The following is a 115,343-nucleotide window of genomic DNA, read 5'->3' on the forward strand; positions in this document are numbered from 1 at the left end:
CGGGATAGGCCCCGAGCGGCTGATGCGCGGAAAGCATGTCGTTATAAGCGGTGACGATGGCGATGTTCGGCCCGCCGCCTTTCGCAAGCGCGCGTTTTTCATCGGCCCCGCAGGCCGCGGCGGCGTGCGCAAGGTTTCCACACGATACGTGCGAGCGATGCGGGCCTTCCGAGGCGGCCGCGCGCATCTGTTTCAGATACGCCTCGCGCGTCTTCCGGCTTTTCTCGCGCACGCGGTCCGTCACCCGCGCCAGAACGTCATTCAGTTTCGCCACAGAAACTCCTTCGCCAAGCCCTTCACGGGGCCCAGCATACAGACAAATCGGGCCGCATGCGGATAATCGCGCGAACAGGCATGTCTTCGACCGGCCCGGCTTTTAACGCCTGCTCGAATACGCTTCGCTTTTCCACGCCCGTCATCAATAAACAGATATAATGCGCTTCGCTAACCGCGCCGAGTGTCAGCGTCATGCGATCGAGATGCTCTCCGGTCACGGCGCTTTTTTGCGCTTTCACCGCCGCAAGGCGCACGCCGCCGGCGTCAAGCGCACGACCGAGGCCCTGCGCATGAGGAAACCACGACGCCGTATGCCCGTCCGGCCCCATGCCGAGCACGACCACATCGAAAGATCCTTTCACTGTTTCATAGCGGGCTTCCGCCGCGGCCAAGCCTTCCGCCGGGGTCGGCGCATCGGACCACATCCCCACAAAGCGAACATCCGCGGCCCTGTTTTGTTGCAGCTTGGCGCACACGAAACTTTCATTCGAGCCCTCTTCGCCCGGCGCGACCCAGCGTTCATCCACCAAGGCCGCCGTCACGTTCGCCCAATCGAGATCGCGTTTCGACAAAGCCTCGTAAAGGCCCGCCGGCGTCGACCCGCCGGAAAGCGCCATCGCCGCCCCGCCCCGCTCTTCGAGCGCCCGGCGCAAGCGGTCTGCAACATCACCGGCAAGTTGCTCCGCCATGTCATCGCGCGAGGCAAAGTCGATCCGTTTCACCTCAGACGCCCTCGAACCATTCGCGCCCGTCCCGGTCGAGCATCATCGCCGCCTGAGCCGGGCCTTCCGTTCCGGCAGCGTATGCGTAAGCCGGCGTGCCGTCGGCCTCCCACGCCTCAAGAATGCCGTCGACCCAGCGCCACGCCGCCTCGACTTCGTCGCGCCGCATGAAAAGCGCGAGATCGCCGCGCACCACCGCCATCAAGAGCCGCTCATAAGCGTCCGGATAGCGCGCCTTGAATGCGTCGGCGTAAGAAAGGTTCAACGGCACATAGCGAAGACGCATGCCGCCCGGCCCGGGATCCTTGGTCACCAGCAACAACCGCACGCCCTCATCGGGCTGCAACCGGATGACCATGCGCGTCGGCGGCAAGGGCCCGCCGTCATTGATGAGCGCGTGGGCGACTTCCTTGAACTGAATGATAATCTCCGAACGCCGGTCTTTCATGCGTTTGCCGGTGCGCAGGTAAATCGGCATGCCCTTCCAGCGCCAGTTGTCGATATTGGCTTTGATGGCGACGAAGGTTTCGGTCGTGCTTTCAGCGCCCAACTCTTCGGCGTAACCCGGCGCCACTTCGCTGTCCGCGGCGCCCTTGCCGTACTGGCCGCGCACCGTTGTCTGGCGCGCATTGTCTTTCGTGATCGGCCGCAGCGCGCGCAACACCTTGATCTTTTCATCGCGCAGCGTGTCCGGCGAAAGGTCGAGCGGCGGCTCCATGGCGACGAGACATAAAAGCTGCAACAGATGGTTCTGCACCATGTCGCGCAGAGCCCCGGCCTTGTCGTAATAGCTGGCCCGCCCGCCCGCGCCGATGGATTCAGCCACCGTGATCTCGATATGATCGATGGCGTTGGCGTTCCACACCGGCTCGAAGAGCGAGTTCATGAAACGCAGCACGATCAGGTTCTGCACCGTCTCCTTGCCCAGATAATGATCGATGCGGAAAATCGACTCTTCCTCGAAGACCGCGCCCACCGCCTCGTTGATGGCGTGCGCGCTTTGAAGATCCGTGCCGATGGGCTTTTCAAGAACGATGCGCGCGCCGGGCGACTTCAATCCCGCCGCATCGATATTGGCGCTGACGGCGCCGTAAAGGCCGGGCGCGAGCGCGAGATAAAACACCCGCTGCTTGTCTTCTCCGCCGGAGAGCAGGTCTTTCAGCCGGGCCCAGCCCTCGCCGCCCTCTTTGACCGCGTCAAGCTCCGCATAATAAAGCTGGCTTGCGAAAGCCGCCCATTCGCTGTCGTCGATGATCTCATCGGGATGGAATTTGCGGAAACTTTCGATCGCCAGCTTGCGGAACGCGTCATCATCCATGGCCGTGCGCGATACGCCGACGATTTTCGATTCCGCCGGAATCTGGTTGTCGCGCCAGCGGTGAAACAACGCCGGAATGAGCTTGCGCAAAGACAGATCGCCCGCCGCCCCGAACACAACAAGATCGAAAGCGGTCACCGGAATGAAGTGCGGGCTGTAGGGGGATTTAACCAAAATTCTAAATTCCTAGGCCCCACAAAAATGAAGATCGGTTATCCGCCCCGCATGCCGTCGGCGTACATGGCGAATAGACCAATCATGGCATTCACACCAACGGTCGTATTCGAAGATCACACAAGGTTAAACGGCACAACGCGAAAGGCTGGTCATTAAGGCAGCGCGCATGATGCGAATTCCACAGAGCGCCTCTCAAGAGGCGCGATTTGCCGATAAAGTTGCAAGATACAAAGCGCCGTCAAGCGGATCACCGAGCGGTTCACATAACTGCGCTACGGTTCTTTCCCGTAGCCATGGCTTGTAGCGCGGCGCAAGGCCGCCAACGAGGGCGCAGTTAGGTGCGCCTTTGGCAAAAATCGACTCTATAAATCGCTCAATATGCCGCACGGCATCCTCCACGATCGAACGAGCGATTTCATCATCCTGCTCTGCAAAATCCATAACTAAAGGAGCAAGCAGAGCATAGTCGCGCGGGACCGCGCCATCCATCCATGCAATCGCCTCAGCTGTGCTGTTTTTGAAACGGTTCATTATCGACGCGCTCAGAGGCGTCGGCTTTGTACGCCCGTCTAATGCTCTCAATGCATGCCGCATCGCACTCAACCCCAGCGCAGCGCCGCTTCCCTCATCTGATATAGGGAATCCATACCCGCCCATTGTGGTGACAACACCTCCAATTCGAATGTGTCCAATGCTTCCTGTGCCAATGATCAAAATGGCGCCGTCTCGACCTTTATGGGCGCCAAAGTTTGCAATTGCCGCGTCTGTTTCAACCAAAAACGCACGCACCGGGAATTGGATATTCTCCACCAAATCGCGCATTCCCGGACGAGAAATGCCTGCTATGCCAAGCCCCATATAAGTTTCCGACAACGCGCTTCTTGGCAACTTCGCCGCTTCCAATACGCTGTCTGTAACAGAACAGATCCTCTCGCTCAGCTTTTGGACGCCAATCCTGGCGTTTGCCGCGCCAGTCTCCGCCTCACCTAAGACGACGCCGTCCGCGCTTGTAAGCCGGGCCCGGCATTTCGTACCTCCTGCATCGATACCAATCAAATAGGTCACGCGACCCGAACCTTTTCCTGCGCCTGCTTGCCAAGCGCGCAAATGAATGCCGACGCTGCAACACCGATGATGAGTTGCCAGGGAAATGCAAGCATTTTGAAAGATTCTGGAAAACCGAGACTATCTACAACGTAACTTTGCTGGATTAATATGACTACAAATCCGGAAAGCAGCGCAAAATAAATGGAAAGCGCCGACCCCCGCCTGGAAAAGACAGCCACAAAATAGACGCCAATCAATCCCGCATATGCAAATGTCATCACAGAAAGAGCGAACTCAAGCAGCGCCATATTCGTATACCGTTGCCAGTAAAAACATAGCACCGCCATGAACGCCAACAATACCGCGAATATCGCCATGCCAAAGCGACCAGCAATAACATAATGCGCAGCCGACGGCGTCTGTTTTGACCGCCCCTCTTTCCATGGCTTGTAAAAATCGCTCACCAAGACGGACGACATTGCGTTTAAACCCGATGTTATGGTGGAGATCGCGGCCGCCAGCACTCCCGCCGTCACCAATCCACGCACCCCCGACGGCATTTCAGAAAGAATATACGACATGAACACGGTAATTTTTTCACCGTCAAATTGGTCGATAAAGTTCCCGTCTTGACCAAGCCCCGTAAGTTCAGGACGGTTATAGAATAAATACAACAATTGCCCGATGAGTATAAATACAAATACAATCGGCGCTGCGGCAAGCGAAGACCAGACGAGCGCGCGTCGGCTTTCTTTTACGTTTCGACAGGTCAACAGCCGCTGAGTGGTATCCTGATCCAGCCCGTAGTTTCCAAGATACAACAAAAACACACCAGTGATTATCGCCCAAACCGTAAATGGTTCGCCAAGATCCATTCTAAAGTCTAAAATTGTGAGCTTACTTTGTTCCGTTGGCGCTGCAGCCAACGCCGCAGCCACCTCCGAAGGCGACATATTCAACTGCCCCCAAAGACTTGCCAGCGCCAACACCGCGGCGAAAAAATAAACCAAAAACTGCCCGAGGTCGCTCCAAATTACAGAACGGATGCCCCCAGAGAGCGTCATCGCGACGCCTATACTAACAATCAGGAATATCCCGAAAAAGACGCTACCCGGCGCAACGTCAAAGAATAACATCATAGACACAGCAACAGCGGCAAGGTACAGGCGCGCGCCATTGGCGAAAACACGACCAATGAGATACATCGCTCCCGCCGCCCTCTTTGCGCCGACTCCATATCGGAGGGCCAGGAGTTCATACACAGTCGTTACATTCAGACTATAAAAACGCGTCATCAAGAAATGAGCAACAAATAACGCCGCCATAATCGCGCCGATGTAAGAAGCCAGATAGGTAAAGTCCCCACGATAGCCGTAATCGGGCCCGCCCAAGAAGGTCGCGGCTGACTGTGTCGTGGCCAGCACAGACAGCATGACAGCCCATAAGGACATTTGCCTTCCGCCCAGGAAATAGTCTTCCATATTCGACGTCTTGCGGCGCGAAAGGACGACCCCTCCGCCGAGAGCAAGCATGATGTAGATCCCGATGATGATCCAGTCGATCAGCGAAAGCGGCGATTGCACTTAACTTATCCTCACTGGGCTTTCACAGCATGCCGAGGCGACTCATCTTGGTCATCGACGACACGACCGCCTACTCTGAATATATGCAAATGTGTGCTCGCACACATTTATGCAATCAGAAATACGCGAAGAGGGTGGAGCCGCATCGCTGCAATCTGCCCCCCCTCAACACGCATCGCCGCTTCTAAAACTTAGCGGTTACAGAGGCGCCGAACGCTCGCCCAATGGGATCGTATTCACTGAGGGTGCCATAAAAGTTCCCTCCCCCTTGCGGCAATGGCGGCTGCTTGTCGAACAGGTTTTTAATTCCAGCCGTAATCCGGACATCCTCGGTAACGTTGTAGATCGCTGTCAGATCAAAATAGTTCTGGGCGGACAGCTTATCTGCACGGTTATCGGCGTTTACGACGCTGCCGATACGGCGCCAGGAGAGTTGCGCCGCAAAGGGACCGTTTTCCCAATCGAAATCTGCGCGATGCTTGTAATCAGGCTGCAGAAAAGTTGCGAAGTCGCCACTACAGGTGCCGCCAAAGGTGCCCTTGCAATCGACGGCCGCAACTGTCGCGTTTGGCTGCCGGCTTTGAGCGATCACAATCGTGTTGGCATAGCTAATCGAAAAGTCATGACCGAAATCACCCAAGGATGACAATGGCAGCACGAGCTTAACATCAAATGCTTCCTGTTTAAGACTGGAAAGATTGAAATCGTTGACCAACGCCTTGCTGATAAGACCGGTAACGGGGTCTCGCAAAACCGCGCCGCAAAGCGGGTTGTCTGGCGACGGATTATCGATGTAGCAATTCTGAAGGGCCGCTGCAGGCTGGATCTGACTTACTGCGTCCGTGATCTCAATGTTGATATAGTCGACGACAAGGCTTGCGCCCGGCAAAAGGTCCGGCGTCAGAATAACCCCGGCGGTGATCGTTTTGCCTTTCTCCGGTTTGATGTCCGGATTGCCGCCGAAACTGTAGATTGCCTGACTTGAATCAAACATAGTTCCGGGAGCCGGCGCGCCAAAGGCAGCACATTGCGTCGCATCACCGCTCCCATCCAAACACGGGTCCCCATTAAAGCGTCCTGCAAAGCGCGGCACAAAACTCGGGCTCGCAGGGTCAAATAGCGCCAGCGACAACTGATTTTCCGGCCCCGCAAACTCCCCTAAGTTCGGCGAGCGGACAGTTGTTTGCCTTTGTCCGCGGAATCTTATCTGATCATTGACGATCCAGGTGCCTCCGAATTTATCTGCGTCGCCGACGCCGGTCGTTGAAAAGTCAAAGCGACGATACGCACCTTCGAAATTCAACTGCTGCACAAAGGGCAGGTCTGAGAGCAGCGGAACCAGAATTTCGCCGAATGCCTCATTTGTATCAAAAGATGCATCGATACTACTGACTCCTCCCAGACCAAAGGCAAGGCCGTTCTGGAGCGCGACTCCGGGCGTTTGGCGCCCGGTTTCTCTTCGATATTCATACCCGGCGGCGAAATCAACCGGCCCCGCCGGCAATTGAAACAGGTCGGCGGAACTGCCCGAGACAACGAGCGATGCGACAAACTGGTCGCGTTTCCTGGAAGAGTGTATGATCTCGGAGCCAAAATCACTAAAATCTGCGTCGGGACCGAAAATGTCTACCGTATCCGCAAGCGCAGCGAATCGATTCGCGCCGCTTGCATCGTTAACGATCGCATTCCCCAGAATGCGGGCAGTCTCATCGGTGCTGCCATATTGGGCATACGCGTCCCAGGACAAATTATCCGTCAACGCTCCGCGAAGCCCGCCCTTAAACTGATATGTGTTGCGGTTGACTTTGGTGCGTTGCATTCCAAGACCCAGATTGCGCTCGACATTCACAAGCGCTTCACCGTCCACGAAAGTAAGCAGCCCCATCGCTTCAGCCGGAATGTATGGGTTCGTTTCAGAGATGACGACTTCTTGATTGACGCTTATGGGCGTTTGGCCCGTTGAGCCTGCGCCGGTGACTTTTACATTCGTGAACTGGGCGCGCCCGTAAAACTCGACATCCGGAGACAGCTCGAATTTATATAGAGTGCTTGCGTGCAGCCTTTCCATAGGCTGAATCAGATATCGATCAGGAGTAACATCCACAGTTTGACGAGTTGTTTGAAACTGTCCCTCGTCATCAAATGCAAAGAAATTATCTGAAGCCACATCCGTAAAATTACCGCCTTCGGAAGGAATAAACGTGGCCGATCCAGAGGTGAACTCACGCTCACCCGCCAGAAGCTCAAATCGCTTCGTGTATCCTACATACCCTACGACATGCCCTCTGCCGTCAAAAAACTCCGCACCGACAATAACTTCTGAATTAACGCTCTCAGCGCCGCCGTCAGCCACTTCCCCTGTGGCGGACAATTGGAGCCCTTCAAATTCGTCGTTCAAGATGAAATTCACAACTCCCGATACCGCATCGGCGCCATAAATGGCTGCGGCGCCGCCGGTGAGCACGTCGACCCTCTTAATCAAACCGGTGGGCAAAGTGTTGGTATCGACCGTATTGCGAAAACTGAATGGCGTGGCTCTGGTCCCGTTGATCAAAACGAGCGTTCGATTTTGTCCCAGACCGCGTAAATCTATAGTAGAGGCTCCCAGGGATAAACCGTCTGTCGCGCCGGTTGCATTGGCGCCGCCCCCAGCTTGCGGCAAGCGACGGAACACGTCTTCGACAGTGACAGAGCGATCGGTATCAATCGTATCGCTGCCCACTGATGTCACCGGCGTCGGCGACGTAAGCTCTGAACGTTGTATGCGTGATCCGGTAACGACAATACGGTCGTCAACCCCTTCGTTGGCCTGCGCATGCGCCGGCGAGCCGCTCATCATCACTGAAACAAGCGCAGCTAGGCTTGCAGTTGTCGCCAATTGTTTGCGGTTAATGCGTCCCATGTCCCTTACCTCGCCTCTCCGTACGGCTCTGCTTCAAAACCAATTAGTATTACCATTTCAATACAACCTCAATATCCAAGCAGGATCGCGCGCCAAACGAGGCGACAATCGTGACAATTATGATACAATTTTTGGGTCAAATCCCTTTGGAAAGCGGACATATTTCGAGCCGCCCGTCGCTGCCCAGCTTGCACCATCAGCTACTCAATTGATTTTCAATGCAAAAGCTGATGCGGCGGACGTCGCGCCCCGCAGCATCACGAGACAATACCAATAAATGACCACTCATTTCGTCATTACGACGGCCCTGCAGAGCGACCAATCTTGCTATTTGGCGGAAATCCAGATCGGACTTGACCACGCCATGTCTGCCGTCGAATGCGAATAGAGCCGATTTGGGTACTCGTCGGCCTGCGTGACGCGCAGATAATACATTGCGCGATCGGAAAAACTCTCATCTTTGAAGTCCAGGAAATAAGTTTCTGCGTTTGGCGCAACTGAAAACACCGTCGAGTACAATCCATCCTGCAGCCTAACCAGCTCCACTAGAGCGAGCTGGTTCGTCCCGGCGATCTTAGCTCGAAAATGAGGAGCGCTGTTCGCACGGTATTCGCTGCCCATTATTCGCCCATCAGCTGTGAAATCCATGTAGATTTGAGTTCCGGTCGTCGCGTATGCAGCGCGACGATGAAGACTGTCCCAAATGCTATTTCGGTCGTTCTCATCGGCCATAACGACCGCGAGCCCGCCGGAATGGCGAATGGATGTGGTTTCGTCATTCGCGCCCGGATGCCCAAGGTGGTTGTCCGATGCTCCAATAACCCCAATCTTATAGCCCTTTCGCCACGCATACTGATAAGACCATTTATCATCTGATCCGAGCTCAAAGAGCTGTGGTTCGTTATCGGGCTGTACAAGATGACGGCTATTCCAAAGTGAGTAAATTTCGCCGATAGGACGAAACTTGTCGCCTACGTCATCTTGCCAGATATTGTGATTTTCAAAGCGCCATGAAACATGCGGTATGGCGAGTGCGGGAACGTCCTGCTCTACAAGCGCATCGCGCAGCGATGGATAAGTGGTATAAGCCAAATGGCTCAACGGCCTGCCTTCTTTGTTCTTATACATCACAACATAATGATTTAGCGCCGGAGTCCATTCGAAACCGTAAAATGTGGTGAATGCGCCGGGTTTATAAAATGAGTCAGATATGCGCTGCGATTCACGCCAGATGTCCTCGGTCATCAAGCGAGAGGAGTGCTCTGAAGTGCTCGCAAAATCGAGTCCACTCACGTCCCTGGCATATGCATAAGCTCTCACTGCATCGGTAAAGTTCGCCCTGTGGTCGCCTGCAAGATTTAATTCCTTGAAAGTGCTTGTGTCTGTCGTGTTCAAATTGGCGCCAGCCGGAGCTGTAAAAAATCCCCGATTGCCTGCACCGGTGCCTGTATGAAAATGCAGGTCGCCGAACAGGCGACGGCGAGCCGGCGCCCTCTCGCCCACCCAAGCATACTTATATCGGATTTTTAGGTCATGCGCGTTGGGCTCTGCCTGAATTTTTTGAAAACCGGCAGTGAAGAAAACAGCATCGTCAATGACAACACGACCCTTGTCTTCAGCACGAAATTGAACCTTTGACGGAAGCACTGCCTGCTGATCCGTGGAGTCCAACTCGACAACCCCATCAAAGCCCTTTGCCAAATTCCCATATTTATCAGTGGCGACGAGCGATACTTCAAAAGGCTTTCCCACCCTTAAATCGGATGGAAAATGGATCGATAGCGTGCTTGCCTTTGCTGGTTCGATCTTGAGCTTAGGAAACGCCGCCTTATTGCTCCAAGTTGCGCCTTCACTAGACAGTGACGCGTATCGGGCGTCGATTTCCCCCGCAATCGACTGCACAATTCCCCTATAAAAGATCGTGAGCTTATCGCCTTCAACCAGAGGCGCCGCGACCTTCGCCTCGATAATGCCGCCTAGAACCCCAGTGATCCTGACATCAACGGCGCCAGATCCAGAGGATTTCGCCCAGATATAGCCCGGAGCCTGCGCGTTGTTGGTTTGAGGGCGGCTCCACATCAGAAATTCGGTTTCGGCATATGCAACCGGGACTTCAACACGCAGCCCGCCGCCGGTTTCAATGCCGTCAGCGCCGACTTCGAGCGTAAACTGCATGGTCTGCAACGAACCCGCATTCATCGTCGTTGGGCTGACAGTAAATTCTGCGCCTTTTGCGCTGGCCGCGAAGAATAAAGCAATAAAAGCTAATTCGCAGCAAATCAGGCGCCGCTTTTTCTTCAACACAGACATCCTCGTCATGAATCTCTCCCAACTAACAAGCCGCTTTAACGCCATGACCGTATTTGTTGCTGGCGGACTGGCGCGCGCTCCCCTGATTTAAAGACAACACCCAATACACGTTCGCCCCTAACCGACATAACGCACACCCGATATCCAGGTTTCTACAGGCGTGAGATCTGTTGAAAGAACAGCGAAATCCGCCTGTTTGCCGGGCGCAATCGATCCTGAAATGTGGCTGAGTCCCAAAAATGCAGCCGGATTCAAGCTAGCGAACCTAACCGCCTCAACCAGACTAATGCCTAGCATATTGATTGCGTTACGGACTGCCATACTCATATCCAAGGCAGCGCCGGCCAGCGTTCCATCATTCGACCGGAGCACGCCATCGACCATTGAGATTCGCTCGCCGCCAATAAAAAAGTGATCCATATCACTGCCCACGGTCGGCATTGCATCGCTTACAAGTATAAACCGTCTGTCACTCTTTGCTCTTATGGCCATACGAAGCATGGCAGGGTGGACGTGCTCTCCATCCACGATAATTCCACACCACGCATTAGACTCGAGCGCCGCGCAAATGACTCCCGGGGCGCGCGAGTGCAACGGAGACATGGCGTTAAACAAATGCGTAAAACTCGAAACTCCTGCCTTCAGCGCCGAATATGTTTCGTCATATGTGGCGTTGGTGTGCCCTGCGCTAACGCGAACGCCGCTTTCAGTCAATTTTTTGAGTTGGCTCGCCTCCACAAATTCCGGAGCGATTGTTAAAATGACTGGGATTTGCCTAGCGGACGTCAGAATATCCATAGCATCGGCGGTAAATTTCCGTATCTTGTTTGCCGGATGTATTCCACGCTTCTCCGCGTTCAAAAACGGTCCTTCCACGTGCAGCCCAATTACGCCGGCAACCCCACGCGCGACAGCTTCCTCAACAGCATTGATACCCCGTTCAATTGTTGACAAACCGTCGCTAATAAGCGTCGGGCAAAGCCCGGCCACGCCATATTTACGATGCGCAGCCGCAATTAACTCAACGCTTTCGAGCGTCGGCGCATCGTTAAATAAGACCCCTCCCCCTCCATTGATTTGCAGATCGATAAAGCCCGGAACAATGATTTTACCACTCAGGTCGATCTGATTGTCGGCCGGCATTCTCGGCCGCCCCGCACCCACCGACACGATCTCCTTATCGTCGATTACGACGAAACCGGAATCGATTTCCCGATCTTCAGCAACAACCCGCGCATTTATCAGTGCAGTCGTACTCACATGCTTATCCTAAGTGGTTTCGGTAACCTTCTGGAGGCTCAACGGGCGGTCCGGATTCAGCCCTCGCTCAATAGAGAGTCTATTCGCAAACAGATAAAAGGCCTGAAGAAAAATCAGCGGTTGCAAGCACGGCTCCTCCGCCTCTGGCATATGCAACCCTGAGGATTCTTGGCTCATCTTGGAGCGCGCAGCAACAACGTAAACATTAGCCTCTCTTTTCAGGAACTCATGCGCGATTGCGTGAACGCTTGCTCCGGATCCATCCGGCATCGCAGCAGCGATGACTGAATACCCTTTTCTGACAATCGCCATCGGCCCATGTTTAATTTCCGCCGCGCTATATGACTCCGCCTGAATCTCGCAGGTTTCTTTAAGTTTTAGCGCCGCCTCGCTTGCAGCCGATAAACCAAGGCCACGCCCGATGATCAGCGCCTGATCCGCTGTTCTCATCACAGCGCAGGCGGAACTCCAATCGCACTGAAGCGCCATTTTCAAGGTTCCAGGCAGCGCCTTCAAAGCGCCTCTCTTTTCTTGGGACCTCGTGAGTTCAGCGCATAGATCGTACAGCACTGACATTGCGCCGACACATGTTTTCGTGGCGGCAACGCTATTCTCAACACCGGCCCGAATTGGTATTACCTCATGCGCGACCGTGCTGAGCGGGCATTCTTCGTCATTTACAACAGCAACTACATATGCCCCAGAAACTCGCGCAGATTCGGCGGCCGCGATTAGATCGGGACTGCGTCCGGACTGAGAAACAGCCAGAAACAGCGCTCCTTCAAGCTTCAAATTTGCTCCATAAACCGAAGCAATCGACGGCGCGAATGACGCTACCGGTAGGCCTAGTGAAAGTTCAAAAAGATATTTCGCATAAATCGCCGCGTGCGCAGAACTTCCTCGACCGCACGTAACGATTAAATTCGGCGCCCCAGAACGAATATGAGCGGCCACTTTTTTTATCTTCGAAACATTAAGCTCAACTTGCTCGGCGACTCTTTGCGGAATCTCCAACGTTTCCGAATGCATCAAGGTGTGACTGTACATTTATTCGCTCTGCGCCGCAGCTGGACATAATGATACCAATATATTACCACTTTCCATGCCGTCAAGATGTTTGCTTGGCAGAGCAACGTCTAATTATGGAGAAGCTGACGAATGCCCTTCAGTCTTCGCGCACTCGCCTCTGATAAAGGCGAAGGAAATGTAAATGAAGACCAATTCGGCTATTTGCCTCATGCGGCTTGGGTGATTGACGGCGCAAGCAGCGTGGGCGCGCAGAAACTGCCCGCAAAATCCGACGCCAAATGGTATGCTAGCCATTTCAGCGCCATTCTACAGGACCAGCTTGAGCAATTCCCTGGCGCTGAAAGTAAAGAGTTATTGCGCAACGTCATTCGCATTTTGCGCAAACAATATAAAGCGGCGCTTGCGGGGAGCGTTCCAGAATTTCCACCTTCCGCGGCGTTTATCATGGCGCGAGAGAAAGAAGACCTAATAGAGATTTCAGCTCTCGGCGATTGCGCAGCTTTGTACCAGGCGCACGAAGGGCCGCTCGTTCACATGGAAGGAAATGAGACGCCCATCGATGGCGAGAGTCTGCGCAAGCTGAAAGACGCGCAGAAAAAGCAACCCGAGGCATCACATAGCGAGATCCGTCAACTCCTAGCTTCAACGCTGCGCGAGAACCGGGCGCGTATGAATACGCCCAATGGTTATTGGATACTAAGCATAGAAGAAGAGGCAGTAGACCATATACGCGTTGCAAACGTTAAACTCGACAAGAATTCGCCAATTCTCCTCATGTCAGATGGCTTTACACGAGGCATATTCATGCTTTCCAATGCTAGCGTCCAATCTTTCTACAATACCGTTATTGAGGACGGAGCAATAGAAATATGCAAACGCATTAGACGTCAGGAAGCTGCCGACCAGGACTGCCGAACTTTTCCACGATTTAAAGTTCATGACGACGCCACATGTTTGATGCTAACGCTCGAAAAAACTTTCTCCTAGTCAAGCACTACGCCCGCATTCAATATATTCGATGGATCGAGGGCGTATTTAAGAGTTTTCATCAGAGCGATCTCTTCTGCTGAGCGTGAAACCGGCATCCATTTCTTTTTTTCGCGCCCGATTCCGTGTTCTGCGGAAACGGATCCGCCAACCTTTCTCAAGGGCTCGTAAATACAGCTATCAACAATTTCTCTCTGCTTGTGGGGCTCCTGCTTTCCACCTTGTTCAGGAAGAAAAAAAAGATGGAGGTTTCCGTCGCCAATATGGCCAAACACAAAAAGCCGTCCGTTCGAAAATGCGTCTTGAAGCCTTTCGCGCGCTTCATCGAGATAGCGCTCCATATGAGCAACGCCCATGCTTACGTCGAAAAGATAAACAGGCGCCTTTCTCAAGATTGGCTCAAAATCATCCCGAATACGCCAGATGGTTTGGCGCTCCTGCTCAGAATGCGCAATGACCCCGTCTGCGAACGCGACACCTTCTTCACTGACCTCTTCAAAAAAACTGAGCAGACGATCCCGACCAGCTTCTACAGAATTACATTCTAGTTCGATAAGCGCGTAATGACCGAAACCGGAAGGTATCGGCGCCCGAAGGCCGAGCCCTTCAACGACCTCGGCATAATATTCGCCCCACATCAGTTCGAAAGTAACCAAGGATGACCCAAGGCGCGACTTGCACATTCTCAGCATCGCCAGCACATCTTGATAGGTCTCAAGCCCTATCAAGGCTGTCGCACGACCATGAGCCACTGGCTGTAGTTTAAGCATCGCCCGTGTAACGACGCCCAGCGTTCCCTCGCTGCCAATAAAAAGCTGCTTCAGGTCGTAGCCGGAATTATCCTTCAGCATCGGCTTCATGGAGGAAACGATGTTTCCATCGGCGAGCACGACTTCCAAACCAATAACATGCTGGCGCATCATACCGTAACGAATGACATTAACGCCGCCTGCATTCGTAGCGATATTGCCGCCGATCGTACAACTTCCGCGCGCCCCGAGATCAAGCGGCAAGAAAAGACCGGTCGATGCAAGGGCGCTTTGCAGCGTCTCCAGAATAACGCCCGCTTGCACGGTTACTGTTTGCTCCAACTCATCGATGGCTTCTATTTCATCCATCTTCTCAAGCGAAATCACCACATCGGAAGCGGTAGAATCTGCGCCGCCGGCACAACCGGTTTTTCCACCCTGGACAATCACACGTTGCCCTGTTGCGTTGCAAAGGCGTAGAATACGCGCGACCTCTTCGGTTGAGCGCGGCAAGAACACCTCCGCAGCGTCCATAGGCGCTGCATTCCAGTAGCTCGTGGCGCGCCCGGCAATATCTGCGCGATCAAGCCGGCGAATATCCTGCAACTCATTCAGCAATTTTTCATGCACGGCACACTCTCTAACGTGTACTAACCAATTAGCGAAGTTCAGTCACAAACTCATAGCGGTCGCCGCGGTAAGCGGAACGCGTGAATTCAATCACCGTTCCGTCGGCGCGACGCGTAATACGCTCGATCCGCAGAACTTCATCTTTTTCGCCAATACACAATAGCCCGGCTTCCGTTGGCGTTGCGAGCGATGCGCGAACTTTCTGCACGCCGGAAACAGGCCGATTTCCCGTCTTTTCTAGCGCTGCATAAAGAGAATCGCCAATTTCATCTATCGGCGGAATGAAATCCGCAATTACAATCGCGTGCTCCAGCGCCAATGGCTCACCCTCCGAAAGCCGCACTCGGCCGAAACGAGCAACCCTGGAAGACTTTTCAATTTCCAGTGCGTTCGCCTCCTCGCTTGTCGGGTTAGCGTAGCTGCGCATCAGCCAGATTGTGCCGGGCTCTTCACCCCGTGCGCGCGCATCATCGCTAAACCCGCTCAAATAAGTGCCAGGCACCTCAATGCGTTTTGAAACGAATGTTCCCGACCCTTGCTTGCGCAACAAAAGTCCTTCTTTGATAAGCTGATCGACGGCCTTTCGCACGGTAACTCGGGAGGCCCCGGTGATCTCGCAAAGATCACGCTCAGAGGGAAGCGCGTCGCCCGAGCCAATCCGGCCTTCAGCAATCTGTTTGCGAAGATTGTTGGCTATCTGCAAATAAAGCGGCGTACTGTTTCCTTTTTCCAACGCTACTTCAATCATTTCCGTTCACCACGTCGGCTTCTTTACCGTAAAACCTTTCAATCGCTGTGCGGAGAACCCCGCTGGAATCCAACAGCAGCTTCTCCGCCCTACCCCGGTCCGCGCCCAGCGCGTACAAAATACCGGTTTTTATTTCCCCATTCGCGTCATCCAATGCAGAGGCCGCCGCTTCCTCCGAGATTTCCGCAACTTGGGAGATTATGGCGACCGCACGATTGTGCAACTTTTTGTTGGAAATGGTCATATCGACCATGAGCCCTTTATAGACGCGGCCGCACCGGATCATGATCGCTGTCGACAAGAGATTGAGGATCACTTTTTGAGCTGTCCCCGCTTTCATCCGCGTTGATCCGGCGACAACTTCACTGCCGGTTTCCGCACAGATACCGATTTCCGCGGCTTTTTGAATTTCTGATGATGGGTTGTTTACAACACCAATCGTCAGGGCTCCTTTATGATTTCCAAATTCTATGCCGCCGAGCGTAAAAGGCGTTCGGCCGCTTGCGGCAACGCCAATCAATACGTCAGACGAAGTAAGATCGATAGCGCTGAGCTGTTCTCTCGCGGCGGCGGCATCATCTTCAGCAGTTTCGGCGCTTTTGATGAGCGCATTAACGCCGCCAGCGAGAACGAAGACAATGCGATCCATGGGCCAGCCATATGTCGGTCCCAGCTCAACGGCATCCTGAATCGCTATCCGGCCGGAAGTGCCGGCGCCGACATATACCAGTCGCCCACCAGCCATGAGTCGATCCGCAGCCGCATCAGCGGCTCTAGCGATTGCATCAACCTCAGGACGCACAGCCGCGACAGCCGACATTTGAGCCTCGAGCATGACATCCACCGCCACAGCAGTGGGCCAGCGGTCTATTTCGGCATAGCGTTCGTTTACGGATTCGGTCTGCATGTTTCTCTCTTGGCTGGAGCCAGAATGTTTGAAGCGACTCTCCTTCACACCTTAGGCGTTGCAAATTTGTATTGCAATGGTATTATCTCTCCTAGAAAGCAGGCTGAGCCTTCTATCGAAAAGCTATACCAGCATGTCGCCCTGCCTAGCCCTGACGCTTCAGTCTTTCCAAAATGGTAATCCTTGTGAGCCCATGTAAAAAGTCCGCGACGGCGACTGGTAAGAAAGAATTGAGCTTCACTCCTCTTGAACGCCATCCCGCGTCTTCCGCCGGCTCGGATATCGATCTTCAGGCGCAGATGCGCAGAGCGCATGAAGGCAGGTTGGATCTACAATTTCGGCTTCGCGGCAATATAGGCGACGTATCTCTTCCCGATGTAAAAGCCTCGCGGCGTTCGGACGGCCTTTGGCGTCGCACATGCTTTGAAGCATTTATTATGAAAAAGAGTGATGACGCCTATTGGGAAGTCAATTTGTCTCCGTCCAAGGAATGGGCGGTATACCGGTTCAGCTCTTACAGAACGGGTATGCACAGAGAGGATATCATCACTCCTCCCATTATCACTATAAGCGCGTCGCCGACATTGCTTGAATTAACGGCGCGGTTTGTCGCTACGCCTTTAACTGAATGTCCTGCGGAAGAGTTACGAATTAATCTTGCCACGGTCGTGGAGCACACGACAGGTGAAAAGTCCTACTGGGCCATTCGTCATTCGCAAGGCGCACCCGACTTCCATCATTCAGACTGCTTCGTCGGCGCTATCGTTTAAAGGAAACGAAACAATGAAGTTCGGAATAGATCGATTAATTTCTGAAAAAACGCTACGGACGCCCCTGTCCCAAAAGCGCGTCGCTTTGCTTGCCCACCCAGCGTCAACGACTGAAAACTTAACACACAGCTTCGACGCGTTATGCGCCTGTCCGGACATCAAGATTACCGCGGCTTTTGGGCCCCAACACGGCCTTAAAGGCGACAAACAAGACAACATGATTGAATCGGAAGACTTTGTTGATCCAGTCCATGGCGTGCCGGTGTTCAGCCTTTATGGTGAAGTTCGGCGACCTACAGACGAAATGATGGCGACCTTTGATGTCTTGCTGGTAGACCTGCAGGACCTTGGATGCCGTATCTATACGTTTATCACGACGCTATTATATGTGCTTGAAGCTGCAGCCGATCACAAAAAAGAAGTGTGGGTCCTTGATCGCCCCAATCCTGCAGGCCGGCCGATTGAAGGGCTTAGTCTTCGACCGGGCTGGGAAAGCTTTGTCGGCGCTGGTCCAATCCCAATGCGTCACGGCTTAACGCTCGGCGAAATAGGCCATTGGTTTGTGAAACACTTTAAACTGAATGTCGAATACCGCGTAATCGAGATGGACGGTTGGACATACGCATCTTCGCCTGGTTACGGATGGCCGCTTTTTGAGCGATCCTGGATAAACCCGAGTCCAAATGCGCCAACATTGTCAATGGCGCGTGCCTATGCTGGTACGGTCATGCTTGAAGGATCTACGTTGTCAGAGGGACGAGGCACAACGCGACCACTTGAAGTATTTGGGGCGCCCGACCTCGATGCGAAAGATGTGATAAAAGAAATGGAGAAGCTGGCTCCATCTTGGATTTTGGGGTGTCGACTTCGAGAATGCTGGTTTGAACCCACATTTCACAAACACCAAAGAAAGCTATGCAACGGCGTTCAGATCCATACCGATGATCCGGGATACAACCATGATCGTTTTCGTCCTTGGCGACTACAAGCGCTCGCATTTAAGGCGATTAGAAATTTGAATCCAGAATATGAAATTTGGCGGGATTTTGAGTATGAGTATGAATTCGGAAAATTACCGATTGATGTAATTAATGGAAGCACGCTATTGCGCGACTGGGTCGACGACGCAGGTAGCAGCCCTTCGGACCTTGATCGACTTGCCTTACACGACGAGCGCGCATGGGACGAAGAGCGCCAAAGTCTTCTTTTATACTGAAATGGTCTATTTCACACGCTCGCGTTGAATCATAAGCAAAAGTCAAAGATCGGAATCCAGCTCCCTCTTCGCGAAGCGTGAATTCGAGCCAAAATCGAACGCGGCAAAGCTTCGCGTAGTATCGGACCAACCGGGGCGAGCGGCCCAACGCCGAAAAGGGCCGAGTATTCGTCGCTCGCTGACTTCACGCAGGAGCTAGCTGTGAATCGGCGTGGAATATTGACCCCGTTTGAGGGGTGATCGGCTTCCATAATTGACCCCCTTGGACTTTTTGGTTCACGCCGCTTCACAAGCCTTGGCCAGAGTCCACTGTCTATGGAAAGTGGACATTCCGTGTCTCCAAGAACGGCGGCGGTCCCGGCGCGCCGCTGGAAAAGCCTATCAAAGTCATGGGCCCGGCCGGACTCCGCACCCGCCTTGAAAAAACCAATCAAGCGTGGATCGAGACCGGCCAAAAGATCGGCCACTCACCATCCGCTGAAAGAATTATCTATTCAAATTCAATGCGTTAATTGACTTCCCTATCAGCCAAGCGGTTGAAAGTCGCCTATGTCTGACCGTCATTCGTGCCCCTTCATGCTAAGCAGCTGTTTTCAACTAACTATCCAGAATTACACTACAGAACTTGCTTATGTAGTGTACATGATTTATGTACCCTACATAAGCAAGAACCGTGGGGTACCAAATGGAGACCTTTCCCCTATCCGTCCAGACAACCTACCAGGACCTCCTCGAGGCCCACAAAATGCACGCCCTTAGCGCTCTTGGCGGCGCGCCCATCCGAAGGGACCTTGGAGCGAAAGGAAGTTACTGGTACGCGCGCCAACGCATCGGGGACCGCGTTGTCGATCGGTATATCGGACGCGATTCGCCCGAACTTCGTGACCAAATAGAAAAAGCGCGAGAGCAGATAGAAGAGCAGAAATCGTTCGAGAAAAGATGCGCCAGCATGGTGGCGCAGCTTCGCGCCGCCGGCTTGCCGGCGCTTGATCGCGAGACGGGAAAAGTTCTGAACGCCCTTGCGAAGGTCGGCGCCTTTCGGCTTGGGGGCACGCTTGTCGGTACGCATGCATTCCGTTCTTATAGCGCGGAACTTGGCGTGCGTCTTGGCGAAGCCCTCGCCGTCACCGGCGACGTCGATATCGCCGCCTTCGAAAACCTGAAGCTGGTCATAGACGACAAGGTCGATCCATCGCTGGCCGAAACGTTCAACGAGCTGAAGTTAGCTCCCGCCCCCGGCCTTGATCGCAAAAACAGACCGACCCGATGGGCTATGCCTGGCGGCGGCGTCATGCTCGATTTTCTGGCGCCGCGCATGCGCGAAGAAAGCGACGTCATCATGCTCGAACCATTGGGCGTTTATGCGCAGGCGCTCTCATTCCTGAACTTCCTGATCGCCGACCCGATACCGGCTGTCGGGCTATATCGCAGCGGCGTCCTAGTACAGATACCGAGACCTGAACGGTACGCGATTCACAAACTCATCGTCGCCCAAAGACGGGCGAAAGACTCCGAGGCCAAAGCGCGAAAAGACCTCGCACAAGCTGAAACCCTGATCGACGTGCTTACTGAAGATCGCCCTTACGCACTGCTGGAAGCCTATCAAACCGCAATCGACACAGGACCAAAATGGCTCGAAGCGATTGAAAAATCTTTGCGGCAAAGGCCAAAAGCGATGGAAAGAATTAAATCAATATCTCAATAGACCTCAATGAAGCATCGATGCCCCTATGCCACCCCAAACGCCGGCTTCGCCCGTATGCACGTCCGTCATGCGCCAGCCACCTAGGCGGCATGCAGATGACACAAAACAAGCAAGGGGCCCGAGGCCACCACATCGATGCTTGCTTTCATTCAAAGAAATTTAAGTTACAGATCGGCACGAAAATCACTAAAATTTTTTCATCCCAGCACTGACAAACATGCGCAAACGTAATACAGAATAGACTATGCTTGGGAACAAAATTACCCAAGCGTAACGAAGTGTTGGAATGATACTTTGTACACGGATGACTTTAGTCTCGCAAGATGTTGAAAGAAAAATCAGACTCAGGACGGCTGATTCCTCTCCTGGCGCCATTTTCAGCAAAGACCCCAACTCAAGATTGCAGCGCAAGCCGCGACCGCTCCTGATGGACGGATAGCGGCGATGATACGCTTGTTATCAAAATCCGCCTTCAGGTTTGTATTCGTTAAACCGCAGCTGCGAAGCCGATAAATATCGGCGCGACGCACAGAATGGCCGCGGCCATAGTCAGCGCGAAGCAGAGAATGCCGGCAATAGTTTCCGTGACTTTCTCTCCTTCTCTTTTGGTCCGTATTTTCTTATGCCTGTGAGTCCTATGCGCCTCCCGATGCGCCGAGAACAGGCGCGACTGCGGCCCGCCGCGCCTTGCTTAAGGAGAGGATCGATGCTGCAATCCGCCTTGAACCGGACCCTGACTTTTGTCAGGGCCGGACTCCTGCCAAAATGACATGGCGCCTGGAAAATTTATGACCGACGCTCCTTCCAACATGAGTGACCAGGATCACCTGCGCGAGATGATCGAGGTCATCAGCGGCGAACTCGAACTGCGCCCGTTATTGACCGTCATTGTTCAAAAAGCCTGCGAGCTGTTGCGCGCGGAGCGCGGGTCCATCGGCCTCATCGAACCGGAAGAGGGCGTCGTGCGCATCGAAGCCGTCTACCGAATGCCGCCAGAGGAGCTGGGTTCGATCGCGCGGCCGGGCGAAGGCCTTGCGGGCCGCGTTTATGCGGAGCGCGCGCCGGTTCTGCTCGATCGTTACGGCGAACTGACGGCGCCGCCGCTCGCCGGCATGGATGAAGACAGCGTCATCGGCATGCCGATCATGTGGCGCGGCGACATAATCGGGACGTTCGGCATCGGCGCCGGGCCGCCCAAACGCTTCGGCGACAATGATATTCACATGCTGGGCATGTTTGCGCGGCATGCGGCGATCGCCATCAACAACGCCCGCGCCTATGAACAGAACAAGAAATATGCAGCGCTGAAAGAACGCCAGCAGCTGGCGCGCGACCTTCACGATAATGTCAGTCAGCTGATCTTTTCGCTCTCACTCGTCGCCGAATCCATCGGCGCCGGCTATGCGCGCAGCGCCGAGGAAGGCGATGCACGCGTCTCGCGCCTTCTCGATATCGCCAGCCTTGCACAAAAAGAGATGAAGGCGCTGCTGGCCGAATTGCGCGCACCCTCGGAAAACGAAAATCACTCGCTCGCCGCTTACGCCCGCGCCAACGGGCTCGTCAAAGCGCTCGAACGCCACCGGGCGCTCACCGCTGGAGAGAATGTCGCCATTCATATCGAGGTGGAGGACGAAGGCCTTACCGAAGCCGAGACCGAAGCGCTGCTGCGGATCGCCCAGGAAGCGACGGCGAATGCGGTGCGCCATGGCGCGGCGGAAACCGTCCGGATATCCCTTGCCGGCAACGGAGACGGCCGGCGATTCCGGGTCGAAGACGATGGACGAGGCCTCGCCCAAATTCCCGACGAAAGCGGCGGGTCGGGACTCGGCGTCGCCAGCATGCGAGCCCGCGCCGGCAGGATCGGCGGCGCCTTCACCCTCGCAAACCGTCCGGAGGGCGGCGCGTGCGTTGAGGTTCTTCTGCCGCTGGCCTAACATGCGCCCCGGAGAGAGACCCCTCGTGACAGCCGCCAAGCCCATACGCATCGTAATTGTGGACGATCATCCGATCGTGCGCGAGGGGTTGCGCACGCTTCTGGGCGACGAGCCCTCCGTGGAGATCGTAGGCGAGGCCGGCGACGCGGACGTCGCGGAAGGCCTGATCGAAGACTTGAAGCCGGATATTGTCCTGATGGACGTCGCCTTGCCCGGTCGCAGCGGCATCGAAGCGGCGGCGGCGCTCAAGGCAAGAGGCGTTGGCGCCAAGATCATCCTTTTGACGAGCGCGGTGGGCGACGACCTGCATCTGCATGAAGCCATCGATGCGGACGTGATGGGCTATCTCCTGAAAGACGTTTCCAAGGCAGAATTGCTCTGGTCCATCGAGAGCGCCTATCGCGGCGCGCCGGTGTTTCATCCCGCGATCCAAAAGCAACTGCTTCGCCGCGCCTCCGGCGCGCGCCTGCCTCACGAAAAGCTGACGCCGCGCGAACTCGATATCTTAAAGGAGGTCGCCCGGGGCAAAAGCAACAAGGCCATCGCCTATGACCTCAACCTCACCGAAGGCACGGTCAAAGGCTATGTCAGCGTCGTGTTGTCGAAACTCGGCGTCGACGACCGGACCCAGGCCGCGCTTTACGCGGTCAAACACCAGCTCGCCGACGAGTGATCAATCGGCCGGCAGTTCGTAATTCTTGAACTTTTTCCGCAGCTCGGTCTTCAACACCTTGCCGGTGGCGCCGAGCGGGATTTCGTCGACGAATTCGACGGCGTCGGGCAAAGCGATCTTGTCGAGCTTGGGCTTTAAAAACGCCAACAGCTCTTCCGCCGTCAGGTCCGACCCGACGCGTTTATGGACGATGAGGAGAGGGCGCTCCTGCCATTTGGGATGATGAACGCCGATGACGCCGGCCTGCGCCACGTCCGGATGCAGCATGGCGGCGTTCTCGATCTCGATAGAGGACACCCATTCGCCGCCGGTCTTGATCACGTCTTTTGAACGGTCGGTGATCTGCATGAAGCCGTCGGGATCGATGATCGCCACATCGCCCGTATCGAACCAGCCGTCATCGGTGAGCGTCGGTTTATCGGCCTTGTAATATTCGTCGATGATCCAGGGGCCGCGCACCTGCAGATGGCCTTCGCATGTCCCGTTGCATTCGAGCACATGGCCGCCCGCATCGACGATGCGCATGTCGACGAAAGGCAGCGCCCGGCCGGCCTTCAGCATATAGGGCATGCGCTCGTCGAGCGGCAGCGCCTGAACGTCCGGCGGCAGAATATTCATCGTGCCGATGGGCGACATTTCCGTCATGCCCCAGCCCTGCTGCAATTCCACATCGTATTTTGCAAAACCCCGGATCAGGGATTCGGGCAGCGCCGAGCCGCCGCACATCCCCTTGCGCAGATAAGGCAGCTCCTTGCCGGACTGTTCGAGATATTGAAGGAGCCCGAGCCAGACCGTGGGCACGCCCGCGCTGTAGGTCACCTTCTCGGCGTCGAGGAGTTCGTAAAGCCCTTCGCCGTCGAGGCGCGGGCCCGGAAACACCTGTTTCACGCCGGTCATCAGACAGGAATAAGGCGTGTTCCAGGCGTTCACATGGAACATCGGGACAACCGGCAAAAGCACGTCCCCCTCCTTGAGCCCGAGAGACGACGGCAGAGAGGCGGCGAAAGCCTGTAAGACGAGAGAGCGATGAGAATAGACGACGCCTTTTGGGTCGCCGGTAGTGCCTGAGGTGTAGCACATGGCGACCGCCGTGTTTTCATCGAAATCCGGCCAGTCGAGGGCTTCCGCGCCGCCTTCCACGAGATCGTCGTAAATCAGCGCGCCCTCGCCCGCTTCGTCGGCATGCTCGGCGTTGGAGAGCACGCAATAGTGCTTCACCGATTTCAGATGCGGTTTCAGCGCGGCGACCAGCGGCGCGAAGGTCGTGTCATAGAAAAGATAGCTGTCTTCGGCGTGATTGATGACGAAGGCGGCGTTTTCCGGCCCGAGCCGCGGGTTGACGGTGTGCAGAACGGCGCCGAGACCGCCCACGGCGTAATACATCTCGAACTGGCGATAGGTGTTCCAGCCAATGACGCCGACCCGGTCGCCCGGCTTGACGCCGAGATCTTTGAGCGCATTGGCCAGCTTGCGAATGCGCCGCTCGGCGTCGGCGATCGTGTAACGGTGGATCGGCCCTTCGACGGTGCGGGTGACGATTTCCGTGTGGCGGTAATTGCGCACCGCATGTTTGAGGATCTCGGTCGTCAACAGCGGCCGGTCCATCATCAATCCTCGCATCGCCGAAAATCCTCCCTTGGCTTTTGTTATTCCGACATAAAATCCGGTCTTGGGGGCCGGGTCAAATGCCGGGAGCCATGAATTGCAGCGTTTGCGGGCTTACTGATCGGTTTTGGCGATTTCCTCGCCGAGGATCGCCTTTTGACGGTCTTGAGGCGGGAAGTCTTCGGCGATCCAGCGCGCCTCGACGGCGGCGAGAATTTTCGAGACGGCGGGGCCCGGCGCGACGCCCGCCGCCACGACATGCTTTCCGGAAATCTCGAAATGCGGCGGCGGCGCGGCCTCCGCCAGCGCCTTCAAACGGCGATAGTCGCCTTCCCCGATCCGGCCGCGCGCCGCCGCCGTCAGGATTGCATCGCAGAAACCGTCCCGGCCGAGGCGGTAAAGCCGTTCCCGGACGGAAGCCTCGTCCATCGCCGGCGCGATGCTCGCCGCGCCTTTGAGCGCGCCGGAGCGCATGGCCTTTTCCGCATTGGAAAGCCGCAGGCGCCGGCCGACGCCCGCGCCGCCTTCCTCGCCGTAAAGCGCGGCGAGCATCAAAGGGGCGGACGCCGCCGGCTCAAGATTTTTCATGCGCGCCGCGGCGGCGAGATCGGGGTCGGCCGCCCACACTTCGGCGAGAACGCCGCTCGCCTGCATCGCTTCCAGCGCAAAAGACGCGCGCGGCAAAGAGAGAACGCCCGACATCTCCGCGCCGATGCGTTCCGCCGAAAGCTGGTTCATGCCGTCTTTCAGCGCGGCGCAGGCGGCGAGGCCCGGCGTATCGAAACTGTCGCAAAACCGCGCCGAGAAACGAAAGAAACGCAGGATGCGCAGATAATCCTCACGGATGCGTTCTTCCGGCGCGCCGATAAAACGCACGCGCTTCGCCGCGACATCCGCCACGCCGCCGGCGGGATCGTAAAGCTTTGCATCCGGCGTCAAGTAAATGGCGTTCACGGTGAAGTCGCGCCGGCTTGCATCGACCGCCCAGTCGCGGGTGAAGGCGACGGTGGCGCGCCGCCCGTCGGTCGAGACATCGGCGCGCAATGTGGTCACTTCGACGCCCCTGTGCTCGGTGATCGCCGTCACCGTGCCGTGATCGATCCCCGTGGGCGCGACGCCAAGCCCCGCGGCTTTCAGCGCCGCCGTCGCGGCCTCCGGCGTCAGCGTCGTCGCCACATCGAAATCTTTCGGAACATCGCCTAAAAGGCTGTCGCGCACGCAGCCGCCGACAAAGCGCGCACAGCCGGGCTCGGCCGCATCGAGCGCGGCGATGACGGCTTTCAGATGCGCCGCTTCGAGCCAGGAAAAATGTGCGCGCTCTTCCTCCGCCAACGGATGAAGCGCGACCTCCGTCACGCGCGCGGCTCCGGCTGCAGGATTTCCGCGAAGGACCGCAAAATGCCCGCAGTCAGCCCCCAGATGTGATAGCGGCCGTAAGGCGCGGCGAACATTTTATAAGGCACGCCCTCGAGCGTGCGCTCTTCGGTAATGTGGTTCGAAAGATCCGCGATGAAATCGAGCGGCACTTCGAAAATCTCGCCCACTTCGCGCGGACAGGGCTGCAAGGGCGCGTCCGGCGCGACGAGGCCGACGACAGGCGTCACGGAAAAACCGAGCCCGCCCTTGTGAACGCCAAGCGCGCCGATAACGTCCACCGCCTCAGGAGGGATGTTCACTTCTTCATGGGCTTCACGCAGCGCTGTCGCCACGACGTCTTCGTCTTCCGGCTGGGTCTTGCCGCCGGGAAAACTGATCTGTCCCGCATGGGACGGCATGTCCGAGGCGCGCACGGTCAAAATGACATGGATCCCTCGTGGCCGGGGGATCAGCGGAATGAGAACCGCCGCATCCTTGCGCAAATCGCTCCAGCGTTTTTCGAACAGTTTCTCGCCGACGAGATGCGGATTGATCTCGTTGAAAAGTTCGCGCACGCGCGCGGCCGTCGCATGTTTGAGATTGGCCTCAATCATCGCGCGCAAATCATCCGCCGACTGGTCCGCATTCATGGTCATGATCAGGCGTAAACTTCGCTGGCCGGCCCAAAAGAAAAGAAAGCGCCGTCCGACGCGACGCCGAACGCTTCTTCGCCGTCTATCTCGCGGGTTTCGGCGAGTTCCACAAGCTCGTAAAACACGGACCGGGCGACGCGCGCCTCAAGTCCGGCGCGCACCTCGACATAAGGCGCGCCACCGCCGGTTTCCGGGTCCTTGCGAAACTCAATGGGGTGGTCCGGCCCGGCGGCGACGTCGTCGCCGACATTCGTCGTAAAAACCAGTTTTTGGCCCTCCCCCTCGCCTTCCTTGCGCATGAGGACGGCGACAAAAGGCGCATCTTCCACCGTGATTTGCATTTTCTCGACCGGCGTCACCAGGAAATAAGCGTCACCCTCACGGCGCAAGACCGTGGAGAAGAGCCGGACGAGCCGCGCCCGGCCGATCGGCGTTCCTTCATGAAACCAGGTCCCGTCGCGTTTGATGACGATGTCGATTTCGCCGCAATGCTCGGGATTCCATTTTTCGACAGGCGGCAGGGATTTGTCTCCCGCGCCTTCAAGCGCCGCCGCATATCGCATGAGATCGGTCATAATATAAGCAAAACCGGCGTTGCTCCTTTTAAGAGCACGCCGGCCTTTTATCCTGTTTCACGCCCCTAACAAAGGGCCGGCGTTTTCCGTTCCCCGCCCTATTCGCAGGCGAGGCAGCGCGCGTAGGCGGCGTTCGGATCGTTGAACTCTTCGAAGAATTCAGCCTTTTCCTCTGCGGCCCGCACCAGCTTGGCCACCGCGCTGTCATTACGCTTTGCTTCGTCGCCGCCAAGCGCTTTCAACGCAGTCGTCGACAGATTGCCCATGAAGATTTCAAAGGTCGTGCGTTTTTCCTTCATGTCGACGACGTCGTATTTTTCAAGCTTTGCAAGTTTCGCCGCCGCTTCGATCGCTTTGTCGAAGTCGCCGAGATGATCTACGAGTTTCAGTTCGATGGCGCGCTCGCCGATCCACACCCGGCCTTGGCCAATGGAGTCCACATAATCTTTTTCAAGGCTGCGGCCGTTGCCGACGACGGTCAGGAAACGGTCATACCCGTTTTCCGTCGACTGCTGAATGATGTCGGCGGCGCTTGACGGCAAGGGCCCGATGCCGGTGGCGAGGATCGGCGAAAGATCGGTGGTGCCGACGCCGTCCACAAAAACGCCGAGTTCGGCGGCCGCGTTCTCGAAGGTGTTGAAATAGCCGAAAATGCCGATCGAGCCGGTGATCGTCGTCGGGGCGGCCCAGATTTCGTCCGCATCGGCGGCGATCCAGTAGCCGCCGGAGGCGGCGAGCGAGCCCATGGAGGCGACAACCGGCTTGCCGGCGGCTTTCAGCGCAAGAATTTCGTCGCGCATGATGTCCGCGGCGAAGGCCGACCCGCCCGGGCTGTCGATGCGCAAGACCACCGCCTTGACCTTGTCGTCCTCGCGCGCCTTGCGCAACTGCGCGGCGATCGAGTCGCCGCCCGCGGCGCGGCCCGTCGGCGCCTCGCCGTCGATGATCGTGCCCGCCGCGGTGATGACCGCAATATTCGGCGCGCTGGTGTCGTCATCATCGTCGAGCGAGGTCAGATAGCGTTTGAAGCCGACTTTCTTGAACGATTTTCCGTCCTTCGATTTGCCGAACGCCTCCATCAGCTTTTCATTCATGTCGGCGCGGGACATGAGACCGTCCACAAGGCCGGTTTCGAGCGCCGCCTTGCCGAAATCGCCGTCCACGGTCTTCATGATCGCGCCCATATTGTTGGCGTAATCCTCGACCGTGCCCGGGGCGAGGCCGCGCGCGCCCTCGACGGACTGCGTATATTTGTTCCAGAGGACGCTGAGATAAGCGATGTTCGCCTCTTTGGCCGCGGGCGACATGTCATCGCGGATAAACGGCTCCACCGCCGATTTGAAAGTGCCGACGCGGAACACATGGGTGGTGATTTTCAGCTTTTCGAGGAACGACTTCAGATAGGTCCCGTATGAGCCGTAGCCATAGATCAGGAGATTGCCGTAATCGTTCATGTAGATTTCGTCGGCGTGTGAAGCGAGGAGATACTGGTCCTGGCTGTAATAATCGCCGACGGCGATGACCTTCTTGCCGCTTTCCTTGAAGGCGTCGATTTCATCGGCGAGGTAATGCAGCTTGCTGGCGCTCGAAGGCGACGCGCCGAGCGCGCCGAGATCGAGCACAAGCCCCTTGATGCGCTTGTCGTCTTTCGCGGCGCGGATCGCCTTGACGACATCGTGCACTTCGATCTGCGAGGGTTCGGACATGCCGTAGGCTTCCTCGCGCAACACGTCGAGGGGGTTGATGTCCTCGGCGATTTCCACAAGCACGCCATTGGGATCGAGCACCAGCGCCGCATCTTTCGGTATCGAGATCGACACCGGATCGTTGCTGCCGGCAATGCCGTTAGTCACCTGAACCAGAACCCCGACAAAGAGAAGAAGGATGATGAGGCCGATCAGTCCCTGCAGAACCAGGAGAAAGCCGATCACCAGCTTTGCAAAACCTTTGATGAAACCCCAGACCGTGAAATGCGACTCGTGCTCAGACACAAATGTCCCCTTTGACACTCCGCCGGCCCGCGCCGGCCTCTGGGCGCGGAAATCCGCTCCCGTTTATCCGCCAGTCTCTCCATCGCGGCGTCCTGCGCCGCCATGGCGATGTTCCGGCGACAGCCCCGCCCGCGCCGCGCAAACTCATGTCCGGCGCGCGATGAAGCATGGTAGAGATTGGGCCCGGAGCCGCAAGGGGCAAGACATTTTCGACAATCCGTTCGCTTTCCTTGCCAAGCAGTTCTTTAACCCTCATCAAGCCATGGTATCTGGAAGATCGATCCAGAATCACCGCCCGATCACAGCCCGTTGCGCAAAGCCCAGGATTGACGCCATCCCATGACCGACACACAGCCTGATCAGGACCTTTTGCAAAAATTTGATGATATTTCGGTAAAATTCGGGCGCGCCCGGGCCGCTTTGGGCAAGGTCGTTTTCGGCCAGGAAGAGGTGATCGACCTCACCCTTGCGACACTTGCCGCAGGGGGTCACGGCCTTCTGGTGGGCGCGCCGGGCCTCGCCAAGACCCTTCTTGTCACCTCAATCGCCGATCTCATGGGGCTTTCGGCCAAGCGGGTGCAGTTCACCCCGGACCTGATGCCCGGCGACGTTTTGGGCTCGGAGGTCCTGGAAGAGAGCGCCGAAGGCAAGCGGGAATTCCGTTTCATTCCGGGACCGGTCTTCTGCCAGCTTCTAATGGCGGACGAGATCAACCGCGCGAGCCCTCGCACCCAGTCGGCCCTCCTGCAGGCGATGCAGGAGCACCATGTGACGGTCGCCGGAGCCTCCCACGACCTGCCGACGCCGTTTCACGTTCTCGCGACCCAGAACCCCATCGAACAGGAAGGGACCTATCCCCTGCCCGAGGCCCAGCTCGACCGTTTTCTTCTGCAGATCGATGTCGGCTATCCCGACATCGAGGCCGAACGCAAAATGCTCGCCTCGACCACGGGCGCCGACACCGCCCATGTGGATGCGGTGATGACTTCGGAAGACCTCCTCGCCGCTCAACACCTTGTGCGCCAGATGCCCATCGGCGAACAGGTGGTCGAAGAAATTCTTACGCTGGTGCGCGCTGCGCGCCCCACGGAAGACGCCAAGGAGCGCGTCCGGAATTTCGTCGCCTGGGGTCCCGGCCCGCGGGCGAGCCAGGCCTTTTCGCTGGCGGCGCGCGCGCTTGCGCTCATCGACGGGCGCCACGCCCCGTCCCTTGACGATGTGAAGCGGCTCGCCGGCCCGGTGCTGCGCCACCGCATGGCGCTCAATTTCGCGGCGCGGTCCGAGGGGATCGACACGGACGGCTTTATCCAGGAATTGATGGCGGGGGCCTGAGCGCGTTCCCGAAAAGTGGTTGCCGGTTTTCGGAAAGAACGCGCGACCGAATGAAAACCGGCTGAGGAAGGACCGAAGTCGAATGACATCTTCCGGGCCCCAAATGCTCGCTGTCCGCCACGAAGCGGAAAAGGCGGCGGCCCTGTTTCCGGCGATGCTGCTCGAGGCCGAACGCATCGCGCAGTCGGTTTCCGCCGGCCTGCACGGGCGCCGGCGCGCCGGGCCGGGCGAGACCTTCTGGCAGCACCGGCCATATGCGTTCGGCGATCCGGTCTCGACCATCGACTGGCGCCAGTCGGCGCGCGCATCGGACCGGCTTTATGTGCGCCAGAACGAATGGGAGGCGGCGGCGGCGGCCTATCTCTGGCGCGACCCGTCCCATTCCCTCGACTACGCCTCGGCGAAGGACTGGCCGACGAAACGCCGCCGCGCGGACGTGCTTTTGACGGCGCTCACAATCCTGCTTTCCCAGGCCGGCGAGCGCATCGGCCTTCTGGGGGACGCACGCCGCCCGTTTCAGGGCCGCAATGCGCCCGAGCGCATGCTCGAAGCCCTCGGCGCGGAAAAATTCGACGACGCGAAAGGCGCGCCGCCGCTGGCCTCGACGCCGGCCGGCGCGCGCATCGTCATGGCGAGCGATTTTTACACCGCGCCGGAAAACGTCGACCGCGCCGTCGCCGCGCTCGCCGGATCGGGCGCCAAAGGCGTCCTGTTGCAGATCTGCGATCCGGCGGAAGAAGAGTTTCCCTTCGAGGGCCGCGTAGAATTTCGCGATCTCGAAAGCGCTGACCGGCTCGTCTTCGGCGAGACCGGCTCGCTTGCGGGCGCTTATAAAGCGAAGTTCGCCGCGCACCGCGACGCGCTGGAGACGATCGCGCAAAAGAACGGCTGGAGCTTTCTCGCCCATCGCACGGACAAGCCGCCGCAAACGGCGCTTCTCGCCCTTTTCACCGCGCTCGCCGATATGCGCATCTGGCAGGCCTAACCCATGGGCGCGCTTAGTTTCACTTCGCCCTTCATCCTGCTCGCGCTCGGCGCGCTGCCGCTGATCTGGCTCCTCCTGCGCGCGACGCCGCCCTCGCCGAAACGCGAACGCTTCCCCGCTTTCATTATTCTCCGTGAACTGAAGACATCGGAAGAAACGCCCGACCGCACGCCCTGGTGGCTGCTTCTCATGCGGCTCTTCCTCGCCGCCATGATCATCCTGGCGCTTGCGGGGCCGGTTATGAATGCGCCGCAACCGGGAACGCATAAAGGCCCCATGGTGCTCGTCGTCGACGACAGTCTCGCAGCGGCGCAGCAATGGCGGGTGCGGCTCGACGCGATCCGCGAGGCGGCGGCGGAAGCGGCGCAGGATGGCCGGCAGGCTTTCCTTTTGACGACGGCGCCGCAGGACGTCCCGGCGCCGCCTGAGCCCATGAGCGGCGAAGCCTTGCGCGCTGCCGGCGACAGCCTCGCACCTAAGCCCTTTTTCGCCGACCGCGCCGGCGCCGCGGCGAAACTCGCCGACCTCGACCAATACCTATCCGACGGCGATGTGGAAATCCGCTGGCTTTCAGACGGGCTCGCCGGCGAAGGCGACGACGCGCTGGCGGCGGCGCTTGAAGAAAAAGGCGAGCTTACGCTTTACGCCGACGCGCGCGCGCCGAAATATCTTCTGCGCGCCCTGCCCGTGAACAGCGAGGCGCCGGCTTATCGCGTCGAGCGTCTTGAGGCGGGCGCGCCTGCGGAGGGCGCTGTCGTCGCAACCGCCCGCGATGGACGCGAGCTCGGGCGCGCGGAGTTTGAAATGGCGCCCGGCGAGAAGACGCGCGAAGTCACCCTCAACCTGCCTTTGGCTTTGGCGAATGAATTGTCGGTCGTGCGCATCGAGTCCATTCCCTCCGCCGGCGCCGTCCATCTCGCCGATGCGCGCGACCGGCGCGCGCTGATCGGTCTTGCCCGCAACGCCGAAAGCGCCAGCGACGATCTTCTCTCCGGCGATCACTATATCCGCGAAGCGCTGGAGCCTTATGCGGCGTTTTTGAACGACGCCCTCTCCGCGCTGCTTCAGTCCGACGCCTCGGTCATCGTGCTTGACGATGTCGGGCGCCTGCGCGCCAGCGAAGCGCAGGACCTGCAAGCATGGGTCGAACGCGGCGGCGTCTTGATCCGTTTTGCAGGGCCGGTGCTCGCCGAGGCCGCGCAGGACCGCACGCCGCAATTAACGCCCGCGCCCCTTCGCGGCGGCGGGCGCGCTTTCGGCGGCGCGCTCACCTGGGACACGCCGCAGCGGCTTGACGCTTTCGCGCCGGAAAGCCCGTTCGCCGGCCTTGCGGTTCCGGACGACGTTTTCATCCGCCGTCAGGTGCTCGCCGAACCCGGCGGCGAGACAAGCCAGCACACCTGGGCGCGGCTCGAAGACGGAACGCCCCTCGTCACCGGCGCGCGCGAAGGCGACGGCGTCGTCGCTCTCTTCCATGTCACCGCGACGCCGGACTGGTCCGACCTGCCGCTGTCCGGCCTTTTCGTCGAAATGCTGCGCCGGCTGACCTTCCTGTCCTCGCTCGGCCCCGAAGCGGCGGAAGACGGCGAGGACGCGCTTTACGCGCCCTTGCGGATGCTGAACGGCGAAGGCCGGCTGTCCCGGCCCGACGACAGGGCCCGGGCGCTGACCGCCGCGGAGCTGGCCGAGCCGCCTTCGCCGGAACGCGCGCCGGGCTTTTACGGCGCGCCGGAAGCGCCGCTGGCCCTGAACGCCGTCACGGCGGATGCGCGCTTCGAGCCCATATCCATTCCGGGCGTCGTCGCAGCGCCTTATGAAGCCGCGCCGCCGGTGTCTTTAAGCCCGCCGCTTTACGTCATCGCGCTTCTTCTCCTTCTGGCGGACGGACTTCTCGCGCTCTTGGTCAGCGGGCGGCTGAACTGGCGCGCGGCCTCTGCGGCAACGCTCATCGCCGTCAGCCTTGCGCCCCTCTCGCCGGACCGCGCGGCGGCGCAGCCCCTCGATCCGCCGATTGAGGAAAAGACCATGGAGGCGGCGCTCGCCACACGTCTCGCCTTCATTCAATCCGGCGATCCTGCCGTAGACGAGCTTGCCGAGCAGGGACTGGCCGCCTTGAGCCGCGAGCTTCACCGGCGCACGGCGGTCGAACCAGCCGCGCCGGACAGCGTCGATCCCGATACGGATGATCTCTCCGTCTACTCTTTCCTCTACTGGCCCATCGCGCCGGACGCGCCGACGCCGTCCGACGCCGCCCTCGCCAATATTGAAAACTTCATGCGCTTCGGCGGTCTTCTTCTCATCGATACGCGCGACGACGAACGCGCGGTCGGCGCAGGCTCGACGCCGGAAGGCGCGGCCCTGCAGCGTATTCTGGGCGCGCTCGACATTCCCCCGCTGACGCCGGTCGACGACGATCATGTGCTGACGCGCTCCTTTTACCTCCTCGAGACGCTGAACGGGCGCTCCAACAACAATCCGGTCTGGGTGGAGGCCGATTCCAGCGGCTCCAATGACGGGGTGACGGCGCTCATCATCGGCGGGCGCGACTGGGCCGGCGCCTGGGCGGCGGACAGTTTCGGCCGGCCCGTTCGCCCCATGAACACAGGCGGCCCCCGGGCGCGCGAGCTCGCCTATCGCGCCGGCGTCAACATGGTGATGGTCGCTTTCACCGGAAATTATAAATCCGACCAGGTGCACACGCCGATATTGCTGGAGCGGCTTGGCCAGTGATCGCGCTTCCCATGAACATCGTGCTCGATCCGCTGCTGCCCTCATGGGCGCTGATCGCCGCCGCCGTCATCGGCGCCGCCTTCGTCATCCTTTCGCTCATCCGCAACTGGAAAAGCGGGATCGCACGCCTTGTCGCTGTCGCCGCGCTGCTTGCGCTTCTCGCCGGACCCATGACGCGCGAAGAAGAGACCGCGCCCTTGAACGACATTGCCCTCATCCTCGCCGATGAAAGCGCCAGCCAGTCGCTTGATGACAGAGACGCCGTCGCCGCCGACGCGGTTGAAAAGCTGCAGACCCGGCTCGAAGCGCTGGGCGGCGTCGATGTGGAGACCGTGCGTTACGGCGGCGAGGAAGAAACCCGCAGCGTCGACGCCCTGCGCCAGACAGTGGCCGACACGCCGCATCAGCGCCTCGGCGCCGTATTTATCGTCACCGACGGACAGACCGCCGACGCCGAAGACGCAAAACAATCGCTGAACATCGACGCGCCCGTGCATCTTCTCACCACCGGCGATCCCCGGGAGTCCGACCGCAAGATCACGCTGTTGAGCGCGCCGCGCTACGGCATTGTCCGCCAGTCGGTGCGCGTTTCCTTCCGCGTCGACGATCTCGGGGCCGAAGGCGAGCCGCTCACCGACGCCAACCCGCCCATCGTGACCTTGCGGATCGGCGGCGAGGAAATCCTCAGCGAAGCCGTGCCCGTGGGCGCCGAAGCCGGCTTCGACGCGCCGCTCGACCGGCCGGGCCAGACCATCATCGAACTTGAGGTCGCAAAACGCTCCGGCGAGCTGACGACGCGCAACAACATCGCCGTCCTGCCGATCACGGCGGTGCGCGACCGCTTGCGGGTCCTTTTGATTTCCGGCGAACCGCATCCGGGCGAGCGGGTCTGGCGCAATCTTTTGAAATCGGATCCGGCGGTCGATCTGGTTCATTTCACGATCCTGCGGCCCATCGACAAGAATGACGGCACGCCGGTGGACGAACTGGCGCTGATCCCCTTCCCCCAGGACGAGTTGTTCATCGACAAGCTCGACGAGTTCGATCTTTTGATCTTCGACCGCTACGCTTATCGCGGCGTGTTGTCGTCCTTCCATTTCGACAATATCGCCCGCTTCGTCGATGGCGGCGGCGCCGTTCTCATCGCGGCGGGGCCCGAATATAATAGCCCTTTGAGCCTTTCAACGCGGCGCAATCTCTCCTTCATCCTGCCGGCGCTCCCCGCCGGAGCCGCCATTGAAGAAGCTTTCCGGCCGGAAATCTCCGATCTCGGCCAGCGCCACCCGGTCACCGCCGATCTTCCGGATGCGGATATCTGGGGCCGCTGGCTGCGTCTCATGCCGGTGACCAAACTGCGCGGGCGGACGCTGATGCAGGGGCCGGACGGCGAACCGCTGCTCATTCTCGACCGCATCGGCGAGGGGCGCATCGGCCTGCTTCTGTCCGATCATGTCTGGCTGTGGGCGCGCGGCTTCGACGGCGGCGGCCCCCATGCGGAGTTGCTCAGACGCATCGCCCACTGGCTGATGAAAGAGCCGGAGCTCGAAGAAGAAGCCCTCGATCTGAGCGCGCAGGACGGCGACCTTATTGTCGAACGGCGCACCATCGAAGACGCGGCGCCCCCGGTGACGCTCGCTTTCCCGGATGGCGGCGAACAGGAAGTGACGCTTTCCGAAACCGCGCCGGGCCACTTCACCGCCCGGATCGCCGACGCGCCGCGCGGGCTTTACCGTGCGACGTCAGGCGATCTGTTCGCCATCGGCGTGATCGGCGTCGAAGCGGCGCCGGAATTCCAGAATGTCGTTTCCACAAGCGCCCAGCTTGCGCCGCTTGCGGAAGAGACCGGCGGCGGCGTTTTCCGGATCCGCCGCGATGATGGCGCGGATCTGCCGGAACTCAGGCGTCTGCGCCGCGGAACGACGCCGCGCGCCGGCGAAAACTGGGCCGGCATCCTCGAACGCGGCGCCGCCCGCGTCCAGAATGTGAAGGATGCTCCTCTCGCCCCCGCTCTCTTCTGGCTCGTCATTCTGGCCCTGTCGCTTCTCGCCGCCTGGGCGATCGAGGGCGGGCGGTTGCCGCGCAGGCCAAAGCAAGGTTAACGGGCGTAAAGGCTGTTTGCGCGCCCGCGGGGATTCAAAAAATTTACGTAATTGTTTAACGGCGCCGAAAATCGCGCCGCGTTAGGCTCGCTTCACAACAAGTCATGCTGAAGGAGTCTACGCGTGGCGTTTGCGACCAACAAACAATCGGGCGAACAGGCGAAGCGGCGCAGCCCGCTGGCTGGCTGGCTCGGCAAAAAAGGGGATTCGTCCGGGGATGAAATTCCGGCGATGGACGTCGCGGGCGGGCTTGACCGCGCCCTGCGCAACCGCAAAGCTAATATCGAAGAACCCAGCGAGGAAACCCGCGAGAACCCGGTGCGCGACGCGCTGACCGCCATCGAGGCGGCGCTCTACGCCATCGACCGGGTGCGCGACATCCTCGAACAGGCCTGCGAGGTCGCCCTCTCCGCCAAGGATGTGGAAGATGAAGGTGGCCGGGCGCTGCTCGCCGAGAGCTATGACGAGCTGAGACTGTCGATTAACGACTCGCTCGACAAGATCGATCCGCGCGCCGCGGTGCTGATCGGCAAGGGCCAGCGCCATATCGACGTCATGCTCGGCGGGCGCACGAAATATTCGGTGTCGCCCATGCGCCTCGATGTCAGCGAAAAAGGTCTCGACCTGCCGCCCCCGGCGGAGGCCTTTTCGAGCTATGAGGAAATCGACATCGTCCTCGATCATCTCGACAAGGCGCTGGGCCGCGCCGACCGCGCCGCCGCCAGCTATTGCCGGGACGCGCAATATCTCATCGCGCGGATGAAGGCGGATCTGGAAAACTCCGACGCCGCTTAAGAGCCCCGCTCTAAAGCTCGCGGCCGTTTAAGCGCTAGACGGACAGACGTTCGCTGGCGGCGAAACCGATACGCTTAAGGCTCTTATTTTTCTAAAAAATAGAGCCGGAAACGCATCGTAGCCTGGAAAGAGACGTCTGATCTTCCACCCTACGAACGAAATGCAAAATCTTTGGATCAGGCTCTAAACGGTGTAGATGCAGGTCTCGCCGTTCGAAGGACGCGAGACCCGCACTTCGGCGAGCCCAGGAAAGCGGGCTTTCAGTTTCTTCGCCGCCCACTGGCAGATATTCTCGAGCGTCGGGCGCTCAAGCCCCTCGACCTCGTTCAACAGGCGATGATCGAGCGCGTCATGAAGGTCCTGAAGCGCCTCGGCCACATCGCCGAAATCCACGACCCAGCCGGTTTCTTCCTGCGGCTCGCCGTCGATCACGACTTCCATCTTGAAAGAATGGCCGTGCAGGCGCGCATAAGGCCGCGCCTCCGGGTCGTGATCCAGAAAGTGCGCGGCGTCGAAACTCATCGACTTGACGATGCGCATGTCAGTCCTCTGTCCTTGTCTCTCCGCGCGCCTTACGGAATGCCCACAATCTTGTGGGTCTGAAGGCTGAGGCGCCATTGCGGATGTCGCCGGCAATACTCCACCGCGGCGGCGGTCTCCGCCGCTCGCGAGGGCCCGTCCATAGGCTGCAAGAAGAAAAAGTCAAATGCGAGGTCTTCAAACGCCTCCGGCGGCGCGTCTTTCTGACGGTAAACGAGCTTCAGCTCGTTCCCTGACGTCTGGACGAGCGGGGCGGTGGATTTCGGACTGACGCAGAGCCAGTCGACGCCGCCGGGCGCGGCGAGGGTCCCGTTGGTCTCAACCCCGATTTCGAAACCTTCATCGTGAAGCGTCTCGATCAGCGCCGCATCGAGCTGCAACAATGGCTCGCCGCCGGTGCACACGACGTATGGCCGCCCGCCCCCCGGCCAGGCTTTCGCGACCGCCGCGGCCAGGGCCTCGGCGTCGGCGAATTTGCCGCCGCCGGGCCCGTCCACGCCGATAAAATCCGTATCGCAGAACGTGCAGACCGCATCCGCCCGGTCGCGCTCCAGCCCCGACCACAGATTGCAGCCCGCAAAGCGCAAAAACACCGCCGGACGCCCGGCCTGCGCGCCCTCGCCCTGCAGCGTGTAGAAAAGTTCTTTGACCGCGTAACTCATTGGCCCGGACTTACCGGAAACAGACCCCAAGACCTAGAGGGTCCGTAAAAACCTTACGATCGAGCACATAAATCCTTGAGCCCGCCGCCGGCACACTATCCGCGCTGGAATCCCCGGCTGGCGCCTTTGCTTGACTATTCCCCCGGGATAGGGACGATTCCGGCTTGTCAGGGGGACAGGCACAGTAAACAGGTTGCGAGTATCCAATAATGACGCCCCCCGTCTGCCCAAAAGCCGCCCATGCGTTTTTCGCTTCCATGGCCTTCATGCTGGCGGCCGCTTGCGGCGGCGGGAGCGACCCGCAACCCAGCACCGGCTCAAGCACGCCGCCCCCGCCGACAGGCGGCGGCTCGACGGATCCGACATGGACGTCCGGCGTCTACGCGCCTTCCAGCCAGTACGTAAACCGCTGCGAAACCGTCCGCACCGGCGTCGATATAGAAGGCGATCCATTCCCGGACATGGCCGGGTCGACGCTTTATGAGAATTTCTTCCTGCGCTCCTGGACCCATGAAACCTATTTGTGGAACGACGAAGTCGCCGACCGCGATCCGGCTAATTACAACGACCCCGTGCAGTATTTCGCGCAGTTGAAGACGACCGCGCAAACCGCCTCGGGCAAGGACAAGGACCAGTTCCATTTCAGCCAGCCGACGGAAGACTTCTTGCGGGAACGCAACGCCGCCCCCTTCGCCAGCTATGGCGCCGTCTTCTTTGCTTTCTCGGTAGCCCCGCCGCGCGACGTGCGCGTCAGCTATACCGAGCCGGGCACGCCCGCGTCAGAGGAAATCATGGGCCAGCCCAATCTTCAGCGCGGCTCCAAAATTCTCGAGATCGACGGCGTCGATGTCGTCAACACCAACACCCAGTCGGAAATCGACGCCCTCAACGCGGCGCTGTTTCCCGAAAACGCCGGGGAAATGCACACTTTCGTGGTTGAAGACCCGGGGAGCGCGGGGACCCGAACCGTGATGCTCGCCGCCGCCGACATCTCCCCGAGCGCCGTCAATTTGACGGACGTCATCGACACGGGAACCGGCAAGGTCGGCTATGCGCATATCACGACCTTCAGCCCTTACGATTCGGAACAACAGATCGCCGACGCCATCGCCGCCTTGAGCGCGGACGGCGTCTCCGATCTCGTTCTCGATCTCAGATATAATGGCGGCGGCCTTTTGGCGATCGCCTCCCAGCTCGGGTTTATGGTCGCCGGCGACGCGCAAACGAACGGCAAGACCTTCGAACGGCTACAGTTCAATGACGACGCCGGCGGCGTCAATCCCGTCACAGGCGAGACCGACAATTCGACCCCTTTTTATAGCGCCACCGTTGGCTTTTCTTCGCTCGCCGCCGGAACGCCGCTGACAAGCCTCGATCTTTCGAGAGTCTTCATCCTGACGACGGAAAACACCTGCAGCGCCAGCGAATCCGTCATCAACGCCCTGCGCGGCGTTGATGTCGAGGTCGTCCTCATCGGCGAAGGCACATGCGGCAAGCCTTTCGGCTTTTATCCAGAAAGCAATTGCGGCCAGACCTATTTCTCGATCCAGTTTCAGGGCGTGAACGACAAGGATTTCGGCGATTACACCGACGGCTTCATCGCGGCGAATTCGAGCGAAACCTACGGCGTCAGAGTCGCCGGCTGCGCCATCGCCGACGATTACGATCATGACCTTGGAGACCCGGTGGAAGCGATGCTCGCCGCCGCGCTTCAATATCGAGATATGGGATCGTGCCCGTCGCCGTCGGTTGTAGCAGGCATAACAACAAGCTCGGTCAAAACGGCGGAGAAGCCTGCGGAGCTGACGCCCGGGCTTAACGTCATGCGCCATAATCGCGATATGAGAATGCCCGAGTAAAAGAAAGGCGTCTTTGATATGGCTTCCTTGCACAAACGCGGCCCCTTCGCCCTCATCGGCGCGCTCTTATTCGCCGCAGCCTGCCAGACAAGCCCCGCCTCTGAGGCGGCGGTTCTGGAATCGGCGGACACGCAAACCATGACGAAGGTGAAATCCGTTCTCGCCGGCGCCATGAATGTCGCGAGTGTGGATCTCGGCGCCGGCGATCCGACTGAGTCGCCGGTGATTTCCGTCCTGCCGCCGCGGCCGAGCCCTTACGAAGACCGCAGCCCGGCCATGCCGGTTCTGTTCGATCTCGTTGTCAAAGGGAATGTCTGTTACGCCGTGCGCCGCGAAACCGGCGAGGCTTATGAACTGGACGGCGTCGCCTGCCGCCCGTTTCGCGACCTGCCCTAAGTCTTGCCGCCAAGGTGAAGCTGGCGCACGACGTCGAACAGGAAAGCGGCGGAAAGCCCGAACAGCAAAAGCCCGTTGGACGCGGCCGCGCCCGACAGCAAACGCCAGTCATTGGGCAACAGGACGTCGCCGAAGCCGAGCGTCGTGAACGTCGCGCCGGCGAAATAGAACGCCGTCTCCCACTGGGTGAACATGCCGTGCTGAAAGAACACCCAGGCCCAAAGGCCGATCTCCAGCGTATGGGCGAACATCAGCCACAAAACCAGAACCACCAGCACGGCGGCGTCGCGCAAAAAACGCACCGCCCCCTGCGCCCGGCTTTTGGCGGCGCGAAAGGCGACCGCCGCCGCCGCAACGAAGACACCGTGAATGAACGTGGTCAGCGAAATGACCAGGCTGTTGATCAGGAGCTGGTGAACGAAGCCGCCGGTTTCCATCGAATCCCTCTTCGCGCTTTCCATAACAGGAAACGGCCGGGATTGTCGCGCGCTGCGTCTATTTGGCAGTGTCTCCGTTTGTCTTCGTCCTTCGAGACAGCCCCGCTCCTTCATCCTGAGGAGCAAGCCGTAGGCTTGCGTCTCGAAGGACGGAGGGGCGGGGCCCCTCAGGACGAAGACAAACGGAGACACTGGTCTATTTCGGCTGTTTTAGCGCCTTCGAGACGAGCTTCAGGCGGCCATTGGCGCGCTTGACGGCTTCGTCGAGGTCTTTGAGCGTAACGTCGACGTCGCCCGCTTCGCGCTCTTCGGCTTCCAGCAGCGCTTTCGCCGCCTGCAACTCTTCGGCGAGCGCGGCGAGGCTGTCCGCGTCGGGGCCTGCTTTCCTGGCGTTGCTGTCATCGGCGGCGGCGGCCTTGCGCGCCGCCCAGCCGCCGGCGAGCGCGCCGAGAACAAACCCGGCGAGCGCCAGCGGCCAGCCGTAAGCGATCATTTGCGTCAGCGCATCCATACCCATCGCTTTCCGCGGGCCCCGGCAAGATCTGCGCAGGGCGAAGGCGGCGTATCCTCTATTCCAGACCCATGATGAAGCAAGGGCCGGGCCAATCTGTGCCAGAATAGAAAACCCGGCCGGAAAGCCGCATAAAAAAACCGCCCGCATGGAGGCATGCGGGCGGCGTTAACCTTTAATTTCAAAGCCGATCAGCGCGGCGCCATGACCATCATGATCTGGCGGCCTTCCATCTTCGGAAACTGCTCGACCTTGGCGATCTCTTCGAAATCGTTCTGCACGCGCTGCAGCAGATCGGAGCCGCGGTCCTGGTGGGCCATTTCCCGGCCGCGGAAACGCAAGGTCACCTTCACCTTGTCGCCTTCCTCAAAGAAGCGCTTCATCGCCTTGACCTTCACCTGATAGTCATGGTCGTCGATGTTCGGCCGCATCTTGATCTCTTTGATCTCAACGACTTTCTGCTTCTTCTTGGCTTCCGCCTTCTTTTTCTGCTGCTGATATTTGTATTTGCCGTAATCGAGAATCTTGCAGACCGGCGGCGTCGTCGTCGGCGACACCTCCACAAGGTCGAGGCTGGCTTCAGCGGCGATTGCGATCGCTTCGCTCGTCTCCATGACGCCGCGTTTCTCGCCCTTATGGTCAATAAGGAGAACCTGCGGGACGTCGATGTCTTCGTTGATGCGCGGTCCTTCGGATTTGGACGGCGCGGCGGCGTAAGGTCTGCGTGCTATGGGCTTCTCTCCATCGGTTGCTAAAGGCTGAATTCCTGCGCCCATTTCGGTGAAAAACGGTTAACCGTAATCCCGAAATGCGACAGAAGGGTGGATATATAAGGCTTTCGGGCCATCAATCAACGGGCTTGGGCCGTCATCGGCGCATCCCGGCCGGCGTGAACAAGACCCATATTCGTCAGAGTGCGCCATACATAGACCGGTTCGACCGTTTCGAGGCCGGCTTTTCCGGCGTCCGCCGGCGCGGTCATGGTGACGACATGGCGGCCCTCGGCGGCGAAAGGCGCGCCGGCCGGGGCGATCACTACCCCTTCGCAGCCGACGCTGAGCGCCAGCTGAAGCTCTTCGGCGCAGTCGCTGACGAAGAACGCCGCTTCCTGCGCGAGGGCGGCGAGCTGCAAATGATCGGTCTTGCCGGTGAGATCGACGAGTTGCGGCGTCTCATGGGCGATCTCGTCGCCAAACGCGTGCAAGCCTTTCGATCCGACGAGGACGGGCATGTAGCCGGCTTCGGCCATCTCTTTGGCAAGCCCCGCATAGCCGGACGCGCTCCAGCGCCGGCCCTCGGTCTCGCCCGGCAGGAGGAGCCCGAAGGGACCGGAAATCCCATACCAGGAGGGCTGCATATTCGCGCTGTCCTTACGCGCGGCGACGGCCCAGGTAAGATCCGGCAGCCGGTGCGCCACGTCGAGCCCGGCGCTGTCGGCGAGCTTTTCAAAACGCGGCGACGAGGCGGTCAGGCCCTTCGCCTGTTTCGGCGCCGGGTCGGCCGAATGCCATTTCGGCCCGAACATGCCCATAGCGCCTTTCAGGCGGCGGGCGTAATCGTCGCCGGACAGATCGTAGACCTGCTCGAATTTCGAGGCTTTAAGCTGGCGCACGAACTCCTTGCGGGCCTCGCGGTCCTTCATGTTCGGCAACGCCGCAACCTGGTCGAAATAGGGCGAGGCGCGGGCGATGCGCTGCAGGCCCTGACTCGTCAGCAGGCTGATTTTCGCTTTCGGATGCGCCTGACGGATAGCCTCGAAAACAGGATCCGCCTCGACAAAGGCGGTGAGCCCGTCCGTCTTGATGACAAGAATGTTATTCTGCTTACGCGCCAACATGCCGCCCCATTACGCCCGCTCCGCCAATAGCGAACGGTACACCCCTAACGTCGCATCGCACATCGCCGCCGATGAAAAAAGGCTCACCGCGCGCGCGCGCGCTTTTTCGCCCATGACCGTCCTCGCCGAGACCGGCATCAAAATCACCTGCTCGATCGCCGCCGCCAGCGCCTTGGCGTCGCCCGGGGCGGCGAGAAATCCGGTTTCCCGGTCGACGATGGTCTCCCGGGCGCCGCCATGGCGGCTCGCGATCACCGGCTTTTCCATGGCCCCCGCCTCCACCGCGACGCGGCCGAAAGCCTCCGGCTCCGTCGACGGCGCAAGGACCGCGTCCGCCCAGGCATAGGCGGCCGGCATGTCGGCGCAATCGCCAACAAAATGGATCATGGCGCGAACCCCAGACTCGTCACATGCCGCGCGCAGGCGTTTCTCAAGCGCTTCACTCCCCTGCGCGCCCCCGCAAAAAACTAGCGTTAAACCGGGGCGTTGGCCAGTGGCGTTCTCTCCGCCAAAGCGGCCTTTCAGCCTCTTAAGCGCCGCGATCGCCGTTTCATGCCCTTTCCAGGGGCTGATGCGGGCCGGCATCAGGAGCTTGACCCCCGGATTTTCCCCAAGCCCCCAGGCGGCCGTCGCCTGGTTAATGCGCTCTGCGGATATCTTTTTCGGATCAAAGAGATCGACATCGACCCCGCGGGGGATGACGGCGAGGCGCGCCGGTTCGATCCCGCCAAGATCCATGATCCGCTCCGCCGTGAAGCGCGAATTGGCGATCACCCGGTCGCCGCGCAACATGGATGAATTGTAAAGCCGCTTCACTTTTCCCGTGGCTGAATAAGCGCCGTGATAGGTGGTGACGAAGGGGATGTGGGTCCGGCGGGCGGCGGCGAGCGCGCTCCAGGCCGGGGCCCGCGAGCGGGCGTGAATGAGATCGACCTTTTCCCGCCTGACGATCGCCGCCAGCGCGCCCGCATTGAGCCAGATCGTCAAGGGATTCTTCGAGGCGACGGGGACATGCAGAATTTCCCCGCCGGCATTTTCGATATCCTTTTCGAGCCGGCCGCCCTCGCAGGCGACCAGCGCCCGCCCGCCGGCGCGCACCACGGCCTCGGCGATCTCGAGCGTCGTGCGCTCGGCGCCGCCCGTATTGAGGCGCGGGACAACCTGCAGAATGGTCTTTTCGAAACGGCTCATCAGAGCCCGATCATAGCCGTGTTCTCGCAGCCGCAAAGTCGATTGAGCGAGGCCGATTGACGGCGAGGCGCGGGACGCGGCATGAAATCGCATGAGCCGCCACCGCCAAGACAGCGCCCCCTGGCCGGAAGGCGCGGTGATCTACCAGATTTACCCGCGCAGCTTTCGCGATTCCAGCGGCGACGGCATCGGCGATCTCAAAGGGATTGCGGAAAAGCTCGACTATGTGGCTGCGCTCGGCGTCGACGCGGTGTGGCTGTCGCCCTTTTTTACCTCGCCCATGCGCGATTTCGGGTATGACGTCGCCGATTACTGCGATGTCGATCCGATCTTCGGCGCGCTTGACGATTTCGACGCGCTCATTGCAAAGGCGCATTCCCTCGGCATCAAAGTCATCATCGACCAGGTCTACTCCCACACCTCGGACCGGCATCCCTGGTTTCAGGAAAGCCGGCGCGACCGGGCCAATGCGAAAGCCGGCTGGTATGTCTGGGCCGACCCCAAGCCCGACGGATCGCCGCCCAATAACTGGATGGCGGTGTTCGGCGGCGTTTCATGGGAATGGGATGCGCGGCGCGGGCAATATTACCTGCATAATTTTCTCGCCAGTCAGCCGGACCTGAACCTACATAACCGCGACGTTCAGGATGCGCTCTTGAACGTTACACGCTTCTGGCTCGATCGCGGCGTCGACGGCTTTCGACTCGATGCGCTGAACTTCGCTATGCACGATCCGAAACTGCGCGACAATCCGCCGGTGAAACGAAGCAAGCGCAAACCAGCGCGGCCCTTCGCGTTCCAGGAGCATCGCTACAACCAGTCGCACGCCGACATTCCGAAATTTCTGGAGCGCATCCGCGTCGTCACCGACGGCTATCCGAACATTTTTACCGTCGCCGAAGTGGTCGGCCCTCATCCGCTCGAAGAAATGAAGGCTTTCACGGCGGGCGAAACCCACCTCACCACCGCCTATAATTTCGACTTTCTTTATGCGGATGAACTGTCGCCGGCGCTGGTCAAGAAGTCCCTTTCCGGCTGGCCGGGCGAGCCCGGAGAGGCCCTTCCTTCCTGGGCGTTTTCGAACCATGACGCGCCGCGCTGCATCTCGCGCTGGGCCGGCGGCGCCGATCAAAAACAGGCGGCGAAGCTTTATCTCCTGCTCCTCATGGCGCTGCGCGGCCATATCTTCATCTATGAGGGCGAGGAGCTGGGTCTGCCGCAAGCGGACGTTCCCTTCGAGGCGCTTCAGGACCCGGAAGCCATCGCCAACTGGCCGGAAACGCTCGGGCGCGACGGCGCGCGCACCCCCATGCCGTGGGAAAAGACAGCGAAGAACGCCGGCTTTTCCAGCGGGACCCCATGGCTCCCCATGGACAAGCGCCATCCGCCCCTCGCCGTCGACATGCAGGAACAAGACAAAACTTCCGTTCTTCACTTTGCTCGGGAAGCCATCGCTTTGCGCCGCAAGTCCAAAGCCTTGCGCGCGGGCGCGCTTCAGTTTCTCGATGCGCCGGAGGGCGTCTTGGCGTTTACGCGCCAGCATGAAAACGAAACGCTCGCCTGCGTTTTCAATCTCGGCCGAAGCGAACAAAGCTGGACGCCCAAAGGCGTCAACGCATCGGCGATCCTGCTCGGCGCCGGTCCTGTCTCGCAAAGCGGGAATGCATACGCCCTGCCGGCGCTTTCCGGTTTTATCGCGATCTGAACCGTTTCGCCGGCCTATTCGCCTTCCCTTTCCGGAATTGCCATAATATACTGAAAAACAAGGGAAAATATAATCCCATAGAATGCAGTCATTCCCGGAGCGTCTGAGTTTTCATGTCACGACACTATGACGCGATCATCATCGGCGGCGGTCATAACGGCCTTGTCTGCGGTTTTTATCTCGCCAAGGCCGGGCGGCGCGTTCTGATTCTCGAAAAGCGGGACATCGTCGGCGGCGCGGCGGTGACCGAAGAGTTTCACCCGGGGTTCCGCAATTCCGTCGCGAGTTATTCGGTGAGCCTTCTCAATCCGAAAATCATCGCCGACATGGAGCTCGCGCGTCATCGCCTCAAAGTCCTGATCCGTCCCGCCGACTATTTCGCGCCATCGCCGGACGGCAAGCATCTTTTCATGACGCGCGACGAGCGGGAAAACATCGAGACCATCCGCAAGCTGTCGCCGAAAGACGCGAAGGCTTATCCTCTTTATCACGAACGCCTCGACAAGCTCGTCGATCTTTTTCGCTCGACGCTGCTTGAAACGCCGCCCAACGCCGGCGGCGGCGTGCGCGACATGTTCAGCGCGGCGATGCTGGCGAAACGCGCGCACAAGCTCGGGCTCGAAGGCCAGCGCGATCTGATCGATCTTTTCGGCAAGAGCGCCGGCGACATTCTCGACAACTGGTTCGAGCTCGATTCCATCAAGGGCATTCTCGGCTTTGACGCCATCACCGGCGCTTATTGCAGCCCTTACACGCCGGGCTCGGCCTATGTGCTCCTGCACCATGTTTTCGGCGAAGCGAACGGAATCCAGGGCGCGTGGGGCCATGCGGTCGGCGGCATGGGCGCGATCACCCAGGCCATGGCCGCCGCCGTCAAGGACGCCGGCGGCGAAATCCGCACCGACGCGCCGGTGCGCGAAGTGATCATCGAAAACGATCGCGCCCAGGGCGTCGTCCTTGATGACGGAACGCCGATCCGAGCCCGCGTCGTCGCCTCGAACATTCACCCGCAGCTTCTTTACGGCAAGCTCATCCCCGAAAGCGCCCTGCCGGAGGAATTCGCCGAGCGCATCGGCCATTGGCGCTCGGGCTCCGGCGTCTTCCGCATGAATGTGGCGCTCTCCGAACTGCCGAATTTCACGGCGCGCCCCTCATCCGGCGTCGAACTGCACCACCAGGCGAGCATCATGATCGCGCCGAGCCTCGAGTATCTCGATACGGCTTACACGGATGCGCGCCGCACAGGCTGGGCGAAAAAGCCCGTCATCGAAATGCACATTCCCTCGACCATCGACAATTCCCTCGCGCCGGAAGGCCAGCATGTAGCGAGCCTCTTCTGCCAGCAATTCGCGCCGGAACTGCCAAACGGCGAAAGCTGGGAGGATCACCGCGACGACGTTGCCGATCTCATCATCGACACGGTCAACGATTATGCGCCGAACTTCAAAGCCTCGGTGATCGGGCGCATGGCGCTGTCGCCGCTCGACCTCGAAAGAAAGCTCTCCCTCGTCGGCGGCGACATCTTTCACGGACAACTCGGGCTCGACCAGCTTTTCAGCGCCCGGCCCGTTCTCGGCTATGCGGATTATCGCGGGCCCTTCAAGGGACTTTACATGTGCGGCTCGTCGACCCATCCGGGCGGCGGCGTCACCGGCCTGCCGGGTCACAATGCGGCGCGGGAGATCCTGCGCGATATCGGCAAGGGCCGCGGCGGCCAGATGCGCGCGGCGGCGCTATGAAAAAGTTCCGGCATGGCCTCCTGGCCCTCGCGCTGACGCTGCTGCCGGGGGCGGCGCACGCCATCGATCTTGAGAATGTGCGCGTCTCGCATCTCGACAACGGGCTGACCCTGCTCGTTCTCGAAGAACACGCGCGGCCCGTCGTCAGCGTGCAGACAGCCTACAAGACCGGCGGGCGCGACGACCCGGAAGGGCGCATGGGACTCGCCCATTTCTTCGAGCACATGGCGTTCCGCTCTTCCAAGAACTTCCCCGGCACGTCGCTCGCGGGCGACATCTACGCCGCCGGCGGCGAATGGCACGGCTACACCTGGAGCGACATCATTACTTTTTTCGCCACGGCGCCGAAGGACGATCTCGATCTCCTGTTGCGCATCGAGGCGGACCGGCTCGGGCGGCTGACGCTCGATCCCGATGACGTCGAGGCCGAAACCGGCGCGGTTATTTCTGAAATGAACGGCTACGCAAACGACCCCGCGACCGTGCTTTTCGACGCAACCCTCGCGGCGGCGTTTCAGGTTCATCCCTATCGCAAAAACACTATCGGTTTTGAAAGCGACGTCGAGGCCATCACGCATCAGGACATCGTCGACTTTTATGAAAAGCGCATCGGGCCGAAGACCGCCGTTCTCGCCGTCGCCGGCGATGTGGACGCGGATGCGGTCGAGGCCCGCGTCAAAAAACATTTCGGCAAATTCAAAGCAAACGCCGAACCGCAATTGCCGCCCCCCAGCGAACCCGACCTTCAGGGCGAAAAGCGCGTGCGCCTTGAAGGCGATGTGAAGAACAAGCTTTTCCGCATCGCTTATCCCGCTCCCGCTGCGTCAAGCGAAGATTTCCCCGCATTTCTGGTGCTCCAGGCGCTCGCCGGGGCGTCAAGCGGCGTTTCTTTTCTGCAAAACGACTGGGGAACGCCCGCCGCGGACGGATCGGCGCTTGAAGGGATCGCGGAAGACATCGCCACATGGTTCATTGCGAGCGCGCAACCGTATGTCTTTCTCGTACAGGGCTCGGCAAGCGCTGACGCCGATGAAGCAAAAATCGAAACCGCCGTCCAGCGCGCGCTTGACGGACTCGCCGCCGCGCCGGTGAACGCCGAGCGCCTCGCCGCCGCGAAGCGCGCAGTCAAACGCGAACTTATTTTCGATGTGGAGACGACCGAAGACGCGGCGCATCAGCTCGCCTATTTCGAAGCGATCGGCGCACTCGACCAGTTGCTCGCGCTTGACGATAAAGTCGGCGCCGTGAGCGCAGCGGATGTTCAACGCGCGGCGCAGACATATCTGAACGCCGACCGACGGACCCTTGGATGGTTCGTCCCCGATGAAGACGGCGCACCGAAAGCGATTTCCGCCCCTGAAAAACTTGCCCTGGCGCAGGAACGGCCGGGCAAGGCGGCGCCGGCGCGCGCGCCGGATCAGCAATACGCGGCGACCGAAGGCGATATTGCGATCGTTCCTTCAACGTTGTCGCCGACGATATCCCTGCGCGCCGTTCTGCCGGGGCTTTATGATTGCGGTCTTTGCAGCAAAAACGATCCGGCGCCGGGCATGACCGGCGTTGCGGCGAAGGGGCTTTTGCAGGACTTCGACCCCATGCTGCATGACATTGAGGACGCGATTTCAAAAGCGAAACCTGCCGCCTCAGCCTCAGCGCAAAGCAACGACCCTTACACGCGCCTCGAAGAGATCTTCGCCGCCCGCTTTGCGCCCGTGGAAACCTCCGGCGAAGCCGCGCCCGCCTTCGTCGCCGCTGCAGGACCGGTTGACGCGGAGGATTACCGGCCCGCTATTGAACACGCCCTCGGCGCGCCGAACGGCGCCCGTCGCCTGGCCGCGCTGACGCCTTCCAAAGGCGACATCCGCGTTCACATTCCCGAAGACAAGGCGCAGACCGCGCTTGGATACATGACTTCGGCGCCGGCGCTTGATGAAGAAAACGCCCTCGCCTGGCGCCTCGCGCTTTACATGTTCTCTCACGGTTATGGCGGGCGACTTGGCAATGAGGCGATCTCGAAACGCGGCCTGGCCTATTATGTGAGCGCCGATTATCGCAGCGGCGCCGATGCGGGGCTCGTCACGCTCAATATCGGCGTCGACCCGGACAAGCAGGAAGCTTTGCTTGAAACGCTCAAAGCAGAACTCAAGCGCTTCGTCGCCGAGCCGCCGGACGAGGCCGAGCTCGCTGAAGCGAAACGCCATCTGATCGGCCGCAAGATCAGCGCCGCCCAGAGTAATGAAGAAATCACCGCCGCCCTCGCCCATGACTGGGCGGGACCCGGGCTGATGACGATTGAAGATTTCGCCGCCGCCGTGAACGCCGTCACGCTCGGTGAGGTGCGCGCCGTTCCGCCCGCTTTTGCAGACGGCGATGTCGTCGTCATCTCGGCGGGCGATGAAAACCATGGTACAGATGAATCCGACAACCGCTCGCAAGGAGAGTGAGGCATGAGCCAGACAGCCAAAGAATATACGAAGCCGGTTTTGGTCGCCGATGAAGACGCCCAGAGCCTTCCCGCCTGGCTCTATTACGATCAGGATTTCTTCGATCTCGAACGCGAGAAGATTTTCCTGCCCGCCTGGCATCTCGTCGGCCATGTCAACGAGCTTCAGAATGTGGGCGATTATCTCACCTTCAAGATGTTTAACGAGATCGCCTTTGTGGTCCGCGACAAGGACGGCGCCATTCGCGGCTTCCATAATGTCTGCCGCCACCGCGCGGCGCGCATGGTCGACGGCGATTACGGCAATTGCGGGCGCAATCTCGTCTGTCCCTATCACGCCTGGACGTATCAGCTCGACGGGACTCTGACCGGCGTTCCCTATCTTGAGCAATATGAGAATTTCAACAAAGAAGATCACGGCCTGACGCCGGTGGAGACCGATGTCTTCGAAGGCCTCGTCTTCATCCGCTTCGTTCCGGGCGGGCCGTCGCTGAAGGACTATATGACGCCGGTCGCCGAGGAGATGAAGCTTTATCGAGTCGCCGAAATGAACGCCATGCGCGCGCCGTCGAGCCGTCTGCGCGAGGTCAACTGGAAGAACGCCACCGACAATTATGTGGACGCGCTGCATATCCGCGTCGCCCATCACGGCCTGCACGGCCTTCTCGGCGACAGCTACACGCTGACCGTTGACGACGACGTGCACAAAATTTTCGCCGAGGTGAAAACCGGCGAGATGGCCTCGCTCTCCAACAACGCCTATCGCAAGATTCTGCCTCATGTGGATCATCTGCCCGAAGAGCGCCAGCACATGTGGACCTATTACAAGCTCTGGCCGACCCTGATGTTCGATGTTTACGCCGATCAGATCGACTTCATGCAGTTCATTCCCTTGACGCCCACAAGCTGCATCCTGCGTGAGAATGTCTACGCCCTCGACGACGACCGGCGCGAGATGAAACTGGCGCGCTATCTCAATCTCAGGATCAACCGCAACGTCAATCGCGAGGACAAGGACCTCATCGAACGGGTGCAGGAAGGCATGGGCTCCATGAGCTTCGAACAGGGCCCGCTCGGGACTTCTGAAATCTGCCTCCGGCATTTCGCCAAGCAGATGCGCGACGCCATTCCCATCGCCCGCGCGCGCGAAAAGCCGTCGCCTGAAGAAATGCGCAAGGCGTTTAAAGCCTAAGCCGGAACGTCTAAGCGGGAACGGCGGCGCCTTCGGGCGCCGCTTTCTTTTTGCGGACAAGCGCAATGCCGAAAAAGCCGTAAAGGATCGCCAATATCGGGTTCAAGAGATTGACGAAAGCGAAAGGCAGATAATCGAGCGTCGGCACGCCAAGCGCGCCGGCCATAAACACGCCGCAGGTCGTCCACGGCACCAGCGCCGACGTCATCGTGCCGGCGTCCTCGACCGTGCGCGAGAGATTAACCGGCGCCAGGCCGCGTTTTTTATATTCCTTCAGATACATACGGCCGGGGATGATGATCGCCATATATTGCGTAGCGGAGAAAATATTCATGGCGATAGCGCTGAACACCGTCGCCATAACCAGCGAGCCGACGCCGCGAATGCGGTCGATAAGCGGCGCCGTCAGCTTTTCGAGCAACCCCGTCGCCTCCATGGAGGCCGCAAAGCTCAACGCGGCGATCACCATCCAGATAATGCTCAGCATGCTCGCCATGCCGCCGCGCGTTAACAGCCGGTCGAGTTCAGCGTCGCCGAGATTGGATTGAAAGCCGGTGGACAAGGCCTGCCAGACGCCTTTCAGCATCGCCGCGGCGAGGGGAAGATCATGAGCCGGGTCGGCGAAAGCGCGCACGATCTCCGGCTGGCGGATGACGGCGACAAGCCCGCCCAGAAGCGCGCCGAAGGCAATCGTCGGGTAAGGCGGGAATTTGCGGATCGCCAGCACGAAAACCACGACCAACGGCGCCATGGTGAGAGGGCCGAGATCGTACGCCGCTTTCAGGGTTTCCCGCGTTTCGGCGATGGCCTCGACGGGCGCCGCCGCCCCGCCCTGGGCCAGGGAAAAACCGGCGAAGATCAGCGTTGCAATGACCAGCGATGGAATCGTCGTCGTCAGCATGTGACGCACATGATCGAAGAGATTAACCCCGACCACCGCCGAAGCCAGGTTCGTTGAATCCGACAGCGGCGAAAGCTTGTCGCCGAAATAAGAGCCGCCGACGACGGCGCCGGCCGTCACCGCAGGCGAAAGGCCCATGATCGTCGCCGCCCCCACAAGCGCGAGCCCCACGGTGCCCGCCGTCGTCCAGGATGAACCAATGGAAACGGAAACGCAGGCGCAGATGATCGCCGCCGCTGGATAGAACCATTGCGGACTGATGAGCCCGAGCCCGTAATAGATCATCGCCGGCGCCGTGCCCGACATCATCCAGGTCCCGATCAGCGCGCCGACAGCAAGAAGAATGAGCGAGGCGGGAATGGCGCGCGAGACGGAATGAATCACCGCCTCTTCCAGCTCGCCCCATTTCATGCCGTAAGAAAGACCGACGATATTGGCGGCGCCGGCGGCGGCGAGAAGCGCGATCTGCGCCGGGCCCGCCGCGGAAGCGTCGCCGAAAAGCCAGACGGCGCAGCCCATCAGGCCAATCAGGACAAGCGCCGGAATGAGCGCGACGGCGAAGGGAACGGGTTTCATCATGCCTGTTTCTCGCTTCTCATCTTAGCGGCGCCTTTCAAACGCCCGGCGCGCCTTTTTGAGATTAGCGAGGACTGCGTCGCGCTCTTCTTCGGTGTTATAGGAGCCGTCTTCGGCGACCGCTTCAAGCTTTTCGATCCAGGCGATGAAATACTCCGCCGCCTCACGCGAGCGAACCGGCTTGCCGCCGATCGCAACATAGATCGGCGAGGTCGTGGCGTAAGGATAAGCATCGAACACAAGCGGCGAAGATGTTTCCGACACGGCGCGCAAGGTCACCCAGGCGCTGGCGTCGAGCGTCAGCTCGCCTTCAACAGAGGCGGACTTGCCGTCCTCGGAAAGCGGGATCGACTGCGCAACGTCGCCATTGACGATGATGTCGAGGGAAGAAACCGGCGCGATGGAGGCGAGCGCGGCCTTGTATTTGAAAGTGTGTCTGCCTTTGCCGCGCTTCAACTCGTCGCCGGGCTCCGCGCCGTCCAATGTAAGGCTCACTAGCGGCCCGTTGGTGGCGATGCTCTTGCCGGCTTTCAGCGCCGTCATGAAATTTTCAACTTCCTCTTGCGGGTCGTCTGAAGCCGCCGCGTCCACGAGCGTGCGGTTAAGCCCCAAGGGCCCGCGCAGGGAAGAATAATTCGTCATCGCGTCGGTGCCGCCGGCGGCGGGAATGCGCAGCCCCGTATTGAGGAGCTTGTGCCAGACGCTTTCGGTCGCCAGCGGATCGGAGAAGCCGACAATCTCGATGTAATCCATCTTTCCAAGCGCAGCGTTGACCGGCAAAGCGTGCGACAGCTTGCGTTCGGAAAACGGATCAGGCGCCGGCGCGTCGAAGGGATGGACATAGCCCACAAGTGCGCCTTGCGCATGCGCAAGGTCGGCGACCGTCGTATTGTCCGGATAGTAAGAATGGAGCGCAGTCTTCGGGTAAGCGACATAATCGCCGAGGAGGTAATGATCCTTGAGGCCGATCAATCCTAAATGTCCCCACAGGCTGGTGTGATATTCCTGACCATTAAGGATCGTCGCATCCGAGCCTTCGGGGCTAAACGCCTCCGGCGAGAAATAATCGATATCGGGAATGCGCTGTTCCTTGTTGACGATCAGATTGAAGACAAGATCGAGGTCTTCCGCATCCGCCTGTTTTGCGAGCTTCGCCGGCGTCATGCGATAGGCGCCGCCGTAATTCATATGCACGTGAACGTCGCCGGACAGCCAGCCGTCAAAGGCGTTCGCGTTAAGCAGCGGTTTCAGCGTCGCCGTCGCAATCGCGGTCTTGTCACGCTCCACGGCCACTTTCACGGTCTCGGTCCCATAGCGCACGCCGCGCCAGATGGTGATTTCGCTTGTCCCCGGCGGAACGACGATGAAACTCTCGCCGTCAGAATGAAAATAGCGCGGCTCGCTCGCAGAGAACGCGCGGTCATAGCCATCATCGGCATGGATCATAACGCCGTCCGGCGCGTAATAGCGCCCGTCCGGCCCTTTCACGCTGACGCGCGCCGGCGCCTGCTGGCCTTTTTCATCCGTAATACGCAGTTGCACGCCGCCGACCGGCGACGCGTACCGTTTCGTCTTAATGTCGAGCGTGTGTTTCGCGCCGTCGATCACCTCCTGAATGACGATCTTGAGGCCGCCCTCTTCATTGGAGACATAGGCGATGCGTTTGCCGTCCGGCGACCAGCGCGCATTGGCGATGTCGAATTCGCCATAGGAAAAAGCGAGCGGATAACCGCCAGGCTCGGCGTAAGTCATCCAGAGCTGGTGCCATTGCCGGCCGGAAAAAGAAGAATAAGCGATGCGATAACCGTCCGGCGACCAATCGGGCCGGGTCTTCCATGCCGTTTCTTCGCTGACAAGCAGCTTGGCCGATTCGCTGCGGTCCACGGGCTGCACGTAAATCGATCCGGTGCCGTAACCGATTTCCGGATTGGCGACGAAGACAAGGCTCTCGCCGTCCGGCGACCAGGCGGGGCTCAGCTCATGATCGATCTGGGAATAATAATAGCGCGGATCTTCGCTTGCGCGTTCCGGACGCCAGCGTTCGCTTTTCCATTCGCCTTTTTCGAGGCTCGCTAAGGCGATGTGAAAATGGCCGGTCTCGTCCGTCGTGACATAGGCGATGCGCTTTCCGTCCGGGGACCAGCGCGGGTCGAGATTGACGGCGCCGTTTGACGTCGCCGCCGTCTCTTTCCCCGAGCGAAGATCGCGAATAACGAGTTCATAGGCGTCATCCAAATAACGGGTGAAGACAACCCGTTTTCCGTCGGGCGAGACATCCGGCTGATAATCATAACCGGCGCTTTGGGTCAGCTGGCGCGCGGCGCCGTCGCCGATGCGCTGGCGCCAGAGCCTGCCTTGCATGGAATAGACGAGACTTTTCCCGTCCACCGTCCAGTCGAGCGAAGACGGCCCGCTCGTGAGATGCGGCACATACATTTCCCGCCAGTAATAGCTGTGCGGAATCTTCACCTGTTTGAGGACAGGCTCCCGGCCTTGCGCCTGCGCGCCCGAAGTGAACGGCAGAGGCAGCAGCAGCAGCAGCAGCGCAATCAGGACAGGCAGGATTCTGGTCATCTCTTTCTCCCGATCATGCGCGCTTATTCCGTTTCCGCAAAAGCGTCGAATGCATCGCCATCAAGTTTGAAAATCCGGTCGCGCTCGACTTCCGTAAAGCGGAGCCGTTTATAAAACCGCGCGCCTTCAAGATTGTCGCGGTCAACCGCAAGCCGCAAATAGACCGCGCCCATGGCTTTGGCTTCACGCGCCAGCTGCGCGATCAGCTTTTCGCCGACGCCGCGCCCGCGCGCTTCCGGTTTCACGTAAATATCCTGCAGATAGACGCCGCGCTTGCCGCGCCAGGTCGAAAACTCAGGGAAATAAAGCGCGAGACCAATGATTTCACCACCGCATTCCGCAATCAGCGCTCGAAAATCCGGCGCATCACCGAAACCGTGACGCTTTACATCCTCGACCGACAGAACGTGCGCCGGCCCGTCGACATCGCGCGCCAGCGCCGCGATCATCGCTTGAATGTCGCCCGCATCGTCCGGCGCCGCTTTGCGAATGATGACATCCCCGGCCATAGGCTAGAATTTGACCCTGTTCCGGCCCTTCAAGGCAAGGAGCGCGCGCGTTTCGTCAGGGGTCGCGGCCTCAAGGCCAAGCTCCTCGACAATGCGGCGGATCTTGCCGACCTGCTCCGCATTCGATTGCGCCAGAACGCCCGGCGCAATGGTGAGATTGTCTTCAAGCCCCACGCGCACATTGCCGCCCATGATGGCGCCCATGGCCGCCATGGCCATTTGCCTGCCGCCGGCGGCCAGCACCGAGAAGTGATAATCGCAAGGAATGACCCGGTCGGCGCAGTTTTTCATGGCGACAAGATTTTCAACGCTTGCGCCCGCGCCGCCGAGAACGCCGAGCACGAACTGGATATAGAGCGGCGGCTTGACAAGCCCGTTCTTTACATAAAAGCCGAGCGTTTCGACCTGGCCGAGATCGTAGCATTCGAACTCGAACCTGGCGCTGCGCTGCTTCCCGAGATCGTCGAGGATGGTTTCAATGTCTTCGAAGGTGTTCTTGAACACTGTCCGGCGCGTCGCATCGAGCAGGTCCGGCTCCCAATTATGTTGCCACTCGGAATATTTATCGAGCATCGGGAATGTGCCGAAATTCATCGAGCCCATATTGAGCGAACACATTTCCGGTTCGGTTTCGCGCGGCGCGGCGAGGCGCGCATCGAGCGGCATCACCGAACTGCCGCCCGTCGAAATATTGATGATCGCGTCCGTTTCTTCATGGATGCGTTTCAGGAAGGGCCGGAAATGCGCCGGGTCTGCGCTCGGCTGGCCGGTTTCAGGGTCGCGGGCGTGAAGATGGATGATCGCCGCCCCCGCCCGGGCCGCCTCGATGGAGGCTTCGGCGATCTCATCGGTTGTGATCGGCAGGGCCGGCGACATGCTCGGCGTATGGATCGAGCCCGTCACGGCGCAGGTGATGATCACCTTCCGAGCCGGTTTTGCGCGATTTTCCTGGGGTGAAACGCCGTTTTCTGAAATTTTCATATTGCCTGACCGCCCTGTCTTCAGGCATTCTGTCAATCAATGAGGCGCTTTTCAATTATAGTATAAAGGAATGCGGCCATGACGCCGGCGAACGAAACGGAGTTCACGCGGGACGCGGAAGATCTCGCCTGGCGGCTCGACTGGAACCTTCTGCGCTCCTTCATGGTGATCATGGATGTGGGCAGCATCACCGAAGCGGCGCGCCGGCTCGATCTGAAACAGCCGACAGTTTCGAACGCGCTGCGCCGCCTCGAAGAAACGCTCGGCCGCCGTCTTATCGAACGGGGGCCGCGCAGTTTCGAGCCTACATCGCATGGGCGCGCTCTCTACGATCAAGTCGCGCAAATGTTCGGTTCTATCGAACGGCTCACTGCGATTCTCGAGGAGGAGATCGAGGATGTGAGCGGCACGGTGGCGATCGCCATGGCGACGCATGTGACGACGCCGCTGATCGATGAAACGCTGACGGAGTTTCAGACGCGTTACCCCAACACGACCATCTCGATCACCGTGAATTCAAGCCGCAATATTATCGACATGATCCGCGCCAAACGCAGCGCCATCGGCGTCTGTCTTGTGCGCGAGCAGGAGCCGCCGCTTGAATATCATCATCTGTTCCGCGAAAGCTTCGGCTTTTTCTGCGGCCCGCCGCACCATCTTTTCGGACGGGAAGGATTGACGGTTGAGGATTTGCAGGGCGAGCGCAGCGTGTCTTTCGATACCGACAGGATTGAAGACGTCTTGCGCCCCATAGCGATGCTGCGCGAGAGCGCGGCTTTCGCCTGGCCGCCGGCGGGCGTCTCCAACAACCTCGAAGAAGTCCGGCGCATGTGCATCGCCGGCCTTGGGATTGCCGCCCTGCCCGTCCATGTGATGGAGCGCGACGTGCGCGATGGCCTTCTCTGGCGGCTGCCGCCTTATGAAAGCGCGCCGGAGATCGACATCTACGCCGTCTGCAATCCGGATACGCAGTTGAACCGGGCGGAACAGGAATTTTTGCGGATGCTCGTCAACCGCATTGAAACGACTCCGCTTGCCGAACGGGTCTACGGCAATGGCGCGCGCGCCGCTGCAAAACAATCCGCTCATGCCTGAGACAGCTTCTTAGAACAGCGCTTTTTTATGAACGCCATCCCCGCGGAACTCTTTGACTGGTCGCAGAACGCGCCGTCGCATCTTTTCTATCAGACCGGCGGGCGCCGGCCTTTCATTGAACGCGCCGAAGGCGTTTACATCTGGGACGCGCAAGGCCGGCGTTTTCTCGACGGATCCTCCGGCGCCATGGTTTCGAATATCGGCCATGGCAATAAGCGCGTGCTCGATGCGATGCGCGACCAGATGAATGCGACGACCTTCGGCTATCGCCTGCATTTCGAAAACGAACCGGCCGAACGCCTCGCCTCCGTCCTGTCAAAACTTTCCCCGCAAGGGCTCGACCGGGTTTTCTTTGCGTCGGGCGGTTCGGAAGCGGTCGAAAGCTGCATCAAACTGGCGCGCCAATATGCGCTTGCAAAAGGGGAAACGAAACGCACGGAAGTGATTTCACGCTTCCCCTCCTATCACGGCTCGACTTTCGGCGCCCTCGCCGTCACCGGTTACGGCCCTCTAAACGATCCTTTTGCGCCCATGGTTCGCGAGATGCCGAAGATCCCCGCCCCGCGGGCTTACCTCGACCGCGATAATTCAAGCGACGAAGCGCGGGGGCTGCGTTATGCGGACATGCTGCGCGGCAAGATCGAAGAGCTCGGCCCCGAAAACGTCCTCGCTTTCATCATGGAGCCGGTGGGCGGCGCCTCCACCGGCGCGCTCGTCGCGCCCGACAGCTATTACCAGCGCGTACGCGACATCTGCGACGACTATGGCGTTCTTCTTATCTATGACGAAGTCATGACCGGCGTCGGACGCACCGGAACATTTCTCGCCGCTGAGCACTGGGGCCAGTCACCGGACATTATCGCGCTCTCGAAAGGCCTCGGCGCCGGCTATGTCCCGCTCGGCGCCATGATCGCCCGGCGCGACATCGTCGATCCGGTCGTGGCGAATGGCGGATTCATGCATGGCTACACCTATGCGGGCAACCCGCTCGCCTGCGCCGCCGGCCTCGCTGTCATCCGCGAAATTTATGAACAGGATTTGATGGCGAATACGGCGCGCATTGGCGCTTTGTTAAAATCGCGCCTGGACAATCTGACAGCGCGCTTTCCGTTTATCGGCGACGTGCGCGGCAAGGGGCTGTTGCTTGCCTTCGAACTCGTCGCCAACCGCGAAACCATGACGCCGCTGCCGAAAGACGCGAACGCCTTCGCAAAGCTCGTCGAATACGCTTATGAGGAACAGCTCATCATCTATTCGCGGCGCACGCACGGCGGTTATGAAGGCGATCACTTCCTCGTCTGTCCGCCTATGATCGCGACTGAGTCCCATGTCGATGAAATCATGGAGAAACTCACGAAATCGCTCGACCGCCTCGCCGGCGAATTGAAACTCCCCGTCAATGGATAGAGTCAATAGATAGACCATGAAAGCCGTCCTCGCCGAAACCGAACAGAAACGCCATTACCCGCCTTCTTATCTCGTCAATGGCGTGATGGAGGCGAACCCCGAACGGCCCGAACGCGTCGAACTCCTGCTTCAGGGCGTCAAAGACGCCGGGCTCGACCTCGTCCGGCCGGAAAATTACGACGCCGCGCCGATCCTCGCCGTCCATTCAAAGCGCTATCTCGATTTTCTCGCCCGCGCCCATGAGCGCTGGGCGCGCATCCCGGGCGCGTCGGAAGCGGTGACGCCGAACGTTCATCCCTTGCGCCGCGGCGGTTATCCGGCGTCGGTCGTGGCGCAAGCCGGCTGGCACATGATCGACGCGTCCGCGCCGATTTCCGCCGACACATGGGAAAGCGCGCAGTGGAGCGCATGGACCGCAGCGCATGCGGCGAAGCTTGTGTTGCAAGGCGAGCGGGCAGCCTATGCGCTCTGCCGCCCGCCCGGACACCATGCGGGGGCGGAGACCGCCGGCGGGTTCTGTTATCTCAACAATACGGCCATCGCCGCGGAAGTTTTACGCAAAGACCACGATCGCGTCGCCATCCTCGATGTAGATTTGCATCACGGCAACGGCACACAAGACATCTTCTATAACCGCGGCGACGTTCTGACCGTTTCCATTCACGCCGATCCGGTGCGGTTTTATCCGTTCTTCTGGGGCTACGCTGACGAGACCGGCGAAGACGGCGGCGACGGCGCCAATCTCAACCTGCCGCTGCCGCGCGGATCGAAAGACGACGCTTTTCTGGACGCGCTTGGCGCCGCCCTAAAAAAGATTGAAGACTTCGGGCCTGATGCGCTTGTCATCGCGCTCGGCCTCGACGCCTATGAAGGCGACCCCATCGCCGGACTCGCGGTGACGTCCGGCGGTTTCGCCCGGATCGGCGAAGCCATCGGCGGCGCGTTAAAACTGCCGACCGTCATCATTCAGGAAGGCGGCTATCCTTGCGACGAATTGGGAAGCAATCTCGCCGCATTTCTTGGGGGACATCAAAGCCGCAGATAATCTGCGGCGTGCTTTTATTAAAGGAGATCATTTTCATGCGTTTCTTTGTTCTTGCGGCGGCTGCAGTCGCCATCGCCACGCCGCTTGCCGCGCAGGAGAAAACCGCCGTCATGCTCGACGACATTCACAAGCTGGTGGATATTTCCGGCCCCGCGTTTTCGCCGGACGGCGAATTCATCGCCTATACGGCGTCGACCCACAATCTCAAACTCGACGAAACGGTGAGCGATCTCTGGCGGGTCTCATGGGAAGGCGATACGGCGCAACTTACTCATACGCCGACAAAAAGCGAATGGGCGCCCTCTTATGGCGGCGACAGCATCGCTTATTTGAGCGATGCGGCTGAAAAAGATGAAACGCAAGTCTTCATTATGCCCGCCGGCGGCGGCGAAGCGCGCCAGGTGACGAAAATCAAGGGCGGCGTCAGCGACTATGCGCTTTCGCCCGACGGCAAGACTTTGATCGCCGTCGCTGAAGTCGGCCCCTCTGTCGGCGCCGATCCGGACAAACCCAAGCCGATTGTCATCACGCGCTTCAAGTTCAAAGAGGACTATCGCGGCTATGTGGACGGTCGGCGTTATCAGTTTTTCCGCGTCGATGTCGCCTCGGGCGAAGCCGAACAGATCACCGAGACCGGCGCGGATTATTATCTGCCCTCATGGTCGCCGGACGGCTCGCAGATCGCTTTCGTCGCCGCAAACACGGACCGCGAAGACCGCAATTACAGCTATGACGTTTACGTCATGGCGCCGCGGAAAGGCGCCAATCCGCGCAAGATCAGCACCTTCGAAGGCGCCGACGCAGATCCCGGCCTTGGCGTCAGACCGCGCTGGTCGCCGGACGGCGACAAGCTCGTCTGGCTGCAGAACGGCGAAGACAAATGGATCTACTACGCGCCGTTTCAATTGACTTACGCCGATCTTGAGTCAGGGGAAGTGAAACCCCTGGCGCATATCGACCGCTGGATGTATGCGCCGCACTGGGCGCCGGACAGCAAGTCGGTCTACGCCCTTGTGGAGCAGGACCGCGACACCTGGGCGGCGAAGATCGATCTCGCTACCGAGGAAGTCACCTATCTCACCTCCGGCCCGCGCTTTGGTTTCGATCTCGCCGTCTCCTCAAACGGACGGGTCGCCGTCCTCGACGGCGAGGAAAACCGCCCTTATGAACTCGGCGCCGTCGAAGAGGGCGTGCGCCCTCTCACCCATCATAATGATTGGCTCGAGAATCGTCGTCTCGCGGAGATGCGCGATATTTCCTTCCGCAGCGGCAAACATGAAATTCACGGCCTTCTCATCCTGCCGCTCGGCTATGAAGAAGGCGAACGCTACCCCGTGATAGCACGGCTGCACGGCGGACCGGTCTATCAATTCAGCCATGAATTCATCTTCGACTGGCAATATTACGCCGCCAACGGTTATGCGGTGCTCGCGGTCAATCCGCGCGGCTCGTCGGGGCGCGGCTTCGATTTCGCCAAAGCCATCTATGCCGACTGGGGCAATGTCGACGTCAAGGACATTTCAGCCGGCATCGATTACGCCATCGACATAGGGATCGCCGATCCGGAGCGCATCGGCGTCGGCGGCTGGAGCTATGGCGGCATCCTGACCGACTACATGATCGCCAGCGACAAACGCATCAAGGCGGCGGTGAGCGGCGCCGGCATGGCGAACTTCCTCGCAGGCTATGGCGCCGACCAGTACATGCTCGAATATGAAGAAGAAGTCGGCCTGCCCTGGCGCGACCGCAAAGCGTTCGAACGCATCAGCTATCCGTTCCTCCAGGCGGACCGGATCACGGCGGCGACCATGTTCCAGTGCGCCGGCGCCGATCTCAATGTGCCCTGCATCGGTTCGGAGCAGATGTATCTGGCGCTGCGCTCCCGGGAGATCGATACTGAGCTGGTCGTCTACCCCGGTGAGAATCACGGCCTGACGCGGCCGAGTTTTCTTTACGACCGGCTGGAGCGCAATCTCGCCTGGTACGACAAATATCTGAAAGCGGGCGAGTAAATTATTCTTCGAGCCGTCCGTATTGTTTAAGGACGGCTCTCAACGCCTCATGATCGATGGCTTTGGCGTAGCGGCCTTCGTCGCCGGTCATGTCGCGGGCGGCGACCATGGCGTTGATGACCGCCTCTTCCGTCGCTTCGACTGTCGCCAGGAACAAGGGATCAAGCACATCGTTGATGAGGAAGGCGGCGTCTTTGACGTCGCCTTCGCCCTTCTGCTCGGCGGTTGAAAAGGCGATGAAGATGTCGCCGGAACCATTGCCCGCATAGCTGCCGTCGCGGGCGATGCCGAGCGCTGCACGGCGGGCGAGCCGCTTCAATTGATGCGGCAGCAGCGGCGCATCGGTGGCGACGACAATGATGATCGAGCCGGCATCGCCCGCCTCGGGGTCTTCTTCGGTGTAGACCCGGTCATTGCGCAAATGCTCGCCCACGGGAACGCCGGCGATCCGCAGCGTGTCGCGGATGCCGTAATTCGCCTGCACCAGAACCCCGACCGTATAATCGCCTGCGACGCGCGACGACGTGCCAATGCCGCATTTGAATTCGTGGCAGATCATGCCCGTGCCGCCGCCCACATTGCCTTCCGCCACGGGGCCCGTTTTGGCGGCCTCAAGCGCGCGGGCGGCGTGTTTCGCCGTCACGTAAAACCCGTTGATGTTGTTCAAATGCCCGTCCCAGGTCTCGGCGACCACGGGCAGCGACCAGTAATAGCCTGTCGCATCCGCCCCGCCCTGCGCGACTCGCCACCGGATGACGCCGTCGTGAACGGCGCCGACGCTGTGCGTGTTGGTGATCATCACCGGCCCTTCGAGATAGCCGGACTCCTCGATCCAGTGCGCGCCGGTCATCTCGCCATTGCCGTTGAGAGAAAATATCCCCGCAAAGACCGGTTCGTTCAGCGTGCGTCGCCCACGCGGCAGGATCGCCGTCACGCCGGTGCGCGCCGCATGGCCGTCTTTAAAATCGCGAATGATGGTTTCATGCCCGACCGCAACGCCCTCGACATCGGTGATGGCGTTGAGCGCGCCCGGCGTTCCCGGAAAGGGAACGCCGAGATCGCGCGCCCGCGGGCCGTCTTCAGCAGCGGCGGAGGACATCTGTGCACAGACAGCAAGCAGCATCAGGCGTTTTTTCATGGAACACCGCCTTTATTCGCAATGAACTTCACGGCCGCCTTTGATGACGCCCTTGATGTTCGAAAGAATTGAAATGTCTTCCAGCGGGTCGCCCTCGATAGCGATCATGTCCGCATAATGGCCGGGCGACAGCGCGCCTGTATCCTGCTCCCAGTCGAGGAGTTCCGCGGCGGCGAGCGTCGCCGAGCGGATCGCCTGCATGGGCGTCATGCCGTATTTCACCATGTAAGGCATCTGTTTGGCGTTATCGCCATGGGGATATACGCCGGCGTCCGTGCCGAAGGCGATCTTGACGCCCATATCGACGGCCTTGCGGAAGACTGCGCGCTGCGTGTCTGTCGTGTCGCGGTTCTTCTGCATGGTTTCTTCGGGCCAGTCTTCTTCGGCGCCAACTTCGTTGATGTAATCGCCGTTGTAAATGTCGGCGACGAGAACGACGCCGTTGCGCTTCATCATGCGCAGCGCCTCGTCATCGAGAAGCGAACCATGTTCAATGGAGGCGACCCCGGCGCGCACGGCCATTTTCGCGCCTTCCGCGCCATGGGCGTGCGCCGTCGTCTTCTTCCCATATTTCTTCCCTTCATCGACAATAGCGCGCATTTCCTCTTCCGAAAGTTCCGGCAGGCCGGGATCGGTGCCGACCGTCAAAACCGCGCCAGTGGCGATCATCTTCAAAAGATCGACGCGATGCTGGAGGAACTCGCGGGCTTTCTGCCTTGCGTCTTCGGGCCCGCGCACAACGCCCCGCGTCATGTCTTCGGGAACCTTGGCGTCGTAAGCGAGGCCGGTGATCGCGCCGCCGCCGCCGGGAATAGTGAAATAGCCGCCGGAAACCGCCATGCGCGGGCCTTCCACATAGCCTTTATTAATGGCGTCGCGCAGCGCCACATCGGTAAAGGCCCGCCAGGAGCCCACATCGCGCACGGTCGTGAAACCGGCGCAGAGCGTTTTCTTTGCATTGCCGGCGCCGGCCAGCACATCCTCCGCGCCGGTGGTCAGCAGAGGATCGATGATGCCGCCCTGAATGTCGCCGACAAGATGCGTGTGCATGTCCGCAAGGCCCGGCAAAACCGTATAGGCGGACCAGTCCGTCAGCGGGCCCTCGTCCGGCGCTTCCGAAAAAGCCGTCACCGCCGTCACCCGGCCGTTCTCGACCCGGATCAGCTGATCGGAAAGCACTGTTTCCTTTTCAACGTCGATCAGCTTGCCGGCGCGAATATAGTTCACATCCTCAGCCGCGGCGGTCATAGATGCGGCGAATGCCGTGATAGCGCCCGCCACAGTCATGACGGTCCGACATTTTTTCTGCGACATTATGAAAAACTCCCTATGACGGCGACTTTTGCGTTAGACTTGCGGTGAACAATCCTACGCCGCGCGCGCGCCAGCGGGCAAGGCGATAAAGATCAACCAGAGAGTCCGTTATGCGCAAATCTGCTCTTTCCGCCCTTTTGCTTTTTTCAAGTCTTACGCCCGCCTTTGCGGCCGATGACGCGCTGACGCCGCCGGACCTGACGGCCAAAGCGATCGAGCTGTTGGGTCAGACCATCGCCATCGAGTCGGTCGAGGGCAAAGGCAATGTGCCCGCCGTCGCCAATCTGATCGCAGATGAATTGCGCAAAGGCGGCTTCGCCGCTGACGATATCGTCATCACGCCTATGGGCGAAACCGCAACACTGATCGCGACTTATAAAGGAACCGGCGAAAAAAAACCGATCATTCTTTCAGGTCACATGGATGTGGTCGGCGCTAATCCCGAAGACTGGACGCGCGATCCTTTCACCATGGTGCAAGAGGACGGTTTTCTATTCGGGCGCGGCACAAGCGATATGAAGTTCGGCCTCGTGATGATGGTGGAAACCCTCATCCGCCTGAAAGAAGAAGGCTTCAAACCGGACCGCGACATCATTCTCGCGTTGTCCGGGGATGAAGAAACCCACATGGCGACGACCATGGCGCTCGCAGACGAGCTCGAAGGCGCTGATATCGTGTTGAACGCCGACGGCGGCGGCGGCGCGCTCGACGAGAATGGAGATCCGGTCGCCTATTATCTTCAAGGCGCCGAAAAAACCTATGCGGATTACATCGTCACGTTCACCAATCCCGGCGGGCATTCGAGCCAGCCGCGCAAGAAAAACGCGATCTACGATCTGGCTCAAGCGGCGCTTAATCTTTCCAACTACGAATTTCCGGTGATGTGGAGCGACATCACGTTGGAATCCTTCCGCCAGGGCGGCCTCAATACGGAAGGCGAGATCGGCAAGGCGATGCGCGATTTCGCCGAGAATCCCAAAAACAAAAGGGCGATCAAAATTCTCTCCGAACGGCCGGAATATGTGGGCCAGCTGCGCACCACCTGCGTCGCCACCCTGCTCGACGCCGGCCATGCGCCCAACGCCCTGCCCCAGCGCGCAGGGATGAACGTCAATTGCCGCATCTTCCCCGGCGTTTCTCCGGACGCGGTCAAGACGACGCTGACGGACGTGATCGACAATCCGGAAGCGACCATCGAGCTCGCCGATGAAGTCCATTATGCCGACGCCTCGCCGCTACGCGACGATGTGGTCGCCGCCGTGCGCAAAGCCGTCGACCGGCGCTATCCGGACCTTCCCATCGTGCCGGAAATGTCGGCGGGGGCGTCGGACAGTCTTCACTTCCGCGCTCACGGCATCGACAGCTACGGCGTCTCAGGAATTTTCATGAAGCCGACCGACATGTACGCCCACGGTCTTAACGAGCGCGTGCCGGTCGCAGCTGTCGACGGCGCTCTCGATCATTGGCATACGCTGCTGACCGATCTTGCGACCGGGGAATAGCTAGGTTTGCGCAGCGCGGTTCTGGCGGTGCGCGATCCAATAGACGGGCAGCCCCGCAAACAGGAGCGCGGCGCCCCAGGCCACCGCTTCCCCGCCGGCGCCGTAAATCGTCCAGATGGCGTAGATGACGGCGGCGGTCGCCGCGGCGAGCAGCACCGGCGATGTTTTCAGCTTGCCGACGCGCTGCAGCTGCAGCGCAGACAAGGCGCTCGCCAGAAACATGAAGAGCGAGGCGGTCGTCGACAAAAGCACGATGAAGGTGAAAAGCTCCGTCATCGACTTTGAATAGTTCAGCATGACGACGCCGGTGAGCAGGAGGCTCGACGTCACATGGGCCCGCACCGGCAGGCCGCGCGCCGATTCCTTCGCCAGCCAGCGCGGAAAAACGCCGCCCTTCGCCATGGCGTAGGGCAATTCGCCCTGAACCATGATCCAGCCGTTAAGCGCGCCGAAGCCGCTGATGGCGGCGAAAAGCGCGATAAGCCGTCCGGCGTCCGGGTTCAGATAGGTGCTGACGAAATCGGCGAAGGGCGCGTTCGACGCCGCCACTTCGTCGGCAGGCAATAGCAGGATCACGACCGAACAGGAGAAAAGATAGATGACCCCGGCGATGATCATGCCGGTCATGGTGGCGCGGGGAATGGTCTTGCCCGGGTTTTCAACATGCTCGGCGGGCACCGTCGCCGATTCAAGACCGAGCAGCGCCCACAGCGTGAGCGTCGCCGCCGCCGTGATGCTGGCGAGTTTGAAATCGCCGAGCCCGGAAAATTCAGGGATAGAAGCAGGCTTATCCGTCATGCCGCCGAGCACGAACGCGCCGAGCGCAATCGCAGCGACGAGCGGCAAGATTTTTAAAACCGTCGTCACAAGCTGCACCGAGCCCGCCAGAAACGCGCCGCGGCAGTTGACCGCCGTCAACAGCCATATGGCGCCGCAGGTGACCACGGCGTGAAGCCCCGTCGTCTCGGCGATCTGCGGAAAGAATACGCTGAGATAACTAACCGCGCCGGTGGCGACCGCCGCATTGCCGACCCAGATCGAAATCCAGTAGCTCCAGGCGACCATGAAGGCCGGAGCCGGTCCGAAGGCCTCGCGCGCATAAGCGTAAGGCCCCCCGGCGCGCGGAAAAGCGCCCGCGAGCGCGGCGAAGACGCCCGCAAGGCAAATGCCGCCTGCAATCGTCAACACCCAGCCGGCGACCGCGCTCCATCCGAAAGGCGCGAGCGCGGCCGGCAGCAAAAACACGCCGGAGCCGATCATATTGCCGACGACCAGCGCCGTCGCCATCCAGAAGCCAAGGGATTTGTCGGTCTTTTTCTTAACTTCGACGGCAGGATCAGTCGTCATGCGGGCAAGCCCCCTTTAATAAGGACGCCTGAGCCGCGCCTTTTCGCCAGACTATAAAAGAAAAAAGGCCGGCGCGCATCACGCCGGCCTTTATCTGTTGTCGGATCAGGCAAAAATCAGAAGTCTTTGCCGAAACGAACGCCGATGGTACGCGGCCTGTTCACGCTGTACTGAACGCGATCGCCGCAAACGCCGCAGGCGACGAAGTTGAACTGCCGGGCGCGCTCGTCAAACGCATTGGCGATATAGGCCACAAGCTCCCAGTCTTCATCGCGCACGCCGACGCTGAAGTCGAAGACGGCGTAGCCGGGCTGCGGGCCGAGCGTCGCAACATCCGCATCGGTGAGGCCGGCGGCGGAATCCGTCTGCCCGCTCGCCGAGCCTTGCAGATGAGCGATATATTGCCCGACGGGAAATTCATACCGCGCCGTGATGGTGCCCTTGAAATCAGGCACAACCGGCAGGCGCGTGCCGTCGGCGGCAAGGGGCGGAGCAGTTTCGTCAATATTCAGCGTACTCGGATCATCCATGGGGAACGGACATCCCGTTTCCGGGGCGCCGGTCTCCTGGTTCACATAACCGCAATAATTTGCAGACAGCTTTGCATCGATTACCGAAACAGCACCATTGATCGTCAGCCCCTCAATGGGACGCAGGCTGAGGTCGGCTTCAAAGCCTTTTATGATAGCTTGGTTGGCGTTTTTAATTTCTGTCAGACCATTCTGACCGAGAATCGGAAACTGAAAATCTTTCCAGTTCTGACGGAAAAACGCGGCATTGAAGATCAACCTGTTATCAGCCCAAGCCGTTTTGAAACCTACTTCGTAATTGACCAGTTTATCCTCAAGGTATGGAGGCAGATTGCCGCGTCTGTTGGCGCCGCCGGGCCGATAGCCAGTTGAATATGTAACGTACACCATTTTGTCATCGTCAATATCATATGTAAGATTTAATTTATGGGTCTCGCCCGTTCCCTTCACTGTATTATCAAGATTCGTACACGGAGCTCCTGGGACGACTGCGGGTGCGAAGCAAAGATCGACGCCCAGTGGGGGGTAATATCCGCCATATCCGAAAAACCCGGTCAGCGAATTCTTGTAGCGATATCCTCGCACGCCGCCAGAAAAAGTCAGACGGTCGGTTATATCAAACGAAATCTCGGTAAATAACGCGAGGTCGCGGTCTGTACGCTTCTGTTCCGTCAACCAGACCGTGTCTTCATGGTCCGGAACCTCGAGAAACGAGGCCAAGTCAATCACCACATATTGCTGGTGAATATAGTGGGTCTGGTGGTTCTGGAAGAAACCGGCCACAGCGCGCAAGCGCTTGTCCTGCGGCGTCGAGATGCGGATTTCGTTCGAATATTTCGCAAAGCTGTCGTCGCCCTGATAGGTCTGTGACGGGTCCACGAGATTGGACATATCGTCATAAAAATAGGCGCCGTAGCCGTAGAGCACGTCGTAATAATAGGCGTAGTCGGTGTAGTCCGAGAACGAATCGATCTGGCGCTTTAAATAGGCGCCCGCATAGGTGAGATCGAAATCGCCGATCTTGCCTTCGACGGTCAGGGCCGCCTGGAAGAAGCGGTCTTCGTTCTTCTCGTCATAGAAACGGCCGGCGTTCAAATCGCCGAGCTTGGGATCCATCGTCGAACGGCCATTAAAATTCGATTTCTGACCGAGAAGGGTCGGCGTCACCGTCCAGTTTTCGTCTAGGTCGATCTTCAACGCGATCCGCGCGCCATAGGTCTCGCCGTCGTTGAAATCGTCTTCGACGAGGTCGGCGTTGGTTTTGGTGATGCCCGAGGACGGGAATGTGCGGCTGTCGAGCACATTGTCGATATAACCGCCGTCCTTGACGTACCAGCCGACCAGACGCACCGCCGCATTGTCGCTGACTGGCTGGTTGACCATGCCTTCCAGCTGATAACCGATCTCGCCGTCCTTGATGGTGTTCACTTCGGCGTCGAACCCAGCCTCGAATTCGTCGATCTTCGGCTTGTTGGTGATGATCCGGAGCGTGCCGGCCTGGGAACTGGCGCCGAACAGCGTGCCTTGCGGCCCGGCGAGCGCTTCGACGCGTTCAATGTCGTAGATATGGAGCGGCAGGAAGCCGAGAATGGTGGTCACCGGCTGTTCGTCGAGATAAACGCCGACGCTCGGCAGCGAGGCGGAGTGGTTGCCGTCCCCGCCGGAGACGACGCCGCGCATGTAAACCGAGGTTGCGTTGGGACTGGTTGACTGGAAGCTGACCGATGGCAGATATTTCGCGTAATCTTCGAAAGACGAAATCTCGAGTTCCTCGAGCGTCTCCGTGCCGAGCGCGATGATCGAAATCGGCACGTCCTGAATATTCTGCTCGCGCTTTTGCGCCGTCACAACGATGGTGTCGCGTTCGGACTGAGCCATGGCCGCGCCCGCAATCCCGGTCCACATGGAGGAAGCCAGGAGCGCCGTTTTCAACACCGGACGCCTTCCCAGAAAAGTCAGCCTTGAGGTCGCGTTTTCCATCTTTCACCACTCATTTTCATAAAATCCTGATCCGCGCCCGGCGGCGCCCCAGAGCCCCGGCCGCGCGAACGCAATCATGACGCTAGTGTGAACCAACGCTGCATGGCAATTCATTGTGCGGTGAAACGAGCTATTCTTACGGCAAGTGTTGCCGATAAACGCCTATGGTTTGAAAGAATATCGCTATTTCATTCCTGTAAGGAATGTTTCTATAGAAAATGCCGCTAGGGCGCGTCGGGATAGGCGGTCAAAATATCCCCAAGCGCCGCTTTCAGGGGATCGAGCCAGGGTTCGTAGTTTTTCCACTGATCGACGCCGCTGGCGTAAATCGGCTGGCGGACCTGTTCGGAGCTGGCGGTCCTTACAGCCCGCTCGGTTTCATGGAAATTGAGGCACGCCGCCTCGAAAGGCAGGCCGCAAAAATCGAGCAGCGCCCGGATCTGGGTGTCCGGATCCGCCACCATGTTCTCATAGATAACCCTGTGGACGACCCCCGGCGCGATTTCATCGAAATGTTTCATCAACAAGACGTAATCCCGATAATAGCGCCCGATTCGCTCCAGCCCGTAGGAAAAGCCTTGCCCTTTCGCGAAATGCTGTTTGAAGCCGGAAAAGCAGCAGGCCATGGGGTGGCGGCGCGCATCGATGATCTTCGCCTTGGGCAGGATCAGGTGAATAAGCCCGGCATGCATGAAATTATTGGGCATTTTATCGATGAAGAAGGGCTTGTCCGTCTTGCGCTGGATCGCCGTGCGCTCGAGATATTCCTCTCCGAGCTTTTGCAGCTCGTCGTCCGACAGGCTGGCGATGATTTCCGGATATTTCGACTCTTCGCTGCGCCTGGCCTTGCCGCCAAGGCGCTTGGCGATGGCGATGATGTCGGGCAGCTCCATAGTGCCTTCGACCTGGCTGTGGCTCGAGAGGATCTGCTCAAGCAGGGTCGAGCCCGCCCGCGGCATGCCGACGATGAATATCGGATCGGGCGCCGGACAGCCCTTTCCGCTTTTCGCCTTGATGAGGACTGGCGTCAGGACCTTTTTCGCGCGGTCGAGACGGAAAGCCATGTCGTCTTCGTCATAGTCGATCTGTTTTTGCCGGATGGCGTTGCCGGCCTCATAGTGATGGAAGGACTCTTCGAACTGCTTGGCGTCTTCCAGCGCCTTGCCGAGGGCGAAATGAAGATGCAGCCGGTCGTCGTCCTCGATGTCGGTTCGTTCCAGCTGCGCGCGCATCGCGGCGACATCCGCGTCGTCGAACTTGAACGTCTTGAGATTGGCGAGGCTCCAATAGGCTTCGCCAAGGCTCGGCTGCAAAGCGATGCTTTTCTTATAGGCGTCGATTGAATCCGGCGTGCGGCCCACGGTTTTCAGCGCATGGCCATAGCTCATCCAGGCTTTTGGCTGTTTCGGATATTCCCTTAACAGGGAGCCATAGCTTTCAATGGCTTTTTCATACTCGCCGACGCGCACCAGCGCCGAGGCATAAAGCGTGCGGTAATTCGGGTTTTCAGGATCGGTCTTGAGGAGCGTTTCCGCCTCGCGATGGGCCTCTTCCGCCTTGCCGAGTCTGAGCTCGATGATCGCCAGATTATGCCGGGCCGCCGTGAAGCTCGGCGCCAGGTCGATGCACCGTTCGAGCAGGTGTTCGGCGTCCTGATAGCGCCCGATGCGCGCGGCGAGCTCGGCCAGCATGCGGATCGCCGAAACATCCGTCGGGTGCTGTTTCAGATATTGCTTCAGGAGGCGCTCTGCGACGGGTATGTCGTTCTGCGCCAGCGCATCCGCCGCCTCCATGAGGCGCGGATCGTTCGAGGCCGTCTTGATGTGGCGCATGTAAGCGCGGTCGGCCCCGGCCTCGTCGCCAGCGAGCGTCAACTGGTCGCCAAGCGCCCGCCAGGCGTTGGCGAGGTCCGGTTTCAAGGACAGCGCGCGTTCGAGCGAGCGGACGGCCGCTTTGCCCTCGCCCATGGCGCCCTGCACCAGGCCCATTTCATAATGCGCTTCCGCCCAGCTCATGTCTTCGGCGATCATCTGTTCTAGGAGCGTTTTCGCTCCGGCGGCGTCGCCCTGACGGCGATGGGCGGCGGCGAGCAGAATGCGCGCCTCGCGCTGATTGGGGAGCGCGGCGAGAATCGCTTTCGCCTGCTCCGCGGCGTGTTTCGGCGACTTTTCAAGCAGCGCGGCGCCATGGGCGAGCGCCGTCGCCAGCGTGCCGGTCTCTCCGCCTTTGGTCGCGTCTGTCGTACTCATGCCGCCTCAACCTATGGAACCGGCAAAGCCTAGGCCGTGCAACGAGTCCCGGCAAGCATCACGCCGCGGCGCCGAAAGGCTTGCGCGCGTCTTTGAGGATTTCCCGCGCCGCATTGCGTCCCGGCAGGCCGGTGACGCCGCCGCCCGGATGGGCGCCCGCGCCGCAATGATAAAGCCGCTTCAAGGCGCCGCGATAATCGCCATGGCCAAGGGCGGGGCGCGCCGCCCACATCTGGTCGAGGGTCATCGCGCCATGCATGATGTCGCCGCCAATGAGACCGAATTTGTCTTCGAGATCCTGCGGCGTCAGCACCATCCGGCCCAAGACCGACTGTTTGAAGTTCGGCGCGTATTGATTGACCGTGTCGATGACGAGATCGGCGGCCGCTTCGCGATGATCCGCCCAGGACTTGCCGTCCGGCAGTTCCGGCGCGAATTGCTGACAGAAAAGGCTCGCCACATGCTGGCCCGGCGGCGCGAGACTGTCGTCGACGGCGGACGGGATGAGCATTTCAACGATCGGCTTTGACGACCAGCCATTCAGTTTCGCTTCGGAAAACGCCCGGTCCATATAATCGAGCGATGGCGCAATGATGATGCCCGACTGGTGATGCTCGCCGGCGCCGGGCAGACAGGTGAAATCCGGCAATTCCGACAGGGCGACATTCATCCGCAAGGTGCCGGAACCGCAGCGCCAGCCGTCCATGCGGCGGCGGAACTCCGGATCGAGCGCATCTTCGGGCGTCAGGCGCGTGTAAAGAAGCTTCGGATTGACGTTTGCCGCGACGCGGGTCCCGTGGACTTCTTCGCCATTTTCCAGAACGACCCCGACAGCCTCGCCGTCATCAACAAGCAGCGATTTCACCGGCGCGTCGGTCGAAATATCGACGCCGACGCCTTCACAAGCTTTGCGCATGGCCTGGGTGATGGCGCCCATGCCGCCGACGGCGTGGCCCCAGGCGCCTTTGACGCCGTTCGCTTCGCCGAAGACATGATGCAAGAGCACATAGGCCGACCCCGGCGTGTCGGGGCTGGCGTAATTGCCCACCACCGCATCGAAGCCGAAAACCGCCTTCACCGGATCGGAATCGAACCAGGCGTCGAGAAAGACCCGCGCGCTTTTGGTGAAAAGGTCGAGCACGTCCTGATGCAATTGCGCGTCGCCCCGCGCCACCGGCCAAAGCTGCGAGGCAGCAGACAGCGCCGCGGAAAGCCCTTTTTCAGGATTGGGCGGGGTTTTTAGAGAAATATCGCGCAAGACGTCGGCGACGTTTTCCAAACGCTCGTAATAAGCCGGCAGACGTTCGGCGTCGGTGTTAGAAAATTTCCGGAATTCGGCCTGCGTTTGCTCCAAGCTGCCGCCTGCTTTGAGGTAGCGCCCGTCCTCCGTAGGCAGAAAGTTCGAGATCGGCCGGTTGATGACTTTAAGGCCGTGTTCGGCGAGCCCCATGTCCCGAATGACGAGCGGGTTGAGAAGGCTCACCGTATAGCTCGCAACGGAATTTCTGAAGCCGGGATGGAACTCTTCGGTCACCGCCGCGCCGCCGACGACGCCGCGCCTTTCGCAGATGCGAACGCTCAGGCCCGCCCGGGCGAGATAAAAGGCGCAGACAAGCCCGTTATGGCCGCCGCCGATAATCACCACGTCATGCTTGCCTGTGGTCATAGGTTTACTCTTTTAAAGGCGCGGCTTCAGACAATTCCGCCGCTAAGGAGCCAAGACCTATCGCCGTGCGACGGGAAAGACAATGCGCGACCTCTCTGCTGCGCCCCGTTGTTTCATAGATGGAAACATTGTTGATATTCTTAGCGGCGCGGCGCCGGCCGCCATAACAACAAGAGACCCTATGCCCAGCCTTCGCCTCGCTCCCGCCTCGACCAGCGATTTCCGCAACCTCGCCGAACGGCGCCTGCCCCGGCAATTGTTCGACTATGTGGACGGCGGCGCCTATGGCGAAAACACGCTTCGCGCCAATGTGGACGACTTTCAAAAGCTGCGCCTGCGCCAGCGGGTGATGCGCGACGTTTCAAAGCTCGATACGTCCGTCGACCTGTTCGGAACGCAGCTGGCGATGCCCCTGGCGCTGGCGCCGGTAGGGCTTGGCGGCATGATGGCGCGCCGGGCCGAGGTCCAGGCCAAACGCGCGGCGGACGCAAGAGCCGTGCCTTTCTGTCTTTCGACGGTGGCGCTCTGCCCTGTCGACGAAGTCGCCGCCGTTTCGCCAACGCCGTTCTGGTTTCAGCTTTACATGCTGCGCGACCGCGGCGCCGTGAAAGAGATTCTCGACCGCGCGAAAGCGGCGGGCGTCAAAACTCTTGTCTTCACGGTCGACGTCGCCATTCTCGGCACGCGCTACCGCGACATCCGCAACGGCCTCAGCGGCGAAGTCAGCGGGTGGGGCAAATTAAGAAGCGGTCCCCTCTCCTATCTTCTCCATCCGGACTGGACGTACGATGTGGGCGTCAAAGGCAAGCCGCACACCTTCGGCAATCTTGAAAAATACGTGCCCGACGCGAAGACCCCGGCGGATTTCGCCGCCTGGATCACGAGCCAGATCGACGCCTCCGTCACCTGGAAAGACATCGAATGGCTGCGCTCGGTCTGGGAGGGCGACCTCGTCATCAAGGGCGTTTTAACGCCGGAGGATGCGCAAGAGGCGGTCAACGCCGGCGCCGACGGCGTCATCGTCTCCAATCATGGCGGGCGCCAGCTTGACGGCGTCTCGTCCTCGATCGAGGCCCTGCCCCGCATCGCCGAGGCGGTCGGCGACCGGACGGCGGTGCTCATGGATGGCGGCGTCAGAAGCGGCCTCGATGTGGTGAAGGCCGTCGCGTCGGGCGCGCGGGCGGTGCTGATCGGGCGGCCCTGGATTTATGCGCTCGCGGCGCGCGGCGAACCGGGACTTGTCGCGATTCTCAAAAACTTCGAAGCCGAGATGAAAGTCGCCATGTCGCTGACCGGCGCGCGCCATGTCGGCGAGATCACCAGAGAGATATTGGATGTTTCCAGCCGGGACTGAGTCGTCCCGGCCGTCAGCGATTTTTACGATTGCGCAGCGCGGCGGCGCCTCAATCCGAGAAACGCCGCTAAGGCGAAGAGGCCGGCCATGGAGGGGATGGGCACGTCGCTCAGCGCCGGCTCCACATTCGATCCGGCCGTGCCGAAAATGCTGCTCAAAAGAGTCAGCGTGCTGCCGCCCGTCGGCGACAGAAAGACGCTGAACTGCAAGACATCGGAAATTGAGAATGCAGTTTCAGGCGTGCCCGATACCGCCGCGAAAAAGAAATCCGCTATAAGGTCCTGTTCCTGGGAATTTTCAAGGCTAAAATAAACTTCTGACATGGCTGACTGCTCGTCCGGATCATCAACCTCGGCAAGACTCGTCAGACTGTAATCCAGCATGAAATCCAACCGGACCGTATTCGTCTCCGAATTGTTATTAAACATGATCAGGCTTTCCGCGCCTGCGAAAGCAAAAGCGTCTCCTATTCCAGGGACTTCGCCTGTTCCGTTTAAAAATATTTCGATGGGCGCATCGGCGAGCGGCGTCAGCGCCGGTGGAGAGGCCGTCGCTGTCAAATCGCCGACCGCAGCGCCGTCAAAAAAGGAATCGGAATCGGTAACCAGAGCGTCCCCGTCGACGGTGACGTCAAGGTCCCCCGTTCCTTCAATGACAGTGACGCCCGTCAAGGAAAGGGTCGCGTCAACACTGGATTGAAAGACCGGAACGGCGAAAGCCTGTCCTGCGCTCAACATGCTTAAGACACAGCCAATCGCCGCGATTTTTAAAAATTTACTCATGACACACCCCTTTACAATTTTCCCCGTTAGAACCTGACGAGGGCGCGGATCTCGCCTCTCGCTTCGGTTTTCTCCGCTCCGAACTCGCTGACGCCAGCGGCCGACACTTCATAACGCTCTCCAGCGAGAAGATTGAAGCCGGCCTCCGTCTTCAATGCATTGCGGTTGTCGCGTTCGCCCAAGAGACGGAAGCGATAATCCGGCATATCCGCAAAGCTCGCCGTCACGCTTTCGCCCTCACCATAGCGGCGAACCCAGGAAAGAGATAGATGCGGGCGAATATTCACGCCGCGAATGTTCATTTTACTGACCATCCGCATGCCGAATTCGCTTTCGAGTTGCGTCTCCTCGCCCTTTTCCACATTCAAGGACAGGTCAGATAGCCTGTTTTCCGCATAGGCGGCGCCTTTCGCTTCGCGGTAATTGAGCGCCGCAAACATTTCCGGCGCGCCCGGAACATCGCGGAAGCTTCTGCCGGCCTCAACACTCACGCCCAGCGCGCTGCCGTTCTTGTCGAAACCGGCGTAATTTTGCGGACCGACGGCGTAGAGCGGATCGCCGCCGGTAATGTCGGTTTTGCCCCAGCTCATCGCCACCGTCGCATAGCCGGCCTCGCCCAGGGGCGCGGCGCCGTAAAGCGTCGTGGTCGTCGACTTGAACGCCGCCGCAGACAGGGCGCCGTCAAGCGTCCCGTTGCCCTGCAGATGGGTCATGGAAAGGCCGAACAAGGCGCCGGATCTGGTTTCAAGATCGACGCCGCGGGCGAAGCCGGCCACATCGCCGGCGAAATTTGCGGCGAAGGCCGGGGCCGCGCTGCCGCCATTGAAATTCGCGGACCAGGCCGTGGCGCCTTTTGTCGACTTGGCGCCTTCGGAGAAATTGAAACCGAAGGTCGTCGGCGCTGCCTGGTTCGACTTGCCGGCGCGGAAACTCATGAGACGCTGCTCGGTCGCCGTCACGCCGGCGTCGAGCGTCGCGCTCGTCATTTCAATGTTGCCGGTCGAAAGCTCCGGCGTGATGCTTTCAACGGCGCCAACCACTTGCTCTTCTTCGGGCAGCGATTGCAGCGTAGCGATCGTCGTCTCCACACCGCCTTCTGCGAAAGAGGTCGCGCTGTCGAGCGCCGCGGCGAAAGACGACGCCGTCGCGCTGGAGCCCGACATCAGACTGGAGATCGGCTCGACATGGACCCTCACCGCATATTGGTGAGGCCCATAGCCTCCTGTAAAGGAGCGCAAGGCGGTCGGCTCGGGCAAAGTGATCGTATCGAAGCCGCCCTGCAGCCCGTCTACGCCCGGAATGGTGACAATCTGAGGAGGAATACTGGGTATGACGACGGTAAGGTCATCGGTGCCGGTCCCTGCGACCACCTCATAGGTCGTCCCGTCAACATAGGCGCCTTCATTGGCAAGCACATTGAGCGCGCCGCCCGCCTGGATGACGTTCGTGCTGGCGAACTGCCCCACGCTTCCGTCAGCGAAGACAGACGTGGTCAGCTGGCTTGCAGCACTCATCGCAACGCCGCCATTGATTCTGAGGACGCCTTCAAACACGTCGGTCGTCCCGCCCAGCGCGCCGGGGTTGTAAAGCGTTGTCACCCCAGCGCCGCTCTTGGCGAAATTCTCGAAACTCTGGCCGGAAACATTCCAGCTATGAGCGCCAACGAAATGCAAGGTGTCGCTTCCCGCGCCGGCGGAGATCGACCCGGAAATGCTCGAGCCTTCCTTCACGATAAGCGTATCGTCGCCATCGCCAAGCGTGATCGCTGTGCCGCCGCTGGCGTTGATCGTTCCGGCATTGGTGACGACATCGTTCCCGTCGCCCGACGAAATCCCGACAGTGACCTTTCCATTCGTATAGGACGCTTTATCGTTTTGATCGATCTCGCCATACTCGCAAACCGTGACCGCGGGAATAATCGTCACGCCGCCGATGACCAAAGCGGGCGTGTCGATGTAACAATAACTGCCCCTCGACGCGATGGTCGTCGCCGTGGCGCTCGGCGTCGCGGAGACAGTGATTGTTCCGTTGTTAACGATCGTATCGGCGCCAGCGCCGGTGACGACGCCGTAAGCTTTCGCATACCGGGCGTAAGCGCGCGAATAAGACTCGGCGTCTCCATCCCGTCCGCTGCCATAGCTTTCGGCGCTCGCCTTGGCGTAAGGGTCGGACACAGCGGTGATATGGCCGTCATTGATGATGGTGTTGTCGCCATCGCCGGCGTGAACGCCATAAGCCGCCGCATCATCTGCATAAGCATAGGCGTCCGTGAAAGCGTCGACGCTGAAGGAAAACCCGCCGCCGGATTTCGATCTCGCCAGGGCGCGATTGGCTTCGGGCTGGCTGCGCACGCTGATCGTTCCCGAGTTTTCGATCCGATCGTCGTCAGACCCGCTGCGCACGCCAAAGGCGCGGACATCATTCAGCTCCACTCTCGCATAGGACCTTGCGTCAGGGTCGATAACGCTTATGCCGACAGCGTTCGCCGCAGCGGAAGACGCCCCTTTCGGTTTGTTCAACACGCGAAGCAGGCCGGTATTCACAAAGTCCAGCGCGCCGGAAAGGCTTTCGACGCCGGTCAGCGTGCTGCTGTTGGCGTAGGCGCGCGCATCGGCGCTCGCATGACCGTTAATCACGGAATTGCCGTTGCCGGTCGCGGCGGAAGACGAGAAAGCGAAGGATTCGATCTCCAAATCGCCGTTGTTCACAACATTATGCGAGCCGTCGCCGAGACGCACGCCGCGCAAGGTGGTGTAGGAATGAGCGCGGGTGTAGGCCTTCGCATCGGTGCCGACGCCGGCCGTCACGCCGTTCGCTGTCGCATCCGCCCGCGCAAGGCCGCGATAGCTGCCGCGGTCGCCGAAATAAGTAAGCTTGGCGTCTCCGTCATTGATAACGGTCGTGCTGCTTTCCGCATCGTAAAAGAGAGTCCCGTAACCGTAGTTTCTGCTGGTCGACCTGGCCCGGCCGCTGGAGAAGATCGCGTAGCTCGAAACCGTATTGTTCGACCGCGTGCTGTTCGTGACTTCGCCGGTGATGGTTCCGGTGTTGATCAGCGTGTCCACGCCATCGCCGCCGTAAAGCCCGATCGCGTTGGCGCGCGCCTTGACTTCGGCGGCGGAACTCGTTGTGCCGACCGCGGCGCCGGCCGCGCCCGACCCGGTGGTTTTCGACTCTGAACTGACATAGAGGACGCCGTCATTACGCAGCAGGTCATTGCCCGCTTCGCCGAGAACGCCCCATGCTTCCGACCTTGCAAAGGCCGCATTCGTGCCGTCCGCTGCGCCGACGCCTGCGAACTTGGTGTTCGTCATCGAGATATTGGAATAGCCATAGGCGTTCAGCGCGCCGGCGATGGTGATGACGTCGTCATTCGCGCCGCCATTGGCGCCCCTTCCATAGGCCTCAGCCCCCAGCACCGAAGCGCTGCCGTTCGACGCGCCCAAGGTGGCGTTGACATCGCTGTTCATGGTCAGCCGGGCGTCAGCGATGCTTGTGATAGTTCCACCCAGATAGAGCTCGTCAAGACCTGCCCCGCCAAACACGCCGGTCGTTCTCGCCGTGGCGCCGACGGCGCCGCCCGCGCCTGAATAGCCGGCGAAAGAATACGCGCTCGAGCCGAATGTGCCGCGCGCATCGGAACGCGCATAGATCGTCCCGGTGTTGTAAAGCAGATCGTCGCCGGCACCGCCGTCCATGCCGTAAATATTGGTCGTTCCTTTGACATCGCCGCCGCTCGTCGCGCTGCCCGCCACGGTGAAGTTCGAGCCGCTCGAGGAAGCAATGCCGTTAATATCGAGATGGATATTGCCGTAATTATTGAGAACGTCGTTTCCGGCGCCGCCGGCCATGCCGGTTCCGTGGCCGCGGCTGCGCATCAAGCCGTTGGTGGCGGAAACGCCGGCGACGTTAAAGCTGCTGCTGCTCGCGCTGATCGTGGCGGTCGCGGCGATATTGATGTCGCCATCGACGTCATTGACGAACGCGTCGTCCTCGCCGCCGCCATTCATGCCGACGCCGGCCACGGTCGAATAGAGACCGGCGTTGATTTTCGATGCGCCGGCGATGACCCGGCTCCTGGAATTGGCGCTCGTCGTCGAGGACAGGTCGATATCGATCTCGGCGTTGTTGACGGCCATGTCGTCTCCGTCGCCGCCGGAAATCCCGACTGCGCTCGCCAGAACATCCGTTTCCAGCGAGGCGCCGCCGTCGGCCCCGGCGACCGCGACGCTGGTGCGGCCGACAGAGCCGTTCGCCGTGCCGTTAAGATCGAGCCGCCCGGCATTGAATATCTCATCATCCCCCGCGCCGCCGCCAAGGCCGTTGGCGGCCGCTTCGGTTTTGCTCTCGGCGAGGCCCAGAAGCGCGCCGCCCGCCGTCACTTCCACATTGTAAGCAACGCCCACTGCGGTCGCTGTCGAGACGCCGACGCCGTAATTCTGGATATCGTCATGACCCGCGCCGCCTTCGATAATCGAGGCCCGCGCCGTCGCATCGGCGCCGGTATCGCCTTTCGACGCTCCAAGCAGCGTCACCGAGGTGTTTACATTGCCGCCGGCGACTGTCGATACGGACGTAACGGCGCCCCGGTTCACAATGTCATCGTCGCCGCTTTCGCCATCGAGACCAATCGACGTTGCATCGAGCTTCGATTTTGCGTCAACGAGTCCGGCGCCCGCAACGACGACGCCGACCTGGCTCGCCTCTCCCGTCGCCCGCGAATTGCTGATCACAACGCCCGCATTGTCGATCGTATCGGCGCCGTCGCCGCCGAGAACGCCCGCCGCCGATGCGTTCGCTGTCTGATTACCGGAGGCGGTGTCGACATTGGCGCCGGCGAACGTGACGTCGACCCCGTTGCTGTCAAGGCTCGCGCGCGCTTCGCTGTCGAGCGTTCCGCTGTTCGACAGAACGTCGCTGTCGGCGCCGCCGTCAAGTCCCGCCGCATCGGCGTCGCTTGCGCTCGACACCGAGCCGATGCTGGCGCCGGCGAGCGTGATGCGATAGCGGCCCACATCCATGTCGGCGTCGGCGTAGGTGTTCAACTCGCCGGTGTTCGACAAAATATCGGCCCCGTCTTCGCCGCTAAGGCCGCGGGCCGTCGCCTCAGCGACGGGATCGGCCTTCGCGCTCGAGGCCCCGATCAGCGAAACCGAGGTCGCTCCGGCAATCGCGTCCGCGTCGGCGTTGGCGTCGCCATCGCCGCTATGGGTCGCCATGTCGCTCCCTGCGCCGCCGCTGAAGAGGCTGGCGACAGCCTTCGCCGCCGGTCCGGTTTTGACAAAAGACGCGCCGGCGACATCCGCCGCCGCGCCGTCATTACGAGCGTCGGCGTTCGAAACAATCGTCCCGACGCCGCTGATCACGCCTTCGTCGCTATCCTCGCCGCCAAGATAGCCATAGCTGGAAGCGAGAGAACTCGTCGCCGCGTCCGCAGAGTCCGCGAAAGCAGCGCCGCCGAGCGTCACCGAAACATCGGTCGAGCGTGCATTCGCCGTCGAGGTTGACGAGAAATCGCCGCCGAGGGCGAACATGTTGTTTCCGGCGCCGCCGGCGAGAGCCGCGGACCAGGCGTCGGCCTTGGTCGTCACATCGGCGAAAGAGGCCCCGACCAAATTCACCGCAACCGACGTGCCCGTAACATCTGCGGAAGACGTCGTCGTCAGATCGCCGGCGCTGGAGAGGAAATCGTCGCCGTCATAGCCGAACACCCCGTAAGCGGTTGCATTCGCCTTGGTCGACAGGTCGCCGAGCGTGCCGCCGATCAACGTCACCTGCACCAGTTCCCCGGACACGTCCGCCAGAGCGCCAGAAAAGATTACGCCTGTGTTAAAAAGCGCATCGTCGCCCACGCCGCCATCCATCCCGTAGCTATAAGCATTGGCTACTGTATTGACATCGCCGATATTCGCGCCGATCGGATTGACCGCGACGGAGGGGCCAGACCCGAATGCGTCCGCCATCGTTTCGATATAAGCGGCGTTCAACAGTTCATCGGATCCGGAACCGCCGAACAGGCCGGCCGCATAGGAGGTGGAATTCGTCTCCGCGATAATCGCCACGCCGCCGAAACCAGTATACTGGCCATTGACGCCGACGCTGACGGTGGACGCATCGGCGCGCGACGTCACTGTCAATGACCCCGCCAGATTCCTGACAACGTCATTCTCGCTCTCGGAAAGCGTCGTCTCGTCGTCGTCTTTGAGACCCGCAGCGTCGCCGCTGAGACCCACGGCGTCGCTATTGGCGATCGTATTGGCGCTGACAATCGCGGCGCCGGCGGAAACGCCGGTCGGCGCCACGTTGATATTCACAGCGACGGACGCGTTTGCCGCATCGGCGTCGGAATCGATCGTTATCGATCCGGCGTTTTCGACCGTGTCCTGGCCTTCGCCGCCATTCATGCCGAGCGCCATGGCGTCGGCGTTCGTATCGGCGAGAAGACCCGCCGCCCCTGCTGCAAACCCTGCGGCGACGCTGCCGCTCGCGGCGACGCCGACCGTATTGGCGTCGGCCGTCGCATCGGCAATCATCACGCCTTCATTGAGAAGCGTATCGGCGCCCGCGCCGCCTTCGGCCCCGGTCGCGTTCGCATCGGCGTCAACGGACGTATCGGCAATGGCGCCGCTGACCGCAGCGCCGATCATGGAGCCGCCAAGCGCGACATTGACGGTTTCGTTGCGCGCCTTCCCGGTCGCATCGACATCGACCTTGTCTGCGTTCGAAAACTGGTCTTCCCCGGCGCCGAGATCGACAGCGGTCGCATCCGCGTCGCCATGCACGCCGGCGCGAGACAAAGCGGCGGAAAGCCCAACGCCGACGCCAGGAGCGCCGACAACGGCGGAAATGCTGACGCCCACGCCGGTGGAGTTGGCGTCGGCGAGCGCATCGGCTTTGATCTCGCCGTACTTTTCTTCCTCGTCGCCGTCTTTGCTTAAAGCACCGCCGTCATTGACGACGACGTCATTATCATCGCCGGTCTTGATAGTCGTCGCATTGGCGAGAGCGTCCGTATTGTTGTCGACCAGAGAGGCGCCGATGGCGAGGCCTTTTGTCGTGCCGCCAACCCCGACGCTGACATCGGTCGAGCGGCTCGTCGCATCGGAATCTGCGAAAAGCACGGCGCCGTTCATCACCGTGTCGGAGCCCGTTCCGAAGCTGAGCAATGTCGCGTCCGAATCCGCAATCGTCGAGGATTTCAGCACGCTGACGCCGACGCCCACGCCGACATTGGTGACCGCGCCGCTGACGCCGACGCCCGTGGAGGTCGCTTTCGCATCGGCGGTCGCGGACATGTCGGCAAGTCCGGTGAAGACGTCGTCGGCTTCAAAGCTGATCAGCGCCCCGGCGTCCGCCTCGGCGCGATTGTCTGCGTAGATGATCGGCGCGGCGATGGCGAGGCCTGTCTTCGTGAAAGCAAGATCAACCGAGACGGACGTGCGTGTTGACGTCGCTGTCGCATTTGCGTCGATTTCACCTGTGCTGGTGAAGCTGGCGTCAGCGTCGAGATCGTCGAGAATGCGCTCAACGCCGAAGGCGCGCGATGTCGCGGTCTGCTCCGCCTTGGCGAGCCCGCTCGTGAGCGATAATCCGGCCGCCGTGTTGACGGTGACGTCGACGCCCACCGATGTGGAGCTTGCATCTGCAATCGCCGTGGCGTCGATCGTCCCGGCGTTGTCGACCATATCCGTTCCAAGCCCGTCCCGAATGCCGGTCGCGGCCGCATCGGCAAGGATGTTCTTGTCGACGATGGCCGCATTGATGCCGCCGCCGGTATTGATGAGGCTGAGCCCCACCGTCACATCGGTGCTGGTCGCGGCGGCGTCCGCGACGCTGGTCAGATCGCCGTTGTTTTGAACATTGTCGAACCCGTCGCCGGCGTCGATGCCGTCGGCCTGCGCTGTAGCGCTGGTCTGGGAGAAGATGACCGGAACCTCGATCTGCAGCGCCTTGTCCTCGACCGCCATGGCGACGCCGACTTCCGTCGAGCCCGCTTCGGCGTCGGCGCGGTTGATCACCACGCCGTCATTGACGATGTCGTCGTCTTCCGCGCCGCCGGAGAGGCCGACCGAATGCGACACCGCATTGGCGGCGCTGTTGACGACCGTGGCGTTGACGCTGAACGGTTCGTCGGGCCCATCGCCATCGGGCGCCAGATCGAAAGTGGAGACAGCAACGCCGACCGTGTTCGATCTGGAATTCGCCGTAATATCGATCAGGCCGGTATTGGCGATGTCGTCATAGCCCGCGCCGCCGCGCACGCCATCCGCAAAAGCCGCCGCATCGCTGCTGTAGTCCAAAAGCCCGACGCCGAAGGCGCTCAGCGCCTGATGGGCGAGCGTGAGTCCTTTGGAAGAGCCGACGCCAAGTTTTTTAACGTCAAAGACTTCGCTCAAAGGCACGCCGATACTGACGCTCGCCACATCGCTGTCCGCCGTCGCCGTTCCGGTGATGTCGCCCGCATTGGTCAGCCTGTCGGCGCCGCCGCCAAGTTCGGCGCGGTCGTCGCCGCGCAGGCCGACGATTTCCGCAATGGCGCCTTCCTCGACATATTCTTCGCTCTCTTCCGGATTGAAATGGTCAATGACCGTCACGACCGCATCGCTGCTGATGCCGCCGTCCGAGACGACCAGTCCGAACTGGTCGAAATCGGCGAAAGCGCTGAGATCGATGTCGCCTTCATTGGTCACGCGATCCGCGCCGAGCCCGCCATTCATGCCTGTGGCGACGGCGAGGGAAAACGAACTTTCCTCCGACTCCGGCAACAGGCTGCTTGGCGGCGAAAGCTCTTTGACCTGAGCGCTGAGATCGGTTTCCGACAGCGTCGACGTCGCATTCGCCGTCAGCTCGCCCTCGTTCAACAGAATGTCATTGCCCCGCCCGCCATCCATGGCGGCGCTGATCGCGCTGGTCTGCGAGGCGTCGGGAACGCCGCCCAATTGCACGGCCTGGAGCGTTACGCCGAAGATGGAAATGTCGCTGATCGCCGTTGTCGTGATTTCGCCGCCCAGCGCATTGGTCAGATAATCCGTATAACGGTCGCCGCCCAAACCGATCGCCAGTGCTTTGCTTGTGCGCAGCGCAGACGTCAGATCGAGACCGGCGAGATTGACCTCGAAATCCCGCCGCGAAAACTCCGCGGTCGATCCAACCGTCAGCAAGCCGGAATTGGTCGTTCGCGAACGCCCGCGCGTGCTGGTGAAGCCGAGCGCCGACGAATAGACATTAGAGCCAAGCGAAAGCGGGATGAGATCGTCATCCGGTTCGCTGCGGTTGGGAAAATCGAAATCCGTCTGGTTCGCCGTCACCTTCGCATCGACGACCAGAATATCCTCAAGCGCCAGCGTATTGGCCCCGTACCCGCCTTCAACGCCGAAAACATCGACTGTCGTTTCATCCACATCCGGAAAGAAATCGAGGAAAGCCGAAAAACCGCCAAGCCCTGAGAAACTATTGTCCTTTTCGACAAAGCCGCGCACATCGCTGTCGCCGGTCAGGGTGACGCGATCATTGCCAAAGTCGGCGTCAACGCCGATGACGAAAAGATTAGGCGTCAGGCCGGCGCTGTCCGTGGATTCCTGAACATCGATCGTGACGTCGGAGAGCGTGCGATAATCGGAACGGCGGCTCAGCTCCTGCGCGGTTTCTTCGACCGTCTCTTCCGCATGAGCGGCCGGCATAAACTGCGAAAGGGCCGCAAGCCCGCTTGACGCTAAAAGCGCGCGCCGCAGGGCGCGCCGGCGTGCGGTGTTGTCGACAGTCGTTTTCATGAACCTCTCCCCAGAAGCGTCATTGGCGCGCGAGACCCTCCCAGCGCGCGGGGCAAGGTGCGAGGATGCGGGCGCCGCCTCAATGGTGGAATCACACCATATGGAGAGCGCCTCGTGACAAAATCACATTGCTTTGCAACTTTTAGGAGCAATCGCCGAAGCGGCGCTAATTCTGATTGGCGCCTTCAAGCAAACCGTCGCGCAAGGCGCGCGCGAGCAGCGCCGCCGCGGAATGCACGCCAAGCTTGCGCATGATGCTGGTGCGATGCTTGTCGACGGTGTTGGCGCTGATCCCAAGACGCTCGGCAATGACGGCGTTGGTCTCGCCGCGGGCGATGCCGAACAGGATTTGCCGCTCCCGGCCGGTCAGGGCGTCCTTTCCAGCCCGGTCATTGACCAGTTTTCGCACCGAATCGCTGATTCTGCGCTCGCCTTCGCAAATCGCCAGGAAATCGCCGGCCCAGCCCGACGCATCGCCGGTCTTCAGGAAAACGCCATCGACGCCGCTTTCATAAACATGCTGCAACATGGAGTTGGAGTTCATGCCGGTAATGACAGCGATCTTCGTTTCCGGACTCCAGCGGCGAACTTCTTCGATCACCTCGACGCCTGTCGCCTGCGGCATGGCAATATCGAGCACGACCAGATGAGGCCGAAGCGACTTGACAAGCGTCACCGCGGAGACCCCATTATCGGCTTCGCCGACCACCTCGAACTCAGCCGCGTTTTCAAGGATGCGCCTTATGCTGTGCCGCACAAGCATATGATCGTCAGCGATCACGACAGAATACGTCAAGACGCTCAGCCCTCCGCCCATTGGCCATGCTGAAATGTCTTTACATAATTTTTGCGGCTTTGGGAATTGCCCTGCTGGCTTTCCCGGAAGCTGAGGCGCAAGACCGGAGCGTGATCGTTCAGGCCGGCGCGCCGGCCGGCCGCATCGACGATCATGTTTCCTATTTCCTTGAAACGGGAAAAAAGCTGTCCCTTAGCGATATTCAAAAGCCTGAATATCAGGCGCGATTCGAACCGACAAAAACCAGCGAACCGGACTTCGGCTACACAAATAAAGGCATCTGGTTGAAAATAGGCGTGCGGAATGAAAGCGCCAGGACGCTCGACCTAATTCTCGTCATGCACACGAATTTCATGCACGACATGACGATCTGGAAAGCATCCGATGACGGCGCAGAGATCATCCTCAACCAGGATGTTCACTCGCCGTTCCGATCCCGGCCCGTGGATTATCACGAACTGGCGGCGCCATTTACAATCGAACGCGGAGAGCGAAGCGTTTTATATATCCGCTACACCTCAGAGGGGAGCACGGTTCTGCCCGTTGCGTTGGAAACCCCGCTCAGCTTCGCAAGCACGGCCGCGCACCGCATCACGGTGGACTTCGCTTTTTACGGCGTCATGGCGATGTTTATCCTGGTCAGCTTCGTCGGACGCCTGTTCTGGAAGAACCCCACTTTTGTTGCATATGCAATTTACGCCGGCAGCGTCCTTCTCTATCTGCTGCAGCGGGACGGCTACGCTTTCCAATATCTCTGGCCGAATGCGCCGGTATGGAACAATTTTTCATCCTTGCCTGTCGGCGCGTCGCTCGCCATCTTCGCCGCCCTCTTCACAAGGGTCTATCTGCAGACCAAGTCGATACATCCGATCATTGACAAGATTCTCATCGGCATCATCGTCATGCAGATCGCCATCGTTGCTTCAGCGCTGATTATCGGCCCTGCTGAAGCAAAAAAGGCCGCCGTTTTAACGACGACCCTGGCCATCATGATCTTCCTGTCTATCGGCATTGTAGCCTATCGCAAATATGGCGGGCGCACGTTGTTTTTCGTTATCGGCTGGCTGGGCGTGCTGTGCGCGTCCTTCGTCATGACCATCGTCCACTGGATCAATGTCGACATCAGCCGGGCGGCCTCTTTGGACATCATGCGCGTCGCTATGGTTTTCGACGCCTTTATGATGGGCCTCGCCAGCGTTTTCAGCATTGTCGATTTACAGCGCGACCGTGAAAAACTGGATCAGGAGCGCATCGCGGCGCTCGACACAAACCTTCAGCTTCACAACCGGCTTGCGCGCCTCGAACAAAAGCACCATCTGGCCCAGACCATTGCAGAGACCAACAGTCAGCTCCTCGTAGACACCACGCATGATCTTCGCCAGCCCCTTTACGCCCTGCGCGCAGCCATGAGCGAGGTTCTTGCTCAAAAGGCCCCGGGAGAGCGGATCTCAGAGATTGAACATTCGCTCAATTATATGGAAGAGCTTGTCGAAGCCGCACTTGAAAAAGCCATCGAGGAAGACGAGGCGGGACGCAAGAACGACGACGCCGAGTCAGAGGCAATCGAACTCAACAAATTCTTCTCCGCCCTCGAAACCATGTTCGAAGCGGACGCTGAAAAACAGACAGCCGATTTTAAAGTCATGCCGACGACCCTCCGGATCGACGGCCGGCCGTTTCCGGTGCTGCGCATTATGACGAATTTCATCTCGAATGCGATCCGCTACGCCCCCGGCGGGCGTGTTCTGGTGGGCGCGAAACGGCGCGGCGACTATCTGTCCCTTGAAGTGCACGACACTGGCGAGGGCATGTCGGCGGAAGAGCTTGCCGCTATAAGGCAGCGTTACGCACGCGGCGCCATGGCGGAAGAATCCGATTCTGGCAAAGGCGTCGGGCTGTCCATCGTTGCGAAACTGGCGCGGGAAGAAAATCTGAAATGGACGCTGGAAAGCTTCAAGGGCTCGGGCACGGTCGCCAAACTGCTCGTGCCGCTCGCGCGGATTGATTAAGCGCGCCTTATCACTCAACCCAGTCTTTCTTGAGGCGCGGCGCCGTCAGAAACAAAAGCGCCGCCGCGATGAAATAAAACACCGTGCCGCAAAGAATGGCGTAGCGCAGGCTTTCATCGCCAAGGCGCGCATTGAGCGCGTCGGAAATCGCGCCTATGGCGAGATTGCCAAGCCCGATGCCGATCAGATTGTTGATGAAAAGGAAAATCGCCGAGGCCGTCGCGCGCATATTCGCATGGGCGAGATGTTGAAACGCCGTGAGAACCGGTCCCAGCCAGACAAGGCTCAGCGCCTGAATGACGAGAAAGGCCGGAAAGGCGATCCACAGGGAGTGTGTTGTGACGCCCGCCAGGAAAAACGGAATGGTCGCAAGAAACGCGCAGGCCGGCACGAAAGCGTAAGTCCCTTTGCGGTCCTTGCCGAAATGGTCCGCCATGGCGCCGCCGAACCAGATTCCGGCGAGCCCGCCGATCAAAAGGATCGCCGCATAAAAATAAGAGGCGTAAAGCAGCGGGCCGGGATTGGCGGGCACGAACGCATCCGGCATCCAGGCGAAAAATTCCGGCAGGGCGTCGCCGTAGCTTCTGACGAAAAAAGACGGCAGCCAGAAGATCAGGCCGTAGCCCATCATGGAGGAGCTCGCCGCGCCGAGCGACAGGCCCCAGAAGCTCGGCTTGGCTATGATCGTGCTGACGACATCGCCGATAGACGCCGGCCCGCGCGGCGCGCCCGCCCGGTCAAGTCCGCCGCGCGTCGGTTCGCGCAAGGTGAGACGGAAGACGGGAACGATGGCGAGCCCGGCAAGACCGACAATGATGAACGCTTCGCGCCAGCCGAGATAACTCGTCAACACGCCGCCCAGAAGAATGCCGAGCGCCGAGCCGATGGGAATGCCGAAAGAATAAATGCTGAGCGCGCGGGCGCGCTTTTCCTGCGGGAAATAATCGGAGATAAGCGAATAAGCCGGCGCGACGCCGCCCGCCTCGCCGATGCCGACGCCGAGCCGCGCCAGGAACAGATGCAGGAAGCTCTGCGCGAACCCGCAGGCCGCGGTCATGGCGCTCCATATGGCGAGCGCGCCGGTCATGATCCAGGTCCGGCTCGACCGGTCGGCCAGCATGGCGATGGGGATGCCGAGAAACGTATAAAACAGCGCAAAGGCGAGCCCGCCCATCAGGCTCAATTGCGTGTCGGTGAGCGCCAGGTCGGCTTTGATCGGCACGGCGAGAATGCCGACGATCTGGCGGTCGATGAAATTGAAGGTGTAGACGACGACCAGCGCAAACAGCACATAAGCGCGGTAAAACGGGCTCGGCGCTTTCATTTATTCCGGACCCTCTTCACCGTTTGCGGAAAGACTTTCCAGAAATTCGATTGCGTCTGCGACTGTCTCCTCAGGCGCCTCCTCCTGTGCGGCGTGACCGACGCCGGGATAAGTAATGAGCGCGGCGTTGGGCATCTCCGCCTGCATGCGCCGGCCCTGCTCTATGGGGATCACGGCATCGGCTTCGCCCCAGAGGATGAGCGTCGGCGTTTCGATGTCTTGCAAGAGCGCTGTCGGGTCGGGCAGCGTGAATTCTTCGAGCGACTTGATCATCGCCTCGCCGTTGCCGCGCCGGCGCATCATGGCGCGCATGGTCTTGAGGCGTTCGGTCGTCAGCTTTGAATCGTCGCCGTAAATAATCTTTGCGCTCGCCGCGACGCCCGCTTCCGGCGCCGTCATCAAATAAGCTTTCATCGCCGCCGGGATTTCCGCCGGCTCGTCGCTGACGCCGTTCAGGGAATAAACGCCCGGCGAAATCAAGATCAACGCCTGAGCGCGGTCCGGATGATCATGAGCGAATCGCCAGGCGGCGAGCCCGCCGAGCGAATTGCCGACAATGACTGCATGCTCAACGCCAAGGCCGTCGAGCACGTCGCCAACGAACGCGGCGCGCTCTTCGGGCGCATAGCGCTCCTTCGGGTCGGGACCGGTGAGCCCGTGACCGAGAAGATCGTAGCGAATGACGCGATGGGTCTTGCTGAACGCTTTCGCCCAGCCGTCCCAGGTTTCAAGACTGTGAGTGAAGCCGTGGATAAGCAGGATCGGCGGCGCGCCTTGTGGCCCTTCTTCGCGCACGCGTACGCGCGCGCCGGCGATCTCGACAAAACGGTCGGCGGATGTTGCGTAACGGCTTTCAAGCGCGGCGGGGGAAAGGCCGGCGCTTGCGCGCCAGACCAGTACGCCCCCTGCTGCAACAACGAGCCCCGCGACAACGGCAAGGCCGATCAAAATTTTCTTCACGGGAATGCGCCCTTCTCGCTTTGCCGGAAAAAGCGGCGGCGATCTCTATACGCCGATCGCCGCCTGTTGTCCTAGACCGGGAGGAGGCGTCTAGAACGCAACTTCAACCGTGCCGAAGACCTGGCGCGGATTGCCGTAAAAGGTCGTCAACACGCCGCTGAGGCCGAGCGGCGAATTGCCGAATTCCGGCGCCGACGTCACGAAATCATAGCCGGCGACCACATATTCCTTGTCGAGAAGGTTCGTGCCGTGAACGCTGAGGCGCAGGCCACCGTCGGAGGATGTCCAGGACAGGCCGGCGTTCATCAGCCAGACTTCCGGCTGGTCGAGCGGAGAGGGATAACCGAACTGGTATGTAAAGCTGCGGTAAGAGAATGACGTCGAGAGCTGCGCGTCGCCGTCCTTGCCGAAGAGCGCCACCGGCCGGTCATAGGACAACCGGCTGAAAGCGGTGATCGACGGCGTGTTCTGGAACACGGCGAGATCGGAAATATCCGTGCCGGTCCGGCCCTGATATTCGTCATACTCTTTGTGAATATAGCCGAGAGAGAACTGGTAATTCAGGGAGTCGCCGGCCGCCGCGAGATCTTCGGCGAGCACCGCCAGCCCCTCGACCTCAAGACCGTAAAGGGTGGCTTCGGCGGCGTTCGTGGTCACGCCGGCAAAGGTTTCCGAAATGCCGTCCATGTCGGCGTCGACGCCGACCGAACCCGGCACCTGCACGTCCTTATAGTCGGAATAGAACAGCGCAAGACTCGACGTGAAGCGCCCGCCCGCAAGGCTGTTCTTCCAGCCAAGTTCATAAGTGGTGATGTTTTCCGGCTCGAAGCGGCAGAATTCGACCTGGTCTTCATAATCGGCCGCCCCGCCTGCGCCGTCGCCATCGAGATCGGGCGCGGCGTTGGCGCCGCAACGCGGATCGAAACTGCCGCCTTTGAAGCCTTGCGAGAAGGACGCGTAAAGCGTGTGTTCCGGCGTCGGCTCCCAGGAGATGCTGGCGCGCGGGGTGAAGTCGGTGAACTTCGCGTCCGCATCGAGATCGGCGGCGGCGTTCACAGGCAGCCGGTCAGGCCCGCCGAAGATCGGCGAAAAGCCGCCAAGATAGGTGAAGCGTTCGAGCGAAATCGTGCGCTTGTCAGAGGTGTAGCGCCCGCCCGCCGAAATCGACACCGTATCGGTGAGATCGAAAGAAAAGTCGCCGAAGATCGACCAGGTGGACGTGTCGACATTGCTGTTGGTGAATGCGTTCAATCCCGGCAAGCCGACGACCGGCAAGGCGCCCGTCTCTTCGAGAATAACGTCGAAGATCGTCTGCGCATTGGCGTCGAGATAATAGAAGCCGGCGACGCCCGAGAGGCGGTCGCCTTCGTAAACGGCCTGAAACTCTTCGCTGAACTGGTCGTTGTCGTAAATCGCCGGCACGTCAAGATCAACGATCGGCAGCGAGTCGAAGTCGATCGGCGTTTCGGTGCGGTCGGCGCGATAGGCGACGATGTTTTTCAGCGTCAGCGCATCGGTGACGCTCCATTCAGCGACAGCAGAAACGCCGCGCGCCACGACGCTCTGCTCCGGCGTGTTCAGACCGGAGCGCGTGTCGAAGACATTGTCGAGCACCGGATAGTCGACCGGCGGCGCGACGGTGAGATCGGTATAAGGCAACAGACGGTGGCCCTGACGCGGATCGGAATTGTCGTCGGTCCAGTCGCCGGTGACGCGGATCGAAAAATCCTCATTCAGGCCCCAGTCGACAGTCAGGCGCCCCGCCAGAATGTCCTTGTTGTAGTTCTCAAGGCCGTTGAAAAGATTGTCGCCGAACCCGTTGCGGGAAAGATAGGCGACGGCGCCGCCGGCGCGCAGATAACCGCCCGACGCATTTTCTTTGATCAGCGGCAGGTTGAAGCTGCCGATCGCATCGAACTGGCCATAGGTCCCGCCGGTCAGGCGCAGGCGCGCTTCCGGCTCGTCGGTGAGACGGCGCGTCACATATTTCACCGCGCCGCCGATGGTGTTGCGGCCGTATAGCGTGCCTTGCGGCCCGCGTAAGACTTCGATGCGCTCCACATCGTAAATGTCGAGCAGCGCCGCCTGCGGACGATTGAGATAAACATCGTCGATATAGATGCCGACGCCCGCTTCGAAGCCGGCGACCGGGTCCTGCTGGCCGACGCCGCGAATGAAGGCGGTGAGCGTCGTATTGGTGGAGCGCGATGTTTCCAGCGTCACATTCGGCGCGATCGCTTCGATGTCGGTGAGATCCTGCGCGCCGAGATTATCAAGATCGTCCCCGGAAAAAGCAGAGACGGCGAGCGGCACGTCCTGCAGGCTTTCCTCGCGGCGGCGCGCAGACACGACGATCACGTCGCCGGTTCCTTGCGACGCCTGATCGTCCTGGGCGTAGGCGCCGGTTTCTCCGGCGGCGAACGCGGCGCCGGCGCAAACGGCCAGAAGACCGGCCTTGCCCGCACTCGCAAATAGGACGGATTTCAAACTTGTTTTCATATGAGCCTCCCTGAACACGCATTTATTGTTTTGCCGGGAAACTAGTGGAGATGGCCGCTTCGCATAATGACCCGATAGCTCAAGGAGCGAGGACATTTTCGCTCATCATACCCATATCCAGATCGAAATTGTGAGGGCAGCCCAACTGCTAGTTTAAATTAGTTTATTGATTCAAATAGGTTTTCGGCGTCACGCCATTCCAGTCCTTGAAGGCGCGATTAAACGCGCGCGCTTCCGAAAAACCGAGCGCCTCGGAGACGTCGCTGACCGAGCGGCCTTCTTTCAAGAGGCGTTTTGCGGTCTCGTTCAGGACTTCTTCGCGCAGCTCGCGGAACTTCAAGCCCTCCTCCGCGAGACGGCGGCGCAGGGTGGCGACGGAGAGCCCCATCTGGCCGGCAACATCGGGCTGCTCGACAATGCCGCGGGCGAGCGCGTCGCGCACGCGGGCCGAGATTGCATTCGCCTTTCCAATGGCGGCGTGCTTGCCCGCGACGGTTTCGACGATCATCTGATAGACCGCGTTTGCTGTAAGGGCCTCCGGCGAGGGCGTCTTGATGCGCTGCATCGCCGCCTCGCGGTCGAACGAAACTTTATAGATGTTCGACCCGAAACGGATCGGCGCGTCCCAATAGCCGAGATGGCCGCAATCGCCGCCGGGACTCGGCCGGCAGATCGCCAGCGATTTGATCGCATCGCGCGCCGCCGGCGAGATCACCATCAACAGGCAATGCAGAAAGATCAATATGCACTCGCATTGAAAATATATTTCTTCAGAAGAATTGATTCCTGCATAGGGAAAATTTCTGTCGTCGATCAGATAGTCGATAGTCCCGCGTTTTTTCTCCACCTGGTTGAACTGACCGCCATGAAGCAGATTGTAGGACTTGGCGACGACGCACATCACTTCATAAAGATTTTCGCAATCCGTCAGATGCGACAGAACGAAATCCGTGCTGCCCGGCAGCAATTGCCGCGACGACAGATGCACGGTCTCGTCGCCGGTAAGTATCGAGAGCCGGTTCTGCAGCCGGTAATAATCCGCAAGGGAAATGAACTCGTTCCTGCCGCCGTCGAGAAGCTGCGGCGGCAGATCGAGAGAGGCGAACAGCTTTTCAAGATCGATTCCCTCGCCGCGCGCGCTTTCGACCAGCGGCGCAACGCGCTCAAACCTCACGGAAATCGACTGTTCGGGGTCCAGCATGGCCGCAACCTAGCGGCGCGGCGGGGCCTCGCCAAGCGGGCGATGCGGCCTGAAAAACCGCCTTCGGCGGACTTACACGCCGCCCGGCGCGTCCTTGCGGCTCAAAATGACCCAGAGCGCGTGGATGATGCCCGGAATATAGCCGAACAGGGTGAGGATCACATTGATCCAGAATTGCGTCGTGATGCCGACCTGCAGCGCGACGCCCACAGGCGGCAGCAAAATTGAAAGCAGGACGCGTAAGATATCCATGTCTGATCTCCTTTGTCCCTCAATTGAGGCGGTCAGAGGTGAAAAAGGCGGAGACGCCGAGCGCCGCCACAGAGAAAATAAAGCCCAATAAAATGACCGCGCTGACCATAGCGGGTTCTCCCTCTGCTGTCGCGTAAAGAACAGGCGGCGGCGCTTATGGTTCCCCCCGCCCTTGTGCTTTCGCGGGGATCAGGCGTGAAGAAGCGCGAACGTAATAAAGGCGGAATAGGCGGCCGAAACCGTTACGATGACGGCGGCCCCCACGGCCGCGCGCATGCGGATAATGCGAATGCTCGAGGTCCTGGCGATGTCGCTCACCGCATGGGCGATCTCGGCGGACACCGCTTCTTTGGTATAGGATGAGAGCGCGATGGCGTGGCTGGCGCCGGGCTCCGACGTCGCTTCCAGCGCTTTTTCATAAGCGCGGTCGAAAACGATCCGGGCGATGAACTCCTTCAGCGCCGTCGCCGGCTTCCAGTCATGGCCGCGCACATAGACATAGCCGCGCCAGACATGAGGCGCCATCATGATGATGTCCCGCACGGCAAACCCGAGCGTAATGACGACCACCAAGAGCTGAAAGCCGCGCGCCGTTAAATCGCCGCTGCCATGCAGCGCAAACAAAGCGCTGACGATGGCTGTTTTCCATAACAGGGAGACGGCTGTCGCCTGAACGCGCTGGCGCACGACAGAGGTGGTTTCCCGGCTCAGATCTTCAATCGCGGTCGCCTTGGCGATATCGACAGCCTGGGTGACGCGCGTTTTGACGGCCTTGTTCGCCGCGGACCGGCCCAAGGCCGCGCCGCCGGCCACCGCCGTCGCCGCCAACAGGACCGCTCTAAGCCACATCTTTTTCACCCGCGCCTCGCGCCGTTCCGCCTTTGAATGCATATGCAAATAGGCATCGCCTCACCCCTAATCAAATCCCAGCCCGTCGGCTGATAACGCTTTCTCACCCGCTTTTTTCGTCGCAACCGGGAACTCCCGCGTGCGCGCCTTGTTAATCCTTGGACGGATGGGCCGGTCCGCCCCTTTGGTCCGCCGTCAAAACGACCTGCCCCTGACGGTTCCGCGCCGCAATCACCGCCCCTCGCATTGCGGCGCGGACCGTCATTTTCAATTTCAGGGACATCTGGTTCAGAAACATTCGGCCCGCCTCATGGGGGCTTGCGCAAGGCGCCGGCGCCGCGCCAATACGACGTTAATCGTCGTCAAAGGCGTCGAGCGCCGCGACGGCAAGGCCCGCCGCCGCCGCAATGGCGAGGACGCCCGCTGGCTTCGACTTCACCTTTTCAAGCAGAAGCTGCTGCGTCGCCTGATCGACAAGACCGCTGTTCAACAGGTTCAGCGTCGCCGGCGGCGTCGACGCCTGGGGCTCGGCGGGCGTGTGATAATGATCGCGCTCCGCCACGATGAGGCAGACAAGCCCGACCACGACGACGCCGCCGGCGCTGATCGCGAGCGCAACCGACATCGGCACATAATTGCTCAAGGCCACGGCGCTCGCCGCGGCGGCGAATCCCACCGCGATCACGAGCAAAAACGCCGCAAACATTGTCCAGATTGTTTTGCGGACGGCGTCCTCGCCCTCCTCTTTTATGACCTGAAACAGCTTGAACATGATGCGCACCTGAAAGCGTTGTTATTTCCGCAAGATGACGCGCCCAACGAGAAAGCCGAGCGCAGCCGCCGCGCCGAGAGACGCAACCGGATTTTCCCGCACGTTTTTCTCAACCTCGGACATCGCCGCGCGGCCTTCCTTGTCGGCGGAGGAAATAAACTTCTCCGCCTGGGTGCGAACCTTCGAAACATTGTCTTCAACGGCTTCGCCCGCATCGACCGCGCTCTTCGCGCCGAGCGCAACCACATCGTCACGCAGCGCCGCCAGATCCTTGCGCAGGGCGGCGAGATCTTCGCTCAAATCGGCGTCGGAGGCCGAGACGGCTTTTTTCTTTGTCGCATCCATGGCTTTTTCACCGTACATGACAAAGCTCCTTTCCTTTCACTGATCCGTTTTGCTCCAAAACACGGCCTGCAAAGGATCGTTCCCGGAACGCCGGGAATGCCGGATGCGCCTCATTTTCCACCACTTACTCATAGTGCGGCGGTTGTTTTGCGGAACCGGGGCCGCAGCCAGCTGTTTTCAGGGCACAGGATTAGCAAATCCGGTAAAAATGGAGGCTTTTATGCTTGGATGGGCCCTGACATTTTTGGTCATTGCTTTGATCGCAGCATTTCTCGGCTTTAGCGGCGTCGCCGCGGCTTCGGCGGGCATTGCGCAGATTCTGTTCTTTGTCTTCCTCGTCTTGTTCGTCATCGCCATGGTGGCGCGCGCCGTGCGCGGCCGGGCGCCGTAACAAGACGGGCTGCCATGCCCCGACAAAAACGCCCGCTTTTTTAAGGCGGGCGTTTTTTTTATTCCTCCGCGTGTTTTTCAATCGTGATCTTCACGAAAACGCCCTGGCCGGTCAGCGTGCGTTCGATCTCGCCGCCAAGAAAGCCGTCGACCAGCCTGTCGACAATGGTCTGGCCAAAGCCCTTGTCATCGGAAGCTTCGCCGGAAGAAAACTGATGACTTTCCTCCCGCCACTCGAAAACAAGCGCGTCTTCGCCATCGCGCCAATCGATTGTCAGCTTCCCGCCGGCTTCTTTCAAGGCGCCGTATTTGGCGGCGTTGGAGACGAGCTCATGAACGATCAGGGCCCAGGCCGTCGCCGCGCCGGCGTCCAGCGTGAGCGAGGCGCCGTCGATGAAAATGCGTTGCGGGTCCGTCCGCCAGGGCCGCAACGTCGTCTCCAGAATCTCGCGAAGATCGGCGTTGCGCTTTTTCAGATCGACCGCGCCGACATTATGCGCGGCGTGAAGCGCGAAGAGCCGTTGGCGGGTCGCCTCGGCGAAATCCTCCACTGTCGTCGCATAGCGCGCGCTGAGGCTGATCAGCGCATTCGTCACCGAAAACAAGTTCTTGATCCGGTGATTAAGCTCCTGAACCAGAAGCGCGTTGCTTTCCTCCGCCGTCTTGCGTTTGGAGATATCGACAGCGCACAGGCATAAATGCAAAGGCTCGCCGAAGTCGGATTCGATCGGCGTTACAGTGAGAAGCGCCCAGCCTTTTTCGCCGTCGCTTTTCCAGAACGGCGCCTCGCCCGTAACCTGCCCTTCAGCCGCGGTCCGTTTCACCAAATCGCGCACGGCGTTTCTGGTCTCTTTGGACCGGCCCCACATGCCAAGCTCCCAGAACTGCGCGTTCATCCACTCGTCGCGGGCAACGCCGGACAGGGCTTCGCCGAAATCGTTCAATTCGAGAATGCGGCCTTCCGGCGTCGTAATCGAAAACAGCGCGCCAATGCCGTCAATCAGCTTGCTGACAAGGCTTTCCCGCTCTTTCATTTCGGTGATGTCGTAATTCACGCCGGCGAGACTAAGCGCGCCCGAGCGCGGATCGACAATCGCGCGTCCGCGGCCGGCGATCCAGCGATAGCGGTCGCCGTCGATTTTCACGCGAAATTCAGCACGAAAATTCCGTTCGCCGTCGCAGGCGATATCGAGCTCTTCACGAAGGTGGTCAATATCATCCTCGTGAACCTTGCTGAAAACATCTTCGCCATACACCTTGGCGCCCGGCGGCAGTTGCAGCAATTGACGCAATTTCTGGTTGGCGTGAAGATCGTCGGAGTCGCAATCCCAGCGAAAGACGCCAAGCTCCGCCGCTTCCGCCGAAATCTCCGCCTGCCAGCTGAATTCGAAAGCCCGTTCCTCAAGTTTGCGGATATAATAGATGACCGCCGCAGTGACGATGATGAGGACGATGGCGGCGGCGAGCCATTGCAGTCCGTTGTTGTTGAGCTCGCCCGGCCCGGCCCAGACGATCACCGCCGCAATCAGCGCGACGCAACCGAGCCATAAAACCGTGCGCTTCGCCGGCGCCAGATAACCCGACGCGGTTGCGCCGATCAGCGACACAAGAGTGAGAAGAGGGAGCGTGGAATTCGGAATCAGAACGGCGAGCGCAGTCAAAACGAATCCGGCTGCAATCCAGATTCGCCCCGACCGGCGCGACTGCAAGACGCTTCGGAATATGCGCGCTGTCGGGTTCCGGAATAATTTCATCGGTTCGGCCGTCAGGCCCTGTCGAGCTGATCCAGAAGCTGCGAAACTTTCTCGGGATCGGACTTCGTCAGCTCAAGACCCAGATAAATCAAAGAGCGGATCGCGGCGGAGCGGCTGGCCGCTCTGTTCTCAAAGCGCCAGTCGTCGATCATCGCCAATTCGGAATCGGCGACCATGATCTGAAGTTTTTCAACGCGCTTCTCAGGCGCGGACGTCTTGTCGCTGTTCATTGCACATCACCATTGACGAGCTCGCCGTCTATTGTTGTGAAACGCATCGTATCGAGACAATGCGCGACGGCGGCCTGAACGGCTTCCGGCCGGTACGGTTTGACAATGACGAAATCCGGTTCGACGTCGTCCCCTTTGAGAACGTCGTCGGGATAGCCGGTGATGAAGATGACCGGGCAATCGTGATCGTCGTGAAACGCCACCACGGCGTCGACGCCGGTTTTCCGGCCGTCAAGATTGTAGTCCGCCAACACGACGTCCGGCGTCTTTTTCACCGCTTCGCGCGCGCCCTGCTCCGCCGTGCGCGCCTGCCCGACAACCTTCACGCCCATATTCTCCAAAACATCCTTCAGATCGGCTGCGATAAGCGGCTCGTCCTCAACGATCAAGGCCGTGTGCGCGCCGCGCGCCGCCTTGACGAGGGAGCGGCCTTCCGCCAGCAGCTCCTCATAAGGCTTCGTCAGGGGCGCGAGAACATATTCGACGTCGCGCTGGGACAACCCGCAAATATCGCTCAACAAAAGCACGAGGCGCGACTGCGACGGCAACGGCCCGAGGCTTTTGACATATTCCACATTAGAAAAAGGTTTGGGCGGCGCGTCCGAAGCGACGATCTCCCGCCATTTCAAAATGAACTCGCGAAACAGCTCAGCCCGCGTCGCGCCCGCCGCCCGGCCCGTGCGCGCCGCTTCGGCCATGACCGCGTTTGCAAGCTCATCCCCCGCCATCCGGTCCGCCGTCACGGCGCGAGCAAACTGCCGGATGGACGCGCTGACTGGTAAAAACACTGATCTTCCGTCCTGATTTCAATTCTGGCGAAGCCTCAGCCCTGCGCTGAAGCCAGCCCGAAAAAAACACCTCATTGCGATTTGCAGTTCCCTCAATCCGGCGAAATAATCATTATAAACCAACATGAAGCCGAACCAGCGCCAATTTCCCGTGTAATCCGCCCGTGGTCAAGCTCGCCCATATTTCAGACCTGCATTTCGGCCGCGCCAATGCGGCGGCGCTGACCGCGCTGACTCAGGCGCTCAACGAGGCAAAACCGGACCTTACGGTGATTACCGGCGATCTGACCCAGTCCGGCCGGCGCAGGGAATTCGCCGAAGCGGCAGCGTTTTTAGGGACCCTCAAAAGCCGGTTTCTGGCGGTTCCCGGCAATCACGACGCGCCGGTCTATAATCTCGGGCTTCGCTTCTTTAAGCCTTGGGCGCGCTACGAAACCCATATCGGCGCCGCCTCGATCCAGCGCGTCAATCTCGGCCCGGTCAGCGTCGTGGGCGTCAACTCCGCCCGCCGCGCCCAGCCCCGGCTGAACTGGTCTTACGGGCGTCTTTCCAAATCCGCCGTGAAAGCGGCGAGCGCCATGGCGCAAGAGGAAAAGGACGCCGGACGCATGGTGTTTCTTGCGCTGCACCATCCGGTGACGCTGGGCCCCGGCAAGGCCGGGTCGAGAATCGTCAGCAATGGCGACTATGCGCTCCGGGAATTCGCCGAGAACGGCGTCAGCGCCATTTTAACCGGGCATGTTCATGTCGCGTCGGCGGAACCGATCGCCGCCACGGGCAACCGTATTCTATCGATCCAGGCCGGCACGGCGATGAGCACCCGCGAACGCGGCGAACAGCCAAGTTTCGGAATTGTCGAAGCTGAAAAAAATAAAATCCGCCTCGTCACCAGACAGTTTTCCGGCGGCGCCTTTGAACCGGGCGCAGGGCGGACTTTCAAGAAAATAGCCGACGTTTGGCGCTCCGCCGAATAGGCTTTTACGCCGCGCGCCGCCGCAAAAGCTTTTCCACCGTCTCGCGCAAGGCGCGATCCCGGTAAATCGCCGGTTTCAGGGCCTGAAGAGCTGCATTCAGCATATCCATTTTCACGAGATCTTCTAAAGCGCCGCCATCCGTTTGCAGATGACGGCGCACCGCGTCTTCGCGCTCTTCAGCCAATTGATCGTCGGCCAGCGCGTCGATATCCAGTCGGGTGACAAACTCAACTACCTTAGCCATGCCCCCTTTTACACGACGGCGGCGAGATTGGTTCCTTCTTCCGCCTCATTTTCGCCTTCTGTCATCGTCATCAGCCGGTTTCTCGCCCGGGACAGGCGCGAGCGCACTGTGCCCACCGGCACGTCCAGCATCTCCGCAGCCTCTTCGTATTTCATGCCTTCGATCACGACGAGGGAGAGAATGACCCTGTCATTCACCGGAAGCTTTTGAAAAGCATCGACAACGTCATTGAAGTGCATGGTCTGCTCCTGGGTTTGAGCGCTTGAAAGGCGCGATTGGGGCGCGTCATCCATCTCAACAGCAACGCCGCGCGCTTTTTCGCTGCGGATCTGGTTGAGAAAGACGCGGCGGCAAATCGTGAAAAGCCAGGACCGCAGGTTTGACCCGTCAAAAAGATGCGCCTTGCGCAGGGCGCGCTCGACGCTGTCCTGCACGAGGTCGCAGGCGCGGTCCTGATTGCGCGTCAACTGAAGCGCAAAACGATGGAGCGCAGGCAGGCAGTCATTAAGCTCGGCAGTTGAAATTTGCGTTTGCATGTCGTCCTCCTGTCTTTCGCGACTGGAAGGTGGCGCAGGCTAAAATCGAAATCAAATGAAAGCGCGGCTATATTTTGCTGAACCGCAATAGCCTGTTCACGTTATGCAATCTCTGTATTTTCAGTATGTTGATTATCTGTCAGATGCTGCGCAATTCGCGTTTCTTCCATGGCTTATGGAACTTACTCCAAAACCGCCTCATCTACTTGAAAAGAGGGCTTAATTTTTCGAGCCCGCAGGCGGCTTTTGATGTACGGCAAAGACCGTTTGAAGCCGCGCCCGGCCTTGCGCTAAAGGAAAACCGGCGCCGCAAAGCCGGCGCCGCGCCGGCATTACAAAATGATCAGATGTAAAACATCCGTAATGAAGCGTGGGACGCTGCGGAAAGCACCGCAAATACGCTTCCGAATTCGGCCATGCGGAACCGGCCTTTCTCCCGCCTGTTCATGCATGAAAGGATCGCCGCAAATATGAAAGCCAGCGTTTTTATCAACACGCATTCCGGCAGCGTTGAGGCTGCGGGCGCCGACAATGTTTCCTCGCTCATCGCGGCGAGGTTGGAGGAAGCAGGCTTGGACGCCGATATCGCATGCGGCGATCCGGGGGATTTCAAGGAATTTTGCGACTGCCTGAAACGTCCGGACGACCTCGCCATGGCGGTGATCGCCGGCGGAGACGGCACCTTCGCCATGGCGGCCGAAGCTTTTGCGCATGCGCCTGCGCCCGTCGCTTTTTTGCCGGCTGGCACCATGAATCTCATCACGCACGATCTGGGGATCGACGCAAACCTGGAAGACGCGATCGGCGATTTCCTGAACTGGCGCCCTAAAAAGATCGATGTCGGCAGGATTAACGACCGCACTTTTTTGAATAATGTGGTTTTCGGCGATTACGCCGAAGTCGCCGAAGCGCGCGAACACCTGCGCCAGGCGCCGACGCTGGAAGAGCGGCTGGGCGCCATTTCGGAGGCGGCTTACACGTTGTTTCATTCGGCGCCGGCGCGCTTTGAACTGACGGTTTCAGGCGAAGTCATGAAGGTCCGCTCGAATATGCTGATGATTGCGAACAACCGCTATACGGGCGCCGTCGGCATGCGGCCGACGCGCGATCGCCTGGACCGGGGAAAACTGGCGCTTTATCTCGCGGACAGCCGCGACGGGGTCGATCTCGTCGCCCGGGTCCTGGAAGTGTTGCGCGGCGACATCGACGCCTCCGAGGCGATCGATCAACGCGAGGCGACGCAGTGCGTCGTGAGGGCGGAAGACGATTGCGTCACCGTCGCTGTCGACGGCGAACCCATGGCGCTCGCCAGCCCCGTGGAGGCGCGCATCGAACCGCGCGCCCTGACGGTGCTTTGTCCGGAATGATTTCAACCTATCCGGTGTTTGTCGCAGCACCGGTCGGCAAAAAACCTAACCTCATCGAGCAGCCCGTGCGATGATTCCGACGGATGGAAACCGCTGTCTTTGCTTCATTCCTGAATTTTTGTCTGACTGACGGCGAAATGGGGCGGCCCGGCCATGACTTTTGCTTGCAATGGGCGCCGGCAAGGGATGCAATATTTCACCTAGCGCCGCGGGCGATGGGAGATTGAGGCGAAACCATGACAAGAACGCCGGAAGAAGAGCGCAACCTCAACCATGTCCTCGACATGTTTCACAATGTTCTGGTCCCGCTCGATTCGAGCAAAGTCGACGATTACATCTCGCCCGATTACATCCAGCACAGCCAGATGGCGCCGCCGGGCGTCGAGTCGTTAAAAGCGTTTCTCGACGAGAAACAGGCGGAAAGCGCCGAGGCCGAACAGCATTTGAAACGCGCCTTCGTCGACGGCGACCACGTCATCTTGCATTATCACGTCATCCGTTTTCCGTCCGATCCCGGCTTCGGCGTCATCGATATCTTCCGCCTCGAAAACGGCCTTATCGTCGAGCATTGGGACTGCGTGCAGGAAGTCCCGACGGCGTCGCCAAATCCCCATTCCATGTTTTGACAAGAGGAGACGCCTCCATGCGTTTTTCCGGAAAAAACGCCGTCATTCTCGGCGGCAATAGCGGCATCGGTCTTTCCACCGCAAAAAAGTTCGCAGATGAGGGCGCGCAGGTCGCGATCACCGGGCGCAATGAGAAGACCCTCGGCGAGGCGAAGGCGCAAACGGGCGCCCTCCTCGCTTCCGTCTGCGACATGGCCGATCTCGATGCGCTGGATGGGTTTTACAAGGAGCTGAAAGGCGCCATGGACGGGATCGACGCCCTTGTCGTCAACGCTGGCGTCGGCGGATTTGCCCCGGCGCGCGAGGTCACGCCCGAATTCTGGGACGACGTTCATAGCGTCAATCTGCGCGGCGCGTTCTTCGCTGCGCAAAAAGCGCTGCCGCTGATGCGCGAAGGCGGCGCCATCGTTTTCACCGGTTCTATCGGATCGGTTCTCGGCATTCCCGGCAATTGCGTTTACGCCTCGGCCAAGGCGGGGCTTCGCGCCATTGCGCGCACGCTCGCCGCCGAGCTCGTCGCCGAAAAAATCCGCGTCAATCTCGTCAGCCCCGGCCCCACGGAAACGCCGATCATCAATCGCAGCGGCCTGCCGCCGGAAGGAATCGATGAAATGCGCAAGATGATGACGGACTCTGTCCCCATGAAGCGCATGGGAACGCCCGGCGAAATCGCCGACGCGATCCTGTTTCTTTCCTCCGGCGAGGCGAACTTCATCACCGGCGTCGATCTTTATGTGGATGGCGGCTGCGTGGAAATCGGATAAGCGCGCCTTCACTAGCCGCGGTTTTTCGCGAGCTCCGGCGGCCGTTTGCGCGGAACCCAGTCGCCATGGCCGGGAAACCGCTCCAACGCCTTGCCGTCCCACAGCCGGACGACGCGCTTTTTGAAACGCCATGCCCCGTCATCGCCTTTCACGACGTCGTCCTCATACCAACCGGCGAACCGCAGGAGATAAGGCGGCTCGCCATGGCATTCGGTGACGAAAGCGAAGGACTTCACGGCGACGGCGCCTTCGCTTTTCGGCGTGAAAACCTGCTGCGTCACATGATGCTGACGGCCCGGAAAGCCCGGCGACGTGAAATAGTGGTTGGCGAGCGCGCGAATGCCCTCATGGCCTTCCCAAATATCCGGATCTTCGAAAACCTCTTCAATCATCACCGCATCTTCGGTGAAGACCGCAACCAGCCCTTCGGCATCGCCTGTGTCGAGCGCCCAACCATAGGCGGCGAAGAGATCCTGAATCCCGAAACGGTCTTCCGCCGATAATCTGCTCTGCATTTTCGCCCCTTTGCGGTCCCTTCTTTACGACGGTTCCTTGCGGCTGCCGCGGTCCGCGCGCCTGATGGCCGCCCCGGCGCGCCGGAAATCTGACCGCCCGCCGCGGCCCTGTCCATGCCGGGAGCGCGAAAATTGAGGTTGTACGGCGAATCGCCCGCGCTCAGGCCACCTGGCCCGGCAACGAGACGATATCGAACCAGTAGCGTTCGATCTGCCGCATGATGTCGACAAAACCCTGAAGGCTTGACGGCTTCGTGACAAAGGAGCTCGCGCCAAGCGCATAACATTGATTGATGTCTTCAGGCGCGTCGGATGTGGAGAGCACGATCACGGGAATATTTTTTACGCCGGGCTCCGCCTTGAGTTTTTGCAGAAGATCGAACCCCGACATGCCGGGCAGATTGAGGTCGAGAAGAATAAGGCCCGGGGCGACATTGTCCCGCCCTTTTTCACGCCCTGTATTCAGCAGATAATCAAGCGCTTCGTCCCCGGTGGATACGACATCGACTTTTGCGGAAAAGCCGCTTTCATCAATGACGCGCGTAATAATTTCCCGGTCAGCCGAATCGTCTTCGATCAGCAGCACGGTAAATGTTTTTCCAGCCATAAGACGCTATCCGCCTCACGGATAGACTAAACGAGTCCGTCCGCAATCGATTCTTCTCACCCGCGCCCACAATAGCGATAAACGATGACGAAAGCATCAAAAATCAACAAGACGATATAATGTATCAATCGATTGCACTGTTCACGGCGGCTTTTAATTCGAATTTGAAGTGCGCGCCTTCATCATCGCCGCCGGCGACCCAGATACGTCCTCCCATGCGCTCTATTGCTTTTTTGCATATCGCCAACCCGATGCCGGTCCCTTCATAATCATCGCGGCTGTGAAGACGCGAAAGCGGCTGAAATACATAATCTTCTAATTCAGGATCAATGCCAATGCCGTTGTCTTTCACGCCCAGCACGACCGTGCGGCCATCCGTTGTCGCGGTGAATGAAATTTTCGGGCGCCGGTTCGCCGGCATGAATTTCAACGCATTGACGATCAGGTTCTGATAAACCTGCGTCAGAAGCGTTGCGTCGGCGAGCACGTCCGGCAGCTCCTCATAGGAAAATTCAGCGCCTTTCAGGCTGCCTTCGGAAAGGCGGAGCATCACCGTTTCGATGCAGGCGCGCGGGCTCACCTTTTCGGGCGGACCTTCATTTCCTTTCAGGCGCGAAAGCTCCAGAATGTCGCTCACGAGCTGTTTCATTCTCGAAGCCGAGTCGCTTATCGCATCGATATCGGCCTGAACGCGCTCATTCAGGACGCCCCCGAGGTCTTCTTTCAGGAACTCGCTGAAAGTTATGAGCTTTCGCAAGGGCTCCTGAAGGTCATGCGAAGCCACCCGGGCGAATTGTTCAAGTTCGATATTGGACCGTCTCAGCGCCTCCTCGCGCTCGCGCTCCACTGTAACTTCATGCAACGCCGCAACGGCGCCAATCTGCTTGCCTTCTGCATTGGAAAGCGGCATCGCCTTGACTAAGAAACGACGCACAGGAAGGTCTTTCGGAGCGATAACGATTTCCTGGCATTCGATCATTTCCCCTTTCATTGCCCTGAAGAGAGGGGCGCGGTGCAAGGCCAACGGCGTTTCTCCATCCGGTTCGTAAAGGTCGTAATACGTACACCACTCCTTCGGATCGATTTCGTGCGCGTCCATGCCATGGGCCCGGCGCGCTGCAAAATTGAACAGCGTCAACTTTCCTTGCTCGTCGCAGGCGACAATGCCGTCCTGAACGTTTTCAAGAACCGACTGCAGGAAGAGGCGATTGTTTTCGTTTTCAAGTTCGCGTTGTTTTTGCGCGGTGATATCGATCAGCGTGCCGGCCATGCGGGCCGGCGCGCCCTGCTCATCCCGGCTGGCCTCGCCGAACGCCTCCACCCATATATAGTCGCCGGATTTCGTGCGCATGCGGAATTGAGGCTTGTATGCGGCGCCGGTTTCAATATGCGCGTCAAGCTCTTTCATGACGCGCTCCCGGTCTTCGGGATGCAGCAGCGCCTCCCATGTCGAGAAATGATAGTCGACCTCTCCCGGCTGATAACCCAGATGCGCCAACCAGACCTTTGAAAACCAGTCTTCACCGGTCTTGATGTCCCAGTCCCACAGGCCGACGCCGCCGGCGTTCACGGCAAGCTCGAGCCGCGCTTCGCTGACCTTCAAAGCCGCATTCGCGCGCTCAAGTTTCGCATTCGCTTTTTCCAGCTGCGACAGGCTCGGCGCGGCGACGAGTTTGGGCAGCAAAGGCCAGACGGCGATCGCCGTCGCGACAGAGACGATGGCGGTCAGCGCTTTTATAAGCCCCTGCTGAAAATAGACCGGCTCCCAGATTGTATAAATCTCCATCACATGCGTCAGGCCGCATAGAATGATGAAGCCGACAAACAGATAGATCGTCCTGTTCAGGCCGAAATCCGGGCGCCTTCGCGCCAGCCGGAACAGGGCCAGAGGAATGGCGAAATAGGCCATGGCGATCAGCGCGTCGCTGGCGACATGCAGCCAGAGAATATGCGGGAGCCACAAATAGCAGTGCCCGTGCGGCATGAAATTATCCGTCGAGAAAAACTGGAGCAGGCTGTCCATATAAAAGCTCCGGGAAATAGGGCTGACGCCTTGGGAGAAGACCCGATCCCGCGACTATCGAAGCATTCGCCGTCTGCTCGCAAGAGCTCGTTGACGGCCCTGAAACGCCTGCCGGCAAAGCCGCCGGCGCCCTCATTTGGGGGCGCCCCGCCGCAAGCGGTTCATTTAGTTCCTTGATTTAGCCGCAACGAAACGGACAGCCATCATGCCCGCGGGCGCTTTCAAAAACCGGCGCAACCTGCCTTGCGTGATTTCAACACGCAAAAAGGCGTCTGCGCGCGACCGCGTTCTCGCCCCCGCCATAGACGAGGTGGAGGCGGAAGTCGTCCCTGAGACGGCTTTTCATCGTCGCGCGGATGGAGAGCTTTCCGTCAGCGCCGGCGCGAAGGAAAAGAAGACGGCCTGGCGCGCCCTGAAGCAATGGCGCCGCAGCCTCGACCTGCTTCGCGAAGAGGATTGTTAACGCCCGGGCGACCCTGGCGCCCACCCGCTATTTCAATTCTGAGTCCGAAAAAGCCAGAGCAAAACCGCCGCGCGTATGCCTGGCCACAACGCCATGAAGAATGCCGATGCGCACGCGCGCGCCGATCGGCGGAACGCAGCCGGCCTCCACACCGGCGCCCGTCTCCGAAAGATCGATAATCCTGCATGGAAACGGCTCATCCTCGCCCTCCACGACAGCCGCCGCTTCGAGATCGAGCTTGGTTCGCAAAGCTGAGCGCCGCTCCATGATTCTCAGAAAAGGCGGCGCTGCGGAATCGGCGTTCAATTGCTTCGCGAGAAAGGCGCGCTTTGCCTCAGTCATCGAAAATTCGATGGCGACGCCGTTTTCGTCTTTTCGCGAAACTTCGCCGGCCAGGCGGCCCAGCCTCTCGGGATAGGCGATAACAGGATCGCCGACCTGCGCGTGCGTCCGGCACAGCATGTACAACCCGCATTCGGAAATGCTGACGATGCGCCCGATCGCATCCGGTTCGTTTTCGGTGGCGAACCGCACCGGACCATCAAGTAATTTCCGTGGAAACCGGCGCCTTTCAGGGCCGGCGCGCGGCGCTTTTTCGCCCGCCATAATCGCCAAGCCTCCCGCTGCTGCGGCGGCGACCCTAGAGATATTTCAAATGCCGCCTATCCGCATATGGGGGCCTCAGGCGCAGGCGAGCAGCGTCAGACGCACAAGTTCGGCCTGCCGGGAAACACCGGTCTTGCTGAACACAGTCTTGAGATAAGAGCGCGCCGTGCTGAGCGAAACGCCGGCGCGGCGCGCCGCCTCCTCCATATTGTCGCCCTCGGCGAGACCGTGGACGATCCGCGCTTCGCTCGGCGTCAGATTCAACGCGGCGGCGATTTCCGCCGCCTCCGGCATGCTGCGCCGCGCAGGATCAAGCACCAGAACATTGAAAAACGGCTGGTCCTGCGGGCCCCCGGCGGCGCTGTAGGACAGGGAGAATGTCACGGGCGTCGATTTTTCCGGCATGGTGAAGCGGAACATGCACCGTTCATGGAGATCGCCGGGATGCGACGCGGCGGCTTGAAGAAATTCCTGGAACCGCCGGCTTTCTTCCGGATTGACCGACCGGATCACGGCTTCGCCGCGCATGTCGAAAAAGCCGCTTTCTTCAAAAATCTGTTTTGCCGCCGCATTCGCGAAGATCAATTCGCCATTCAGGCCGATGGCCGCCACGCCGATGGTGAGCTGCTCGACTGCACCCAGTGTCGTCAGGGATACGCTGCGCAGACGCCGCGCATTCAACTCGGACAGCGCGTCGCAAAGTCCGGCGCCGAGATTTTCTTTCTCCGCGGGCTTTGTGAAAAACCTGTAGACATCGCCGTAATTCATGGCGGCGAGCGCAGACTCAAGGTCCGCCTGCCCTGAAATCAGCATATAGATGCCGTCCTGCGAGTAATGACGCATTTCCGCGATCAGCTTGAGCCCGGTCGTGGCGCCGAGCCGCAAATCGGACAGAACAAGATCGGCGGGATTGCTGCGATGCGCGCTTAGCGCCTTTGCCGGCGATCCGAAATAATCGCAGCGGATCGGCAAGCGAATTTCGTCAAGAGAAAACCGCAACTGATCCAGCGCCAGCGGATCGTCATCGATGCAAATCATCCGTGGCGATTGATCGGACATGAGTTCTCCCATGCTGCGCATGCGACTGCGGCATCAGGTCGTTACCCTTACTCAATAAGGGATTAATGAAAAACTAAGACTTGCGCTTTAAACGCCGCAAGACATCAGGAGGGGTCTCGACTATGCCGCGCGGCGACAGCTTGCGGATACTGGTCCTCGACGACGATGAAAGAGACGTTGAAATCCTCAAACGGCATTTGAGATCGATTAAACGTCCTTTCTACACGATCACGCACGCCAGAAACCTGTTCGACGCGCGCATCGCCATCGCGGAGAATGAATTCGACACCGCGCTTGTCGATTATCGCCTGCCCGGCGGGGTCAGCGGGATGGACGTCATCCGCGAAATCGGCGGACGCTCCGCGCCGTTTCCGATTGTTCTCCTGACGGGCGTTTCGAACGCCGAACTTGATCAGGAAGCCATTTACTATGGCGCCTATGACTATCTTGAAAAAGCAGCGCTGACCCGGGAGCTTGTCGATCGAACGATCCGGTTCGCTATATCAAGCTACAAGCGAGAGAAAAAGCTCCGCGAGCTCATTGCGGAAGCCAAAGAGCAGGCGGCCATCAATAGCCGCATTCTTTCCGTCGTCAGCCACGAGATGAAATCGCCGATCAGATCCCTCACCGGCTATTGCGACCATCTGATCGCCATGGGAAACGACCAGGCCGCGACCGACGCCATCAAAAAAATGAAAGCGGCGTCCATTCATCTCGAAGACTTTCTGAACAATCTGTCCGAATTCGTCAGGCTCGATAAAGGCGCCGCGAGTCTGAGCGCATCGAAATTCAACCTCCTCACCATGCTGCAGGAGACGGTCGCCTTTTTCGAGCCTTTCGCGGCGCACAAGGGCATCACCTTGCGGCTGAGGGCCGGCGCGGAATGCGACGCTGTCTATGTCGGCGACCGGCTGCGCATCCGGCAAATCCTCATAAACCTGATCAAAAACGCCGTCGCCTATTCCAATGAAGGCGTCATTTCCGTCACTGTCGCGGTCGCGGACGGCCGGCTTAAAGGCTGCGTCAGCGACCAGGGCGTCGGAATGAGCAAAGAAAAAGCAGCCTCTCTTACAAACCCGCGTTTTTCCAAGGAAAAACTCGGCGGCGATCTTGAAGGCGGCATGGGTATCGGCCTTCCGATCTGCATCCGTCTTCTGCGTCTGATGGATGGCGGGGTCAGCATCAAGAGCCAGCCCGGCAAAGGCACGAAAGTGTTTTTCGGCCTCAGCCTCAAAGAAGCGTCAAGAAACGAGCGCGCCCCGGCGCGCGCCGCCGGCGCGCATTATTCATGAGCGCGCCTATTTTGCGCGGCGCATTTCATTAGTCCTGACTTAAGTCCACAGCCATATGTTCAGTAACCGGAACACTGTGCGATACTGAGAAATCATGTCTGGAATTGATACAATTTTCCCCAAAATCACCCTCATATGCGGGTGATCAAAAGACGCATTTATTTTTAAACTGTGCTTTCTGAGTTTTCTATGGGGATTTACATGTCTGAAGCTGCTGCAAAAGTGCTTGTCGTCGACGATCTGGAAGACAATCGAAATGTATTAAGCCGCCATCTTCTGCGCATGGGATGTGACGTCTCCATGGCCAGCAATGGCCGCGAAGCGTTGGAATCCATTCATGGAGACGATTACGAAATCGTTCTGCTCGACATCATGATGCCGGAAGTCGACGGATTTGAGGTTATCGAAAAACTGCGGACGGACCAGGAGGGCAAACAGCCCTCCATCATTGCGATTTCCGCACGCCATGACACGGACGCCATCACCCGCGCGCTCAATATGGGCGCCAACGACTATGTTACGAAACCTTACGATTTTCCCGTCGTTTGGGCGCGGGTCGAAAAACAGCTCAATCAGGCGCGATCGACCAGACTCATCCGCGACGTCAACACGCGCCTCGTGAAAAGGCTCGCCGAGCTCCGGGATAAAGAAAACATCAAAGCCGAAGATGACGACGCGGCTGTCGAGGCGATCCTGAAAGCGGCGCTGAAATCCGCCAACCGGAACGATTTGCAGGGCAAGCTCAATCATGAAGTCCGCACCCGGCTTCATCACATTCTAGGCCTTTCCCAGCAAATGAAAAGCTACGATATCGAGCGCTTGAGTCCGGAGGAAGCGGCCGCGCGCATCCGCGATATCGAGAAAAGCGGCTGGGGCCTTCTCGGCATCGTCGAGGACCTGACCGATTTCCTGACGCTGCAACAGGGCATGCCCGCGCCGTCTAATCTCGACGTCAATTTGCGCGAATCCGTCTTGCATGAATGGGAGATGCTCGATCATCGCCAGAACATGAAAGACGCGAAGATCAATATTTACACCGACCAGCCGGACCAAACGGTCAAAGGAAATCCGCATTATATCCGCAAAGCCGTCTCGGCGGTCTTGTCCAATGCGGTTCGGTTCGCTGACAAAACCCCTTCCGTCAAAGTACGCCTAGAACCGGCGACAAGAGAGTTTTTCAAGATTGCCGTTGAAGACAACGGCCCGGGCGTTCCGGCAGAGGAGCGCGAGGACGTGCTGGCGCCTTTCTATCAGGCGAAGAACGCCAAGACGCCGGAATATGAGGGCCTCGGTCTCGGGCTCGCCATCGCCAACACCATCATGACCCATCACCGGGGCAAGATCGAAATTTCTGACGCCCCTTCGGGAAAAGGCGCGCTGGTGACGCTTTATTTTCCCTATCTGCAACCCAAGATAAAGACGGCCTAAACCTTGCCTCCACGACTTGCCTTGCGCGGCGGCCTCCCGGCCGCCGCTTTTTTTCAGGCGCGGACGTGTTTTTCCAGCATCTGTGAAAGCTGGGCAAAGTCTATGGGCTTTGAGAGATAGTCCGTGCAGCCTGCGTCCAGGCATTTCTCGCGGTCGCCGCGCATGGCGTAAGCCGTGAAGGCGATGATCGGCAGCTCTTCATAGGTCTTTTGCGCACGGATCTGCTCGGCCGCCCGCCAGCCGTCCATGACCGGCATGTTCATGTCGAGAAGCACGACGTCGAAATCTTCCGACAGCGCGCGTTCAAGGCAGGCCTTGCCGTCGGCGACAAACACAGCCTCACAGCCTTTACGCTTCAAATAACGCTCCAGGATCGCCCTGCCGTCCGCGTTGTCATCGGCGATGAGGATTTTAAGCGCTCGCATATAAGCCTCTCATAACGGCGCCTGCTGCATCAGGCGGCGTCTTCCTCCGTTTGCGCCGCGTTGCCGGCGCCGTTTCTCACCCACATCGTAAACCGCGAGCCCGCGCCCGGCGCGCTTGTTGCAACGATGTCGCCGCCCATGAGCTGGCAGAAGCGCCTGGCGATCGGCAGGCCGAGCCCCGTGCCGCCGGTATTTTGTTCGCCCGCCTCTTCAACCTGCACGAACTCGTCGAAAATCGCTTCGCATTGCTGCGGCGTCATGCCTTTGCCCGTGTCGCACACTTCGAAATAGATCATCGGCGCGCCGCCGTCTTCGTTCATCCAAAGCTTTAGCGATATCTCTCCGCCTTCGGTGAATTTTGCAGCGTTGCTCAAAAGATTGAGCAGGCATTGCGAGACCTTTTGTCTGTCTATGACGACCGAAGACAGCTCTTCAGCGATATCGACCGCAAGGATATTGCCCCGTTTCGTCACCAGAGGATCGACGCTGGCGCGGATATCGTCCACAAACTCTTCGACGCTGACGTCGCTGTAGGAAAGCGTCATCTTATTGGCCTCGACCTTGGAAAGGTCGAGAATGTCGTTGATCAGGTTCAAAAGGTTGCGCGCATTGACGACAACGCGGTCGAGATCCTGATATTCCTGCGAGCCCTGTTTGCCGTCATCGGCGAGGTCCTGCAGCATGAGATCCGTATAGCCGAGAATGGCGTTGAGCGGCGTTCTGAGCTCATGGCTCATATTCGCCAGAAACCGGCTTTTGGAAAGATTGGCGTTATCCGCCGCTTTTTTTGCGTCCTGAAGCTCCCTGGTGCGGTTTGCGATGGTCTGTTCAAGACGGGACTGGGCTTCCTGAAAGGATTTGCGCGCCTGGGTGATTTCCGTGATGTCGCGGCAGAAGCATAAAAACTCCGGATCCGCGCCGTCATTTTCAATCTTTGAAATATTCAGCTTAAAAAGGCGCGCCTTGCCCTCGCCGGAAGCCAAAACCGCCTGGGTTCTGACGCTCTCCTGGCGCCGGGCGTTGTTCAGGAATTCGCGCCAGGCATCGCCGGAAGGCGCGTTTTCCGTTTGCGGAAACAAGTTCCAGACATATTCGCTCACACACTCCTTGCGCGCCTTTTTCAGAAACTGCAGGGCGCAGCGGTTGAGATCGGTCACGAGACCGCTTGCGGAAACGAACAGGAGCATGTCGTCATTGGCGTCAATGACCGAAATCATGCGATGATTGAGGCGGCGGCGCCTTTTCTCCTGTTCGATTAAATCGTCGATCGGTTCGGCGACCATCAAACGCATAGCCGGCCCCTTTTCAGGCTCGATCCGGCGTTCATGAAGACGAACGTAATGTTCGACGCCGGCGCGATCGATAAAACAACAGGGCCGCGCCGCGCCGGCGCCGCAAAGCGACCCGGCTTCATCCGCCGAAAGCGGCGTCAACAACGGCGCCTTACAGCCCTGGGGCAAAGACGGCTCCAGCCTGAAAAAACTTTTCGCAGCAGGCGTCGCAGACTGCACATGGTCATCCGTATCGAGAATGAACGCCATCAGGTCGGCCGGCAGGTCTTCAAGACAGAGGGACCCGTGCGTCTCGGCGGCGTTGCCGCGCCGCGGCGGGCGCAGCGCCGCCAGCATCAGGACGGCCCAGACCGCCAGCCATTCCGCTCGCGCCGCATCGAAAAGAGCGACGGTCTCGCGCGCGCCAAGATATGACGTCGCGAGCCCGGCGACGGCGGCGAGCGCCGCGCCGGCCCCGAGCGCTCCCGCCCGGCGCCCGGCGACGAAAACAAGCCAGTGCAAAAGAAAACTCAACGGCGCCGCGCCGATCGCGGCTATCGTGACAGCGTTGCGAATATCATCGAACGCCGCCGCCAGCACCGCAGCGAAACCGGTCATGGCGAGCAGCGCGTAAACCAGCGCAGCGGCCATCAAAGTCAGCGGATT

Annotated in this window: 89 protein-coding genes and 1 pseudogene (1 of these 90 running past the window's edge); 33 read left to right on the forward strand and 57 right to left on the reverse strand. The window is 59.8% G+C overall.

Annotated features, from left to right (window positions below; translation table 11 throughout):
- The 9 genes and pseudogenes from CW354_RS00005 to CW354_RS00045 all read right to left on the reverse strand — a co-directional run.
- Positions 1-274: pseudogene (locus tag CW354_RS00005) on the reverse strand (phosphogluconate dehydratase); the annotation flags it as partial.
- Between the two features lie 22 nt (positions 275-296).
- On the reverse strand, positions 297-998 hold the full coding sequence (pgl, locus tag CW354_RS00010) for a 6-phosphogluconolactonase (RefSeq protein ID WP_104828002.1): 702 nt from the start codon (positions 996-998) through the stop codon (positions 297-299).
- A 1-nt stretch (position 999) separates the two neighbouring features.
- Complete coding sequence (gene zwf / locus CW354_RS00015; RefSeq protein ID WP_104828003.1) at positions 1,000-2,490, reverse strand: glucose-6-phosphate dehydrogenase; 1,491 nt, start codon at positions 2,488-2,490, stop codon at positions 1,000-1,002.
- 195 nt (positions 2,491-2,685) lie between these two features.
- Entirely contained in the window at positions 2,686-3,558 is an 873-nt protein-coding gene (locus CW354_RS00020; protein ID WP_104828004.1) for a glucosamine kinase nucleotide-binding domain-containing protein, read from the reverse strand.
- Positions 3,555-5,123, reverse strand: a complete 1,569-nt coding sequence (locus tag CW354_RS00025; protein ID WP_104828005.1) for a sodium:solute symporter — start codon at positions 5,121-5,123, stop codon at positions 3,555-3,557. Before CW354_RS00025 ends, CW354_RS00020 begins: the two co-directional genes overlap by 4 nt.
- 184 nt (positions 5,124-5,307) lie before the next feature.
- Complete coding sequence (locus CW354_RS00030) at positions 5,308-8,025, reverse strand: TonB-dependent receptor domain-containing protein (RefSeq protein ID WP_104828006.1); 2,718 nt, start codon at positions 8,023-8,025, stop codon at positions 5,308-5,310.
- Positions 8,026-8,352: 327 nt separating this feature from the next.
- Complete coding sequence (locus CW354_RS00035; protein ID WP_165793441.1) at positions 8,353-10,344, reverse strand: DUF3604 domain-containing protein; 1,992 nt, start codon at positions 10,342-10,344, stop codon at positions 8,353-8,355.
- 108 nt (positions 10,345-10,452) lie between these two features.
- Positions 10,453-11,595, reverse strand: a complete 1,143-nt coding sequence (gene nagA / locus CW354_RS00040; RefSeq protein ID WP_104828008.1) for an N-acetylglucosamine-6-phosphate deacetylase — start codon at positions 11,593-11,595, stop codon at positions 10,453-10,455.
- Between the two features lie 9 nt (positions 11,596-11,604).
- A complete protein-coding gene (locus tag CW354_RS00045) occupies positions 11,605-12,642 on the reverse strand; it encodes an SIS domain-containing protein (RefSeq protein ID WP_104828009.1) in 1,038 nt (345 codons plus the stop codon).
- Positions 12,643-12,753: 111 nt separating this feature from the next.
- Between CW354_RS00045 and CW354_RS00050 the strand changes: the two genes are divergently transcribed.
- The gene (locus tag CW354_RS00050) at positions 12,754-13,611 is read left to right on the forward strand and encodes a protein phosphatase 2C domain-containing protein (RefSeq protein ID WP_104828010.1); all 858 of its coding nucleotides are present in this window, start codon (positions 12,754-12,756) and stop codon (positions 13,609-13,611) included.
- Here CW354_RS00050 and CW354_RS00055 read toward each other — a convergent pair.
- The 3 genes from CW354_RS00055 to CW354_RS00065 are packed head-to-tail and all read right to left on the reverse strand — an operon-like array spanning position 13,608 to position 16,645.
- The gene (locus tag CW354_RS00055) at positions 13,608-14,990 is read right to left on the reverse strand and encodes an FAD-binding oxidoreductase (RefSeq protein ID WP_133162100.1); all 1,383 of its coding nucleotides are present in this window, start codon (positions 14,988-14,990) and stop codon (positions 13,608-13,610) included. The two genes, CW354_RS00050 and CW354_RS00055, sit on opposite strands and share 4 nt — an antisense overlap.
- Positions 14,991-15,018: 28 nt before the next feature.
- Positions 15,019-15,738, reverse strand: a complete 720-nt coding sequence (locus CW354_RS00060) for a GntR family transcriptional regulator (protein ID WP_104828012.1) — start codon at positions 15,736-15,738, stop codon at positions 15,019-15,021.
- On the reverse strand, positions 15,731-16,645 hold the full coding sequence (locus CW354_RS00065; RefSeq protein ID WP_104828013.1) for an N-acetylmuramic acid 6-phosphate etherase: 915 nt from the start codon (positions 16,643-16,645) through the stop codon (positions 15,731-15,733). Before CW354_RS00065 ends, CW354_RS00060 begins: the two co-directional genes overlap by 8 nt.
- Before the next feature lie 173 nt (positions 16,646-16,818).
- Between CW354_RS00065 and CW354_RS22845 the strand changes: the two genes are divergently transcribed.
- The 5 genes from CW354_RS22845 to CW354_RS00085 all read left to right on the forward strand — a co-directional run bounded on the left by CW354_RS22845 (position 16,819) and on the right by CW354_RS00085 (position 22,943).
- Positions 16,819-17,415, forward strand: a complete 597-nt coding sequence (locus CW354_RS22845) for a DOMON-like domain-containing protein (protein WP_165793442.1) — start codon at positions 16,819-16,821, stop codon at positions 17,413-17,415.
- A gap of 13 nt (positions 17,416-17,428) precedes the next feature.
- Complete coding sequence (locus CW354_RS00070; RefSeq protein ID WP_104828014.1) at positions 17,429-18,631, forward strand: exo-beta-N-acetylmuramidase NamZ family protein; 1,203 nt, start codon at positions 17,429-17,431, stop codon at positions 18,629-18,631.
- 745 nt (positions 18,632-19,376) lie between these two features.
- Entirely contained in the window at positions 19,377-20,336 is a 960-nt protein-coding gene (locus tag CW354_RS00075) for a nucleotidyltransferase family protein (protein ID WP_491059810.1), read from the forward strand.
- Between the two features lie 788 nt (positions 20,337-21,124).
- Positions 21,125-22,270: a GAF domain-containing sensor histidine kinase gene (locus CW354_RS00080; protein ID WP_165793444.1), complete on the forward strand. Its 1,146-nt coding sequence runs from the start codon at positions 21,125-21,127 to the stop codon at positions 22,268-22,270.
- Positions 22,271-22,295: 25 nt separating this feature from the next.
- Positions 22,296-22,943, forward strand: a complete 648-nt coding sequence (locus CW354_RS00085; protein ID WP_165793445.1) for a response regulator — start codon at positions 22,296-22,298, stop codon at positions 22,941-22,943.
- Here CW354_RS00085 and CW354_RS00090 read toward each other — a convergent pair whose 3' ends face one another.
- The 5 genes from CW354_RS00090 to sppA all read right to left on the reverse strand — a co-directional run bounded on the left by CW354_RS00090 (position 22,944) and on the right by sppA (position 29,123).
- Entirely contained in the window at positions 22,944-24,563 is a 1,620-nt protein-coding gene (locus tag CW354_RS00090; protein WP_104828018.1) for a long-chain fatty acid--CoA ligase, read from the reverse strand.
- 99 nt (positions 24,564-24,662) lie between these two features.
- On the reverse strand, positions 24,663-25,904 hold the full coding sequence (locus CW354_RS00095; protein ID WP_165793446.1) for a CCA tRNA nucleotidyltransferase: 1,242 nt from the start codon (positions 25,902-25,904) through the stop codon (positions 24,663-24,665).
- Complete coding sequence (locus CW354_RS00100; RefSeq protein WP_104828020.1) at positions 25,901-26,560, reverse strand: CoA pyrophosphatase; 660 nt, start codon at positions 26,558-26,560, stop codon at positions 25,901-25,903. Before CW354_RS00100 ends, CW354_RS00095 begins: the two co-directional genes overlap by 4 nt.
- A 2-nt stretch (positions 26,561-26,562) precedes the next feature.
- Complete coding sequence (locus CW354_RS00105) at positions 26,563-27,132, reverse strand: DUF1285 domain-containing protein (protein ID WP_104828021.1); 570 nt, start codon at positions 27,130-27,132, stop codon at positions 26,563-26,565.
- 98 nt (positions 27,133-27,230) lie between these two features.
- Positions 27,231-29,123 carry a signal peptide peptidase SppA gene (gene sppA, locus CW354_RS00110; RefSeq protein ID WP_165793447.1) on the reverse strand — a complete coding sequence of 631 codons (1,893 nt, stop codon included), beginning with the start codon at positions 29,121-29,123 and terminating at the stop codon, positions 27,231-27,233.
- Positions 29,124-29,462: 339 nt separating this feature from the next.
- On the opposite strand from sppA, the gene CW354_RS00120 reads away from it, so the two are divergent.
- The 5 genes from CW354_RS00120 to CW354_RS00140 all read left to right on the forward strand — a co-directional run bounded on the left by CW354_RS00120 (position 29,463) and on the right by CW354_RS00140 (position 37,064).
- Positions 29,463-30,455 carry an AAA family ATPase gene (locus CW354_RS00120; RefSeq protein WP_104828024.1) on the forward strand — a complete coding sequence of 331 codons (993 nt, stop codon included), beginning with the start codon at positions 29,463-29,465 and terminating at the stop codon, positions 30,453-30,455.
- Positions 30,456-30,537: 82 nt separating this feature from the next.
- Positions 30,538-31,440: a DUF58 domain-containing protein gene (locus CW354_RS00125; RefSeq protein WP_104828025.1), complete on the forward strand. Its 903-nt coding sequence runs from the start codon at positions 30,538-30,540 to the stop codon at positions 31,438-31,440.
- A 3-nt stretch (positions 31,441-31,443) separates the two neighbouring features.
- Positions 31,444-34,170 (forward strand): DUF4159 domain-containing protein, encoded by a 2,727-nt coding sequence (locus tag CW354_RS00130; RefSeq protein ID WP_104828026.1) that lies wholly within the window; start codon positions 31,444-31,446, stop codon positions 34,168-34,170.
- A complete protein-coding gene (locus CW354_RS00135) occupies positions 34,167-36,269 on the forward strand; it encodes a hypothetical protein (protein WP_104828027.1) in 2,103 nt (700 codons plus the stop codon). The genes CW354_RS00130 and CW354_RS00135 overlap by 4 nt, the downstream gene beginning before the upstream one ends.
- Positions 36,270-36,392: 123 nt before the next feature.
- A complete protein-coding gene (locus CW354_RS00140) occupies positions 36,393-37,064 on the forward strand; it encodes a hypothetical protein (RefSeq protein WP_104828028.1) in 672 nt (223 codons plus the stop codon).
- 183 nt (positions 37,065-37,247) lie between these two features.
- Here the strand turns inward: CW354_RS00140 and queD are convergent, their stop codons facing one another.
- Together queD and queE are read right to left on the reverse strand one after the other, a co-directional pair.
- The gene (gene queD / locus CW354_RS00145) at positions 37,248-37,604 is read right to left on the reverse strand and encodes a 6-carboxytetrahydropterin synthase QueD (protein ID WP_104828029.1); all 357 of its coding nucleotides are present in this window, start codon (positions 37,602-37,604) and stop codon (positions 37,248-37,250) included.
- A 32-nt stretch (positions 37,605-37,636) separates the two neighbouring features.
- Complete coding sequence (gene queE, locus CW354_RS00150; protein WP_104828030.1) at positions 37,637-38,266, reverse strand: 7-carboxy-7-deazaguanine synthase; 630 nt, start codon at positions 38,264-38,266, stop codon at positions 37,637-37,639.
- A gap of 209 nt (positions 38,267-38,475) precedes the next feature.
- On the opposite strand from queE, the gene CW354_RS00155 reads away from it, so the two are divergent.
- Together CW354_RS00155 and CW354_RS00160 are read left to right on the forward strand one after the other, a co-directional pair.
- Positions 38,476-40,125, forward strand: a complete 1,650-nt coding sequence (locus tag CW354_RS00155) for a S41 family peptidase (RefSeq protein ID WP_104828031.1) — start codon at positions 38,476-38,478, stop codon at positions 40,123-40,125.
- An 18-nt stretch (positions 40,126-40,143) separates the two neighbouring features.
- Positions 40,144-40,521: a hypothetical protein gene (locus tag CW354_RS00160; protein WP_104828032.1), complete on the forward strand. Its 378-nt coding sequence runs from the start codon at positions 40,144-40,146 to the stop codon at positions 40,519-40,521.
- Here CW354_RS00160 and CW354_RS23610 read toward each other — a convergent pair.
- From CW354_RS23610 to CW354_RS00185, 5 genes are all read right to left on the reverse strand, one after another.
- Positions 40,518-40,958 carry a potassium channel family protein gene (locus tag CW354_RS23610; RefSeq protein WP_207764589.1) on the reverse strand — a complete coding sequence of 147 codons (441 nt, stop codon included), beginning with the start codon at positions 40,956-40,958 and terminating at the stop codon, positions 40,518-40,520. The two genes, CW354_RS00160 and CW354_RS23610, sit on opposite strands and share 4 nt — an antisense overlap.
- Positions 40,959-41,154: 196 nt before the next feature.
- Positions 41,155-41,469: a hypothetical protein gene (locus CW354_RS00170; RefSeq protein ID WP_104828033.1), complete on the reverse strand. Its 315-nt coding sequence runs from the start codon at positions 41,467-41,469 to the stop codon at positions 41,155-41,157.
- A gap of 191 nt (positions 41,470-41,660) precedes the next feature.
- Positions 41,661-42,245, reverse strand: a complete 585-nt coding sequence (gene infC, locus CW354_RS00175) for a translation initiation factor IF-3 (RefSeq protein WP_104828034.1) — start codon at positions 42,243-42,245, stop codon at positions 41,661-41,663.
- Positions 42,246-42,319: 74 nt separating this feature from the next.
- Complete coding sequence (locus CW354_RS00180; RefSeq protein WP_104828035.1) at positions 42,320-43,306, reverse strand: glycosyltransferase family 9 protein; 987 nt, start codon at positions 43,304-43,306, stop codon at positions 42,320-42,322.
- A 9-nt stretch (positions 43,307-43,315) separates the two neighbouring features.
- Positions 43,316-44,497 carry a glycosyltransferase family 4 protein gene (locus CW354_RS00185; RefSeq protein ID WP_104828036.1) on the reverse strand — a complete coding sequence of 394 codons (1,182 nt, stop codon included), beginning with the start codon at positions 44,495-44,497 and terminating at the stop codon, positions 43,316-43,318.
- Between the two features lie 91 nt (positions 44,498-44,588).
- Here CW354_RS00185 and CW354_RS00190 point away from each other — a divergent pair, with 91 nt between their 5' ends.
- The 4 genes from CW354_RS00190 to CW354_RS00205 all read left to right on the forward strand — a co-directional run bounded on the left by CW354_RS00190 (position 44,589) and on the right by CW354_RS00205 (position 51,576).
- Positions 44,589-46,202: an alpha-glucosidase family protein gene (locus CW354_RS00190; protein WP_104828037.1), complete on the forward strand. Its 1,614-nt coding sequence runs from the start codon at positions 44,589-44,591 to the stop codon at positions 46,200-46,202.
- A gap of 113 nt (positions 46,203-46,315) precedes the next feature.
- Entirely contained in the window at positions 46,316-47,941 is a 1,626-nt protein-coding gene (locus CW354_RS00195; RefSeq protein ID WP_104828038.1) for a phytoene desaturase family protein, read from the forward strand.
- Complete coding sequence (locus CW354_RS00200; protein WP_104828039.1) at positions 47,938-50,385, forward strand: M16 family metallopeptidase; 2,448 nt, start codon at positions 47,938-47,940, stop codon at positions 50,383-50,385. The genes CW354_RS00195 and CW354_RS00200 overlap by 4 nt, the downstream gene beginning before the upstream one ends.
- A gap of 3 nt (positions 50,386-50,388) precedes the next feature.
- Positions 50,389-51,576 (forward strand): aromatic ring-hydroxylating oxygenase subunit alpha, encoded by a 1,188-nt coding sequence (locus tag CW354_RS00205; RefSeq protein WP_104828040.1) that lies wholly within the window; start codon positions 50,389-50,391, stop codon positions 51,574-51,576.
- Between the two features lie 10 nt (positions 51,577-51,586).
- On the opposite strand, the gene nhaC is transcribed toward CW354_RS00205, so the two are convergent.
- The 4 genes from nhaC to kce are packed head-to-tail and all read right to left on the reverse strand — an operon-like array spanning position 51,587 to position 57,117.
- Positions 51,587-53,056 (reverse strand): Na+/H+ antiporter NhaC, encoded by a 1,470-nt coding sequence (gene nhaC / locus CW354_RS00210; RefSeq protein ID WP_104828041.1) that lies wholly within the window; start codon positions 53,054-53,056, stop codon positions 51,587-51,589.
- Positions 53,057-53,077: 21 nt separating this feature from the next.
- Positions 53,078-55,627: a CehA/McbA family metallohydrolase gene (locus CW354_RS00215; protein WP_104828042.1), complete on the reverse strand. Its 2,550-nt coding sequence runs from the start codon at positions 55,625-55,627 to the stop codon at positions 53,078-53,080.
- 23 nt (positions 55,628-55,650) lie between these two features.
- Positions 55,651-56,136: a GNAT family N-acetyltransferase gene (locus CW354_RS00220; RefSeq protein ID WP_104828043.1), complete on the reverse strand. Its 486-nt coding sequence runs from the start codon at positions 56,134-56,136 to the stop codon at positions 55,651-55,653.
- Between the two features lie 3 nt (positions 56,137-56,139).
- Complete coding sequence (kce, locus tag CW354_RS00225; RefSeq protein ID WP_104828044.1) at positions 56,140-57,117, reverse strand: 3,5-dioxohexanoate:acetyl-CoA acetone transferase; 978 nt, start codon at positions 57,115-57,117, stop codon at positions 56,140-56,142.
- A 78-nt stretch (positions 57,118-57,195) separates the two neighbouring features.
- On the opposite strand from kce, the gene CW354_RS00230 reads away from it, so the two are divergent.
- Genes CW354_RS00230 through CW354_RS00245 form a run of 4 tightly spaced genes read left to right on the forward strand, consistent with a single transcriptional unit; the run spans position 57,196 to position 62,676 of the window.
- The gene (locus tag CW354_RS00230; RefSeq protein ID WP_104828045.1) at positions 57,196-58,212 is read left to right on the forward strand and encodes a LysR family transcriptional regulator; all 1,017 of its coding nucleotides are present in this window, start codon (positions 57,196-57,198) and stop codon (positions 58,210-58,212) included.
- Positions 58,213-58,239: 27 nt separating this feature from the next.
- Positions 58,240-59,619, forward strand: coding sequence for an aminotransferase family protein (locus CW354_RS00235; RefSeq protein WP_104828046.1), 1,380 nt, complete (start codon positions 58,240-58,242; stop codon positions 59,617-59,619).
- Positions 59,620-59,635: 16 nt separating this feature from the next.
- Positions 59,636-60,664, forward strand: coding sequence for a histone deacetylase family protein (locus CW354_RS00240; RefSeq protein ID WP_104828047.1), 1,029 nt, complete (start codon positions 59,636-59,638; stop codon positions 60,662-60,664).
- Between the two features lie 35 nt (positions 60,665-60,699).
- A complete protein-coding gene (locus CW354_RS00245; RefSeq protein WP_104828457.1) occupies positions 60,700-62,676 on the forward strand; it encodes a S9 family peptidase in 1,977 nt (658 codons plus the stop codon).
- A gap of 1 nt (position 62,677) precedes the next feature.
- Here CW354_RS00245 and CW354_RS00250 read toward each other — a convergent pair whose 3' ends face one another.
- Both CW354_RS00250 and CW354_RS00255 read right to left on the reverse strand, forming a co-directional pair.
- On the reverse strand, positions 62,678-63,814 hold the full coding sequence (locus tag CW354_RS00250) for a DmpA family aminopeptidase (RefSeq protein WP_104828048.1): 1,137 nt from the start codon (positions 63,812-63,814) through the stop codon (positions 62,678-62,680).
- Between the two features lie 12 nt (positions 63,815-63,826).
- A complete protein-coding gene (locus tag CW354_RS00255; protein ID WP_207764590.1) occupies positions 63,827-65,128 on the reverse strand; it encodes a Xaa-Pro dipeptidase in 1,302 nt (433 codons plus the stop codon).
- Between the two features lie 110 nt (positions 65,129-65,238).
- Here CW354_RS00255 and CW354_RS00260 point away from each other — a divergent pair, with 110 nt between their 5' ends.
- On the forward strand, positions 65,239-66,630 hold the full coding sequence (locus CW354_RS00260; protein WP_104828049.1) for a M20/M25/M40 family metallo-hydrolase: 1,392 nt from the start codon (positions 65,239-65,241) through the stop codon (positions 66,628-66,630).
- Here CW354_RS00260 and CW354_RS00265 read toward each other — a convergent pair whose 3' ends face one another.
- From CW354_RS00265 to CW354_RS00280, 4 genes are all read right to left on the reverse strand, one after another.
- On the reverse strand, positions 66,631-67,977 hold the full coding sequence (locus CW354_RS00265) for an amino acid permease (protein WP_104828050.1): 1,347 nt from the start codon (positions 67,975-67,977) through the stop codon (positions 66,631-66,633).
- A gap of 116 nt (positions 67,978-68,093) precedes the next feature.
- Positions 68,094-70,487: a TonB-dependent receptor gene (locus tag CW354_RS00270; RefSeq protein WP_104828051.1), complete on the reverse strand. Its 2,394-nt coding sequence runs from the start codon at positions 70,485-70,487 to the stop codon at positions 68,094-68,096.
- A 224-nt stretch (positions 70,488-70,711) separates the two neighbouring features.
- Positions 70,712-72,736: a tetratricopeptide repeat-containing sulfotransferase family protein gene (locus tag CW354_RS00275; RefSeq protein WP_104828052.1), complete on the reverse strand. Its 2,025-nt coding sequence runs from the start codon at positions 72,734-72,736 to the stop codon at positions 70,712-70,714.
- A 58-nt stretch (positions 72,737-72,794) separates the two neighbouring features.
- A complete protein-coding gene (locus CW354_RS00280; RefSeq protein ID WP_104828053.1) occupies positions 72,795-74,402 on the reverse strand; it encodes a phytoene desaturase family protein in 1,608 nt (535 codons plus the stop codon).
- A 181-nt stretch (positions 74,403-74,583) separates the two neighbouring features.
- On the opposite strand from CW354_RS00280, the gene CW354_RS00285 reads away from it, so the two are divergent.
- Positions 74,584-75,756, forward strand: coding sequence for an L-lactate dehydrogenase (locus CW354_RS00285; RefSeq protein ID WP_104828459.1), 1,173 nt, complete (start codon positions 74,584-74,586; stop codon positions 75,754-75,756).
- Between the two features lie 23 nt (positions 75,757-75,779).
- Here CW354_RS00285 and CW354_RS00290 read toward each other — a convergent pair whose 3' ends face one another.
- The 3 genes from CW354_RS00290 to CW354_RS00300 form a co-directional block, all read right to left on the reverse strand.
- Complete coding sequence (locus tag CW354_RS00290) at positions 75,780-76,538, reverse strand: hypothetical protein (RefSeq protein WP_104828054.1); 759 nt, start codon at positions 76,536-76,538, stop codon at positions 75,780-75,782.
- Between the two features lie 26 nt (positions 76,539-76,564).
- Positions 76,565-86,308, reverse strand: coding sequence for an autotransporter outer membrane beta-barrel domain-containing protein (locus CW354_RS00295; RefSeq protein WP_104828055.1), 9,744 nt, complete (start codon positions 86,306-86,308; stop codon positions 76,565-76,567).
- A gap of 166 nt (positions 86,309-86,474) precedes the next feature.
- Entirely contained in the window at positions 86,475-87,104 is a 630-nt protein-coding gene (locus tag CW354_RS00300; protein ID WP_165793448.1) for a response regulator, read from the reverse strand.
- A 110-nt stretch (positions 87,105-87,214) separates the two neighbouring features.
- On the opposite strand from CW354_RS00300, the gene CW354_RS00305 reads away from it, so the two are divergent.
- Positions 87,215-89,113, forward strand: a complete 1,899-nt coding sequence (locus CW354_RS00305) for a sensor histidine kinase (protein ID WP_165793449.1) — start codon at positions 87,215-87,217, stop codon at positions 89,111-89,113.
- Positions 89,114-89,123: 10 nt separating this feature from the next.
- On the opposite strand, the gene CW354_RS00310 is transcribed toward CW354_RS00305, so the two are convergent.
- The 8 genes from CW354_RS00310 to CW354_RS00345 all read right to left on the reverse strand — a co-directional run bounded on the left by CW354_RS00310 (position 89,124) and on the right by CW354_RS00345 (position 97,333).
- Positions 89,124-90,437, reverse strand: coding sequence for a spinster family MFS transporter (locus CW354_RS00310; RefSeq protein WP_207764591.1), 1,314 nt, complete (start codon positions 90,435-90,437; stop codon positions 89,124-89,126).
- Positions 90,438-91,397: an alpha/beta fold hydrolase gene (locus tag CW354_RS00315; RefSeq protein WP_165793450.1), complete on the reverse strand. Its 960-nt coding sequence runs from the start codon at positions 91,395-91,397 to the stop codon at positions 90,438-90,440.
- Positions 91,398-91,487: 90 nt separating this feature from the next.
- Positions 91,488-93,896, reverse strand: coding sequence for a TonB-dependent receptor (locus CW354_RS00320; RefSeq protein WP_104828059.1), 2,409 nt, complete (start codon positions 93,894-93,896; stop codon positions 91,488-91,490).
- A 163-nt stretch (positions 93,897-94,059) separates the two neighbouring features.
- The gene (locus CW354_RS00325) at positions 94,060-95,097 is read right to left on the reverse strand and encodes a helix-turn-helix domain-containing protein (protein ID WP_104828060.1); all 1,038 of its coding nucleotides are present in this window, start codon (positions 95,095-95,097) and stop codon (positions 94,060-94,062) included.
- Between the two features lie 72 nt (positions 95,098-95,169).
- Positions 95,170-95,349 carry a YqaE/Pmp3 family membrane protein gene (locus tag CW354_RS00330; RefSeq protein WP_104828061.1) on the reverse strand — a complete coding sequence of 60 codons (180 nt, stop codon included), beginning with the start codon at positions 95,347-95,349 and terminating at the stop codon, positions 95,170-95,172.
- A 189-nt stretch (positions 95,350-95,538) separates the two neighbouring features.
- Positions 95,539-96,240, reverse strand: a complete 702-nt coding sequence (locus CW354_RS00335; RefSeq protein ID WP_104828062.1) for a hypothetical protein — start codon at positions 96,238-96,240, stop codon at positions 95,539-95,541.
- Positions 96,241-96,550: 310 nt separating this feature from the next.
- Positions 96,551-96,970, reverse strand: a complete 420-nt coding sequence (locus tag CW354_RS00340) for a phage holin family protein (RefSeq protein WP_104828063.1) — start codon at positions 96,968-96,970, stop codon at positions 96,551-96,553.
- A 21-nt stretch (positions 96,971-96,991) separates the two neighbouring features.
- Positions 96,992-97,333 carry a DUF883 family protein gene (locus tag CW354_RS00345; RefSeq protein ID WP_104828064.1) on the reverse strand — a complete coding sequence of 114 codons (342 nt, stop codon included), beginning with the start codon at positions 97,331-97,333 and terminating at the stop codon, positions 96,992-96,994.
- Between the two features lie 202 nt (positions 97,334-97,535).
- Between CW354_RS00345 and CW354_RS00350 the strand changes: the two genes are divergently transcribed.
- Complete coding sequence (locus CW354_RS00350; protein WP_104828461.1) at positions 97,536-97,706, forward strand: DUF1328 domain-containing protein; 171 nt, start codon at positions 97,536-97,538, stop codon at positions 97,704-97,706.
- Between the two features lie 58 nt (positions 97,707-97,764).
- Here the strand turns inward: CW354_RS00350 and CW354_RS00355 are convergent, their stop codons facing one another.
- The 3 genes from CW354_RS00355 to CW354_RS00365 form a co-directional block, all read right to left on the reverse strand.
- Entirely contained in the window at positions 97,765-99,366 is a 1,602-nt protein-coding gene (locus CW354_RS00355) for a PAS domain S-box protein (RefSeq protein ID WP_165793451.1), read from the reverse strand.
- A 104-nt stretch (positions 99,367-99,470) separates the two neighbouring features.
- Positions 99,471-99,689, reverse strand: a complete 219-nt coding sequence (locus tag CW354_RS00360) for a hypothetical protein (protein ID WP_104828066.1) — start codon at positions 99,687-99,689, stop codon at positions 99,471-99,473.
- On the reverse strand, positions 99,686-100,477 hold the full coding sequence (locus tag CW354_RS00365; protein ID WP_104828067.1) for a response regulator: 792 nt from the start codon (positions 100,475-100,477) through the stop codon (positions 99,686-99,688). The genes CW354_RS00360 and CW354_RS00365 overlap by 4 nt, the downstream gene beginning before the upstream one ends.
- 164 nt (positions 100,478-100,641) lie before the next feature.
- On the opposite strand from CW354_RS00365, the gene CW354_RS00370 reads away from it, so the two are divergent.
- Positions 100,642-101,451, forward strand: coding sequence for a metallophosphoesterase family protein (locus CW354_RS00370; RefSeq protein ID WP_104828068.1), 810 nt, complete (start codon positions 100,642-100,644; stop codon positions 101,449-101,451).
- Positions 101,452-101,455: 4 nt separating this feature from the next.
- Here the strand turns inward: CW354_RS00370 and CW354_RS00375 are convergent, their stop codons facing one another.
- Both CW354_RS00375 and CW354_RS00380 read right to left on the reverse strand, forming a co-directional pair.
- A complete protein-coding gene (locus tag CW354_RS00375) occupies positions 101,456-101,695 on the reverse strand; it encodes a hypothetical protein (protein WP_104828069.1) in 240 nt (79 codons plus the stop codon).
- An 8-nt stretch (positions 101,696-101,703) separates the two neighbouring features.
- A complete protein-coding gene (locus CW354_RS00380) occupies positions 101,704-102,231 on the reverse strand; it encodes an RNA polymerase sigma factor (RefSeq protein ID WP_104828070.1) in 528 nt (175 codons plus the stop codon).
- Positions 102,232-102,305: 74 nt separating this feature from the next.
- Here CW354_RS00380 and CW354_RS00385 point away from each other — a divergent pair, with 74 nt between their 5' ends.
- The 4 genes from CW354_RS00385 (at position 102,306) to CW354_RS00400 (ending at position 104,988) form a co-directional block, all read left to right on the forward strand.
- Entirely contained in the window at positions 102,306-102,584 is a 279-nt protein-coding gene (locus tag CW354_RS00385; RefSeq protein ID WP_104828071.1) for a hypothetical protein, read from the forward strand.
- Positions 102,585-102,701: 117 nt separating this feature from the next.
- A complete protein-coding gene (locus CW354_RS00390) occupies positions 102,702-103,598 on the forward strand; it encodes a diacylglycerol/lipid kinase family protein (RefSeq protein WP_165793452.1) in 897 nt (298 codons plus the stop codon).
- A gap of 236 nt (positions 103,599-103,834) precedes the next feature.
- Complete coding sequence (locus CW354_RS00395; RefSeq protein ID WP_104828073.1) at positions 103,835-104,224, forward strand: nuclear transport factor 2 family protein; 390 nt, start codon at positions 103,835-103,837, stop codon at positions 104,222-104,224.
- Between the two features lie 17 nt (positions 104,225-104,241).
- Positions 104,242-104,988, forward strand: coding sequence for an SDR family oxidoreductase (locus tag CW354_RS00400; RefSeq protein WP_104828074.1), 747 nt, complete (start codon positions 104,242-104,244; stop codon positions 104,986-104,988).
- A gap of 11 nt (positions 104,989-104,999) precedes the next feature.
- Here the strand turns inward: CW354_RS00400 and CW354_RS00405 are convergent, their stop codons facing one another.
- From CW354_RS00405 to CW354_RS00415, 3 genes are all read right to left on the reverse strand, one after another.
- A complete protein-coding gene (locus tag CW354_RS00405) occupies positions 105,000-105,503 on the reverse strand; it encodes a nuclear transport factor 2 family protein (protein ID WP_104828075.1) in 504 nt (167 codons plus the stop codon).
- 160 nt (positions 105,504-105,663) lie between these two features.
- The gene (locus CW354_RS00410) at positions 105,664-106,110 is read right to left on the reverse strand and encodes a response regulator (RefSeq protein WP_104828076.1); all 447 of its coding nucleotides are present in this window, start codon (positions 106,108-106,110) and stop codon (positions 105,664-105,666) included.
- 124 nt (positions 106,111-106,234) lie between these two features.
- On the reverse strand, positions 106,235-108,133 hold the full coding sequence (locus CW354_RS00415) for a sensor histidine kinase (RefSeq protein ID WP_104828077.1): 1,899 nt from the start codon (positions 108,131-108,133) through the stop codon (positions 106,235-106,237).
- 205 nt (positions 108,134-108,338) lie between these two features.
- On the opposite strand from CW354_RS00415, the gene CW354_RS00420 reads away from it, so the two are divergent.
- A complete protein-coding gene (locus CW354_RS00420; protein WP_104828078.1) occupies positions 108,339-108,596 on the forward strand; it encodes a hypothetical protein in 258 nt (85 codons plus the stop codon).
- Between the two features lie 27 nt (positions 108,597-108,623).
- Here the strand turns inward: CW354_RS00420 and CW354_RS00425 are convergent, their stop codons facing one another.
- Together CW354_RS00425 and CW354_RS00430 are read right to left on the reverse strand one after the other, a co-directional pair.
- Positions 108,624-109,202, reverse strand: coding sequence for a PilZ domain-containing protein (locus tag CW354_RS00425; RefSeq protein ID WP_133162102.1), 579 nt, complete (start codon positions 109,200-109,202; stop codon positions 108,624-108,626).
- 75 nt (positions 109,203-109,277) lie between these two features.
- Complete coding sequence (locus tag CW354_RS00430; protein ID WP_165793453.1) at positions 109,278-110,261, reverse strand: DNA-binding response regulator; 984 nt, start codon at positions 110,259-110,261, stop codon at positions 109,278-109,280.
- Positions 110,262-110,383: 122 nt separating this feature from the next.
- Here CW354_RS00430 and CW354_RS00435 point away from each other — a divergent pair, with 122 nt between their 5' ends.
- Positions 110,384-111,553: an ATP-binding response regulator gene (locus tag CW354_RS00435; RefSeq protein WP_104828081.1), complete on the forward strand. Its 1,170-nt coding sequence runs from the start codon at positions 110,384-110,386 to the stop codon at positions 111,551-111,553.
- 201 nt (positions 111,554-111,754) lie between these two features.
- On the forward strand, positions 111,755-112,981 hold the full coding sequence (locus CW354_RS00440; RefSeq protein WP_165793454.1) for an ATP-binding response regulator: 1,227 nt from the start codon (positions 111,755-111,757) through the stop codon (positions 112,979-112,981).
- A 53-nt stretch (positions 112,982-113,034) separates the two neighbouring features.
- On the opposite strand, the gene CW354_RS00445 is transcribed toward CW354_RS00440, so the two are convergent.
- Together CW354_RS00445 and CW354_RS00450 are read right to left on the reverse strand one after the other, a co-directional pair.
- Positions 113,035-113,406 (reverse strand): response regulator, encoded by a 372-nt coding sequence (locus CW354_RS00445; RefSeq protein ID WP_104828083.1) that lies wholly within the window; start codon positions 113,404-113,406, stop codon positions 113,035-113,037.
- Between the two features lie 29 nt (positions 113,407-113,435).
- Positions 113,436-115,343, reverse strand: partial view of a PAS domain-containing sensor histidine kinase gene (locus CW354_RS00450; protein ID WP_104828084.1) — the 3' portion only. Its footprint extends 303 nt past the window's final position; the window shows 1,908 of its 2,211 coding nt (coding positions 304-2,211); the start codon falls outside the window, past its right edge; the stop codon is at positions 113,436-113,438.

Source organism: Hyphococcus luteus, from assembly GCF_002943565.1.
Classification (GTDB): Bacteria; Pseudomonadota; Alphaproteobacteria; order Caulobacterales; family Parvularculaceae; genus Hyphococcus; species Hyphococcus luteus.

Bases quoted from the DNA above. Each gene is read 5' to 3' on its own strand.
- CW354_RS00060 (WP_104828012.1), bottom strand. From the start codon at position 15,738: ATGATTGAAGTAGCGTTGGAAAAAGGAAACAGTACGCCGCTTTATTTG.
- CW354_RS00415 (WP_104828077.1), bottom strand. From the start codon at position 108,133: ATGGACAGCCTGCTCCAGTTTTTCTCGACGGATAATTTCATGCCGCAC.
- CW354_RS00235 (WP_104828046.1), top strand. From the start codon at position 58,240: ATGAACGCCATCCCCGCGGAACTCTTTGACTGGTCGCAGAACGCGCCG.
- CW354_RS00070 (WP_104828014.1), top strand. From the start codon at position 17,429: ATGAAGTTCGGAATAGATCGATTAATTTCTGAAAAAACGCTACGGACG.
- CW354_RS00105 (WP_104828021.1), bottom strand. From the start codon at position 27,132: ATGACCGATCTCATGCGATATGCGGCGGCGCTTGAAGGCGCGGGAGAC.
- CW354_RS00380 (WP_104828070.1), bottom strand. From the start codon at position 102,231: ATGCAAACGCAAATTTCAACTGCCGAGCTTAATGACTGCCTGCCTGCG.
- CW354_RS00280 (WP_104828053.1), bottom strand. From the start codon at position 74,402: ATGACCACAGGCAAGCATGACGTGGTGATTATCGGCGGCGGCCATAAC.
- CW354_RS00080 (WP_165793444.1), top strand. From the start codon at position 21,125: ATGACCGACGCTCCTTCCAACATGAGTGACCAGGATCACCTGCGCGAG.
- queD (WP_104828029.1), bottom strand. From the start codon at position 37,604: ATGCGCATCGTCAAGTCGATGAGTTTCGACGCCGCGCACTTTCTGGAT.
- CW354_RS00310 (WP_207764591.1), bottom strand. From the start codon at position 90,437: ATGAAAGCGCCGAGCCCGTTTTACCGCGCTTATGTGCTGTTTGCGCTG.
- CW354_RS00195 (WP_104828038.1), top strand. From the start codon at position 46,316: ATGTCACGACACTATGACGCGATCATCATCGGCGGCGGTCATAACGGC.
- CW354_RS00240 (WP_104828047.1), top strand. From the start codon at position 59,636: ATGAAAGCCGTCCTCGCCGAAACCGAACAGAAACGCCATTACCCGCCT.
- CW354_RS00350 (WP_104828461.1), top strand. From the start codon at position 97,536: ATGCTTGGATGGGCCCTGACATTTTTGGTCATTGCTTTGATCGCAGCA.
- CW354_RS22845 (WP_165793442.1), top strand. From the start codon at position 16,819: ATGGTAATCCTTGTGAGCCCATGTAAAAAGTCCGCGACGGCGACTGGT.
- CW354_RS00090 (WP_104828018.1), bottom strand. From the start codon at position 24,563: ATGCGAGGATTGATGATGGACCGGCCGCTGTTGACGACCGAGATCCTC.
- CW354_RS00100 (WP_104828020.1), bottom strand. From the start codon at position 26,560: ATGACCATGAATGCGGACCAGTCGGCGGATGATTTGCGCGCGATGATT.
- CW354_RS00065 (WP_104828013.1), bottom strand. From the start codon at position 16,645: ATGCAGACCGAATCCGTAAACGAACGCTATGCCGAAATAGACCGCTGG.
- CW354_RS00075 (WP_491059810.1), top strand. From the start codon at position 19,377: ATGCACGCCCTTAGCGCTCTTGGCGGCGCGCCCATCCGAAGGGACCTT.
- CW354_RS00170 (WP_104828033.1), bottom strand. From the start codon at position 41,469: ATGGATGCGCTGACGCAAATGATCGCTTACGGCTGGCCGCTGGCGCTC.
- CW354_RS00035 (WP_165793441.1), bottom strand. From the start codon at position 10,344: ATGACGAGGATGTCTGTGTTGAAGAAAAAGCGGCGCCTGATTTGCTGC.
- CW354_RS00205 (WP_104828040.1), top strand. From the start codon at position 50,389: ATGAGCCAGACAGCCAAAGAATATACGAAGCCGGTTTTGGTCGCCGAT.
- CW354_RS00430 (WP_165793453.1), bottom strand. From the start codon at position 110,261: ATGTCCGATCAATCGCCACGGATGATTTGCATCGATGACGATCCGCTG.
- CW354_RS00220 (WP_104828043.1), bottom strand. From the start codon at position 56,136: ATGGCCGGGGATGTCATCATTCGCAAAGCGGCGCCGGACGATGCGGGC.
- CW354_RS00230 (WP_104828045.1), top strand. From the start codon at position 57,196: ATGACGCCGGCGAACGAAACGGAGTTCACGCGGGACGCGGAAGATCTC.
- CW354_RS00185 (WP_104828036.1), bottom strand. From the start codon at position 44,497: ATGAGCCGTTTCGAAAAGACCATTCTGCAGGTTGTCCCGCGCCTCAAT.
- CW354_RS00320 (WP_104828059.1), bottom strand. From the start codon at position 93,896: ATGAAAACAAGTTTGAAATCCGTCCTATTTGCGAGTGCGGGCAAGGCC.
- CW354_RS00395 (WP_104828073.1), top strand. From the start codon at position 103,835: ATGACAAGAACGCCGGAAGAAGAGCGCAACCTCAACCATGTCCTCGAC.
- CW354_RS00345 (WP_104828064.1), bottom strand. From the start codon at position 97,333: ATGTACGGTGAAAAAGCCATGGATGCGACAAAGAAAAAAGCCGTCTCG.
- CW354_RS00245 (WP_104828457.1), top strand. From the start codon at position 60,700: ATGCGTTTCTTTGTTCTTGCGGCGGCTGCAGTCGCCATCGCCACGCCG.
- CW354_RS00375 (WP_104828069.1), bottom strand. From the start codon at position 101,695: ATGGCTAAGGTAGTTGAGTTTGTCACCCGACTGGATATCGACGCGCTG.
- CW354_RS00420 (WP_104828078.1), top strand. From the start codon at position 108,339: ATGCCCGCGGGCGCTTTCAAAAACCGGCGCAACCTGCCTTGCGTGATT.
- CW354_RS00125 (WP_104828025.1), top strand. From the start codon at position 30,538: ATGACATCTTCCGGGCCCCAAATGCTCGCTGTCCGCCACGAAGCGGAA.
- CW354_RS00340 (WP_104828063.1), bottom strand. From the start codon at position 96,970: ATGTTCAAGCTGTTTCAGGTCATAAAAGAGGAGGGCGAGGACGCCGTC.
- CW354_RS00400 (WP_104828074.1), top strand. From the start codon at position 104,242: ATGCGTTTTTCCGGAAAAAACGCCGTCATTCTCGGCGGCAATAGCGGC.
- CW354_RS00410 (WP_104828076.1), bottom strand. From the start codon at position 106,110: ATGGCTGGAAAAACATTTACCGTGCTGCTGATCGAAGACGATTCGGCT.
- CW354_RS00285 (WP_104828459.1), top strand. From the start codon at position 74,584: ATGCCCAGCCTTCGCCTCGCTCCCGCCTCGACCAGCGATTTCCGCAAC.
- kce (WP_104828044.1), bottom strand. From the start codon at position 57,117: ATGAAAATTTCAGAAAACGGCGTTTCACCCCAGGAAAATCGCGCAAAA.
- CW354_RS00325 (WP_104828060.1), bottom strand. From the start codon at position 95,097: ATGCTGGACCCCGAACAGTCGATTTCCGTGAGGTTTGAGCGCGTTGCG.
- CW354_RS00180 (WP_104828035.1), bottom strand. From the start codon at position 43,306: ATGTTGGCGCGTAAGCAGAATAACATTCTTGTCATCAAGACGGACGGG.
- CW354_RS00440 (WP_165793454.1), top strand. From the start codon at position 111,755: ATGTCTGAAGCTGCTGCAAAAGTGCTTGTCGTCGACGATCTGGAAGAC.
- CW354_RS00445 (WP_104828083.1), bottom strand. From the start codon at position 113,406: ATGCGAGCGCTTAAAATCCTCATCGCCGATGACAACGCGGACGGCAGG.
- CW354_RS00050 (WP_104828010.1), top strand. From the start codon at position 12,754: ATGCCCTTCAGTCTTCGCGCACTCGCCTCTGATAAAGGCGAAGGAAAT.
- CW354_RS00435 (WP_104828081.1), top strand. From the start codon at position 110,384: ATGCCGCGCGGCGACAGCTTGCGGATACTGGTCCTCGACGACGATGAA.
- CW354_RS00330 (WP_104828061.1), bottom strand. From the start codon at position 95,349: ATGGATATCTTACGCGTCCTGCTTTCAATTTTGCTGCCGCCTGTGGGC.
- CW354_RS00155 (WP_104828031.1), top strand. From the start codon at position 38,476: ATGACGCCCCCCGTCTGCCCAAAAGCCGCCCATGCGTTTTTCGCTTCC.
- queE (WP_104828030.1), bottom strand. From the start codon at position 38,266: ATGAGTTACGCGGTCAAAGAACTTTTCTACACGCTGCAGGGCGAGGGC.
- CW354_RS00215 (WP_104828042.1), bottom strand. From the start codon at position 55,627: ATGACCAGAATCCTGCCTGTCCTGATTGCGCTGCTGCTGCTGCTGCTG.
- nhaC (WP_104828041.1), bottom strand. From the start codon at position 53,056: ATGATGAAACCCGTTCCCTTCGCCGTCGCGCTCATTCCGGCGCTTGTC.
- CW354_RS00425 (WP_133162102.1), bottom strand. From the start codon at position 109,202: ATGGCGGGCGAAAAAGCGCCGCGCGCCGGCCCTGAAAGGCGCCGGTTT.
- CW354_RS00160 (WP_104828032.1), top strand. From the start codon at position 40,144: ATGGCTTCCTTGCACAAACGCGGCCCCTTCGCCCTCATCGGCGCGCTC.
- CW354_RS00270 (WP_104828051.1), bottom strand. From the start codon at position 70,487: ATGGAAAACGCGACCTCAAGGCTGACTTTTCTGGGAAGGCGTCCGGTG.
- CW354_RS00045 (WP_104828009.1), bottom strand. From the start codon at position 12,642: ATGTACAGTCACACCTTGATGCATTCGGAAACGTTGGAGATTCCGCAA.
- infC (WP_104828034.1), bottom strand. From the start codon at position 42,245: ATGGGCGCAGGAATTCAGCCTTTAGCAACCGATGGAGAGAAGCCCATA.
- CW354_RS00190 (WP_104828037.1), top strand. From the start codon at position 44,589: ATGAGCCGCCACCGCCAAGACAGCGCCCCCTGGCCGGAAGGCGCGGTG.
- CW354_RS23610 (WP_207764589.1), bottom strand. From the start codon at position 40,958: ATGGAAACCGGCGGCTTCGTTCACCAGCTCCTGATCAACAGCCTGGTC.
- CW354_RS00030 (WP_104828006.1), bottom strand. From the start codon at position 8,025: ATGGGACGCATTAACCGCAAACAATTGGCGACAACTGCAAGCCTAGCT.
- CW354_RS00120 (WP_104828024.1), top strand. From the start codon at position 29,463: ATGACCGACACACAGCCTGATCAGGACCTTTTGCAAAAATTTGATGAT.
- CW354_RS00130 (WP_104828026.1), top strand. From the start codon at position 31,444: ATGGGCGCGCTTAGTTTCACTTCGCCCTTCATCCTGCTCGCGCTCGGC.
- CW354_RS00255 (WP_207764590.1), bottom strand. From the start codon at position 65,128: ATGTCGCAGAAAAAATGTCGGACCGTCATGACTGTGGCGGGCGCTATC.
- CW354_RS00275 (WP_104828052.1), bottom strand. From the start codon at position 72,736: ATGAGTACGACAGACGCGACCAAAGGCGGAGAGACCGGCACGCTGGCG.
- CW354_RS00200 (WP_104828039.1), top strand. From the start codon at position 47,938: ATGAAAAAGTTCCGGCATGGCCTCCTGGCCCTCGCGCTGACGCTGCTG.
- CW354_RS00335 (WP_104828062.1), bottom strand. From the start codon at position 96,240: ATGCATTCAAAGGCGGAACGGCGCGAGGCGCGGGTGAAAAAGATGTGG.
- CW354_RS00260 (WP_104828049.1), top strand. From the start codon at position 65,239: ATGCGCAAATCTGCTCTTTCCGCCCTTTTGCTTTTTTCAAGTCTTACG.
- CW354_RS00390 (WP_165793452.1), top strand. From the start codon at position 102,702: ATGAAAGCCAGCGTTTTTATCAACACGCATTCCGGCAGCGTTGAGGCT.
- CW354_RS00405 (WP_104828075.1), bottom strand. From the start codon at position 105,503: ATGCAGAGCAGATTATCGGCGGAAGACCGTTTCGGGATTCAGGATCTC.
- CW354_RS00265 (WP_104828050.1), bottom strand. From the start codon at position 67,977: ATGACGACTGATCCTGCCGTCGAAGTTAAGAAAAAGACCGACAAATCC.
- CW354_RS00290 (WP_104828054.1), bottom strand. From the start codon at position 76,538: ATGAGTAAATTTTTAAAAATCGCGGCGATTGGCTGTGTCTTAAGCATG.
- CW354_RS00295 (WP_104828055.1), bottom strand. From the start codon at position 86,308: ATGAAAACGACTGTCGACAACACCGCACGCCGGCGCGCCCTGCGGCGC.
- CW354_RS00360 (WP_104828066.1), bottom strand. From the start codon at position 99,689: ATGAACAGCGACAAGACGTCCGCGCCTGAGAAGCGCGTTGAAAAACTT.
- CW354_RS00250 (WP_104828048.1), bottom strand. From the start codon at position 63,814: ATGAAAAAACGCCTGATGCTGCTTGCTGTCTGTGCACAGATGTCCTCC.